Origin of the sequence: Cupriavidus basilensis (assembly GCF_008801925.2) — a bacterium.
Classification (GTDB): Bacteria; Pseudomonadota; Gammaproteobacteria; order Burkholderiales; family Burkholderiaceae; genus Cupriavidus; species Cupriavidus basilensis.
This window is the reverse complement of the sequence record NZ_CP062803.1, coordinates 3,284,232-3,394,862: the sequence shown is the minus strand read 5'-3', so window position 1 is coordinate 3,394,862 and position 110,631 is coordinate 3,284,232. Positions and strand designations below refer to the sequence as shown.

The following is a 110,631-nucleotide window of genomic DNA, read 5'->3' as shown; positions in this document are numbered from 1 at the left end:
TCCCAGTCGGTCGCGCAGTGCAGGTAGCCGCCCGGCTTCAGGCGGTTGGCCAGCAGCTTGACCAGCGGCGGCTGCACCAGGCGCCGCTTGTTGTGGCGCTTCTTGTGCCACGGGTCGGGGAAGAAAATATGCACGCCGTCCAGGCAGGATTCCGTCAGCATGTGCGCGATGACCTCCACGGCGTCATGCGGCATGATCCGCACATTGCCGATCTCGCGCTCGCCCAGCAGCTTGAGCAGGGCGCCAACGCCGGGTTCATGCACCTCGCAGCCCAGGAAATTGTCCTGAGGGCGTAGTTGCGCGATATGCGCGGTGGTCTCGCCCATGCCGAACCCGATCTCGAGGATCGCTGGCGCGGCGCGGCCGAACGTCGCCTCCCAGTCGAGCGGCTGCGGTGCGTAGGGCAGGATGAAGCGCGGCCCCAGGTCATCGATGGCACGCTGCTGGCCGGTGGAGGTTCGCCCCGCGCGGCGCACGAAGGAACGGATGCGGCGCGGATGCGCCACGTCGCTGCCATCGGCAGCCTTGGCAGGCGCGTTGTCAGCGTCGTCGGCTGGCGTCGGATCGGAACTGGGGTCTTGGGGGAGCATGGCAACAAAAAAGCCGCCGGGCGATCCTGATCGGGCATGCGACCAGTGGCGAAGGCGGCTCGTCTCAATCTGATGTGGAGCGGGCGATGGGAATCGAACCCACGTCTTTAGCTTGGGAAGCTAAGGTAATGGCCATTATACGACGCCCGCAAGAAGCGCGATTCTACGCGGGATTCCGCGGCGAGCGCAAGGTGCGCGGGTGCCGGATCCTCTGAAAAGTGCACTATTTCGCGCCCCGGCGCACCGGCGGAACCGGTGCGCCGGGGCCTGCGTGGCCCCTTAGACGCCAAACGCCGGCGTGGCACCGGCGACGTTCAGGGCCCGATCCGGCTGGCCAGATCCATTCCCGCCGATCCGGAACACGGCCACCGCCGCTGACAAGCGGCGCGCCTGCTCCTCCAGGGAGCCGGCTGCCGCGGCCGCCTGCTCGACCAGCGCGGCGTTCTGCTGCGTCACTTCGTCCATCTGGGCGACGGCAACGTTGACCTGGTCGATGCCGCTGCTCTGCTCGGCCGACGCGGCGGCGATCTCGTTCATGATGTCGCTGACGCGCGCGATGGCGTTGACGATTTCCGCCATGGTCGTGCCGGAGCGCTCCACCAGCTCCGCGCCGGATTCCACGCGCGAGGTCGATGCGCCGATCAGGCCCTTGATTTCCTTGGCAGCGCCCGCGCTGCGCTGGGCGAGCGAGCGCACCTCGGTGGCGACCACGGCGAAACCACGCCCTTGCTCGCCCGCGCGAGCCGCTTCCACTGCCGCGTTCAGCGCCAGGATGTTGGTCTGGAAGGCGATGCTCTCGATCACGCCGACGATGTCCCCGATCTTGCGCGAGTCCGCGACGATGTTGTGCATGGTGCCGACCACCTGCTGCGTGAGCTCGCCGCCTTGCGCGGCCAGCCCGGATGCCCCTTGCGCCAGCTGGCTGGCCGCTTTGGCGTTCTCGGCGGTCTGCTTCACGGTGGAGGTGAGTTCTTCCATGCTGGCCGCCGTTTGCTCGAGCGAAGCCGCTTGTTCTTCCGTGCGCTGGGACAGGTCGGTGTTGCCGGCGGCGATTTCCCGTACGCCGACATTGATTGATTCGGTGCCGCTGCGCACGGTGCCGACCGTCCCGATCAGCGAGGCCTGCATCTGTTGCAGCGCGGCGCTGAGCCTGCCCATTTCGTTGTCGCTGGTGGCCACGACCTCGCCGGTCAGGTCGCCGGCCGCGATGCGGTTGAAGCGCGCGATGGCCGCATTGACCGGATCCACGATGGCGCGCATCAGTGCCGCTCGTCCTGCCCATGAGAGCAGCAGCGCGGCAACCAGGCCGATGGCCACCGCCGTACTGACCGCCTTGAAGCGGTCCTGCGCTTGCTGGTAGCGTTGCGCGCCGCGATCGAGCTGGAGCTTCTCCAGCGCCAGCATGGCCTTTTCATAGGTGCTGTAAAGCGGCGGCAGCTTGTGCGCCTGCTGCTGCAAGAACGCCGTCTTGTCGCCAGCCTTGAGCGCGGTGAGTGCAGGGTCGATGCCTTCGCTCAGGAACTTCGCGCGCTTGTCCTGCATGTCCTTGATGAGGCCTTGCTCTTCTTCGCCGTTGCCGGCGCCGCTGAGATAGTGCGCGAAGCGCTCGTTCGAGGCCTTCAGGTATTGATCAAAACGCTTGAGTACGGCGTCGGCGCCTTCCTGGTCGTTCAGGTCGGAGAGCGAGGCGTAGGTGGCCAGCGCCAGCCGCAAGCGCAGCAACTGGCCCGCGCTGCCCTCCAGGTCCGCGACCGCGGGCGTGTCGATGGTGTACATCTGTTGCAGCGAAGCATTGCCTGCGCGCATTGACAACAATCCCGCCGCGGCGCCCACCACCAATGCCAGTCCGAAAAAAACGACCATGAGGCTGAGATAGCCCCGTATGGATAGGTGCTTCAACATTGTCTTCCTCCCTTAGCGTACGCCGATCGGTTGTACGGCGGCGTCGCCTCGTGGTCGAGGCCCGCTGTGCCGAAGCGCCTCTGGGTGACGTGGGCGCTATTTCGATCAACGGCCGATTGGGGGAAAACTTGAAGGCGCGATGGCGCCCCTTATGGAGCCAACCGCAGCCGGCAGACCGCCGCTTCCTCCTGGCCCGGCGCGAGCCAGCGCAGCCCCGTGCCGTGGTGGATGGCGTTGGGCAGGCCGAGCCAGGGTTCCACGCAGTAGAAGTCGGCGTCGGCGCGCTCCGACCAGGTGGTGACGGCGAACCATGGCGTGCTGCCCGGCGTGTCCAGTTCGATTACCACTTTGCGGCCATGCGAGGCGGTGGCATCGGGCGGCGTGGCCAGCGTGCAGTGGCGCGGCGCCGCGGGCTGCGCATGCAGGACGTGAAAGGTGTCTTGCAGGCGCGGGTCGTCGAGCTGATAGGTCTCGGCGCCTTGGCCGTTCGGTGCCAGCGAGCCGTCGGGGCGCTGGCGCATCCGTTCTGCGGCCGGCATGGCCAGCGTCGAAGCGGCGCGCGCCTGGTGGGCAAGCGGGAAGTAGAAGTGGTGGCCAGCGTAGTAAGGCAGGGCCCGCTCGCCGGTATTGCGCGTGCGCAATGTGGCTTCGAGGTTGTCGTCGAGCAGCCGGTAGGTGACCTCGAACAGGAACTCGAAGGGGTAGGCCGCGCGCGTTGCGTCCGACGCTTGCAGCGTCATGGTCAGGCTGCGCCCTGCCTCAAACCGCGTGACCGCGAAGGGCAGGTCGCGCGCGAAGCCGTGGATCGGCATCGTCCGCACGGTGCCACTGGCGTCTTTCCATGCGCCGGGCGCGCTGTCGACGAAGTGCCGGGCAATGAAGGGGAACAGTATCGGGTTGCCACCACGCACGCGGGCCAGCTGGGACCAGTCGGCGTTTTCCGGCCAGTAAAGAATGTCCTCGCCGCGATGCACCCAGCGCACCAGGCGGGCGCCGAACTGCGGGGCGAGCAGCATGAAACTGGAATCGTCTCCGACCCGGATCAGTTCCTGGCCTTGGAAATGCATAGAATTGAGAGGCAGCATGCAAGTTGCGGCGGGAGTGGGCATCGCTGCATGATAGCCGTCAACGCGCCTTGCCGCGGCACCTGTCCGGTGCTCGGCTGCGCCCCCGACGGGTGCACAGGCGTCAGGCGTTCATCGGATACGTGCTTTTCGCAGCGTCGGTGCGCCACATCCGGAGCGGTTCTCGCCGCTTTCGGCGCTGCGTGGGCACGCGGCCGCTGGCGTGAATGTTGCGTCGCAGCGCAGAGCGTTTCCCTCAGCGAAAGGAGCTTGTCATGGCCGAGTCCCTCAGCAAGTCCAGCGCGTCCGTCGGCGATGCCGCCACGGATGCCTCTCCCACGAAGTTCTCCCACGTGCGCCCGCAAGACACGGCCTTCGTCGACCAGGGTTTGCGCGATTTCTTCCTGTATCGCGACCTGGGCATTGCCGAGGCCACCGGCGGCAAGCTGCTGGTGCAGCTGGTCAAGGCCAACCTGCCGCCCGAGCAAGGCACCGGCTGGCACCGGCATGAGGCGCAGTTCCATGTGGTACTGATGCTCAAGGGCTGGGCGCGCTTCATGTATGAGGACAAGGAGACACTGGTGGCGGCTGGCGATTGTGTGCACCAGCGCCCCGGCATCACGCATTTTCTGTTCGACTACTCGCCGGACATGGAGTACCTGGAAATCGTGGGGCCGGCGGATTTTGGCACCGTCGATGTCGAGGGCCCATGCGCGGTGCCGGCGGTGACGCCGTGGCCGGCCGGCCAAAACGCCGCCTAGGCGCCTGGCTACCTGGCCGCCCCGCGCGGCCTTATGCGTTCAACCTCACGCGCTTAACTTCACGCGTTCATATGGACGGCGTTGCGCACTAGCGGATAGACCTGCGAATCCCAGCGCTTGCCATTGAAGACGCCGTAATGCCCCACGCCGGTTTGCACGTGGTGCATGCGCATATAGGGCCGCAGGCTGCCGCACAGTTCCTGCGCGGCCATGGTCTGCCCGATGGCGCAGATATCGTCGCGCTCGCCCTCCACCGTGAGCAGCGCCGTGCGGTGGATCGCGTGCGGGTTCACGCGGCGCCCGCCTACGTCCAGCAGGCCTTGCGCCAGCAGGAAGTCCTGGAACACCATGCTCACGGTTTCGAGATAGAACTCCGCGCTCAGGTCCATGGTGGCGAAGTATTCCTCGTAGAACACCTGGATCGCATCCGCGCGATCATGCTGGCCGCTGGCACGCAGATCGTAGAGGTCGCGGAAAGCCTGCTGGTGGCGCTCGCTGTTCATGCTCATGAAGGCGATCAGCTGCATGAAGCCGGGGTAGACGCGGCGCATCGCGCCGGCAAAGCGAAACGGCACGTAGCTGGTGAGCGAGCGCTCGAACCATTCGATGGGCTGGCTGGTGGCAAGCTCATTGACCTTGGTCGGGTTGATGCGCGCGTCGATGGGGCCGGCCATCAGGATCAGGCTCGGCGGCTGCGCCGGATCGCTATCTTCCGCCATCAACGCCACGGCGGCGAGCGCCGCCACGGTGGGCTGGCACACCGCCATCAGGTGCGTGCCGCCGCCCAGCGCGCGCAGGAAGTCGATCAAGTGGTAGACGTACTCGTCAAAGCCAAAGCGGCCGTGCGCCAGCGAGATGTCGCGTGGGTTGTGCCAGTCGGTGATGTAGACATCGTGATCACGCAGCATGGTCTGCACGGTGCCCCGCAGCAACGTGGCAAAGTGGCCCGACATCGGCGCAACCAGCAGCACGCGCGGGTGGCCAGAGACGCCGTGCTTGCGAAAGTGCAGCAGCGAGCAGAACGGCGTGCTCGCGGTCACTTCCTCCGTAACCTGTATCGGTGTGCCGTTCACCATGACGCTGTCGATGGCGAACGGCGGGCGATGGTGCGTCAGGCGGCTCAGTGCGAGCACCTCGCAGGCCGCGCGCGTGGCAAGCATCGGCTCGCATCCTGCCAGGCGCGGATTTTCTGCAAGCGTGTTCGACACCATGTCGGCCAGGCTGCAGGCGGGCTGCATGAGATCCGCATAAGTCTGGTACACCTGATACAGCATGGCTCGCCCCTTTTATGCGTTGACCTCATCAGCCGCAATATGCGTGCCACGGCGAATCGCCTTGGCATGAGGCTTGCGGGCCTGCCCGTATGGCGGAACGGGGTGACCTGTTCCGGTTCGTATGCGGCGCAGGCGCCGCGCACGAACGACGCGCGCGGATCTTCGCCAGTACATCTGCTTCATGCTGGTGCTGCGCGGCGCACCGTGCCGGTGCCGACGTGGCCACAGCATGTTTGAGCGTGAAACCGCATATCCGATGCGTGCCTGCTTCAGGTGCGACGCATGCTCTTGCGCCGCATCAAGCTAACCGCAAGGCAAGCACAAGCTGCACCAATGTCCCCGCCATGATGTAGTACAAATTCATAGTAGAAGCAGCGAGCGCAATGCGCACAACGGATAGCGCGACACTGCAGCGAGAGACACGGGCGCACCGTCTGCTGGCACACAGACGACGGAAATCGCCCGCCATGCAACGGCTTTTCCAGGTGGCAAGGAGGCGGGATGGCAAGGACGACACTCACCATCAGCAGTAAGACGTATTCATCGTGGTCGCTGCGTGGCTGGCTGCTGGTGCGCTTCGCGGGGCTGGAATTCGAGGAGGTGCTGGTGCCCCCCGATGATGCCGCGGCGCGCGCGGAAATCCTGCTGCTGTCGCCTTCCATTCTCGTTCCCCGCCTGCTGCACCAGGGGGTGACCGTGTGGGATACGCTGGCTATCGCCGAGTATCTCAACGAGGTCCGCCCGAAGGCCGGCCTGCTGCCCGATGACCGTGCCGCACGCGCGCATTGCCGCGCCATCAGCGGCGAGATGCATTCGGGCTTTGCTGCCATGCGCGCGGCGTTGCCCATGAACTTGAAGGGGCACTTTCCTGGTTTCAAGGTGTGGTCGCGCGCGCAGGCCGATATCGACCGCATCACACAGATCTGGACCGAGTGCCTGACGCAATACGGCGGCCCGTACCTGTTTGGCGAGACGCGCACCATGGCCGATGCGATGTACGCGCCGGTGGTGACGCGCTTCGTGACCTACGGCGTGATGCTGGATCCGGCGCCGGTGGAGTACTGCAAGCAGATCCTCGCCATGCCGGAGCTGCAGGAATGGATCGTCGCGGCGAAGAAGGAACCCGACGAAATCAGCGAGCTGGAAGTGGAGTTCTGATCGTCCTGCCAGGAGAAAGAAGAGGGCGCATCGCGGCGTTCAAGGCTGCGGTGCGCCCTTTCTCCTTTCACGCCGGCGCGGACTCGCTGGCGCGCGCCGCGATAAATCGCTCGGCGTAGGCGAAATACCAGTCCAGCGTTTCCGGGTTGGCCATGGCGTCGCGGTTGGCAATCTTGCCGGGCGCATGGCCCAGCAGCAGCTTCTTGATGGGCACTTCCATCTTCTTGCCTGACAGCGTGCGCGGCACGCCGGGCACCTGCAGGATCTCGTTGGGCACGTGGCGTGAGGACAGTGCGCTGCGGATGCGCGCGCGCATGGTGTCGCGCAATGCATCGTCCAGCACCATGCCCTCGCGCAGCACCACGAACAGCGGCATATACGAGTCACGCCCCAGGTATTCGAGGTCCACCACCATGCTGTCGAGCACTTCCGGCAGGTCCTCCACCACGCGATACAACTCGCTGGTGCCCATGCGGATGCCGTGCCGGTTGATGGTCGCGTCCGAGCGGCCATAGATGATGGCGCCGCCGTGCGCGGTGATCTTGATCCAGTCACCGTGACGCCACACGCCGGGATAGGTGTCGAAGTAGCTGTCGCGGTAACGCTGCCCGTTGGTGTCGCCCCATAAGAACAGCGGCATCGACGGCATCGGCGCCGTGCAGACCAGCTCGCCCACCTCACCCACCAGCGCATTGCCCGCCTCGTCGAAGGCCTCGACTTTGGCGCCCAGGCAGCGGCACTGCATCTCGCCCGAGTAGACCGGCAGGATCGGGCAGCCTGCCACGAACGAGCCGGCGAAGTCGGTGCCGCCGCTCATCGGCGCAAGCCAGATGTCCGCGCCCACGTGGCGGTAGATCCAGTCATAGGCCTCGGCTGGCAGCGGCGAGCCGGTCGAGCCGAGCGCGCGCAGCCGGGAAAGGTCGGCCACGCGCGCGGGCTCGATCCCGGCCTTCATGCCGGCCGTGAAGAACGCCGCGCCCGCGCCAAAGGCGGTGACGCGCGCGGCATCCACGAAGCGCCACAACACGCCGGCGTCGGGCCAGGCGGGATTGCCGTCGTAGAGCGCGATGGTGCTGCCCAGCAGCAGCCCCGCGATCTGCGCGTTCCACATGATCCAGCCACTGCTGCTGTACCAGTGGAAGACGTCGTCCGGCCCGAGGTTGTTGTGAAACGCCATCAGCTTGAGCTGCTCGATGACGATGCCGCCGTGGCCGTGCACGATGGGCTTGGGCATGCCGGTGGTGCCGGAGGAGTAGACGATCCACAGTGGGTGATCGAAGGGCACGGATTCGATCGCCAGCGGTACGCGATGCGCCAGCACCGCCTGCCAGGCGTGGCGGCGCACGTTGGCGGGAAGCGGGATGGCGTCGGGGGCGGCATGCGCATCGGTGTGCTCGCCCGGCACCAGTACCAGGTCGGTGAGCGAGGGCAGGGCGGCGGCCAGGTCGGCCAGTACTGGCGCCCGATCATAGGCCTTGCCGCCATAACGGTAACCATCGACGGCGATCAGCACCTTGGGTTCGATCTGGCGGAAACGGTCGCTTACCGCCACCTGGCCCATGTCTGGCGCGCAGCCCGACCAGATTGCGCCAAGGCTGGCGGTGGCCAGGAAGGCGACGACCGTGGCGGGGATGTTCGGCAGGTAGCCCGCCACGCGATCGCCGCGCGCCACGCCCATGCCGCGCAAGGCGTGGGCCAGCGAGGCAACCTGCTGCTCCAGCCCATCCCAGCTCAGGTCGGTGACCGCGATGGATTCACCGGCGTAGCGGATGGCCGTGCGCTGGCGCGCGGCGCCGCTGCCGGCATGGCGGAACACCTGTTGCACGTAGTTCAGGCTGGCGCCTTCGAACCAGCGTGCGCCGGGCATCTGCGCGCTGCCGAGCACGCGCTCGGCAGGGGTATCGAAGCGCAGGTCGAAATAGGCGCGGATGGCGTCCCAGAAGGCTTCCAGGTCGGTCACCGACCATTGCCACAGTGCGCCGTAGTCGGCAAAGGCGAGGCCGCGCTCGCTCTCCAGCCAGCGCATGAAGTGCGCAATGCGGCTGCCGTCGCGGAACGCTTGCGACGGCGTCCATCTCAGTTGCCCTTCTTCAAGGGTAGTCATGTCTCCTCCTCGGGTCCGTCTCGCGCGGACGTGCGGATGGGTTGCGATACGGTTTTGGTGTGATCTTACATGCCGCCCGCCATCACGCTTCCATCACGCTTTGGCGCGGGCCTCGAACAAGGCGTCCCACATGCCGTCGACCCGGGCCTTGACCCCGGCATCCATCTGGATCGGACGGCCCCATTCGCGGGTGGTCTCGCCGGGCCATTTATCGGTGGCATCGATGCCCATCTTCGAGCCCAGCCCTGATACCGGCGAGGCAAAGTCGAGGTAGTCGATCGGCGTGTTCTCCACCAGCACGGTGTCGCGCGCGGGATCGACGCGGGTGGTGATGGCCCAGATCACTTCCTTCCAGTCGCGCACGTCGACGTCGTCGTCCACCACCACGATGAACTTCGTATACATGAACTGGCGCAGGAAGCTCCAGACGCCGAACATCACGCGTTTGGCGTGGCCAGCGTACTGCTTCTTCATGCGCACCACGGCCATGCGGTAGCTGCAGCCCTCCGGCGGCAGGTAGAAGTCGGTGATCTCCGGGAACTGCTTTTGCAGCAGCGGCACGAACACTTCATTGAGCGCCACGCCAAGCACCGCGGGCTCGTCGGGCGGCTTGCCGGTATAGGTGGAGTGGTAGATCGGATCGCGCCGCATGGTGATGCGGTCGATGGTGAAAACAGGGAACCAGTCCTGCTCGTTGTAATAGCCGGTGTGGTCGCCGTACGGGCCTTCCAGCGCATGCTGGTAGCCGGATGGGTGATCCGGGTCGGGCTGGATGTGGCCTTCCAGCACGATCTCGGCCGAGGCCGGCACGCTCAGTTCGGACAGCGTCGGCGTGATGCAGCCGGCTAGCGCGGTGCGGCTGCCGCGCAGCAGGCCCGCAAATTGGTATTCGGACAAGGTGTCGGGCACCGGCGTGACGGCGCCGAGGATGGTGGCGGGGTCCGCGCCCAGCGCCACTGCGATCGGAAACGGCTTGCCGGGGTTGGCCAGCGCATGCTCGCGGAAATCCAGCGCGCCGCCGCGATGCGCCAGCCAGCGCATGATGACCTGGTTGCGGCTGATCACCTGCTGGCGGTAGATGCCAAGGTTCTGGCGTTTCTTGTGCGGACCCTTGGTGATCACCAGGCCCCAGGTGATCAGCGGCGCCGCGTCTTCCGGCCAGCACGTCTGGATCGGCAGGCGTGCCAGATCCACGTCGTTGCCTTCCCACACCACCTCCTGGCAGGCCGGACTGCTGACGCGCTTGGGCGCCATGTCCCACACCGATTTGACGAGGGTGAACAGCTTGCCGGCTTCGCGCAAGCCACGGGGTGGCTCGGGTTCCTTGAGTGCCGACAGAACGCGGCCGATGTCGCGCAGGTCGGCCAGGCTTTCCGCCCCCATGCCGAGGGCTACCCTGCGTGTCGTGCCGAACAGATTGGCCAGTACGGGCACGCTATAAGTCTGGCCAGGCCGATGGGGATCGCTCGGGTTTTCGAACACGACTGCCGGTCCGCCCGCTCTCAACAGCCTGTCGCAAATTTCTGTCATTTCGAGGTTGGGCGACACCGGCGCACCGATCCGTTTCAGTTCGCCAAGGCCTTCCAGTTGGCCCAGGAAATCGCGCAAGTCGTTGTATTTCATGATTTATTCGATTGAGGCGCAGGCACGTTAACGCACCCGTCCATGCAAGTTGTGTGATGCAATATTCACATTAATGTGATGGGGCACAAAAAAATCGCCCCAATTTGTATGTCCAAATTGTAAATTTTTTGACTCTGCCGCGGTCGGCAAGGATGGCCTCCATGCTTTGCCAGTACTGAGTTTCAACCAATGGCGGGGGCACGGAAGTGCATCAAAGACCCTTGTTACATATAACCAAAAGCTTTGTTTATCTGAAACGTTATTCTTGACGATGTATAAAAGGGTTCCTACAATCCGGTTCTGCTCGTTGGAGTGTTGCGGTGCAGCACATTTTCTTCCGCCCTGTCAAGGGCATTAGTGGGGAATTATCCATATCTGATCATATGAGCGGATGCGTCTGAGCAGGACGGATTCGATCGATCGCCCCGGCCGTGGCCGGGTGCTTTGAGTAGTTCGCGGCAGGGCAGGCTCCCCCAAGAGCCTACCCTGTTTCTCGTTGGGCGCATGGGGAGCGCCCACCAACAGGTGCTGGACGTCTTTGCTAGGCGGCGCGGCATCCTTACTTGAATACGCGGTCAACGGGCGTGCGGCGCAGCAGCGTGGCACGCAGCGGACAGCGGATGGAGGTAAGTATGAGTGGTTGGAAAACCCTTCATCTTCCCGGAGTCGGACGGGCATTGCAGGTCCGTTTCAGACAACCGGTACCCGGAGTGAGTCGGGCATTGCAGGTCCGCCTTGCGCATCCGGTCGCTGGCCGCGCTTTACGCAGCGGTCGCGCAACATTGAAATATGCCCTGAACAGTCTCGGGGTTGTGTCTGTAGTCGCTGCGGTATCGCTGTCTGTCAGCCAGGAATGGCGTACGGCCCTGGCCGGTGCGCTGGCTGGCGAGGAAGCGCCTGCGGTATTGATGGAAGCGGCAGTGCCAGCCTCCACGGCCGATGTGGCCGCGGCCAAGCTGGGCCTGACGATGGCGCAGGCCAAGCCGGCAGGATTGCCGACCGTGTCCGGCACGGACGACTGGGGCCAGCAGCCCGCGGGTAAGGTGCCCTCCGTGGCTCATCTTGCCGCGCAGATCCCGGCACAGCGCGTGGCGCTGGACGCACGTAACCCGGCCACGCTGGGCAGCGCGCGTGAGCAGGCTGTGGTGGCTGAGTACATCGCGCGCAAGTATCGCGTGGCGGCGCAGGCCACCGCGCAACTGGTCAAGGCCGCATACCTGACGGGGCGCGAGGTCGGCATCGATCCGCTGCTGATCCTGGGCGTGATCGCGATCGAGTCCAGCTTCAATCCGTACGCGGAGAGCGGCGTGGGCGCGCAGGGCCTGATGCAGGTGATGACCAAGGTCCATCAGGACAAGTACGAGGCCGTGGGCGGCGTGGCAGCCGCGCTGAACCCGTACGCCAACATCAAGATCGGTGCGCTGGTGCTCAAGGACTGCATCGCCCGCGCCGGTTCGCTGGAAGGCGGCCTGAAGTATTACGTGGGTGCGGCGACCACCAACACCGATGGCGGCTATGGCGCCAAGGTGCTGGCAGAGCGTGCCCGCCTGCGCCAACTGCCGGGCGTGCACAGCGTCGCGGCTGAGCCGGTTTCGGCCAAGCCGGAAGTGGCGGTGGACGCCAAGGCACAGGCCGAGCGCCATCACGGCACGGCTGGCGACAAGCTGGAAGCGGCAGGCAACGTTCCGAAAAGCGCCTGATCCCGGGATCCTCGTATCTCCTCGGCAGCGCCGAAAAAAAGCACCCCTGGGGGTGCTTTTTTTCGTTGCATTGACCGCGCTCTGGCCGGCGTTCAGGCGAAGAACTTGCCCAGGCGCGCCATGGCCTCCTCGATGTTCTCCATCGAGGTTGCGTAGGAGATCCGGATATAGTCGCTCGCCGTGTATGGACCGAAGTCCTGGCCCGGCACCAGCACCACACCGGCATCGTGCAACATGGCCTGGGTCAGGGCATCGGCATCGCCGGCGGACGGGTGGTTGACGCCACGGCAGTCCGCATACACATAGAAGGCGCCATCCGGCTTGACCGGCACCCGCAGGCCCAGCGACTCCAGCGCCGGCACGATGGCATCGCGGCGACGATGGAATTCCGCCTTGCGCGCGTCGTAGATCGCCAGCGCCTCGGGGGAGAAGCAGGCCAGCGCGGCGTGCTGGGCGACGGCCGATGCGCAGATGAACAGGTTCTGCGCCACCTTCTCGAAGGCGCCTACCAGTTCGTCCGGAACCACTAGCCACCCCAGGCGCCAGCCGGTCATATTGAAGTACTTGGAGAAGCTGTTGACGGTGATCACGTCGTCGTCGAGGCTCAGCGCTGATACCGGCGGTGCATCGTACGACAGCCCCTGGTAGATCTCGTCGACGATGGCAAAGCCCTGGCGGGCCCGCACGGCCTTCAGGATGCGCGCCAGTTCGTCCGGCAGGATCGAGGTGCCGGTGGGATTGGAGGGCGACGCCAGCAGCACGCCGCGGGTCTGCTCGCCCCAATGTGTTTCCACCTGCTCCGCCGTGAGCTGGAAACGCTGGGCCGGGCCGCTCGGGATCATCTTCGCGCGGCCATCGAAGGCGGCAACAAAATGCCGGTTGCAGGGGTAGCTGGGGTCAGGCATCAGCACCTCCGCGCCAATCTCCACCAGCACGGCGCAGGCCAGCAGCAACGCGGCCGAGGCGCCGGCGGTTACCACCACGCGGCGCGCAGGGATATCGATCCCGTACATGGTCTTGTAATAGCCGGCGATGGCCTCGCGCAGCGGCGCGATGCCCAGCGCGCCGGTGTACTGGGTGACGCCGCGGCGCATGGCGGCCTCGGCGGCCCGCACCACGGGCTCGGCGGCGGTGAAATCGGGCTCGCCGATCCCCATGTGGATGATGTGGCGCCCGGCACGCTCGAGTTCGGCGGCCTGCTTGGCCAGCTCCATCACGTGGAAGGCATCGATATGGGCAAGACGGGAGGCAGTGGCGAGGCGCTGCAGATCCATGGTGGGATAGGCTTGGTGGGCCTGATAGGCGGGTTGATCGGGGTCACGCTGCAGTTAAGCCGCAGTTAGGTGGGCGTTGGCTGCGGTAGAAGTAAAAACACCCGCCGGAGCGGGTGTCGGTACGGCAAGCAATGCACCGTGAACGGCGCCGGTTGCCGTCGTTCAGCGTCGGGCGGCCAGTTCCGGCGCGCGCACCTTGGCGGCCAGCTTGTCCAGCACGCCATTGACGTACTTGTAGCCTTCGACGCCGCCGAAGGTCTTGGTCAGTTCCACGGCTTCGTTGATGACAACCTTGTACGGGATGTCCACGCAGTGGATCAGCTCGTAGCTGCCGATCAGCAGGGCCGCGCGCTCGACCGGCGACAACTCGCTAACCGGGCGGTCCAGGAATGGCTCGAAGGCACCCGTCAGCCGGGTTTCTTCGCGGATCGCGCCATTGAGCAGTGCATCGAAGTGCTCGCGGTCAGCTTTGTTGAAGCCTTGGGCGTCGTGCAGGTGCGCCTGGATCGCATCGGTATCGTTGCGGTTCAGCAGCCACTGGTACAGGCCCTGCAGCGCGAGTTCGCGCGAGCGGCGGCGCGCGCTCTTGGGCGCTGCCTTGGGCTCGGCCTTGGCGACGGGCTTCGCGCCGGCGTCGTCCGCCGGCTTGCCGGCGGGGTTGCTGCTCTCGGGCGCGTCACTCATCGTCGTCCTCGTCTTCATCCGCTTCCTGGCTGCGCAGCGAATCCAGCGCGGAGACCAGGTTGGCCATTTCCACCGCGGCGCGAGCGCAGTCGCGGCCTTTCTCGCGGGTACGGGCATGGGCCTGGGCGTCGGTGTCGACGGTCAGGATGCCGTTGGCGATGGGCACATTGAAGTCCAGGCCGACGCGGCTGATGCCGGCGCCCGATTCATTCGACACCAGCTCGAAGTGATAGGTCTCGCCGCGCACGACCGCGCCCAGCGCGACCAGCGCATCGAACTGGCCGCTTTCAGCCATTTTTTGCAATGCCAGCGGGATTTCGAGCGCGCCCGGCACGGTCACCACCAGGGTGTCCTCGCCTTCGATGCCCAGCTTTTCCAGTTCGGCGACGCAGGCTTCGAGCAGTTCGGCGCAAACCGGTTCGTTGAAGCGCGCTTGCACGATGCCGATGCGCAGGCCTTCACCTTCGAGGTTGCTGGGGTAGAAACCGTGATCCATCTTATCTTCTCCTGGGTTCGGGGTGGCGGCCCGCGATAGGCTCGCGGCCGCCGTGTATCCGGTAGTTCAGTTAGCCTGGCCGCCGCTCATGGGCTGGTAGCCAGTCACTTCAAGGTCATAGCCGGTCATGCTCGGCATTTTCAGCGGAGATGCCAGCACGCGCATCTTGCCCACGCCGAGATCCTTGAGGATCTGGGCGCCGGTGCCGTAGGTGCGCAGGTCCGGCTTCACGCGCGGGCGGTTTTGCGGCGCGTCGAGCGCCGAGAACTGCGTGAACAGCTGTTCGGCCGTGTCGCCGCAGTTCAGCAGCACCATCACGCCATGTTCGGACTGCGCAATGGCCTCGAGCGCGGCGGGCACGCTCCAGGAGTGCGTGGTACGCGACACTTCCAGCAGGTCCAGCGTGGAAAGCGGCTCGTGCACGCGCACCAGCGTTTCGCGATCAGCCTGCGGATTGCCCTTGACCAGCGCCAGGTGGGCGCGCCCGCTCGGCTTGTCGCGATAGATGATGCTGTGGAACGTGCCATATGGCGTTTGCATGGTGCGCTCGCCGGCGCGCTCGATGATGCTCTCGGTGCGGCTGCGGTAGTGGATCAGGTCGGCAATGGTGCCGATCTTGATGTCATGCTCTTGCGCGAACTCGATCAGGTCCGGCAGGCGCGCCATGGTGCCGTCGTCCTTCATGATCTCGCAGATCACCGCAGCCGGCGTCAAGCCGGCCAGGGCGCCCAGGTCGCATCCGGCCTCGGTATGGCCGGCGCGGATCAGCACGCCACCGGGCTGGGCCGTCAGCGGGAAGATGTGGCCGGGCTGGACCAGGTCGGCGGCACGGGCATCCTTGGCCACCGCGGCTTGCACGGTACGGGCCCGGTCGGCCGCCGAGATGCCGGTCGTGACGCCTTCGGCTGCCTCGATCGACACCGTGAAATTGGTGCCGTGCACCGTGCCGTTGCGGCTCACCATGGGTTGCAGCTCGAGCTGGCGGCAGCGTTCGGCGGTCAACGTCAGGCAGATGAGACCCCGGCCGTACTTGGCCATGAAGTTGATCGCCTCCGGTGTGACGAAATCGGCAGCCAGGACCAGGTCACCCTCGTTCTCCCGGTCTTCCTCGTCAACCAGGATGACCATGCGGCCGGCACGGATTTCGGCAATGATTTCTTCTGTACGGGCGATTGTCATAGCTGCAGGCTGGGAAGCTGGCTGAAGTTTGGGCTGGAATTCTGGCTGAATTTCGGGCGGGATGGCTTGCTGGCCGGCTGCCGCTTCAGGGTATACCGGCTGACCGCGGCAGCGGTCTGGCCCGATATTGTACGTCAACCAGGCGCCGCAGGGCGCGCGGCGCCAGCGGGGCCAATGCAGATGGCCCTCCGTAGGGCGGGGGACGGGTTAATGTCAGGTGGCCTTGGCAGGCCGCCTGGGTAACGAAAAGACGGGTGTCAGGCAGGTTTTGGCGCGCTCAACATGCGCTCCACATACCGCGCGATCAGGTCGATCTCCAGGTTCACGCGCGTGCCGGGCTTCAGGTCCTGCAGCGTGGTGACCTCGATCGTATGGGGGATCAGGTTGATCGAGAACGTGCAGCCGTCTTCATCGTCGATGACCTTGTTGACCGTCAGCGACACGCCGTTGACCACCACCGATCCCTTGTAGGCCAGATAGCGTCCCAGCTCGCGCGGGGCGCGCACGCGCAGTTCATGCGACTCGCCCACCGGCGCGAAGTGGGTGACTTCGCCAAGCCCGTCGACATGGCCCGAGACCAGGTGGCCGCCGAGGCGGTCGGCCAGGGTCAGCGCCTTTTCCAGGTTGACCCGGCCGGGCTTGTCCAGGCCAGCGGTCTTGTCGAGCGATTCGCGGGAAACATCGACGTCGAAGGCGTCGCCGTCCAGCGCGATGACCGTCATGCAGGCACCCTGGATGGCGATGCTGTCGCCAAGGATGACATCGGACAGGTCCAGCCCGTTGGCACGGATGCGCAGGCGCACACCAGCATCGGCTGCGGCTTCGCTGGCGCCCAGCGGGGATACGGTTTCGATGCGGCCGACGGCCGCGACAATGCCAGTGAACATGATCGATGCTTGATGCAATGGGAAAACACGCATGCTAGCAGGTGCGCAGCGGATTCGTTTTGCGCGCGGCCTGCCGTCAGGCGATCAGACGTGATCGGCGCGGCGCGCGATCAGGCGCAGGTCTTCGCCGATCATGCGCACGTCGTGCCAGCGAAAGGCCGCGGCGTCCTGCAGCCGCGCCAGGGGCGGCAACTGGAACATGCCTTGCGCGTCGCCCAATAGCTTGGGCGCGAGGTAGATCAGCAACTCGTCTGCGCAATGCTCGCGGATCAGCGATCCGTTAAGCTTGAAGCCGGCTTCCACGTGCAGCTCGTTGATGCCGCGCCGGCCGAGTTCTTCCAGCATGTGGCGCAACTCCACCTTGCCGTGTGGATTGGGCAGCACCACCACTTCCGCGCCGCGGGCTTCCAGGGCACGACGGCGCGCGGTATCGTCAAAGGCGCAGAACACCAGCACGGGCTTGGCAAAGTCGCCGGTGTCCGGCGTCAGCAGGCGCGCGTCCAGGGGAATTTCCAGCCGGGAATCCACCACCACGCGCTGAGGCTGGCGCGGCGTTTCCACGGCACGCACATTGAGCTGCGGGTTGTCGTCGCGCACGGTACCGATGCCGGTCAGGATAGCGCTGGCGCGCGCGCGCCAGGCGTGGCCGTCGTCGCGCGCCGCCTGGCCGGTAATCCACTGGCTGCTGCCGTCGTGCAGCGCGGTGCCGCCGTCGAGCGAGGCGGCTACCTTGACACGCACCCAGGGCAGGCCGCGCGTCATCCGGTTGACAAAGCCGATGTTGAGTTCGCGCGCTTCTTTTTCGAGCAGGCCGCAGCGTACGTCCACGCCGGCTTCGCGCAGCCGCTGCAAGCCACGGCCCGAAACCGTCGGGTTCGGGTCCTCCATGGCGGCCACCACGCGCGCGATGCCGGCGCGCACCAGCGCGTCCGCGCAGGGCGGCGTCCGGCCAAAATGGCTGCAGGGCTCGAGCGTGACAAAGGCCGTGGCGCCCCTGGGATCGTTCCCGCGCGCCGCGGCATCCTTGAGCGCCTGGATCTCGGCGTGATCCTGCCCGGCGGGTTGGGTGAAGCCCTGGCCGATGATCTTGCCGTCCTTGAACAATACGCAGCCAACGCGCGGGTTGGGCGTGGTGGTGTACATGCCACGCTCGGCGAGCGCGAGAGCCTGTGCCATGGCTGCGTGGTCGGTATCGGAGAACATGAGGCCTGGTGCTTCCTGCCGCGCGGGCGGTGAGTTGGATAGGGTTACTGTCATCAGGTGTCAGGGCGGCTCGGACTGTGCGAGGCCGTCGCAATCGGCATCCTGCCCCGGCGTGCACAAGCGGACCCGGCCGTGGGCACCGAGCCTTAGCTGCCGCTGTTCGCCCCGGCAGGTCACGGTGAAGGTGGCGGCGAGGAACCCGCCTTGCTCTGAGCGAGAGTATCCCACAGCTGTCATGCGCAGCGTATTGCTGCCTTGCGCTGTCGAGCGCAGGGCGATCCGCAGGCAGGCCTCGCGCAGCTCGACGACAGCAAGCAAGCCGGCGTTGTCCTGGCCCGGCTCGTCTCCCGGCTCCAGTGCCAGCTGCCAGCCTTGGTCCAGCGACGAAGCACCCGGCAAGGGCTTCAGTACCACGTCGGATCGCCGGGCTACGGCGGCCGAGCGCGCCACCGCCAGCGAGCCGGCCAGGCGGTCTGCCGCCAGCATCACCTGCTGGCGCGCCTGCAAGCGCTGCCAGGACGGCAAAGCCAGCGCCGCCAGGATGGCCAGCACAGCCAAGCAGGTGAGGAGTTCGGCAAGCGTTGCGCCGCGACGCGAATGCCGGTGCCAATTCCGGTGCCAGAGCCGACGCACGGGCGCCTCAGCATGCCTGGGGCAGCGGCACCGGCTCCGCGGCAAAGGCGGGCTGGGCAAGCCACTCGCCGGTGCTGCGCAGAATCAGCGTGCCGCATGACGCATCCGGCGTCTGCGGCACGGCGCGCAGCTCCACACAATGCGCGAGCCCGCTGCCCGGGCAGGCACCGGCATTGATCCAATGACGTGGGCGCGCTGCCTGGGCGGGCACCGACTGCGGCCACTTGCCGGCCGCCGTCGCGCCGCCCGGCTGGGCGGCGAAGGTCATGGTGGCGAGCGCGTGGCGTTCCAGGTCCAGCATCAATCCGATCAGTGCGCTGCGCGCCTCGGCACGCCTGCCGCGTTCCATATGCTGGTGCCAGGCAGGCATCACCATTGCCATAAGGATGGTGGAGACAGTCAGCGCGATCAGCAACTCGAGCAGGGTGAAGCCGGTCGGGCGGTGGCAGGGTGTCATGCAGGGGCTCCGGGGTGCGGTGGCGTGGTTGGCGGTGGATTGGTCTGGAAGGCGTATCTGAGTCTCACGGCGACCCGGAGCGGATCAGCTCGCGCCAGCTGAGGCGGCCGGTGCGGCGGCTGGCGACGGTGCGGTTGAGTGGCACGGCGTTTCCTTCCTCCAGGGACCAGAGCGTGAGGGTCACGTCCTCATGCGACGTGACGCCCGGTTGCGGCGCAAGCTTTGGCGGTAGTGCCGCGCGTTCGAGAACGACGGTCGCCGTGGCGTTGGCCCCGAACCCGGTTGCTACGTGAGTGAGAGGCCCGCCGGCCTGCGCGCTGGTAGTGGATTCGCCGCTCAGCGCGTGGATCAGGTACGCACGCTGGCGCGCGTCGGGCGTTCGGGTGACAAAGCCGAGGTAGCCCGGGTCGGCGGGGAGGAGCCGTTCCAGGCGCTCGCCGGGATTGGGAAGAGGCAAGTGCCAGCCAGCGGCGGATACTGGTCGGCCTTGAATATCCGGCGCGTGAGCCTGCCGGCGCAGCACCACGCCGCCTCCTTGAGGCTGGGCCACAATGCGCGCGCCACCGCGACTCGGGCTGCCTGTGTCGGTGAATGCCGTGCTGTCGAATACCGCACTGACATGGGTGCCGGTTCCGTAAACCACCAGGTGGCCGCCGGCGGCGCTGATCAGGGCAGGGGGCACGATTGCGCGCGACGATGGCGCTGGGTTGTCCATCCGGTAAATGCAGTCGACGCGCCGGCCGCTATCACGCCATGGCATCGCGCCACGCAAGTCGAACCGCCAGAGCCCGCCTGCGGCATCCACCGCGTACGCCGCCAGGGCCACACCGGAAGTATCTGGCAGGATGCTTGCGGCAAGCAGCGCGGGGTTGGGTCCGGCGCTCCCGCAACCGCCGGCCGGCAGGAGCAGCTGGTGTATCGCGTGGCGTCCTTGCCACGGCGCGTGCGTGGGTTTGTCCAGGGGCAGGATGGCGATGCCGGCCTGTTGCCCCGGCGGATCGCGATGGGGCACGCCTCGGTGGGCTTGGCGACCCTGCGAGGCGCCGAGCGTCACCATCGCGTACCAGCGCGGGCCTTCATGCGTGGAGAGTGCCAATGCGCGGACTGGGCCGGACGGGGCCAGCGGCAGCGTGTCGGAAGCCCTGGCCTCCCAGAGCGGTCCTACTGGTGGCCGCGCCGCTACATTCGTGATGTCGAGGGCGAAAACGCCCGCTTGTGGATCGGCTGCGTTCGCTGGAAGGCCACACAGCAGCACGGTGCGCCAGCGGCCGGGTTCGAGCGAGACGTCGGCAGCCTCGGGGTGTGGGCAGGGCACGGAGCCCTGTTTTCGCATTGGGCGCGGCTGGTAAGCGAGTACTTCGTCGCCGGACATCGCATTGAACGCGCGCAGCCTGCCATCACGCATCCCCAGCCAGACCAGCGCGGCGCGCGCGCCGTGCTCAGCGACGAACGCCGCGTGTCCCGGCCAGCCGGGTATCCACTTGGGAGGCGTTACCAGGAAAGGTGGCGTGCTTCCCGCTCCCTGTGCCGTGCAAGAAAATAGCAATCCGGCGGCGAGCGCAATCAGCGCGTTGTGGTACCGGGCGGAGTGCGTCATGGCTGGAACTCGCTCTGTAGCAAGCTGCGTACCGCCGCGTCGCGCCCCAACCCCAGCGCAGTAATGCGAAAACGCAGCCGTTGGCCCGTGCCCGGCGTGTAGCCGGATCCCAGCCATTCGCCAGGAGGGCGCTCGTGCATCAACTCGGCAACGTACCGCGGCATGGCGCCCGCCCCGGCCGCACCGGGTGGCAAGGCCGGCAGGGTAACGCCGCTGAAGGAGCCCATCGCGATGCCGGTGGTCTCATCCGGCCGGCGCCAATCGAGCCAATTCAGCCATGGCGGCGGCATGCCCGGGGCGGGCCGGCAGAGTCCCCGCTGCGCGCCGGCGCCGCATTGGCCCGGCGGTGGCCACGCAGCAAGGCGGCTATCCACTGCGGACGCGCCGTTGCTGAGCGCCGTCATCAACTCCGCTTCCGCGTCGAGCAACGCCGTCTCCGCCGTGCGAAAGGCAATCTCCTGTTCGAGCTGGTAAGTGACCACTTGCCTGCTGGCGAGCAGAAATTGAAGGCCAGCCAGAGTTGTGGCGGCCACAAGCAGAAGCATCGTGGCCGTCAGCAGGAGCGTGGTGCCCCCTTTGGCCCGGTTACCGCGCCGCAGGCAAGGCGCAATCTTGGCGCTCAGCATGGTGTCTCCGCGCAGGGCCTGGTATTGCGCAGCCGCACGGATGCCGAGAACACCCGTCGTATCAAGGCAGGCCGGTCACGTGGCGTAAAAACGAGGTCGTCGGCATGGAGGCTGGCGCCGGCATGCGCGCCCGGTGGGAACAAGGTGAGTATGGCCGGCGCTGCCGGCAGCGCCAGTGGGCGCTCACCACGCAGCACCAGTGCCACCTGCACCACCAGTACCTCGCGCCAGGCTGCGTCGCCCCTGGCGCGCAGTTCCTCGGCCCGCAGGAACGCGTCGGCCTTGCCATCGCCATCGGTATCGATGCCGTATCTCAACTGCATGGCCTCCACGCCACGCACCAGGGCGCCCGAAGTCCAGCTTCCCTCCAGCACCCTCCCGTCGCGCCGGCTGGCATAGCGGCACAACAGTTGCGGCTCGCCATCCGAGCCGGCGGCGATATAGATCAGGCTCTCCCCCGCATAAGCGCGGGCTGCGCCACCAGCCGATCCGCCCACGCTCACCGCCGGCAACGCATACCCGCTGCAATCGATCATGGTCTGGTCCGGCAGCGTCGGATCCTGCGCGCGCCCGCTGCCACTGAATCGCACCAGCAGTGCGTCGCTGCCATTGACCCCACGGCGAGGGCAGGTAGGCAGCGCGGCAATGCCCGGCTGGCCGCAATCGTCCCGCCCAGACAGCGCCGGTGGCGCATTGGCCGGCAAGGCCACGCCGACCGGCTGCCAACCGCTATGCCGGACTAGGTGGGAGAGGATGGCGAGCGCCCGCTGGCCGCGTTCTTCCAGCAGCACGAGATCGACGGCGGTGCGGTACGTGACCTGGACGGCATGGAACGCGGACACAGCCAGCGCGCTGACCAGCAGGCCGAGCGCCAGGCCGACCATCAGTTCGATCAACGAGAACCCTTGTGCGCGACGAGTCCTCATGGCCGGATCCAGAGGGCAACGACGCGCAGCGCGGCCGCATCCCGCAAGCCGCCGGTAGGCCTCGACGAAGCCAGGGACAGCGGCCCGACGACCGCCAGCCTCGATCCCGGCAAGCACCCGCTGTCCTCCACCGAAGCGAGCGACTGGCACAACTGGAGGGCATTCGGGCCAATGCCGCGTGCCTGAAGGGGCGACAGCGCGAGGCCCGGATCCTCCAGCTCCGCTAGTTCTGCGGCTGCGCGTGTGGCATGGCCGAGGGCCTCATAGCCGCGCAGTGTGCCTAGTGCGAACGGCGCCAGCTCAGCAAGCGGCAGCAGGCCGACGCCGAGGACGGCGAGGGCGGTGAGGGATTCGATGAGGATGAAGCCGCGAGGGGATCCTGTGATCGCCGGCGTTGAAGGAGCGGTTGTAAAAGGCATGGCGGTTTCGCTCGGATGTGGCGACCTGCTCAGGATGCCGCTCAAGCGAAGGCAAAAGTGTGCCGGGCTGTGAAGGGTTTGCTAAATAATGTTTCATACATGCCTGTGGCTACTATCCAACGCAGTCAGTGCAAACCGACTCGGCGAAGTAGCTGAATTGACACTTCCCTATCCTATCCCCCACTATAGCGGGGTGGCGCTCGCAGCCAGATGCGCTATGAAGTAATCAAGGCTGATGCGCCTGTCGCCAGCCTGCAGAAAATTAAAAGATTTCGGGATGGGTTCGGCGCTTCCAACGCAGAGTGGAATGCCGGAACCGGATGAGTCATTCAACCGGGGGTCATATGTACAGGGTCAAAACTTCGCTCGCGCAGGGCACGCATTCGGCCGTTCATCGGCGGCGCTGACATGTCCGCGCCGCTTCGCCTTCTCGCGACCGCGCCGCATTTCCCCACTCAGCAAGGCGCCCGGCCTGGAGCAGGACGGCGTGGATGCCGGGTGGCGCGCGGGTTTACCTTGATCGAGCTGATGGTGACGGTCGCGATCCTCGCCATCCTGTCGGCAATTTCCATTCCGATCTATTCGGACTATGTCACGCGCAGCAAGCTGTCGGAGGCCTTCGACACGCTCTCCGTGTTTGGGCTGCGCATGGAGCAGAGCTTCCAGGACAACGGCAACTATGGTGTCGGTACGGCCTGCAATGTGTCCGCCTCTTCGACGAACTTCGCCTATCAGTGCACCTTGACCTCTGGCGGCCAGGGGTTCCTTATGACCGCGCAAGGCCAGGGTCCGGTCGCCGGCTTTACCTATACGCTTGACCAGACCGGCAACAAGGCCACCACTGCATATAAGGGCCAGGCGGTAAGCGGCCCTTGCTGGTGGCTGACTCCGGGGAATTGCTGATATGAGGATGAGGGGGCTGTCCCTGATCGAGATGATGGCTGTGCTTGCCATTATCGCCATCCTGCTGATGGTCGGCGTACCGAGCATGAGCGACTATTTGCAGAACAGCCGTCTGCGTGCTGTGAGCGAGCAGCTGTCATCGGACCTGAAGGCGGCGCGCGTCGAAGCGCTGAACCGCAATCGGATGACGACATTCGCGGTGTCTGCAAGTGGTTGGTCTTACGCAGTACCCAGCGTGGCTGCTTTCGCTGGCTATTCCGCGTCTCCGGCAGAGTTGAACCGCTCGGTTGCGCTTGCCTCGAACCAGGCAGCGATCTGCTTTGACGGCACTGGACGCGTGTTAGCGGCGGACTGCGGGGGGGCGCCGGCTGCTTTGCCTCAGTTCGATATCCAGCCGGTGAGCGGGAGCGCAGCGTGTCGCGCTAACGGTGGTACTGCGCAATGTCTGCGCGTGATGTTGTCGGCCTTGGGACAGGCCCGCGTGTGCAATCCCGCGGCTGCGGCAAATAGCTTGATGGCGTGCTGATATGAAAGCGCGCGTCCAAGGTTTCGCACTCATTGAGGCAATGGTGTCGTTGACGCTGTTCGCGATTGGCATCGTTGGCTTGTGCGCAGCGACTCTGATGGCTGCCAAGCAGAATTCGCAAACCCGTTATCGTACTGTGGCGCAGTACTACGCCGCCGAGATTATTGGGGTTGCCACGGTGGATGCGGCGAACGCTCCGTGCTACACCGTGCCGGCCGGCGGCGGGTGCACCGCCGGCACCGGCCAGGCGATCGCGGCCGATTGGCTTAAGCGCGTCAACGCTGCACTGCCTAGCGACGCGACGCACACACCGACGGTGGCTTATGACGCAGTCACCGGCAACCTGACCGTCACCCTGCAGTGGAAACTGGCAGGCGAAGCGCAGGAGAAGACCTACTTGAGCCTTACCACCTGGCACAACCTCGTATCCACCACCAACCTCAGATAGCCACGCCATGCACGCCAGGCTTCACTCGCACCTGCGTACTAGCGGCTTCACGCTGATTGAGCTGCTGGTTGGGCTTCTGATCGGCTTGATTGCCGGCGTCGCTATTCTCAGCGCAACTTACTTCTTCGAGGACTTCAAGCGCACGCAGTTTGGGACCAGCGCGGCTGCCGACAGCAGCGTGCTGGCCATGCTGGCAATCGGGCGCGATATCAAGGGGGCGGGAGTCGGCGTTGCCGCCAGCGGCCGTAATAACCAGTCCACCATCATCTGCCCGGCGCTCAACGCCTATTTCAACGGCGTGCTGATCGACAACGCCGCGATTGCGCCCGTATGGGTGACACGCCCGGGTGGGGTGGGTGCCTCGGACACGATATCCATTGCGGGAGCCTCCTCAATTGGCGCCGCGGCGCCGATCGCCCTTAGTACTGGAATGGCGACAGGGACGGATCCGCTGAATGTGCCTTCGGCCCAGGGCATCACCATTCCGGGCCCGAACACGCAGGGGTCGGTATTACTAGTTTCGGCGTACAGCGGCAACGGCAGCGTGACTGCGCCCTGCACCGTCATGCAGGTCAGTGGAACCACGCTGCAGGCCAACAGCACGCAGATAGCCCATGCGGCGGGCAGCGGCAACTGGAATCCTCCGGCAACGGTGGTGTTCTCCAATCCACAGGCTTATGGCGCTGGCGCGAGCGTGATGAACGCGGGGGCATTTACCTGGACGACTTATCAGGTCAACAACGCGACGGCCACGCTGCAACTGGTTGATCAGTTTGCCTCTGCTGGTACCCCCGCGACGCCGCTGGCAGAGAATGTGGTCTACATGCGCGCGCAGTATGGGGTGGTCGCGGGAACAGGCTTGAGCGTTGCCCAATGGGTGGATGCTACCGGGGCATGGGCATGGCCGCTAAGCGCGGCCAGCATGAGCCAGATCCGGGCAATTCGCGTAGGCCTGGTCACGCGAATTCCGGCGGCTGTAAAGCCGTCAGGCGGGCCGGGAGCGGCATGCGATGCCACAACGGCGGCGACCTTGCCGGTGATTTTTGCCGCTACCGCTTCGCCCCTGGGGGCAGCCGTGACGGCCGATCTGAGCGCGACACAGAATTGGCAGTGCTATCGCTATCGCACGCAGAGCCTCGTCATCCCTCTCAAGAATATCGTGTTCGGAGAACAGTGAGCATGCGATCGCGTCGCACCCAGACCGGCCTCGCGCTGCCGATCGTGTTGATCATCCTGCTGGCGATCCTGGTGTCCGCGGTGTCGTTGCTGCGTACCGGTGCCGTATCGGGAACCACGGCCGGCAACGTTGCATTCAAGGAGGCTGCGAGCCAGGCCACCGATCTTGCCTTGACCGCTGCGAAGACTACCCTGGATGGCGTTGCCAACCCGGATACCACGGATACCACCAAGCAGTACTACGCGACCACTACCACCTTCGCGCTGGACCAGAATGGCCTGCCCAATGTGAACTGGGCCGACACCACCAGCTTCCCGCAGGTCCAGGTCGGCAACGGTGGCTTGCAATATCAATATGTGGTCGAACGCCTGTGCAGTTCGACTCCGGTGACAGATCCGTACGGCCAGTGCACTGCCCGCGCCAAGGCGATCCAGGGGCCAAGCAGCAATCAGATGGGTTCACCTTCACTGCAACTGCCACAGGTGGCTTACCGGGTGACGGTACACGTCACGAGCCCGCGCAGCGGCGAGACATTCGTACAGGCAATCCTCAACAGATAACCGGCCCATGAAACTCTCATCCTTGCTTAAGGTTTGCCTGGCGATTTCCTCGGTGGCGGTGATTTCGGCCTACTCTGCCTCGACCGACATTTCCGTTACGCCGCTCTCCGCCACTTCGCAGGCGCCGCCCAACGTCATCTTTGGCATTGACGATTCGGGTTCGATGGACTTCGAGGTCCTGATGAATACGAGTGACGGTGCCTTGTGGTGGGATACGAGCAACAAGAACTTCTACTCGGGTGGCAAGTTCAACTTCAATGATACGGGCTCGTCCGGCAATGGCTGGATGAAGTTTGCCTATCTGTTCCCGAACGGGCAGAGCACCAGCAATGATAGCGATCTGCGCCGCTACGCCGATTCGACGTCCGATCACTTCGCGGTGCCGCCGCTGCCGCAGTACAGCTACATGCGCAGTGCGGACTACAACCCGATCTATTACAACCCGAATGTAACCTACGTCGCATGGCCGTCAGCCTATATGGGTGGCGCAATGAAGAGCTTTAGCAACGCAAGCACGGCGGCGACCCGTAGCCATCCGTACTATCCGACGCAAAGTTCATCGTCGCCATACACGTGGAACATGGCGGGGACTGTTGCCGTGCAAGGCAATCCAGGCGCCAACACGACCTTCCGCATGTTCCCTGGCATGGTGATTCCGTTTGCGTGGGCATCTGCGAACTCACTCACGCAGATCACCTACAAAAAAAATGGCGGCAGTTGGACAACCACGAATATCAGTAGCGATCTCACAATCCCCTCCAACGTCACCTACTGGGATGTTTCGCTTCCTTACCGCCCCGCGACCTACTACGTCAAGGATGCAACCTGTACGGCTAGCACTGCAGGCTGCAATGCAACGCCGGATGGTGCCTTTGTGCGCGAGTGGCAGATCGTTCCTGCCAACAGCGGGAAGTTCCCGGGCGGACGCAGCTATGCGGATGAGCTGCAGAACTTCGCCAACTGGTTTCAGTATTACCGCAAGCGCAAGCTGATGCTGGGCTCGGGCATGGGCCAGGTTTTGACGAACCTAAAGGGAATGTACGGTGCCTATACCAACTTCAATTCGGGGGCGGGCACCAACGTCACCATGTACGACTTTTCCTCGACGGATAACTTGAAGAATGGTTCTGCGTTGCTGGGGGCGATTTATCAGAGCGTAGCGGCTGGCGGTACGCCCACACTTGAAACACTCAACTTCATCGGTGGCCAGTTCATGAGAACGGACACCAATGCGCCGGTCAAGTTCGCTTGCCAGCAGAATGCAGGTTTTATCCTGACCGATGGCTATGCCAACAAGTCGACGGTGACGCCGCCGAGCTATTCGGCCAGCAGCAGCTTCATCAACACCGCCCCGTACTCGGCAATTCCCAAGCCTTCCTTGGCGGACATCGCGAGCTCTTACTTTGTCAATAATCTGCGCACCGATCTCACTGCGGGCCTGGTGCCGGTCAATTCGACGGATAGCTCCTGGAATGCCGACAAGAACCCCAACCTGCATATGAATACGTATGCGGTGGCGCTGGGTGCAAAGGGCTATATCTATGGGCAGAACACCGCGCAGGCCAACAGCCCGAACCTGAATCCGCCGACCTGGGTGGCCACGTCCCAGAACTACAGCCCTAACGCGCTGGATGACCTTTGGCACGCCACCATCAATGGCCGCGGCCAGATGTTCCGAGCGACCAACGCCGCCGACCTGACGTCGTTCTTCCAGCAGGTGCTTCAGAGCCTGTTGTCGAAATCCGCATCCAACGCGGCAATTGCAGTGAGTTCCACTAATGGCGGTGGCGCGGCCTTCATGGCCAGCTACAACGGCCAGAACTGGTCTGGCGAGCTGACCGCCGCGCCCATCGACCCAACCACCGGGTTCATCAATGCCGCCGCGCCGCTGTGGAAGGCGCGCGACCAACTGACTAGCCGCACCGCCAGCAATCGCTGGATAGGGACCTACGACAACGGCAAGGGCGTTGCCTTCGCAACGGGGACGGGAGGATTGCTGGCGAGTACCGTCAACCTGCTCAACAGTTCCGGCAAGACTGACGGGGCCAGCGTGTTGGCCTACCTGCGAGGCGATCGATCACTGGAGGGCACTACCTATCGGACGCGCAGTTCGCTACTTGGTGATATCGTGTCGGCTGAGCCGGTTTATGTCGCCGGTGCGACCGCCTATTACACCGACGCGGGCTATGCCGGGTTCCAGAGCCAGCTCGCTTCTCGCAAGCCCGCGATTTACCAGGGGGCAAACGACGGCATGCTGCATGCGTTCGACGCCAGTTCCGGCGCGGAGCTCTGGGCGTATGTGCCGGGCGCGCTTCTGACGACAAGCGGGAAGATGAATGCGTACACGGTGACGCCCTATACGCATCAATACTACGTCGATGCCACGCCGGCTGTTGGCGATGTCTACATGGCCGGTATCAAGGCATGGAAAACCCTGCTAGTGGGTGGGCTAGGGGCGGGGGGCAGTGGCTACTATGCGCTTGATGTGACCAGTTCGACGGCGCAAAGCGATGCGGACGTGGCCAGTAAAGTGAAATGGGAGTTTCCGAATTCGGCGACCAGCAGCACGGATGCGGCCAACCTGGGCTTGACCTTCGGCAAGCCTATCCTTGCGAAGACTAAGGCCATGGGCTGGGTGGTGCTCGTGCCGTCGGGCTATAACAACAATGTGGTTCGCAACGGAGGAACGCAGGGCGATGGCAAAGGCCGCCTGTTCGTGCTCGATCCTGCTACCGGCAACGTCCTCCAGTCGATCTCGACCGGGGTTGGCGATACGACTACGCCTTCTGGTCTCGCCTATATTTCCGCTTACGCGGCGAATGGATCGACCGACGCGACAATCGACTACGTTTATGGCGGCGACCTGCTGGGGAATGTGTGGCGCTTCGATTTGTCCGGCACCGCTGCTACCTCGTGGAATGTCAGCAAGCTGGCCAGCCTGGCGGATAGCAGTGGCAAGGCGCAACCGATCAGTTCGGCGCCGGAGCTGACTACCTATAACGGTCAACGCATGGTCTTCGTGGGTACGGGTCTTCTGCTCGGGCAATCCGACTTGGGCGTGAGTAACGTGCAATCCATGTACGCTTTGGTTGACAATATGACTGCAGCGCCGCTGATCTCGAACGTGCGAACCGCGCTTGTGAAAAGAACTGTGACGCTATCGGGGTCTGTGCGCCATATCAGCAACACGCCTCCTGTGAACTACACCAAGAATCCGGGCTGGTACTTCGATCTGCCAGGCTCGGGTGAGCGAGTGGTGACCAATCCGGCCGCTATTGCGGGGATCCTGGTTTTCACCACCGACATTCCCTCGGCGGCGACTTGTGGCTCGTCCAGCTATCTGTATGCAGTGGATTTGACTACTGGCGGCGAACTGCCAAGCACGAACTTCACTTCATCCGGGCTGTCCCCGTGGACGGGGATTGCCCTATCCAATACCGCGCTGTCATCAAGGCCGTCGCTGGTCGCGTTAAACAATGGCAATCTTGACGCACTGACCCAGCAGTCGAACGCCACTTCGTCCACGTCTCAACTGCCGATCAATTTGCTGAGCAAATCCAAGCGGGTGGCGTGGAAGGAGGTCTACATCCAGAAATGAGGCGGGCTTGGCGCCAGGGGTGGCTGGCCCGTAGCTTAGCGTTTGCTGCTGCTCGCCGCCACTTCGGCGAGTACATCGGAAAATTCCGACACGTCCTCAAAACTCCGATACACCGAAGCAAACCGGATATAAGCAATTTTGTCCAACCGGCGCAGCTCGCGCATGACCAGTTCCCCGACCTGGCTGCTGGGGATTTCCTTCTCGCCGAGGGCGAGCAGTTTTTCTTCGATGCGGGTGATGGAGGCGTCGATGGCTTCGGCCGAGACCGGGCGCTTGCGCAGGGCGAGGCGCATCGAGTCTTTCAGCTTGTCGCGGGTATAGTCCGCGCGAGAGCCGTTTTTCTTGACGATGGCGGGGAAGAACAGCTCGATCCGCTCATAGGTGGTGAAGCGGCGGTCGCAGGATTCACAGCGGCGGCGGCGGCGCACCGTATCGCCTTCTTCCGACATGCGCGTGTCCAGGACCTGGGTGTTGGAGTGAGCGCAAAAAGGGCATTTCATGCCTGACCACCTCGAAGTATGAGCCGGGGCGCGTGCCGCGCAGGCAGCGTTTTGTCATTCTGTGTCGCGCCGGGCTAGGTTGGCAAGGCCCGCCGCAGGCGCGGCGGGGCTGCCGGCCACCCGCGCTTGGCGGGTGGCGCAGGGCTTTAGCCGTAGACCGGGAAACGCTTGGTCAGGGCTGCCACTTGCTCGCGTACGCGCGCGATGTTGGCCAGGTCGTGCGGGTTTTCCAGCACGTCGGCGACGAGGTTGGCCACCAGGCGGGCTTCTTCTTCCTTGAAGCCGCGGGTGGTCATGGCCGGCGAGCCCAGGCGGATGCCCGAGGTGACGAACGGCTTTTCCGGGTCGTTGGGGATGGCGTTCTTGTTGACGGTGATGTGTGCTTCGCCCAGGACCTTTTCGGCTTCCTTGCCGGTGATCTGCATGGCGCGCAGGTCGACCAGCATGACGTGGCTTTCGGTGCGGCCGGAGACGATGCGCAGGCCGCGCTCGATCAGGGTTTCGGCCAGCACGCGGGCGTTCTTGACCACTTGTTGCTGGTAGGTCTTGAACTCGGGCGAGAGGGCTTCCTTGAACGCGACTGCCTTACCGGCGATCACGTGCATCAGGGGGCCGCCCTGGATGCCGGGGAAGATGGCCGAGTTGATGGCCTTCTCATGCTCGGCCTTCATCAGGATCACGCCACCGCGCGGGCCGCGCAGGCTCTTGTGCGTGGTGGTGGTGACGAAGTCGGCGTGCGGCACCGGGTTGGGGTACTCGCCGGCGGCAATCAGGCCGGCGTAGTGGGCCATGTCGACCATGAACAGGGCGCCGATGGACTTGGCCACCTTGGAGATGCGTTCGAAGTCGATGCGCAGGGCGAAGGCCGAGGCGCCGGCGATGATCAGCTTGGGCTTCTTTTCCTGGGCCAGCTTTTCCAGCGCGTCGTAGTCGATGTCTTCGTTTGCGTCCAGGCCGTAGCTGACCACGTTGAACCATTTGCCGCTCATGTTGAGCGCCATGCCATGGGTCAGGTGGCCGCCTTCGGCCAGGCTCATGCCCATGATGGTGTCGCCCGGCTTCAGGGCGGCGAAGAACACCCCCTGGTTGGCCTGCGAGCCGGAATTGGGCTGCACGTTGGCGGCTTCGGCGCCGAACAGTTGCTTGACGCGGTCGATGGCCAGCTGCTCCACGACGTCGACGTACTCGCAGCCACCGTAGTAGCGCTTGCCGGGATAGCCTTCGGCGTACTTGTTGGTGAGTTGCGAGCCTTGCGCGGCCATCACGGCCGGCGAGGTGTAGTTTTCCGAGGCGATCAGCTCGATGTGCTCTTCCTGGCGCTGGTCTTCCTTCTGGATGGCGGCAAAAAGCTCGGGGTCGATCTGGTCGATCGTATAGCGGCTGCGTTCGAACATGGCGAAAACTCGTCTGAAAAAAAGGGGAATTCCGAATGGCTTCGGGGTAGGGCGCGCGGGGAAGGCACAGGCGACCGGCGCCGGATGCGTTGGCTATCCGGCGCAGGGCGCACCCTGCTTCCCATTCGCTGCCCAGGCGAGCGGCAGGCGCTTGAAACATCGCGCCAGAGAACTTTGCGCTTCCTCGTGGTAGTGCCCACTGACTTCGCCAGTCGCGCAAGATGGAATGGTTGGCGGCAGTTTAACGCGAGGCGCCGGCTCGCTGCAAGACGGTGCTGCGGGGCCAAAGACCGAAAGTCAATGCCTTGTCCGTCAGGTAATGTAATTGTTGTAATGTCGGACAAGGGTTTACACCGGGTCGGGCCGGCTGCCGTTACAATCGCGGCCATGAGCAACAATGTGTGGGCCTTGCGGGTGTACTGGGAAGACACCGACGCGGGCGGCGTAGTGTTCTACGCCAATTACCTCAAGTTCTTCGAGCGCGCCCGTACTGAGTGGCTGCGCTCGCTAGGCATCGAGCAGCAAGCGCTGGCCGATGAGTCCGGCGTCGTCTTCATCGTCAGAAGCACGGCGGTGGACTACAATGCCCCCGCCCGTCTGGACGACCTGCTTGAGATCCGGACACAGATTGAACGGGTTGGCCCGGCGTCGGTCCAATTCGCCCAAGAAGCCTGGCGTGGTGAGCAATTGCTGGCTACTGGCGCCATCCGGGTTGGGTGTGTTGATCGTAGCACATTTCGCCCGACTCCCATTCCCGCCCCCGTCCTTGCAACCATCAAGACCGCTCGATGAATCCCGTGACCGTCACGCAAGACCTGTCGATCATTTCGCTGGTGCTGCACGCCAGTGTGCTGGCACAGGCCGTCATGGCCCTGCTGCTGGTGATGTCCCTGTTCTCGTGGACATATATCTTCCGCAAGCATTTTTCCCTGCGCGCCGCGCGGACCCAGACCGAGGGGTTCGAGCGCGATTTCTGGGCCGGCGGCGACCTCCAGGCCCTGTATCAGAGCGCAGCCAACAATCGTCACAATACAGGCGCGCTGGAACGGATCTTTGAATCCGGCATGGGCGAGTACCTGAAGGCGCGCGAGCGCAACAATGACGCCGGCGCGCTGCTCGACGCCGCGCGGCGTGCGATGCGCGCGGCCTATCAGCGCGAGATGGATGTGATGGAATCGCATCTTCCGTTCCTGGCATCGGTGGGTTCGGTCAGCCCGTACATCGGCTTGTTCGGCACCGTATGGGGGATCATGAACGCCTTCCGTGGCTTGTCCAATGTGCAGCAAGCAACGCTTGCGGCCGTGGCGCCCGGCATTGCGGAGGCGCTGGTCGCCACCGCTATCGGCCTGTTCGCGGCGATTCCGGCGGTCATTGCCTACAACCGTTACGCCACCGAAGTGGATCGCCTGGCCATTCGCTTCGAGAGTTTCATGGAAGAGTTCCTGAACATCCTGCAACGGCAGACCCGCTAAAGCGCTGAAGCCACCAACGTCTTCGGTCAAGGAGAACCAGCAATGGCAGCGATACAGCGCCGTGGCGGCTCGCGCCGCCGGGCCAGCGCCGACATCAACGTCGTGCCTTACATTGACGTAATGCTGGTGCTGCTCGTCATTTTCATGGTGGCGGCACCGATCGTGAATCCCGCCGTGGTTGACCTGCCCAGCGTGGCCAACGCCACCCAGCAGCAAAAGGCACCCCCCATCGTCGTGACGGTGCATGAGGACGGTGCACTGACCGCGCGCGGCAAGGATAACGCCGGCAACAGCTTTGAGCGCAAGCTCGACAAGCAGGGCCTGATCGACTTCGTGCATCAGCGCCAGAACGAGAATCCCGATCAGCCGGTGGTGATCGCCGCCGACCGCTCGGTCAAGTATGAAGCCGTGCTGGACGTCATGTCAGTGCTCAAGGCCGACGGCGTGAAGCGCGTCGGCCTGATGGTCAAGCCCAAGTAAGCACCGCCCCACGCGATGAAAACCGCCGCCTATCCTTATCAGCCGGCCCCGGAGCGGGGAACCCTGCGTTCCTTCCTGCTCGCGGTTTTCATGCACTTGTTGCTGGGCATCGTGCTGTATTTCGGCGTGCACTGGCAGAGCAGCACCCCGGTGGGCGCCGAAGCCGAGCTCTGGGATGAGATCCCGGCCACTACCGCGCCGCCGCCGCCCCCGCCGCCTCCCGAACCGCAGCCCATCGTACAAGCCCGTCCCGCGCCTCCTGCGCCAGCGGTAAGGTCTCGCGCCGAAGAGGACGCAGAGATTGCCCTGCAGCAGCAAAAGCGCCGCCAGGCCGAGGCCGCCGCCCGCGAGGAGGCGCGCCAGCAGGCCGACCTGCGCGCGCGCCAGGAAGCCGATCGGCAGGAAGCGGCCCGCAAAGAAGCCGCTCGCAAGGATGCCCAGCACAAGGACGAGCTGCGCCGCGAAGAGCAACGCCGCGAAGAACAGAAGAAGGACGAGCTGAAGAAAGAGGCCCAGCGCAAGGAAGACGCACGCAGGCAGGCCGCGCTGCAGGAGCAGCGCAAGGAGCAGGTGGAGCGCGAGCGTAAGGAAGCCGACGCCAAGGCCCGCGCCGAGGCCAAGAGCCGTGCCGAGGCGGATGCCAAGGCGCGCGCCGAAGCTGACGCCAAGGCAAAGGCAGCCGCCGACGCCAAGGCCAAGGCTAACGCCGAGGCCAAGGCCGCCGCCAACGCGAAAGCCAAGGCCGATGCAGATGCCAAGGCCAAGCGCGACGCCGCCGCCAATGCCCAGCGCCACAGTGAACTGGCGCGGCTGCAGGCCATGGCCGGCGGCGGGGCGGCAGTCGGTGGCGCCGGCGGTGTCGGCAGCAGCGCCGGCAGCGGTGCTGGTTCTGGCGGCAAGGCCTCGCCTGGCTACCCGGATCGCGTGCGTCGCCGCGTCAAGCCGAATATCGTGTTTACCGAAGACGTGCCTGGCAATCCGGCCGCGGTGGTGTCGGTTCAACTGGCGCCGGACGGCTCCTTGATGTCCGCGCGGCTGTCCAAGTCCAGCGGCAATTCGGCCTGGGACAACGCCGTGCTGCGTGCCGTGGAGCGCTCGGATCCGCTGCCCCGCGACGAAAACGGCAAGGCGCCAGCCAGCTTCACGATCACCTTCAAGCCTAAGGATTAAGAGGTACGGCGATGGCGATGGCACGGGAACATTCGAATTGCAACATATTGCAACCTACGTCGATGCACCGCAGTCCCAACGCTAGGATGACAGGTTGCCTGACGCAGCCGGCAAATGTGCCCGGGGCACGCGATACGGGCATGCGACAAGCCTTCAGCATGCTTGCCCGTTCCACGGCTCCCGTTTGCCGGCCGCGCTCGATGAATATTGATCTCGATTGAGGAGCAGCATGCGAAAGCTTTGGGCCCCCCTTTGGCTGGCCGCGCGGCGGCACGGCACCCGCGCGCACGCCCTGTTTGCCGGGCTGGCGGTGGTGCTGGCGTGTTCGGCCGGCAGCGCACAGGCGCAATTGAACGTTGAAATCACCGGCGTTGGCGCCAGCCAGTTCCCCATCGCCACGGCCAACTTCCAGGGCGAAGCCCAGGCCCCGCAAAATCTCACCGCCATCATCCGCAGCGACCTGCAGCGCAGCGGCCGCTTCCGCAATGTCGACCCGGGTGGCGCCACGGTGGCGGAGTCCGCCAATGCCGACCTTGGCAGCTGGAAGGCGCGCGGCGCCGATGCTTTCGTGGCCGGCAGCGTCACACCTACCGGCAACGGCCAGTATGACGTGCGCTTTCGCCTCTACGACACCGTCAAGGGCACCAGCCTGGGTGGCTTGGCCTTCACTGTCAGCGCAAACCAGCTGCGCGTGACCGGCCACAAGATTGCCGACTATATCTACGAAAAGCTGCTGGGCGAGCGCGGCGTGTTTGCCACGCGGCTGTCCTATGTCTCGCGGGTGGGCGGGCGGTTCCAGCTGTTGATCTCGGACTCCGACGGCCAGAACTCTCAGGTGGCGCTGACCAGCAACGAGCCGATCATCTCGCCTTCATGGTCGCCGGATGGCAGCAAGGTCGCTTACGTGTCCTTTGAAGCCAAGAAGCCCGTGGTCTACGTGCACGACCTGGCGACCGGCAGGCGCACGCTGGTGTCGAACCAAAAGGGCAACAACAGCGCGCCTTCGTGGTCGCCTGACGGCCAGCGCCTGGCGGTGGCGCTGTCGCGCGACGGCAATACCCAGATCTACCAGGTTGGCGCCGACGGCTCCGGGCTCAAGCGCCTTACCCGCAGCAGCGCCATCGATACCGAGCCGCAATACGCGCCGGATGGCCGCAGCATCTACTTCACCAGCGATCGCGGCGGTGCGCCGCAGATCTATCGCATGCCAGCCAGCGGCGAAGAGGGCGGCGCGGCCCAGCGCGTGACCTTCAAGGGCAGCTACAACGTGAGCCCGCGCATTTCCCCCGATGGCAAGCAACTGGCCTATATCACCCGCAGCGGCGGCTTCAAGCTGCAGCTGATGGATCTCGGCAACGGCGATGTGACCTCGCTGACCGACACCGCCAACGACGAGGCTCCGAGCTTCGCCGCCAACGGCAAGTACATTCTTTATGCCACCCGGGTGGGAGGTCGCTCGGTGCTGGCGGCAGTGTCCACTGACGGGCGTACCCGGCAGGTTTTGTCGCTCCAGTCCGGCGAGGTTCGCGAGCCGTCCTGGGGACCATTCATGCAATAAACGAGGAGTTCCTAGCCATGACCAATATGATGACCAAAACCCTTGCCGTCGCCGCTCTGCTGGCCCTCGGCGCTTGCAGCTCCGGCGTCAAGCTGGACGATACCGCCAACGCCGGTGCCGGCAACAAGGGTACGCCTTCGACCGATGCCCGCGCCGTGGCGCCGGTGGACGTGTCGCGTGATCCGCTGAACGATCCGAACAGCCCGCTGGCCAAGCGCAGCGTGTACTTCGACTTCGACAGCTACAGCGTCAAGTCCGACTACCAGGGCATGCTGTCGGAGCACGCCAAGTACCTGGCCGCCAACAAGGGCCGCCGCATCCTGATTCAGGGCAACACCGACGAGCGCGGCACCAGCGAATACAACCTGGCACTGGGCCAGAAGCGCGCCGAAGCCGTGCGCCGCTCGCTGTCCTCGCTGGGCGTGCCGGAAACCCAGATGGAAGCCGTCAGCCTGGGTAAGGAAAAGCCCAAGGCAACCGGCCACGACGAAGCCGCCTGGGCAGAAAACCGCCGCGCGGACATCACGTACTAATCTGCGGACAGCCATCTCATGAAAGCACGCGTCTCCAAGTTGGTATTGCTTACTGCGATGTCCTGCGTCAGCCTGTTGCCGTTTGCACAGGCGCGGGCCGGCGTGTTCGACGATGACGAGGCGCGCAAAGCCATCGTCAACATGCGGGACCAGTTCAACGGTTTCCAGGCGACGGCATCGCAGCGCATCGACCAGAACAGCCGCGCCCAGCTCGACATGCAGAACCAGCTCGAAGGTCTGCGTCAGGAAGTGGCGCGACTGCGCGGCCAGAACGAGATGCTGCAGAACGAGGTGACGACGCTGCAAAAGCAGCAGAAGGACTACTACGCGGACCTGGATGCGCGCCTGAAGAAATTCGAGCCGCAACAGGTCACCGTGGATGGCCGAGAAGGGCTGTCGCAACCTGGCGAAAAGGCCGAATACGATGCCGCGCTCAAGCAGTTCCAGACCGGGGACTTCAAGGGTGCCGGCAACGTGTTCGCGGGCTTCATCAAGAAGTACCCGCAGAGCCCGTATGTGCCGCTGGCGCAGTTCTGGCTCGGCAACTCGCTGTACGCGCAGCGCGACTACCGCGGCTCGACCTCGGTGCTGCAGAACATGGTGCAGGCCTATCCGGATCACCCCAAGGTGCCGGATGCGCTGATCGCCATCGCCAACAACCAGATCGAATCGGGCCAGAAGCCCGCGGCCCGCAAGACCTTGGAGCAGGTGGTAGCCAAATACCCCGGCACCGAGGGCGCGCAGGCGGCGAGCAATCGCCTCAAGACGCTGAAGTGAGCGCCTGAGCGGGCGGGCGCTGCCAAGCAGCCCAGGTAGCAGTCAATACACCAAAGGCCCGCATACGCGGGCCTTTGGTCTTGGGCGCGCTAAAATACCCGATTCGCCTCGAATTTTGCGTGGCGCCTCCAGGCGCCGCGCCGTGCCATCATGAAAAAACGCGCTATCGTCCTGCTTTCCGGCGGCCTGGACTCCGCCACCGTCCTTGCCATGGCCAATGCGCAGGGCTTCGAGACCTATGCGTTGTCGATGCGCTACGGTCAGCGCCACTCCTCGGAACTGGAGGCCGCAAAGCGCGTGGCCGCCGCCTTGGGCGCCGTGCGCCACGAGATCATCGACCTGGACCTGCGTCGCTTCGGCGGCTCCGCGCTGACCGATGATAGCCTTGAGGTGCCTACGGACGGCGCCGTCGGCGGCATTCCGGTGACCTACGTGCCGGCCCGCAATACCATCATGCTGTCGCTGGCCCTGGGCTGGGCCGAAGCCGTCGGCGGCCGTGACCTGTTCTTCGGTGCCAATGCGGTCGACTACTCCGGCTATCCGGATTGCCGGCCCGAGTACGTGTCTGCCTACGAGGCGCTTGCCAACCTGGCCACCAAGGCCGGCGTCGAAGGCGAGCGCATCCGCGTGCACGCGCCCATCATCGACATGACCAAGGGCGAGATCATCCGCGCCGGCGTCAAGCTGGGGGTGGATTACGGCATGACGGTATCGTGCTACAAGGCTGACGACGATGGCCGGGCCTGTGGCGTGTGCGACTCTTGCCGCATCCGCCGCGCGGGCTTCGAGGCCGCTGGCGTGCCTGATCCCACCCGCTACCAGGGCGCAGCCTGACGGTTGTCGTTGCCACCAGCGCGCCTGCGCGCACCCACCCGTTCCGCTTCCCCCGCCGGACACCCATGCCCGAAATCGATATTGCCGCGCTCAGCCGTACCATACTGGCGAGCACCTTCATCCTGACCTTCCTGTTTGGGGCGGTGCTCCAGCGCACGCACTTCTGCACCATGGGTGCGGTCTCCGACATCGTCAATATGGGCGACTGGACCCGCATGCGCATGTGGGGGCTGGCCATCGGCGTGGCCATGATCGGCACCGCCGCGCTGGCTGCGGGCGGCTACATCGATCCCACCAAGACCATCTATGCCGCCAGCAAGCTCAGCTGGCTCTCCGCCCTGGTGGGCGGGCTGATGTTCGGTTTCGGCATGGTGCTGGCCTCGGGCTGCGGCAGCAAGACGCTGGTGCGTATCGGCGCCGGGAACCTGAAGTCGCTGGTGGTGTTCGTTTTCCTGGGGCTGTCGGCCTATATGACGCTGCGCGGCTTGTTTGGCGTGATTCGCGTGAACACCGTCGATGCCGTGGCGCTCACGTTGCCCACCACGCAAGACCTGCCCTCCGTGCTGGCGCACGCCAGCGGCTTGGCGCGCGCCACGCTGCAAGTCGGCATCGCGCTGGTGGTGGGCGGGGCGCTGGTGATCTGGGCGCTGGCGGGACGCGGCTTTCGCACCTTCGATAACCTGCTTGGTGGCCTGGCGGTGGGCCTGATCATCGTGGCCATGTGGTACGTGTCCGGGCACCTCGGCTATGTCGCCGAGGATCCCAATACGCTCGAGGAACTGTTTGTTGCCAGCAACAGCGGCCGCATGGAGAGCCTGAGCTTTGTCGCTCCCTATGCCTACACGCTCGACTGGCTGATGATGTTCAGCGACAAGAGCAAGGTGCTGACCATCGGCATTGTCAGCGTGTTCGGCGTGGTGGCCGGCGCCGCTGCGTACGCACTGGTGACCCGCACCTTTCGCTGGGAAGGCTTTGGCAATGCCGAGGACGTCGGCAATCATCTGGTGGGTGGCGTCCTGATGGGCGTGGGCGGCGTGACCGCGCTGGGCTGCACCATCGGCCAGGGGCTATCAGGCGTATCCACGCTGGCGATCGGCTCGTTTATCGCGCTGGCCGGCATCCTGATTGGCTCGGTGCTGGGCTTCCGCTACCAGATATGGCGCCTTGAGCGCATGATCTAGCACGAGTAGTTCGTGTTCAAAGGTTGACTTTAGGGCCAAGATATTCCTATAATCGCGGCTTCAGTTTTTCCGGGTCGTTAGCTCAGTCGGTAGAGCAGCGGACTTTTAATCCGTTGGTCGCGTGTTCGAGTCACGCACGACCCACCAGCATTGCGAAAAGGCGTAGCGGGCAACCGCTACGCCTTTTTTGTTTCATGTGCCCGCGCCTGATGTTCGGGCGCGGAGCATTCGCAAATCAGCCTTCCCTGGCCAGATGCCTGGCGAGAAACGCTTCCATGGCTTCGTAGAAGTCGAAGGTGTTTTCCTCGTTGTGGAAGCCGTGGCCCTCGTTTTCCTTTAACAGGTATTCCACATCCACGCCGCGCGAGCGCAGCGCCTGGACGATCTGGTCGCTCTCTGCCTGCTTGACGCGCGGATCGTTGGCGCCTTGCGCCACCAGCAGCGGCGTGCGGATCTTGTCCGCGAAGAACACCGGCGAGGCATCGTGCAGGGCTTGGCGCTCGGCTTCCACGTTGGGGTTGCCGACCATCTCGTACAGCATGTCCAGCATCGGTTTCCAGTACGCGGGAATGGTCTCCAGCAGCGTGAACAGGTTCGATACGCCGACATAGTCGATGGCCGCGGCGTAGCGCTCCGGCGTGAAGGCCACGCCCGCCAGCGTTGCATAGCCGCCATAGCTGGCGCCGTAGATCGCGATGCGCTTGGGGTCCACGATGCCTTGCGCGACGAGCCAGTCGACGCCGTCGTCGATATCGTGCTGCATGGCCTTGCCCCACTGCTTGAAGCTCGCCTCCCAGAATGCGCGACCGTAGCCGGTAGAGCCGCGGAAGTTGATCTGCAGCACGGCATAGCCGCGATTGGCCAGCAGCTGCACCTCGGGGTTGAAGCCCCATACGTCGCGCGTCCACGGGCCGCCGTGCGGGTTGACCACCAGCGGCAGGCCCCGCGGCGCAGGCTCGCCCGCGCTGGCCACCGGCAGCGTCAGGTAGCCGTGGATCTGCAGGCCGTCGCGCGAGGTGAAGCGGATTGGCTGCATGCCGGCCATGTCGGCTTCATCCAGCCAGGGCTGCACCTTGCCTAGCGTGACCAGCTTTTGCGTGCCGCTGTCGTACAGGAAGCGCGTGCCGGTGGTCTTGTCGCTCGACGCGGAGACGATCATGCGGGTCTCAATGCGCGTGATGCTGGTGACGTGGTGCTCGTAGCCCGGCAGTTGCCGCTCCAGGTCGGCATGGATCTGCTCGGCGTGGGCGTCGAAGAAATGGCGGTGCGTCTTCCAGTCGGTGTACCAGGCGGCGGTCAGCACGCGGCGATGCCGCGAGTAGGACAGGCCGCCGACATCGACGTCATCGTGCTCGAAGACCAGGCGGCCTTCCTTGGCGGTCTGCGGATCGAATTCGAATATCGCCGTCTTGTCGCGGCCGCGATTCGACTGCACATACAGCTGCTTGTCGTCGAAGGTGAAGAACAGCGGCGAGACCGTCTCGCGGAAGTCGGTGGTCAGGATCGGGCGGAAAGGCTCGTCCTCGGTATCGCGGTAGAGCAGGGTGGTGTTCACGCCGTCGCTGGCGGTGGCTACCCGCAGGCGGCCTGCGTGGTCGGTGCCCCAGCTCATCACGTTGCCCGGGTTTTCCGCGATCTGCACGGACTCGCCCGTGACGACATCGACGCGCAGCACGTCGAATACCTCCGGGTCGCGCTTGTTGTGCGACAGCAGGATATGGCGGTCATCGTCCTCGAGATCGTCGATGATCTCCGCGCGCACGCCCGGATACGGGGTCAGGTCGACTGGTTCGCCGCCGTCGATGGGCACCGACAGCACGTGGAAGTTCTCGTCGCCGCCAAAGTCCTTCGCATACAGGATGTGCGCGTTGCCTTTCCAGGTGTGGAAGGGCAGGTCGCGCTCGCTCTCGTGGGTCAGCGGCCGGGCTTCGCCCAACACGTTGCCTTCGGTGTCGATGGCCTGCACGAAGACGTTCTGTCGGCCCTGGTGCCGGGCAAGGAAGGACAGGTGGCGGCCATCCGGCGAGATCGAGAACTGGGAACGGTCCGGTTTGCGGAACAGTTCACGCACGCCGTAGTGCTTTACCTTTGCCGGCGCCTGCGCACCGGATGATGGTTTGTCTTGACGCAATGCTCACTCCTTGGTGTGTTTGGGGCCGGCAAACGGCGACGCGGCTCAGTCCGTGCGCGCCGCCTCGGGGCCCGGTGCCTGGGCGCTGGCTTGCCCGCTTGCGCCTGTGGACGGTGCGGGCGGCGTCGGGTCCTTGTCGTGCGTGGCGTCCCGGCGCTCGATTTCTTCCCGCGTGGACGTGGACAGGTCCCAGCTAGCGATAAACAGCGCGGCGATCAGCGGGCCAATGACGAAGCCGCTCAACCCGAACAGCGCCATGCCGCCCAGCGTGGAAATCAGCACCACCCAGTCGGGCATGCGGGTGTCCTTGCCGACCAGGATAGGGCGCAGCACGTTGTCCACCGCGCCGATCACCACCGCGCAGAAGCCGATCAGGATGGAGCCCTTGCCCACGTCGCCGGTCAGCAGGAAGTAGATCCCCACCGGTCCCCAGATCAGTGCGGCGCCCACCGCGGGCAGCAGCGACAGGAAGCCCATCAGCACACCCCACAGCAGCGAGCCCTGGATGCCGAGGAACCAGAAGGCCAGGCCGCCCAGCGCGCCTTGTACCGCGGCTACGGCGATGTTGCCCTTGACGGTGGCGCGAGCCACGGTGGTGAACTTGCGCAGCAGGTGCTGCTTGTGCGGCTCGCTCAGCGGAATCGCCCGCATGATGATCTTGGAGAGTTGCGGGCCATCGCGCAGCAGGAAGAACAGCAGGTACAACATCACGCCAAAGCTGACCACGAACTGGAATGTGTTCTGCCCGATGCTGAGCGCCTGCGCGGCGATGATCTGGCTGGCCTGGGCGGCCCCCGCGGTGAGCTTTTGCTGCAGGTCGCTGATATCGGTCAGGCCGAAGCGGTCCAGCACCCTTGTCACCGACGGCGGCAGGGCGTGCAAGGCTTGCTGGAAGTAGGCGCCAAAATTCAGCTGGCCGGACTTGATCTGCTGGTAGACGGTGCTGCCTTCCTGGATCAGGGCGCCGGTGACAAAGATCAGCGGCAGCACGACGATCAGCAGGCATAGCGTCAGCGTGGTCAGCGATGCCAGGTTGCGTCGGCCGCCCATGCGCCGGGTCAGCCAGTTGTTGGGCGGCGTGAAGATGATGGCCAGGATGGCGCCCCAGAACACAGCGCCGAAGAAAGGTCGCAGGACGAAGCAGAAGGCTATCGACACGACTGCCAGCAGCAGGTAGAACGCCTTTTGCTGCATTTCCACTCGTTGGGTCATTGCGCTGTCACCTTGCGTCGAAAAAGCGTTGGGGAGCGCGCCGCGATGGTGGTGTACGACGGCTCGCCGTGGCGAGTGGCGCTGATTGCCTTCATTGCCGTATGGCAGGCCCTCGGTAGGCAAGGCCGGCGCAGGTGGCAGCCTTGCATGGCGTATCGCGGTGCTAACGCACCAGCGGGTCGCGGAACCCTGTGTCGACGGTGTCGGACGGCGCCTTGCGGGCATCCTGGGCGGGGCTTTTCTGAAAAGTCTCATAGGCCCAGTAGCCGGCTGCGGCCAGCGCGCCGAACTTGGACAGCTTCCATCCCCAGCGCAGTACCGGGGTCTTGCGCAGCAGCGGCAGCGCCAGGGACACGGCTGAGCTGAGCAGCGGGTAGTCCTTGGCGAGTCCAAGCAGCTTGAGCCAGGAGGCGGGCCGGGTCATGCGCGGCAGCCAGGTGCTGAAGCGGCCGAGGCGGGTCGCGCTGCCACGGACGTGATGGAGCGCCTGGGCGCAGTCGTAGCGCTCAAGCGCGGCGCGCGTGATCAGCAGCTCCTTGCGAATGGCAAGGGGCAGGCGCACTTCCCGTGAGAAACGTACTGGACGCTGGTGCGAGCGAGGCGCTTTGGCGGTGGATGCGGTGCCGGCCGCGTTGTCGGCCGGCTCGCCTGGGGTGTGTGGTGTGCTCATCGGCGCAGGATCTCCCGGTCTTTGTCGATCTCGGCCAGCGTCGCTTCGAACAGGGGCGGGGCATTGCGCACCAGATGGCGGGCAACCGCGAGGCAGATTGCGCAGGCGGCCAGGTATAGCGCAACCAGCACGCCCAGGGCCTGCCAGCGGTAGGTGTCCCAGAACACGATGGCGATCAATACGGTCAGCGTCACCATGGCCAGGCCAAAGAACACCAGGCCGAAACAGGCCAGCAAGGCCATCTTCATCAGCCGGGAGCGTTCTTCCGCGAGTTCGACGCTGGCAAGTTCAAGGCGAGTCTGCACCATTGCCACCAGTGATCCTGCCAGGCTGCGCAGGGCATCCATAAACTTGGGGGAAGAGGTGGGGTCGCTCATTCAATTCCGGCGAAGGCGTGCAGCGGCGAAGCGCTGCACCTGCTGCAGACGGGGAGCCCCGCCAGCGCGGGACCGCTGGCGGGGCGTTGCCCGGCACTGCGCCGCGACATGTGGCGGCCCAGGTGCAAGGCGTTCGGGTTCATGCGCGAGGCCTGCGGCCTGGCGAATTACTTGCGGTTCAGCAATAGGCCGATCAGCAGGCCGACGCCGGCGGCAACGCCGACTGCGCGCCACGGATGGTCATGGACGTAGTCATCGGTGGCACGTGCAGCCGCCTTGCTCTTGGTGACCACGGCGTCCTGAAGGTCTTGGGCCTTTTCTTTGGCTTGTTTCAGCAGGCCCATGCCGCGCTCACGCAGTTCGGCAGCTTTCTCGCCTGTGGTCGAGGCCGCTTGCTTAAGCAGTTCTTCGGCATCGGACAAAACGGTCTTGACATCGCTCATCAGTTTCTCCTGTTGCGGGCGGTGGTTTCGGATTGTGACATTTTGCCTTCCCCGCACGTTGTCGGGCAGCTTCTCGCCCTCTTTACTAGCATATGCGGGGAACCGCCGTGGTTTCAACACCACGAGTCCGACACAGCATGTAGGACTGTGACGCAGGACAAAGGTCTTAACAAAGGTCTTAACAAAGGTCTTACTACAAAAAGGTGATTTTGTAGTGACTTTATATTCGTTTGGGTTGGATCGCAATCGGACTAGAGTGGTTCCACCCTATTTTGCCTCTTGAGGAGACCCGCATGACTCTACGTCTCGGTGACATCGCACCGGATTTCGAACAGGATTCCAGTGAAGGCCCGATTCGCTTTCATGAATGGCTGGGCGACAGTTGGGGCGTGCTTTTCTCGCACCCGGCCGATTTCACACCGGTCTGCACGACCGAACTCGGCCTGACGGCGAAGCTGAAGGGTGATTTTGCCAAGCGCAATGTCAAGGTCATCGCACTGTCGGTCGACCCTGTCGAGTCCCATCGAGAGTGGATCAAGGATATCAACGAGACCCAGGGTACCACGGTCAATTTCCCCATCATCGCCGATGGCGAGCGCAAGGTTTCCGAGCTGTACGACATGATTCACCCCAATGCGAACGCGACCTTGACGGTGCGCTCGCTGTTTGTGATCGACCCGGAAAAGAAGGTGCGGCTGACCATCACCTACCCGGCCAGCACCGGGCGCAACTTCAATGAGATCCTGCGGGTGATCGATTCGCTGCAGCTCACTGACAGCCATAGCGTTGCCACGCCGGGCAACTGGCAGGACGGCGAGGATGTGGTGATTGTGCCCTCGCTGAAGGACGAGGACGTGATAAAGCAGAAATTTCCGAAGGGATACAAGGCCGTGCGGCCTTACCTGCGGCTGACGCCGCAACCCAACAAGTAAGCAAGCAGCCGGCCGGGGCGCGTAGCGCCGGGCCGGCGGACCGGTGTTGTACAACGATGGGCTCGCCCGTCGTCTCTCCTTGGTAGTGTGCTTGGCCCGGCTTCGCAGCCGGGCCTTTTTATTTCTTGCGGGAGAGCGGGCGGGCCCGGGCGGCGTGCCTTAGAAGAACGCCTGGATGCCGGTCTGGGCGCGGCCCAGGATCAGCGCGTGGATGTCATGGGTGCCTTCGTAAGTGTTGACCACTTCGAGGTTGACCACGTGACGGATCACGCCGAACTCGTCCGAGATGCCGTTGCCGCCGAGCATGTCGCGCGCCACGCGGGCGATGTCCAGCGACTTGCCGCAGGAATTGCGCTTCATGATCGAGGTGATTTCCACCGCAGCGGTGCCTTCGTCCTTCATGCGGCCCAGGCGCAGGCAGCCTTGCAGGCCCAGCGTGATCTCGGTCTGCATGTCGGCCAGCTTCTTTTGCACCAGCTGGTTGGCGGCCAGCGGGCGGCCGAACTGCTTGCGGTCCAGCGTGTACTGGCGCGCGGTGTGCCAGCAGAACTCGGCGGCGCCCAGGGCGCCCCAGGCGATGCCGTAGCGGGCAGAGTTCAGGCAGGTGAAGGGACCCTTCAGGCCGGACACGCCCGGCATCAGGTTTTCTTCCGGCACGAACACCTGGTCCATGACGATTTCGCCGGTGATCGAGGTGCGCAGGCCGACCTTGCCGTGGATGGCCGGTGCCGACAGGCCCTTCCAGCCCTTTTCGAGGATAAAGCCGCGGATCGCTTCCTTGCCGTCGTCACCGACCAGCTTGCCCCACACGACGAAGACGTCGGCGATGGGCGAGTTGGTGATCCACATCTTGGCGCCGGACAGCTCATAGCCGCCTGCCACCTTCTTGGCGCGCGTGATCATGGAGCCCGGGTCGGAGCCGTGGTTTGGCTCGGTCAGGCCGAAGCAGCCAATCCACTCGCCGGTCGCCAGCTTAGGCAGGTATTTCTGTTTTTGTGCTTCGCTGCCGAATTCGTGGATGGGCACCATCACCAGCGACGACTGCACGCTCATCATCGAGCGATAGCCCGAATCCACCCGCTCCACTTCGCGCGCGATCAGGCCGTAGGCCACGTAGTTCAGGCCGGGGCCGCCGTATTCCTCGGGAATGGTGGGGCCGAGCAGGCCCAGCTCGCCCATCTCGCGGAAGATCTCGATGTCGGTCTTTTCATTGCGGAACGATTGCAGTACGCGCGGGGCGAGCTTGTCCTGGCAATAGGCCAGGGCGGCGTCGCGCACCATGCGCTCGTCGGCGCTCAGCTGGTCGTCCAGCAACAGCGGGTCAGCCCAGTGGAATTCGGCGTTGGCAGCCATGTAGGTCTCCTTCGGTAGTGCAGGTCTAGTGCAGATCGGGATGGGCGGCCTCGCGAGCCAACCCTGAATTCAGGAAGTATCGGCGCATTCCGCGGTCCGCCGTGGTGCTTTTGCGGTTCCGCATTGCGGAACTTTGTTCCGATGATGTAGTATATCGCAATGCGCGATCCATGCAATAGGCCGCGCTGCCTCCATCCAATCCGCGGAGATCACTTTTGGCCACTGAATCGCAAGCCACGCCTGCGGCGGATGCCGCCAGCGCCACACCGCGCGAGAGCGATCCCAATTTTGTTGCCGCGCTGGCGCGCGGCCTTGAACTGCTGCGTTGCTTTCGCACTGGCGAGTCGATGCTGGGCAATCAGGATTTCGTGCGCCGCACGGGCTTTCCCAAAGCCACGGTGAGCCGGCTGGCCGGCACGCTGGTGCAACTGGGCTACCTGCGCTACGACGATAGCCTGGGCAAGTACGCACTCGATGCCGGCGTGCTGGCGCTAGGCTATTCCTACCTGTCCGCGTCCAATGTGGTGACGCTGGCACGCCCGCACATGCTGGCGTTCGCCCAGGCTTATGGGGTGTCGGTCTCGCTGGGCAAGCGCGAACGCATGGAGGTGATCTATCTTGAGTCGATCCGCAATGATGCGGGCGTGATGCTGGGACTGGGCGTGGGGTCGCGGCTCTCGCTGGTATCGAGCTCCATGGGCCGCGCTTACCTGGCGGCTTTGCCGGCAGCCAAGCGCGAACGGGTGCTGGCGGAGTTTGCCCAGGCCTATCCCGAACAGTGGAAAACCCAGGAGGCAGCCATGCGCGCCACGGTGGAGCAGGCGTCGACCCTGGGCTATGCGGCGTCGTTCCGCGATTGGCACCCGGCCATCCATGCATGCGCGGTGGCATTCCGTCCGGTGGGGGAGAAGGAGCTGCACATGCTGAGTTGCAGTGCGTCCTATGGCTCGGTCGAGGAAGCGGTGTTCCACGACAAGCTGGCGCCGGCCTTGCGCGCGCTGGCGGCGCGGCTGTCGGACCCGGCGCTCTGAAGCGACGCGACACCGGCCTTGGCCGGTGCCGCGTCCGCTTTTGCCCGCTTACAGATCCGTGCGCAGCTTCCACAACTCCGGGAACAGCACCACGTCGAGCATCTTGCGCAGGTAGCTGACGCCTTCGGTGCCGCCGGTGCCGCGCTTGAAGCCGATTACGCGTTCCACGGTGGTGACATGGCGGAAGCGCCACTGCCGGAACGCATCTTCCAGGTCGACGAACTTCTCGCCGAGTTCATACAGTTCCCAGTGCGCCTCGGGCTTGCGATAGACCTCCAGCCATGCCGCTTCCACCGAGGCGTTTTCGCCGGCTGGCTTGGTCCAGTCCCGCTCGATGCAGGCCGCATCGATGGCAAAGCCGCGCCGCGCCATCAGGCGGATCGCTTCGTCATACAGCGACGGCGTGCGCAGGGCTTCTTCCACCAGTGCCAGGTGTTGCGGCTGATGCGCATGCGGGCGCAGCATGGCTGCGTTCTTGTTGCCGAGGATGAACTCGATCTCGCGGTACTGGAACGATTGGAAACCAGACGACATCCCGAGGTAAGGGCGCATCGCCGAGTACTCCGGCGGCGTCATCGTCGCCAGCACGCTCCACGCCTGCACCAGTTGCTCCATGATGCGCGAGACTCGCGTGAGCATCTTGAAGGCAGGCGGCAACTGGTCCTGGCGCACGCATTCGCGCGCGGCGCGCAGTTCGTGCAGCGCCAGCTTCATCCACAGCTCGCTGGTCTGGTGCTGCACGATGAACAGCATCTCGTTGTGCTCGGGCGAGAGCGGATGCTGGGCGTTGAGAATCTGGTCCAGCGCCAGGTAATCGCCGTAGCTCATGTCCTTGGCGAAATCCATCTGGGCGTCGTGCCAGCTGGCATCGCTGGTTTCGGTGGCGCCTGCGCCCGACATCGGGCATCCCTTGTGGTTGCTCATGGCGTGCTCCTGCTCAGGTCACCAGGCCGCGCGTCTGGTGACGCTCGGCCTTGTAGGTGCCGCTGTCGAGCACGTCGCGCAGGATTTCCACCGCATCCCAGACTTCGGTGAAGCTGGTGTATAGCGGCGTGAAGCCAAAGCGCGCGATGCGCGGCTCGCGGTAGTCGCCGATCACGCCGCGCTCGATCAGGGCTTGCACCAGGGCAAAGCCGTCCGGATGGGCAAAGCTCACATGGCTGCCGCGGCGCGCATGGGCGCGCGGGGTCACCAGTTCGAGCGGGTGCGCGGCGCAGCGTGTTTCCACCAGTGCGATGAAGAGGTCGGTCAGCATCAGCGACTTGGCGCGTAGCGCTGCCATGTCGGTCTGGGCGTAGATTTCGAGCCCGCATTCGACCATGGCCAGCGAGGCAATGGGCTGGGTGCCGCACAGGAAGCGCGCTACGCCTTCGCGCGGGCGGTAGCCGGGTTCCATCGCGAACGGCGCTGCGTGGCCCCACCAGCCGGACAGCGGTTGCCAGAAGGCATCGCGCAGCGAGGGCGCGACCCACAGGAAGGCGGGCGAGCCGGGGCCGCCGTTGAGGTACTTGTAAGTGCAGCCGACCGCGTAGTCCGCACCCGATGCCTTGAGCGCCACGGGCACCGCGCCGGCCGAGTGGGCCAGGTCCCACACCGTGAGCGCGCCGCGGGCATGCGCCATCTCGGTCACGCTGGCCATGTCGAGCATTTCGCCGGTCTTGTAGTTGACATGGGTCAGCATCAGCACGGCGGTGTCGGCGTCCACCGCCGCATCGATCTCCTCGGGCGCATTCACCAGGCGCAGCGAATAGCCTTGCTGCAGCAGGTCGGCCAGCCCCTGTGCGATGTAGAGGTCGGTGGGGAAGTTGCTGGCTTCCGATACGATCACCTTGCGCTTCGGGTCGCGGGTCTGCTGCACGCGCAGCGCGGCTGCCAGCACCTTGAACAGGTTGGAGGAGGTGGTGTCGGTCACCACGACTTCGTCCTCGCCGGCGCCGACCAGCGGTGCCAGCATATTGCCCAGGCGCTGGGGCAGTTCGAACCAGCCGGCCGTGTTCCAGCTGCGGATCAGGCCCGTGCCCCATTCCTCGCTCACCACTTGGGCGGCGCGTGCCGCGGCGCTGCGCGGGCGCGCGCCCAGCGAGTTGCCATCGAGGTAGATCACGCCTTGCGGGAGCGCGAACTGGTCGCGCAGGTGGCGCAGCGGATCTTCTTGGTCGAGGGCGAGGCATTGCTCGCGAGTCAGTGCGGTCATGTGTGAGAGGTTTCCTGGGGGAAGGTTGGGTTCGGGTCGTTCAGTGCGGTCGTTCAGGCCAGGCTGCGCAGCACGGCACGCACCGGGCTTGCATCGAGTCCGGCAAAGCGCAGGGGCAGGGCAATCAGTTCGTAGTCGGCCTCTGCCACGGCATCGAGCACCAGGCCTTCGAGGATGGCCAGGCGATGCCGGCGCACCATGTTGTGCGCGGCCATGGTCTTGGATTCCTGCGGGTCCAGCGAGGGCGTGTCGATGCCGACCAGCATCACGCCGTGCTCTGCGAGCAACGCGATGGTTTCCGGCGCGACCGCGCAGAAGTCCGGGTCCCACGTCGCCAGCGGCGCTTGCTGGTAAGTGCGCAGCAGCACACGCGGCGGTACACCTGCCAGCGCATGTTCGATGTGGCGAGGCTCGACCAGCGGGGCCGCACCAATGCAATGGATCACCCGGCACGGGCCGAGGTAGGGCGCCAGGTCCACCGCCCCGATGGGCGCGCCGTCGGCGGCGTAGTGCAGCGGCGCATCGGCATGGGCGCCGGTGTGGGGCGACAAGGTGATGCGCCCGACATTGACGGGGCAGTGGGCGTCGATCTGCCAGTTGCGCTCGAGCTGGAACGGCGTGTCGCCCGGCCACACCGGCGTGTCGGGCGAGAGCGCGGGGCTGATGTCCCAGAGCTGGCGCGGCCTATCGTTGGTATCGGGGGTGGGGCGGTTCGTCATCGGGGGCTGACGCCTGGGAGCGGCGTTCCAAGGCTCTTCATGGAGCGGATGACGGCATGATAGTCAATATTACGGACAAGAGGCTTGCGAAATGACCGGTGGATTCCATTGGTTTTCGCATAGAATTTCATCTATGAAGAGAATCATGGAAGAATCTGCGAAATGAACCTGGATCCCATAGATTTGCGCATCCTGACCTGCCTCCAGGAGAACGGGCGCATCAGCAACCAGGACCTGGCCGACCGCGTGGCGCTGTCGCCTTCGGCCTGCCTGCGGCGGGTGCGTTTGCTGGAGGAGGATGGCGTGATCGGCGGCTACCGGGCGTGGTTCGACGCCGAGCGGCTCGGCCTGGAACTGGAGGCGATCGTGCAGGTGTCGATGCGCCCCGAAACCGAGGGCTGGCACGATACCTTCAACGCGGCGGTGCAATCCTGGCCTGAGGTGGTGTCGGCCTACATCATCACCGGCGACAGCAATTACATCCTGACCGTGCAGGCGCGCAACCTCAAGCACTACTCGGATTTCATCGTGAACCGGCTCTACCGCACGCCGGGCGTGATGGATATCCGCTCGAACATCGTGCTGCAAAGGATCAAGACGGATGGCTCGCCGCTGGCGGTCGTCAAGGGCGAGCCGCGGCCCTGAGGCCTGTCGGCACTTAGCGCGGCGCGTGCAGCGCGATCAGGCGGCGCAAGGTGTCCTTGAGCTGGTTGCCCTGCGCGACGCCAAAGTCATCCAGCACTTGTTGCTCATGGGCGGCGGCCTGGTCGAGCAGGGCGCGGGCGCGGCCGCGGCCGCGCGCGGTGATCGATACCAGCGCATGGCGGCGGTCCAGGGCGCCGTTGCGCCGCGTGACGAGGCCGTCTGCGGCCATGCGATCGATCAGCTTGGTCAGGGTGGGCTGCTTGGTGAGCGTGATATCGGCCAGTGCGCCGATGGTGCAGTCTGGCCGGTCGGCCAGCGTGGCCAGCACGCGCCATTCGGGCACGGAGAGCCCGGCTGCCTCGACCTGCCGGTGGAACTCGCCCGACACAAGGTGGCTGGCCCGCGCCAGCAGATAGGGCAGGTAGCCGTCTACAAAAGCGTCTGGGGCCGCCGGGGCCGGCTTGGGCGAATCCTTCATGGCTGCTGCGCCCGGACTTCAGTCCGTCAGCGGATCGGTGGTGGCAAAGCGGCCATCGTGGAACACCAGCGGGTTGCCCGCGTTGTCGTGCACGCCACAGCGCTCCACCTCGCCCACGAAGATGACGTGGTCGCCTTCGTCGTAGCGGCTGCGGTTGTGGCATTCGAACCAGGCCAGCGCGTTGGCCAGGATCGGCAAGCCGTTCTCGGACAGGCGGTAGTCGACACCCGCGAAGCGGTCGCCCTTGAGCGTGGCGAAGCGCTGGCACAGGTCCAGTTGCGAGGCCGACAGCACATTGATGATGTAGTGCGAGCCGTCGCGGAACATCGGCAGGCTGTTGGCGCGCGTGGCCATGCTCCACAGCACCAGCGGCGGATCGAGCGAGACCGAGTTGAACGAGCTGGCGGTAATGCCCACGAACGGCGCGCCCGGCGGCGAGCCGGGGCCCGCGCGGGTGGTGATCACCGTCACGCCGGTGGCGAACTGGGACAGCGTGCGCCGGAAGTGCAGCGTATCGAAATCGGGAGAAGCGGCCTTGCCGATGATGCTTGGCGTGGCCTCAGGCATGCCCATAGCGCGGGCTCCACTGGGATCCATGAAATTTCATATATTATTTGCGCCAGCGACAAGAATCACAAGCACAAAGCTAATGCGTCCGGCGGGAGGCATCGGTGGGCTGGCGCACCAAGGCCACCCCCCCGGGACCCTGCCAGGATCGCAGCAGATCGCACCAGGAGGAGACCTATGCTCATCGAGCAAATCGAACACCGCTGGCTGGCGGCTTTTCGGCGCACCCTTGAACTGTGCGCCCTGTCCGCCCAGGAAGTGGTTGGGATTGTAACGGAGTCCCAATCCCGACGCGTCAATGTGGAGTTGGCGGAACTGGCGGTGCAAGCGCTGGGCGCCACGCCCGTGCGCATCCGGGTGCCGTCCCCGGCGCTTGCCGCGCCCGCGCCCGTGCGTTCCACCGGCGCCAGCGATGCCTTGCAGCAACTCGCCCCGGTGGTGGCCGCCTTGCAGCGCTGCCACCTGGTGATCGATTGCACCGTGGAGGGCCTGCTGCATGCGCCCGAACTCCCGCTGATCCTCAAAGGCGCCGATGGCATCGTGCCGCGCCTGCTGATGGTCAGCAACGAACATCCCGAGATCCTGGAGCGCTGCCTGCCCGATCCAGCGCTGGAGAGCAGCGTGCGAGCGGCCATGAAACGGTTGCGTGGCGCAGGCGAGATGCGCGTGCATTCGGCTGCCGGCACCGAGCTGCGCGTCGGGCTCGCAAGCGCGCGCGTAGGCGGCGTCTGGGGCTACTGCAACAAGCCGGGCCAGGTCGCGCACTGGCCGGGCGGCCTGTGCCTGGCCTTTCCCGCCGGCGGGCAGGTCAACGGCACGCTGGTGCTCGCCCCGGGCGACGTCAACCTGACCTTCAAGACCTACCTGCGCGACACCATCGTCTGCCATATCGAGGATGACTACATGGTCGGCATCGAAGGGCAGGGCATGGACGCCGACATGATGCGCGGCTACTACGCGGCGTGGGCCGACCGCGAAGGCACGCGCGACGCCTACGCGGTTTCGCACGTGGGCTGGGGCTTGAACCCGCAGGCCCGCTGGGATGCGATGACGTTCTACGACAAGCGCGACTGCAACGGCACGGAGCTGCGCGCCTTTGCCGGCAACTTTCTCTACTCCACCGGCGCCAACGAGGTCGCCGGCCGCCATACGCTGGGCCACTTCGACCTGCCGCTGCGCAACTGCACGATCACGCTCGACGGCGTGGGCGAGGTGAACGAAGGCCGGCTCGCCGGTCCGGCCACGCCCGAAGCGGCCCATGCAAACAACAAGGCAAGCGCATGAACGAGAACCTGAATCCTGACACTACCCAGCCCCATCCCCAGACCCATGCCAATGGCATCTCCACCATCGCGCAGGGCACCGGTCCCGTGGCTGTCGTGATGCTGCATGGCATCGGCGGCGGCAAGGCCGCGTGGCCGGCGCAGTTCGCTGCGCTGGTGCAAGCGGGCTATCGCGCGGTGGCCTGGGACATGCCTGGCTACGGCGACAGCGCCATGATCGATCCCTGTGATTTCGCCGGGCTGGCGCAAGCCTTGCAGCCGGTGCTGCAGGCCGAGCGCGATGCGGGCCGGCGCGTGGTGCTGCTAGGCCATAGCATGGGCGGCATGGTCGCGCAGGAAGCTTATGCAGCCATGCCAGGGCTGATCGACGCCATGGTGCTGTCCGGCACGTCGCCCGCATTCGGCAAGGCCGATGGCCAGTGGCAACGCGACTTCGTGGCCGCGCGCACGGCGCCGCTCGATGCCGGCAAGACCATGGCGCAGATGGCCAGCGGGCTGGTGCGCGCCATGGTCGCACCGCAGGCCGAGCCGCGCGCGGTGGCGTTCGCCACCAGCGTGATGGCGGCCGTGCCGCCCGAGACCTATCGCGCCGCTTTGCAGGCGCTGGTGCGCTTTGACCGGCGCGAAGTGCTGGCGCGCATCACCGTGCCGGTGCTGGTGCTGGCCGGCGAGCACGACGCTAACGCCGCGCCCGCCGTGATGGAACGCATGGCGCAGAAGATCGCTGGCGCCGAGTACCTGTGCCTGCCCGCGGTGGGCCACCTGGCTTGCATGGAGCGCCCGGCGGATTTCAATGCCGCCGTGCTCGGCTTCCTGGGGCGGCATTTCCCGCTGCACTGAATCCACAAGAACATCGAGGCATCGCCACGCGCGTGGCCGATGCCCGGGAGACACGATCATGCCACTGGACTTCATTCCCGCAGTCGGCAGTGCCGATTTCACCGAGGCGCAGGAGCGCCTGCTGACGCTCGCCAACCGGCTCGGCCGCGAGCGCTTTGCCCCGCGCGCGGCGCAGTGGGACCGCGAGGCCAGCTTTCCCTTTGCCAATTATGATGATTTGCGCGAGGCCGGCCTGCTGGCCTTGTGCGTGCCGCGCGAGTTCGGCGGAGAGGGCGCGGACTTCGCCACGTATTGCATGGTGGGCGCGGAGATCGGCCGCTTCTGTGGCGCCACCGCGCTGACCTACAACATGCACATCTGCTCCACCATGTGGACCGGCATGCTGGCCGACGGCATCGCCATGACGCCCGAGCAGCGCGCCGAGCACGAGGCCCGGCGCGAGCTGCACTTTGCGCGCGTGGTGAAGGACGGCGCGATCTACGCTCAGCCCTTCTCGGAGGGCTCGGCCGCCGCAGCCGGGCGCGCGCCCTTCGGCACCAGCGCGCGCAAGGTCGAGGGCGGCTGGGTGCTCAATGGCCGCAAGATCTTTGCGTCGCTGTCGGGCGCGGCGGACTACTACGGCATCCTCTGCACGGAGGAGTGCGCGGACCATTCGCCCGATATGCGCGACACGCTCTACATCGCGGTGCCGGGCAAGGCCGAAGGCCTCACCGTGACCGGCGAGTGGGACCCGATGGGCATGCGCGGCACGGTGTCGCGCACGCTGTTGCTCAAGGATGTGTTCGTCGCCGACCAGGAGCAGCTGATGCCGCGGGGCGTCTATTACAAAGCGGCGCAGACCTGGCCAGCCATGTTCTTCACGCTCTCGCCGACCTATCTCGGCGTGGCGCAGGCCGCGTACGACTTCACTGTGCAGTACCTGCGCGGCGAAGTGCCGGGCCAGCCGCCGGTAAAGCGCCGCATGTATCCCACCAAGCAGATCGCCGTGGCGCAGATGCGCATCCAGCTGGAGAACATGCGCTCGATCTTCTGGCGCGTGATTCATGAAGCCTGCGCCAGCCCGGGGAAGGATGCGCGCATGCGGCTGTACGCTGCGCACTACAGCGTGATGGAAGGCGCCAACGACATCGCCCGGCTGGCGATCCGCACCTGCGGCGGCCAGTCCATGCTCAAGGACCTGCCGCTGGAGCGGCTCTATCGCGATTCGCGCTGCGGCGCGCTGATGCTGCCCTGGACCGCCGAGCTGATCCTGGACCGCATGGGGCGCGAGACCCTGTACGAGTCCGGCGAGCGCGACGAATGAACGAGCGCGCCAACCGGCTGTTCGCCGGCACGCCGGAGCCGGGCGCGCTGCTGCGCACGCTGCATGCGCATGTCAGCGCCGCGCCCCTGCGCCCGGCGCTGCATAGCCTTGGCCATACCATCGACTACGGCAAGCTGTGGCGCCGCGTGGAGCGCGTCTGCGCGCACCTGGCCGGCACCTGGGGCGTGCAGCCGGGCGATCGGGTGGGCACGCTGTGCCTGAACCACGATCTGCAGCTCGCCATCCTGTTCGCGTGCGCAAGGCTCGGGGCCATCTTCGTGCCGCTGAACTTCCGGCTGGCCGTGCCGGAGCTGGGCGCCATCGCCGCGCATGCGGGCATACGCGTGCTGTTCCACGATGCGCCGCACGCGCAGGCTGCGGCGGCGGTGGCAGCGGCCCTGCCGGAGCCTGCCGCGCGGGCGCCGATCGATAGCCTGATCGACCGGCCGGCGCCGCTGGACACGCCCCTGCCGCGGCCATCGCAGCCGCCCGGCGAGGCGCCGCTGCTGCTGGTCTACACCTCCGGCTCCACTGGCCATCCCAAGGGCGCGCTGCACACGCAGGCCGGCTTGCTGGCCAACGCGCGCGCGAGCTGGTGGGCGCACGGCATGACGCGGGACGACCATGTCTTGTCCGTGCTGCCGCTGTTCCATGTGGGCGGCCTGTGCATCCAGACGCTGCCGGCATTGCTGGCCGGGGCGCAGGTGACGTTGCACCAGCGTTTCGCGCCGGATGCCTGGCTCGATGCGTGCGCGCAGGCGCAGCCCACGCTGTCGCTGATGGTGCCAGCCACGCTGCGCGCGGTGCTGGAACATCCCGGCTGGCCAGGCGCGGATCTGTCATCGCTGCGCGGCGTGATGGCTGGCTCCTCGCCGATTCCCCGCACGTACATCGATGCCTTCCATGCGCGCGGCGTCGCGCTCGGGCAGGTTTACGGCGCTACCGAGACCGGTCCCGTATCGGTTGTGCTGCGCCTGGACCAGGCCAAGGCCAGGCCCGGCTATGCCGGCTGGCCCCAGCCGGAGGTGCAGGTGCGGCTAGCCGATGCACAAGGCATTGCGGTCGCCGACGGCGAAGTGGGCGAGCTCTGGCTCGCGGGCGCCAACCTGATGCAGGGCTACTGGCGGCAGCCTGAGCATCCGGATTTCCGCGATGGCTGGTTCCGCTCCGGTGACCTTGCGCATCGCAATGCCGATGGTTGCATCGAGGTAGTCGGGCGCAGCAAGGACATGATCATCTCGGGCGGAGAGAACATCTATCCGGCCGAGATCGAGAACGCGCTGCTGGGCCTGCCTGGCGTGCAGGATTGCGCGGTGGTGGGGCTGCCGGACGCGCGCTGGGGTGAGGTGCCGGTTGCCGTCGTGGTGCCTGCCGATGGCGCGGACCGCGACGCGCTGGCGCCAGAGGCGCTGCGTGAAACGCTGGCGCTGTCGATTGCACGGTTCAAGCTGCCGCAGCGGGTGGTGCTGGTGGACAGCCTGCCCAGGAGCGCGCTTGGCAAGGTGCTCAAGCCACAGTTGCGCGCGATGGTGGCGGCGTCGTTGCGCTAGCGTCCGGCTGGCCTTGCAGAGCCTCGGCCAGGAACGCCACGAACGCGCCCACCGCCCGACAACTACATCCCGGTCCATGCTTATTTGCTGGCGCGGCAGGGCGCACCGATCATCGAGCTGGTGAACCTGGAGGCCCTGTCGCGCGAGCGCGTCTACCAGTTCGCTTTTATCGGCGCCTCATTGAAGTTCCGCGGGGCCGATGCCGCACCGATCCGGCCGGTCGCCGCGCCGATCCGTTAGGCGCGGCGTCCATGGCAGTCTCCGGCGGCGCGGCGGGCGGTGAACGAGTATGCTACCTATAGTCATGAATAGTCATGAGCCGGAGAGATAAAGATGGACAACGAGCATGAGATTGCCACGCTGGGCGGGGGGTGCTTCTGGTGCCTGGAAGCGGTGTACCAGCAAGTCAAGGGCGTACGGGCCGTGGAGTCGGGCTATACCGGCGGCCACGTGAACCATCCGACTTACGAACAGGTGTGCGGCGGCGACACCGGGCACGCCGAAGTGGTGCGCGTGACTTTCGATCCCACGGTGATCAAGTACCGCGAGATCCTGGAGATCTTCTTTGCCATCCACGATCCCACCACCCTTAACCGGCAAGGTAACGATGTCGGCACGCAGTACCGCTCGGTGATCTTCACCAACACGGAGCCGCAGCGCGCCATGGCCGAGTATGTGATGCGGGAGGTGGCGGAGCAAAAACTCTACGATGCGCCGCTGGTGACGCAGATCGAGCCCACGCAACCGTACTGGCGCGCGGAGGAAGGCCATCAGAATTACTTCCAGAATCACCCGAACCAGGGCTATTGTTCGTTCGTGATATCACCCAAGCTGGCCAAGTTCCGGCAGAAGTTCGCGCATCACCTGAATCGCTGATGCGCCAGGCCTGCGCTCAGCTTGCTTCCAGCCGCTCGGCAATGGCCTCGGCCAGCCGCACGCAAGTCAACGGCGCCGAGCCTTCCGCCTTGTTGCTGACGATCACATAGGCGGGCTGGCCCGCGCGCAGCGTGCGCACCACCTGCTCGGCGATCACCGCACGGGTATGCGGGTCTTCGTCGATCAGCCGGTCAAATGGCGCGTAGCGGGATTCGGCTTGCTCGTAGGCAAAGCCCGCATGCAACATCCACCGCAGCACCAGCGGTCCGGGTGCGCCCTCGTCCATGAGTGCTTGTGCCGGCAGTTGCCGCTCGGCCGGCGGCATGCGCTCGCGCGCGGACAGGCAGAAACGCACGCCGCGTGCGCGCAGCAGCTTGATGAAGCGCGGCGTGAGCAAGGCGGCATCGCGCAGTTCCACGGCGTAGCAGGCGTGCGGTGTCGTGGCGGCGTCGAGCGCGGGCAGGGCGCCCAGGAAGGCGTCGAGCCGCGACAGGAAGCCGGCGCTGTCGGTAGCCATCGCGCCTAGCGGGGAAAGCTGGAACAGCAGCGGTCCGCACTTGGCGCCGAGGCCCGCGCTGGCCGGCACGACGAAATCGCGCGCGGCGATCTCGGCATCGAGGAAGCTGGCGTTGGCCAGCCGGCCGGCGCCCTCGGACGTGCGCAGCCACGGATCGCAAATGCTGGCAGGTGCCTTGACCAGGAAGCGGAAGTGCGCGGGCACCTGAGCCGCGTAGGCAACGTAGTCGGCAAGCGGGATCGGCGCGTAGAACCCGCGATCGATGCCGGCGGCACGCAGCAGGGGATGTTGCGAGTAGGCGGCCAGGCCTTTGCGCGAGAGCAGGCTGTCGGTGTACTCCCCCTGGTAGACCAGGCCGTTCCAGCCGCCATAGGACCATGACGATGTGCCGAGATGCAGCCCGGCCGGCAGGCGTGCGGCCAGCGCAAGCAGGGCAGGGTCCGGGGGCGGCGCCAGCACACTCTTGCCGCGCGATGGCTTGGCGGCGGCGGCTACGGTCGGGGAGGCGCCGGCAAGCGGTGCGGCATTGCCGGCAGCGGCCACCCCTGGCGGCTCCAGCAGGCCGCCGAACAGGTCTTCAGTCAAGCCGATTTTCAGTCAAGCGATTTGTCGTAGATGTAGCGGCGCGACCAGGGCAAGCTCTGCGACGAGAGGCCGGCCTTGTGGCAAACCACCTGGTAGATCGACATCTGGTCGGTATCGAAGGCATGGCTGCAGCCTGCCAGGTAGACGCGCCAGATGCGGTATTTCTTCTCGCCCACCATGGCGCGGATGGTATCACCCTGCGCTTCGAAGTTGTCCGCCCAATGTTGCAGCGTGCGCCGGTAGTGGCCGCGCATCAACTCCACATCGGTGGCCTCCAGGCCGCCGCGCTGCAGGGTGTTGAGCACCATGCCGATGTGCGGCAGTTCGCCCTGCGGGAACACGTAGCGGTCCATGAACTCAGAGCCGTCCATGGGCGTGGCGCCGCTGTCGGGGTCGGGCGACGTGATGCCGTGGTTCATGGCGAAGCCATCATCGGCGAGCAACTCGCGCATGTGGCCGAAATAGGCGGGCAGGTTGTCCTTGCCGACGTGCTCGAACATGCCGACGCTGGTGATGCGGTCGAAGGTGCCGGCCGTGTCGCGGTAATCCTGCAAACGGATCTCGACGCGGTCGGACAGGCCCGCCTGCCTGACGCGTTCGGTTGCCAGGTCGAACTGGTTTTGCGACAGCGTGATGCCCACGCAGCGCGCACCGAACTTCTCCGCCGCGCGGATGACCAGCGCGCCCCAGCCACAGCCGATGTCGAGCAAGGTCTGTCCGGGCTGCAGCTGGATCTTGGTCAGGATGTGGTCGATCTTCTTGCGCTGGGCGGTGGCAAGGTCCTCGTTGCCATGCTCGAAGTAGGCGCACGAGTACACCATGCCCGGGTCCAGCCAGAGCCGGTAGAACGCGTTGGATACGTCGTAGTGATACTGGATCGAGGCCTTGTCCGCCGCCTTGGTGTGGGCGAAATGCTGGGCCACCCGTGCCAGTGCGCCACCGGCCTGCGCGCTGGCGGCAGCCGAGAAGCGGTAAGCCACGGCGATGATGTCGCTAAGCGTGCCGTCCAGGTCGATCTTTTCCTGGACATAGGCTTCGCCGAGATTGTCGAGGCTGGGCGTGAGCAGCAGGGGCAGGGCACCCGCCTCGCGTATGGTCAGGGTCACCGCGGGATGTTCGAAACGGCCGAGCGGATACTCGTTGCCGTTCCATAGCCGCAGCCTCACAGGGAGATTGGCCCGGTCGCGCAGATCGGCGATCCAGTGGTCCAGTTGCTTGTCCAGTGCTTGCTTGAAAAACATGCGGCCTCCCTCCTGATGGTTGCGGCACACTCCTCGAACTACAGCACAGGGCAGGCGGGGCCTGCTCCTGGTGGCCGCCTCCTCGCAAAACCGGAAAGCGCCCCTGACTTACTTTACGACAATTCCTAATTTTGTGCAGTGCGCGGCCTCGGCAACCGGCGGCACCGCGCTCATGGCGCTCAGGGCGACAGACGCACGATTTGCCAGCCGCCGTCCGGCGCCAGGCGGTAGGCGATCCGGTCGTGCAGGCGCGACGGGCGTCCCTGCCAGTACTCGATGCAGGTCGGCACCAGCCGGTATCCACCCCAGTGCGCTGGCCGCGGCGGGTTATCGCCGAACTTGGCGCGGAAATCCGCTTCGCGCTGCTCCAGCACCGTGCGGTCCGCCACCTCGCGGCTCTGCTCCGAGGCCCATGCCCCAAGGCGCGAGCCGAGCGGTCGCGTCGCGTAGTAAGCATCGCTCTCGCTATCGGTAACTTTTTCAACGCGCCCTTCCACGCGCACCTGGCGCTCCAGTTGCACCCAGTGGAACAGCAGGGCCGCGCGCGGGTTGGCGGCAAGGTCCAGGCCCTTGCGGCTTTCGTAGTTGGTGAAGAACGTAAAGCCCTGGGTGTCCATGGCCTTGAGCAGCACAATGCGTGCCGAGGGCTGGCCGTCGGCGTCGACGGTGGCCAGCGTCATGGCATTGGGTTCCGGGAGCTTGGCGTGGATGGCTTCATCGAACCAGCGCTGGAACTGGCTGATGGGATCGGACGCCACGTCGGATTCGGACAGCGATCCGAGTACGTAGGTGCGGCGGAGGTCGGCGAGTTGGGTCATGTCGGATCAGGTATCGAGTCAGCAGGCCGCGCGCGTGGCAAGCATGCACGGCGCCGGCGGCCTGTCTGATTTGAGTATAGCGAAAGCGCAGCGGACCGCATTTGCGCCTGAGCAACTCATGCGCGATGCCGTGGGCGCCTCAGGCCGGCGGCTGGGGTAGCTTGCGGGACTGGCTGCGCGAGTAGTAGCCGGCCACGCCCATCGCCCCTGCCATCGACAGGAAAATCGGCAGCATGCCAAGCGCCGTGCCGACCACGCCAAAGGTCAGCGGCCACACCACCTGGCTGGTATTGAGCACGGCCGAGCGCAATCCTAGTGCCTCGCCGGCGCGCCCGGTGGGCGAGGCCGTATGCAGGATGTTCATGACGTTGGGCTGGGCGCTGCCGAGCGCCAGGCCCAGCAGGAAGGCCAGGCAGCACATCAGCCAGAACTCGGCCGCGAAGGGGTAGAGCAGGTAGGCCACCGCCCCGACCAGCAGCGCGACCCGAATCACCTTCCACTCCGAGAGCCGGCGAGACACCAGCGGCATTGCCACACGGATGGCGAAGGTGGCAATGGCGAAGGCGCCCAGCACCCAGCCGACCGACGACGGCGAAAGGCCAACCCGGGTGCCCTGGATGGGAATGAGGAAGGCGTGCAGGTCCCAGGCCGCCGACAGGACCGCGCTGGCGATAAAGACCGCGCGCAATTCCGGGTGGGCAAGCAAGCCCAATGTGGAGTTGCGGCTGCCGTCCACGATAGCGCCACGCGCGGCGCGCCCGCCGTGTGCCGGCAGCCGCCCGCGCATGAAGTACAGGCCGGCCAGCCCTGCGGCCGCCACCGCCACCAGCACAAAGAAAGCCGGGCGGTAGCCGGCGTGCTCGATCACATAGCCCATCATCACCGGGCCCAGCGTGCCGGAGAACGAGAATCCCAGCGCCTGGAGCGTGTAGTTGCGCAGCCGCGTGCAATCGGTGGAAATCTGCCCGATCAGCAATTGCATGGCGACCTGCACCAGCATGAAGCCGACGCCGATCAGCGCACAGGAAAGGTAGAGCGCCGCGATGCCCGGCCACACCGCTGGCAGCAGCGTGCCCGCGACTACCATCAAGGAGCCTGCGGTCATCGGCTTGCGCGGCCCGATCTCGTCGATGCGCTTGCCGGCATGGATCGCCAGCAGCATCGGCAGCAACGCATAGAGCGACATCAGGATGCCGAGCGTGACGGTCGAGGCTTTGAGCGAGAGGGCAAACAGTGAAACCACGACGCGGCTGGCATTGAAGGCTACGTGGTTGCACACCGTTAGGGCGATCAGGCAGCTGATCGGCGGGACGGTGGCATGTAGCGGCGTCATGCAGGGGCGGGGGCGGGAGGGGTAATCGGGAAAAACAAGTGCGGCCGAAACCGCACCCTGAGAAGGACGCCAGCCTCGAAATGCATCGGAGCCAGACATCCGCTTCATGCCACGTATTGGAAACTTCGTTGTAAATGGCCGTTTAATTATGCGGCCGAATGTGGGCGATGCACAACGATGCCTTGCGTTGCAATGCACCAAAGTGTTGCGTAATTGCGTCGACGGCAGGAGGGGGCGCAAGGCGTCGCAAGCAGGCAACGACCGGCTCGCAAGCGGGCGGCGCACCGCCGGTCAGCCGCCCTGATAGAGCGTATTGCCTGGCGCTGGCCGATCGGATGCGGCGGGGCGCGATGGTGCCGTGGGCTTGACGGGCGCGGCTTGCGCGTCCGGCGAAGGGGCAGGGCCGGCCGCCTGGCTGGTCTTGCCGGTCTTCGGGTCACGGTAGGCCTGCCCGGGCGGCGGCGCGGTCGGGCGCGTGCGAATCTCCGCCAGCAGCTTGCCGCACTGGCTGTCGGGTGCGGTCGATAGATCGATCAGGGGCAGGACTGCCGTGGCCACCGGCGCGACCAGCGCCAGCGCCACCACGCCGCCAGCGCGCAAGGCCAGCACGCCGATGTCCGGGCTGACCGAGGGCTTCTTCAGCGTGCCGCCCACATAGAGCGGCGAGCGCAGCGAGAAGATGCGCAGACCCTTGGAATCCGGCCGCACGGTGAGCGCCAGCCGCTCGCTGCCAAGGTCGATGGCGCCGCTGGTGTCGATCACGGCGTCCTGGGTGTCGATGACGAAGACGCGCGAGCGCGCCACGCCGTTGGTGAAGCTGAAATCGCTGACGCCGCAATGGATCTGCACCGGCTTGTCGCCGAACAGCTTGGAGATCACCACGCTGCCCACGTTCAGGCCCATGGCCTCGAGCAGAAACTTGCTGACGGTGCCGTTTTCCACCAGCAGCTTGGCTTCGCCATTGGACGATCCCAGCAAGGCCGCCACCGAGTTGCCGGTGGCGCTCAGCTTGGCGCTGCCGTTGACTTCACCCACGCTGGCGCGCATCGACTCGAACTTCGGCAACAGTTGCTTGAGCTGGAGGTGGCGCGCTTTCATGTCGATGGTGGCGGCGAGCGGCTCGCGCTTGCCGTTGAGCTGCAGCGACGACATCAGGTTGCCGCCGGCCACGCCAAAGTTCAGCGGGTCCAGTGTCAGCACGCCATCGTCGAGCTTGAGGTGGGTGACGAGGTCGGTGATCGGCAGGTCGGCGGTGCGGATGATGCGCTTGCCGGTGAACTTCACGTCGGCGTCGATGCTGTCCCAGCGCTCGGTGCGGAACGGCGCCACCGGCAGCGCCTTGTCGGCGGGCTGGCGCACTGTGCTGTCGGATGCTGCCTGGCCGGGCTTGGCGTCGGCACCGATCAGCGGGGCCAGGTCCTCGAAGCGCAGTTGCTTCGATTCCAGTTCACCCGACAGCAGGGCACGTGGCTGGCGCTGCGTGTAGGTGAGCGAGCCGCTCAGGTCGCTGCCGCCGACGCGCCCGGAGAACTTGTCGTACCGGTACACGGAAGCCCCTTTGCGCAAGGTGGCAACCAGCCGGCCGCGGGTCTCGTAGGGCGGGGTGCTCGGCAGCACGATGCCGGTCAGCGCGTACAGCTGGGCCATATTGTCGCCGGACAGCTGCAGGTGCATGTCGAGCGCGCCCAGGTGGGCGGGGTTGGTCAGCGTGCCCTCCACCACCACGCGGGTGTTGCCCACCCGCATATCGGCCTGCAGCGGGAAGGGGTCCTGGGTGTCGCGCAGGCTCAGCACGGTGCCGGCCTTGCCGGTGGCGTTGATGGTGGCCTGGTTGTAGCGTCCCGTGGCCTTCCAGCGCAGGCCATAGCGCTGGCTGGTGTTGCCCGCGCCGCCGGGCTGGCCGACCGCGCTGGCCGTGCCCGATGCCGGGGGCGCGATCAGGGCGCCGTCGCGGGTCTTGTCGTAGAGGGCAGCGTCGCCGATGGTGTCCAGGCGCGCCTGCAGTTCAATCTTCATGGCCTGGTCGTTCAGCGCCAGGTCGCCGCGCGCCAGCGAGATCTCGCCGATGTCGAGCCGCCATCGCGATGGCGCCTTGCCGGCGGGCGTGACGAAGGTCCAGTTGTTGCGCTGGTCGGCCAGCCGCTCCAGCCAGACCGCGGGGCTGTCGACGGTAATGCTGGGGATCGAGATCTGGTGGGAGAGCAGGGGCAGCGGACGTAGCACGAAGATCAGCTCGCGCACGGTGGCAAAGTTGGCCTCCTGTGCCCATTTCGGGTTGCCGACAGTGATATCCCGGGCAGACAGGCGTGGCCAGGGGACCCAGGTGTGCCAGCCGGTCTCGCCCTCGGCGCTGCGCCAGGTCAGGGTGAGGTCGCCATTGACGGCAAAGGGCCGGCCGATGGCCTCGGTAACCTTCTGGTTCAGCCACGGCTTGAGGCGATTCCAGTCGAAGGTCAGAATGATCACGACAAGCGCCGCGATCAGCACCAGCGGTGTCAGTACACTCCAGAGAACGGCCTTGTGGCGCAGGGGCATGGGATCGGTTTCCTGGTTGGCGCCGGCAGCCGCGCGCGCTCTGCGAGACAATGCGGCGATCGAACCACTGCTGTGGGTATTGTATAGTTGCGCGCCCCGCTCCCCTGTCGGCGCCTGGCTGACAAGGTGCGGCAACGCGCGCTTTTCCCCGCAGTGTCCTCCAATTCAGCCAGCTTCGAGCGTAGAAATGAGCAACCCCGTCCCCGCAACCTCCACCCAGCCGGAACCGGAGCTGGCGCAATTGCCGCCGGCCCTTACCCACGAGAGCCCGGAGGATGACGACTACCACCGGCGCTTCGGCGGCGTGGCGCGCCTGTATGGCGCGGCGGGCCTGGCGCGGCTGGAGGCCGCCAACGTTTGCGTGGTCGGCATCGGCGGGGTGGGCAGCTGGGCGGCCGAGGCGCTGGCGCGCAATGCGGTCGGCCGTGTCACGCTGATCGACCTGGACCATATCGCGGTGTCCAACACCAATCGCCAGATCCACGCGCTGGGCGACGCCTATGGCCGCGCCAAGGTGCAGGCCATGGCGGAGCGCATGGTGCAGATCAACCCGCGCCCTGCGGCCGGCCATGATATTCCGAGCGTGGCACGTAGGTTGTCGGTCGTTCCGCCGGCATGAATTGCTGTAGGCCGAGAGCGTGCTCGACGGCTCGCCGCCTGCATCAGTGATCAGGCGATCGACGGTGCCGGCATGGCCGCAGAAGAAGAGCAGTCGGGGCATGGGAAGCCAGGGATCAGCCTGGTGCGGTGATGGAGCCAGCCCTGAGCATACCCTGCGCGTGTTGCCGTCCTTGGCGGCGCTGCGGTTTGTCCTGGATCAGCCCGGGCCGTTGCGGATTCGGTATCCTTGCGGTTTTCGCGATGTTGTCCCCTCCGATATGACCGATTCCTCTTCGCCTGGCACCGCCACGCTGGCCCCCGACCTGCTGTTGGGCGAGCCGGTCACCGATGCCACCCACGCCGAATTCGTCCAACTGCTGGATGCCGCCACGCGCGCCGACGATGCGGGCTTCCTGGCAGCCCTGGACGAGTGGATCGACCACACCCGCCATCATTTCGGCCAGGAGGAAGCGTGGATGGAGGCGATGGCCTTCGGCCCGCAGCATTGCCACCGCGGCGAGCACGAGCGGGTGCTGGCGGTGGCCGGCGCGGTGCGCGACAAGGTGGCCGAGGGCGACCTGGCGCTGGGCCGGCGGCTCTTGTCGGAGCTGCCCGGCTGGTTCGACCAGCACGTGAAGGCGATGGACGCGATGATGGTCAACCACATGCGCGAGAACGGCTTTAGCCTGATCGAGGCACCGTCGGAGCAGGCGGGCTAAATGGCCTAGATGGCCCGGATGCCTTAGATTGCGTCGGCGGCAGCCCGGTCCAGCACGACAAAGTGCTTGCGCACCGGTTCGAGCACCTCGAACAGGCCGGTGAAGCCGGCCGGGATCACGCAGGCGTCGCCGGGCCCGAATTCACGCGCGTTGCCCGCGTCGTCGCTGATGCGCAGGCGGCCGCTGATGACATGGAAGAACTCCTCCTTGCCCGCCGGAAACGCAATGCGCCACGCGCCCGGCTCGCAAGCCCAGATGCCGCAATCGAAATCGCCCTGGCTGGCGCTGTAGTGCGTCCAGGTGGTGCGGTCCGGGTTGCCGGCAACCAGCCGGTCCGGGCGTGGGCGATCGTGGCTGGGCAGCGGTTCGGGGTCGGTCTGGAAGTCGATCAGGCGGGGTGGGGAGGCAGTCACGGCGGAACAGGGCGGTTGCAGGGAAATAAAACGGCGGGCCCGGCCCGCCGCGTTCACCCGCCAGTTTAATTGAGCGCCGAGGCCAGCAGCCGGCGGTAGCGCGACACCACATCAGGCTGGTCGCTCATCAGCTTGAATACCGACAGCATGGCCGTGCGGCCGATATCGTCCTCGAAGGAGCGATCCGTGCGCGCGATGGCCAGCAGTTGCTCCAGCGCCGGCTCATATTGCCTGTGCGCGATCAGCGCGCGCGCCAGGTCCAGCCGCGCCTGCAGGTCACCGGGGGCGTCGGCGACACGGGCCGCCAGGGTGGCCGCGTCGGGCAGGTCCGAGGCACCGCGCATGGCCTCGATCCGGGTGCAGAGCGCAGCATAGCCGTCCTCCTGGGCCGCGTTGGGGGAGAGCATGCCGAACTCCAACTGGGCCTGGTCCAGCGCATCCTCGTCCAGCAGGAAACCGATGTATTCAAGGCGAGCGGCATCAAAGCCAGGATCGAACGCCAGCGCCGCCTGGAACGCCGACCTGGCCGCCTCGCGCTCGCCCGCGCCGGCAGCGTCGCGGGCAGCACGCAGGGCCACCTTGCCCGGGTCTGGCATCACCCGGGCAATGAACTCGCGCAGCCCGGATTCCGGCAGCACGCCGGTGAACTGGTCCACCGCCTGGCCGTCGGCGAACGCCACCACGTGGGGAATGCTGCGCACGCCGAAATGCGAGGCCAACTCCTGGTTCTCATCCACGTTTACCTTGGCCAGCCGCCATTTGCCGGCCGCCTCGCCCTCAAGCTTTTCCAGCATCGGCCCCAAGGTGCGGCAAGGGCCGCACCACGGTGCCCAGAAATCGACCAGCACGGGGATGTGGCGCGACGTCTCGATCACGTCGGCGTCAAAATTCTGCAGGGTTACGTCGCTCATGGCTTGGCCTCGGAGTGTGAAACGCCCGCGCGAAAGGCTCCACTCGCGCAACGACGTCTTCTCTTTCATATTGGGACCGTGCGGCCGAATGCAACCTTTGCACGCCGCGCGGCATGATGCCGGCGCAGGCAAGGGTAAGCGATGGATTGAAAAAAGAACGGTCGTTCGGTTATATTGCTTGACTGATTGCTGGTTTCGACAAATTCATCTCTCGCCTCGCATCCAAGACCAGGTCGGATAGACCGCACAGGAGACCTTTATGCAGACCCCCAAGCCCGCGCGCCCGCATTTCCAGTTCTGGCCCAAGCGCGTGCCCACCGAGATCGTGCTGCCGGAGACCTCGCTCTGGTACAACCTGGTGGTCTCCGCCCATCGCTACGCCGACAAGGCGGCCATCCGGTATTTCGGCAACGCCATCACCTTCCGGGCGCTGGAAGCCCAGGCCAGCGCCATGGCGGGCTGGCTGCAGCAAAAGGCCGGCGTGAAGAAGGGCGACCGGGTGCTGCTGTATATGCAGAACTGCCCGCAGTTCATCATTGCCTATTACGCGATCCTGCGCGCGGATGCCGTGGTCGTGCCGGTCAATCCGATGAACCGGTCCGAGGAGTTCAAGCACTACATCACCGACGCGCAGGCCAGCGTGGCGATCTGCAGCGCGGATCTGGCCATGGGCGCCGAGCAGGCCAACAACGAGTTGCCGCCCGAGCAGCGCCTGCAGTACCTGCTGGTCACGCAATACAGCGATGCGCTGCCTGCCAGCTACGAGAACCCCGAAGACGCCCCGGCCGCCTGGCTGACCACGCAGCATCCGCTGCCGGCCGGCGCCACCCCCTGGGCCGATGCGCTTGCCGCGCAACTGGTGCCAGGGCCGCATACCGCGGGCCCGGACGACATGGCGGTGATGCCCTACACCTCGGGCACCACCGGCTTTCCCAAGGGTTGCATCCACACCCACCGCTCCGTCATGCATAACGTGATCGGTGGCGGTATCTGGAGCGGCAGCGGCGCGGAATCGACGATCCTGGCGGTGCTGCCGCTGTTCCACGTGACCGGAATGCAGTACGGCATGAACGGCCCGATCTACAGCGGCGCTACCGTGGTGATGCTGCCGCGCTGGGACCGCGAAGTCGCGGGCCGGCTGATCTCGCGCTTCCAGGTCACGCACTGGACCAATATCCCGACCATGGTGATCGACTTCCTGGGCAGCCCGAACCTGGACCAGTTCGACCTGTCGAGCCTGCGCTACATCGGCGGAGGCGGCGCGGCCATGCCGCAGGCGGTAGCGGAGCGCCTGAAGCAGCAGTTCGGCCTTAACTACATTGAAGGCTATGGCCTGTCCGAGACCATGGCGCCAACCCACAGCAATCCGGGCGACCGGCCCAAGCTGCAGTGCCTGGGCGTGCCCACCTTAAATACCGACGCACGCGTGATCGACCCGGTCACGCTCAAGGAAGTGGCGGTCAACGAGACTGGCGAGATCATCGTGTGCGGCCCGCAGGTGTTCAAGGGCTACTGGGGCAAGCCGGATGCCACGCGCGATGCCTTCATCGAGTTCGACGGCAAGACCTTCTTCCGCACCGGCGACCTGGGCCGCATGGACGAAGAGGGCTACTACTTCATCACCGACCGGCTCAAGCGCATGATCAACGCGTCGGGTTTCAAGGTATGGCCGGCCGAGGTGGAGAACCTGCTGTACAAGCATCCCGACGTGCAAGAGGCCTGCATCATCGGCACGCGCGATGCGTATCGGGGCGAAACCGTGAAGGCGGTGGTGGTGCTCAAGACGCATGCCAAGGGCAAGACCACGCCCGAGGACATCATCGAGTGGGCCAAGGAAAACATGGCGGCCTACAAGTACCCGCGCGTGGTGGAGTTTGTCGACGCGCTGCCCAAGTCGGGCACGGGCAAGGTGATGTGGCGCGCGCTGCAGGAAAGCGAGAACGCGCGCAGCGCGGAGTCGAAGCCAGCGGCGTGAGTGGCCCGAGTGGCCTGAGCGGGTAGCGTCGCATCGGCGGGATGCGCGGGCACTTCCGAGCCCGCGTCAGTGCCCGCGCACGCGCACCAGCATCTTCACCATGGTCTTGTAGCTGCGCTCGCGGGCGTGCCGGGTCGGGGTGGTGCCATCCCGGTCGGCCAGGTTGGCGTCCGCGCCCGCATCCAGCAGCAACTGCACCGTGTCTTCATACCGCGCGCTGCCATCGCCCATGACGATGGTCTCCAGCAAGGCGGTCCAGCCCTGGCGGTTGACATGGTCGACCGCCACGCCGGCCTTCAACAACACCTTCACCACTTCGGTGTTGCCATGCTCGCACGCGGCGATCAGGGCGGTGTTGTCATAGCTGTCCGTGCTGTTGAGATCGGCCCCATGCGCCAGCGCCAGCTGCACCAGCTCGAGCTGCCCGGTGGCCGCGGCCAGCAGGAAGGGGCTGTTGGATTCCATGTCCTTGCGGTTGACATCGGCACCGGCCGCCACCAGTGCCTTGGCAACCTCGGTATGGCGGCTGTAGACCGCCACCAGCAAGGCACTGCGGCCGCGTTCGTCGGCGGCCTGGGCGGAAGCGCCCGAAGCCAGCAAGCGCTTGACCAGTTCGAGGTCTCCCAGCGTTGCCGCGGCAAGGAGATTGCGGTCGAGCCCGGCAACGCTATCGTGCGCGGCAGCGGTGGAGCCGGCAGCGCCTTGCCCGTGCGAGCGCGGCGATGACTGGGCCGGGCCGCTGCTGGCAGGGCGCGCCGCCAGCGTCGATCCGCCGGGTCCGGCCAGCAGCGCGCCGCCCATCAGCAAACCGGTCAGCCCCAGCACTTCGGCAAGCACCAGTCGGCGGGGGCGGGCAGCAGGGCGTGGCATCCTGGTCGATCCTGGGTCAGGCGGGTTCGCTGACAGCTTGTGCGGCCGTGGCATCCGTATCCTGCAGCCGGCGCCAGAGCCGGCCCAGGTAGGGGTCGTCGACCCCGTTGGTGGCAAGGCCAAGCAGCGTCTGCTGCAGGTACTCGCGGGCCGGGCCGTACAGGCCACAGGCGTGGCGCAGGCAGGCCACCACGCGGTCGTCCGGCAAGCGTCCGGCATAGGCTTCGTGCTCGCGGTTCATCACGAAGGCCAGGGCGCGCTGCCGCGGGCTGCCGTTCATCTTCACATTGAGCCAGCGGGGATGGTAGGCGCCGGTCAGCATCTCGCGGCGCCACAGCAGGCGGAATTCCTGCTCGATCATGTGATGGGGGATACGGAAGACGACGCCCTGGCACGAGCCGCCGCGGTCCAGCGCGAGCACCAGGCCAGGGTCGTCCCAGGTGCCGCGGTTGATGCGCGAGTACAGGTAGAAGCCGCGGTGGTAGCCATGCACGGTAGCCAGTTGGCGGTCCGTGTGAATCACCATCGGGTTCCAGATCAGCGAGCCGTAGCCGAACAGCAGGACATCGCCGGCCAGCCCGGGCGTATCCGGCCGCTGGTCCAGCGTAGCGTGCAGAGAACGCTCGAAAGCTTCTTCGGGAAGTAGCGAGGAAGCCACCGGCGTGCTGCAAAGAGAAGCACGCAGCCGATCTGTTTCGAGATCTTGTCGGGTGATGGCCATGATGCAAGCATAATCCAAAGCTGCGTGGCAGGCGGCATGGAAACCACATGGCACGCAGAAATGTCTGTAAGGTCCGGCAGGCTGTATGCGACTGACAACGGTCAGGCAGCCTTCGGAGGTCCAGCATGCACAAGCATCTCGAACAATCGGCCCAGGCCGATGCCATCGCGCACCGGGAAGCCGGGCCGCGCACCCCATCGCGCAAATCCTGCAAGCCCAGGTCTTGGCCAATGCGCTGGGCGCCGATGCTGATGCTCGCCGCGCTGGCCGGGCCGGTGGGCGCGGCGGCCAGCGCCGTGCCGGCCGCGTGCCTGCATGACAGCCCGCCCCAGCGGCTGGCGTTGATCGAGCTCTACACCTCGGAGGGCTGTAACAGCTGTCCGCCCGCCGATCACTGGCTCGGCACGCAGGCCGCTCGGCTGCCGGCCACGCAGGCGCTGGCGCTGGCGCTGCATGTCGACTACTGGGACAGCCTGGGCTGGCGCGACCGCTTTGCCAGCCCGGTGTTTACTGCCCGCCAGCGCGCGCTGGCGGGCGCCGTCGGCAGTCATACGGTATATACGCCAGAGGTGTTTGTCGGCGCGCGTGAGCAGCGCCGCTGGCACGACGCAGGCGAGGTCGCGGCGCGCGTGGCCGAGATCAACGCGCAAGCGCCCGGCGCCTCGCTTCGGCTGGGCTGGCAGGCGCTCTCCGCCGGGCAAGTGCAGGTTGCGCTGAGCGTGACGCCGGCGGCCCGCTCCGGGCCACTGCAGGCCTATGCCGCGCTGGTCGAGGACGGGCTGGTGTCGTCGGTGAAGGCCGGCGAGAACCAAGGCGCCACGCTGCATCACGAGCGTGTCGTGCGGCTCTGGCTGGGCCCCTTCGCGGTGCCGGCCGAGGGGCTGGCGTGGTCGGGCAGCGTGCCGCTGCCAACCGGGGCCGACCCGCGCAAGCTGGCCTGGGTCGCCTTCGCGCAGCAGCCCGGCGCCGAGGTGGCGCAGGCGGTGCTGGCGCCGCGCTGCGAATTGCCCGGGTGACGCAGGGATTCCTGTCGCGGACGGGCACTATCTGCTGGGCAAGGTGGCGGTATCGCCTGCTATGTCTTTACAATGGGGCATCAACCAGGAGAACAGGCTATGGCGCGCACGCTCACGGTAGTTTTCGGTACCGGCAAGGAATTTGGCTTCACCATTGGCGACGCAGAGTTGGCGGCGGTCACCGAGGATGCTGGCTGGCGCTGGTTCGACCGCGAGTACGCCGAGCTGGATTGCCAGGCCTCCAGTCCGGTCGGCAAGGTGCTGGTGATCGACAAGATCCTCAGCGTGGCCAAGTTCTCCGGCGAGCAGCGCTTCAGCGGCGATGCCGCGTGGGCCCAGGACTACGCCCGCCATGCCGCTCGCCTGCTGGACCGCGACAAGGTCCGGGTCGACGTGGGCAACGCCGCGATCAGTTTCTGATCGCGGCCTGTCCGCGGCACAATGAAAAGAGGGGCGCCGGTGGGCGCCCCTCTTTCTTGTGCGATCCGCGCAAGGTGCGGATGGATGCGATCGGCCGCTGCCGCAGCGGCGGCCAGGCGATCAGACCGCCAGCAGTTCCACTTCGAACAGCAGCGTGGCGTTCGGGGGGATCACGCCGCCCGCGCCGCGCGCGCCGTAGCCCAGCTCGGCCGGGATCACCAGGCGGCGGGTGCCGCCAACCTTCATGCCTTGCACGCCTTCATCCCAGCCGCGGATGACGTGGCCGGCGCCCAGCGGGAACACGAACGGGTCGTTGCGGTCCTTGCTCGAGTCGAACTTGCGGCCGGCTTGCTCGTTCTCGTAGAGCCAGCCGGTGTAGTGCACCGTGACATGCTTGCCTGCCGTGGCTTCGGCGCCTTCGCCGGTGACGGTGTCTTCAAATTGCAGGCCGGAGGGAGTGGTATTCATGGATGGCTTCCTTGTGCTGTATCAGCGAGGGTCACGGGTTCGGTGAGGCCGGCGGCAAACCGGCCGCACCGGGCGGATTGGTTGAACGGGTTTGGCTCAGCCCGCGGGCTGTTGCAGGACTTCGAGCGTGATGCGGACGTTGTGGTCGTCGTCGCTGACCCAGATCTCGCTATCCTGGATCGTCACCGACAGCCGCATGGCGCGCTGGGCCAGGGCGGCAAGTGCTTCTACCGCCTCGGCCGGCACATTGTAAATGGTCACGTTGCGCAGCTTGCCCGCCTTGCCGGCCATGCCCTTCCACCATTCGCGCGCGCTCGCACCATTGTAGGTGAACACGGTGACGCGATCGGCACGGGCCGCGGCGCGCTTCAGGCGCGATTCGTCGGGCTGGCCCAGCTCGATCCAGTGTGCGATGTCGCCGGTGAGGGTCTTCTCCCACAGGTCCGGCTCGTCGGGCTCGTCCAGGCCGCGGGTGAAGGTCAAGGTGTCGCTGGCTTCGCAGGCAAAGGCCAGCAGCCGCACCATCATGCGCGCGTCGTTTTCCGACGGGTGCTTGGCAATGGTCAGGGCGTGGCTGCCGTAGTAGGGCCGATCCATGTCGGAGACGGACAGTTCGGCCTTGTAGATGGTGGATTTAAGAGCCATGAAGGAAGCGGGGGCGGCAAAGGCTGCGAGAAGCGAAAGGCCGCATCATACGTGAATCGGGCAGGGCGATCTCGCGCCGGACTTTCAAGTGCCCGCTCAGGCGCCCACGGCGCGTAGCGCGATCGCACTCAGCCGGTTGGCAAAGCCGGGCTGGTTCTGCCAGGCCTCCCCCAGCAAGTGGCCGGTATCCGGCAGGTCGATCACCTCCACGCGCTCGGCCACGCCGGCGCGTTTGGCGAGCGTATCGGCGATGCCGGGCGGAATGACCGCGTCCTCGGCGCCGCGCACCAGCGTCAGGCGGCCGCGGAACCCGGCAATGAGGTCAAAGGCGAGCGAGGCGCGCCAGCTGTCGGGGGTCCGCAGCACTTCCGTAAAGGCCGGGCCGAAGGGGAGTTCAAACGCGGCGGGGTCATAGGCGGCGCCCACCAGCGTCAGCAGCCGACCGATATGGTTGCTTGGGTCGGCGGCCAGCCGCACGGCGATTTCCCCGCTCATGCTGATACCGATCACGGCCCGGGGGGCGGTGCCGTCAAGGTGCGCCAGCGCCGCCCGGGCTTCGCGCAGGCGCTTGGCCAGCGAGTTGGGCGTGCGCGCCGAGCTTTCGCCGTGGCCGGAAAAATCGATGGCAACGCTGCCCACGCCCCGCGCGGCAAGCGCCTGGCGCAAGGCCAGCCAGCGCGCGCGGTGGCTGGTGCCCGCGCCGTGCAGCAGCAGGCAGCTCGCGCCGTTGCCGGCGTCGATGCGGTCGGCAGCCAGCGTTTCGGCGCCGGCCTCGATGTCAAAGCGCAGGGGCGTGCTCATGGTGGGCCTGGCGGCGCTTCAGCGGGATTTCTTGTCATCGCTCAGGTAGTAGCGCAGCAGCGCCGACGCCAGCGTCAGGCAGAGAAACGCGATGGCGATCACCATGGCGTGCCCGGCGGGGCTGTCGATCTGTCCCGACAGGGCCAGGCTGGCCAGCCAGCTGCCTACCGGCAGGAGCAGCAGGGGCACCAGCAGCGCGCGGCGCCCATAGGTGCGCAGCGCCCACGCGGGGAAATTGCGCAGGAAGGCCATCGGGATGCTGCAGATCAGGCAGGCGCCCGCGGCGGCTAGCGAGGCCGCCACCACATCCCCAACTTGAATCGTGATCATTGTTCTCGGGTTCCCCGTTCAGGCGGAGGCCGGGAAAGGGCCGGCCGGAAAAATGCAAACCGCTGATTCTACAGAAGAATTTCGGTTTTCTGGTGTCGCGGGGGCGACATGTCGCGGCGGCAGGAAGGCGAGCGTGGCGTGGCTGTCACTCCAGCGCCGGTAGTGCTGGCGTGGCTTCCACCGACAGGGTCAGAACCACGGTATCGCCCACATCTGGCAGGAAGCGCGTCATGCCAAACGCGCTGCGCGACAGCACGGCGCGGAAGTCTCCACCGCACACGTGACGCTTGATGCCGAACAGGGAGATCTCGCCGCAGCTGAAGCGCTCGGCCTCCAGCCGCAGCGGCTGCGTGACGCCGTGCAGGGTCAGCTCGCCTTCGACGGCAACCAGCCGGTCCCCGTCCCGCACGAAGCGATTCGCGCGCAGCCGGACCACGGGAAAATTCTGGGCATCGAGAAACTGGGCCGAGCGCAGGATGCCGTCCAGCGTGCGGTTGCCGGAATCGACCGAGTCGGCATCGACCGTGAAATCGATCGCGCCGCTGCCGCTGGCTTCGTCAAAGCTGATGCGGCCATCGATCTTGCCAAAGCGCCCGCGCACCGAGGTCCGCTCAAAGTGGCTGGCGGCGAAGTACACCGTGGTGTGCGTCGGGTCCACCGTGAAGTTGACGAGCTCCGCCTGCGCCATGCCAGGCAGGCACGGCGCCAGCAGGCAGAGTGCGCAAGCGACAGTTGTCGAAAGCCGCATGACGCGTGTCCTCAGTGGACGAATACCGGCAACAGGAAGATACCGATCACCGACAGGAAGCCGATGGTCCAGCACAGCGTGCGCAAGGTGGCGCGATCGGCCAGGTAGCACACGGTGTACAGGATGCGCGCGGCAAGGAAGACCAGCGCCAGTTCATCGATGCGCGCCGCCGGTGCTTGCAGGTGCGTGGCGCACAGCACGGCCGCGGCGAAGAAGGGGAAGGCCTCGAAGTGATTGCGGTGCGCCATGTCGGCGCGCCGCGCGCGTCCGGCCTGCTTTTCCAGCCAGCCGCGCGGGTCGTGGTTGTCGTAGGCGCGTCCGCTCGCCTTGGCCACGCCCACCGTCACGACGGGCAGGATCCCTGCCAGCAGCACACACCAGAATGCGATCGGCATTGTCATTTCCTTTGCTTGGAGGAAAACGCCCGGCGACCGGACTGGCCGGCCGCCGGGCGTGCTCGCGCAGGCGACGGCCTCAGGCTGCCACCACGCGGATTTTCACGCCGGCCACGCTGACCACCTGGCCGGCGCGGATCTTGGCGGTCTTGCGAGATTCCACCGCGCCGTCGACCGAGACTTCGCCGGCCGCCACCAGCGCCTTGCCGGCGCCGCCGCTGTCGCACACGCCGGCGACCTTGAGCAGGTCGTTCAGGGCAATATGCTCGCCCTCCAGCGGGAAGGTTACGGTTTGCATGGGCTTATTTCCCCCAGCTGTCGCGCAGCCCGACGATGCGGTTGAAGACCGGCTTGCCCGGCTTCGAATCCACGCGGTCGGCCACGAAGTAGCCCTGGCGCTCGAACTGGAAGCGATCCTCCGGAGCGGCTTGCGCCAGGCCGGGTTCCAGGTAGGCCGTGACGATCTTCTTCGAGTCCGGGTTCAGCGCGTCGAGGAAGTTCTTGCCGCCGGCGTCCGGGTTCGGGTCGTTGAAGAGGCGGTCGTACAGCCGCACTTCGGCTTCATAGGCATGCGCCACACTGACCCAATGGATGTTGCCCTTGACCTTGACGCTGTCCGCGCCCGGCGTGCCGCTGCGAGTCTCGGGCAGGTAGTTGGCGTGCACGGCGATGACCTTGCCGTCGGCGTCGCGGTCCACACCCGTGCATTCGATCACGTAGCCGTGGCGCAGGCGTACCTTGCTGCCAGGGGTGCCGTCCTCCTTGGGCGCGAACAGGCGGAAGTAGCCCTTGGGCGGCGCTTCGCTGAAGTCGTCGCGTTCGATCCACAGCTCGCGCGTGAGCGGGAAGACACGCATGCCCAGCTCCGGCTTTTTCGGATGCACCGGCGCCGTGCATTCGTCGCTCTGGCCTTCCGGGTAGTTGTCCAGGATCAGCTTGAGCGGATCCAGCACGGCGGCGCCACGCGCGGCACGCGCGTCGAGGTCGTCGCGCACGGCGCCTTCCAGCGTGCTCATGTCGATCCAGCTATCGGACTTGGCCACGCCGATGCGCTCGCAGAACAACTGGATCGATTCCGGCGTAAAGCCGCGGCGGCGCACGCCCACGATGGTGGGCATGCGCGGATCGTCCCAGCCGTCCACGCGGTTTTCAGCGACCAGTTGCAGCAACTTGCGCTTGCTGGTGATGGCGTAGGTCAGGTTCAGGCGGGCGAACTCATACTGGTGCGGCAGCGGCTCGCTGAACACGCCGCATTCGCGCAGCTGCGCCAGCACCCAGTCGTAGAGCGGGCGGTTGTTCTCGAACTCCAGCGTGCAGAGCGAATGCGTGATGTTCTCCAGCGCGTCCGAGATGCAGTGGGTGAAGTCGTACATCGGGTAGATGCACCACTTGTCGCCCGTGCGGTGGTGATGCGCGTGGCGGATCCGGTAGATCACCGGGTCGCGCATCACGATGTTGGGCGCGTTCATGTCGATCTTGGCGCGCAGCACGTGCTCGCCGTCGGCGTACTTGTCGTCGCGCATGTCGCGGAACAGCTGCAGGTTTTCCTCGACGCTGCGGTCGCGGAACGGCGAGGGCGTGCCCGGGCGGGAGAAGTCGCCGCGGTTGGTGGCGATCTGCTCGGCGCTCTGGCTGTCCACGTAGGCGACGCCGCGCTCGATCAGTTTTTCGGCGAAGGCGTAGAGCTGGTCGAAGTAGTCGCTGGCGTAATACAGGTGCGGCTGCTTGCTGCCGTCCTTGGCCGTGGTGTCCCAGCTGAAGCCGAGCCAGTGCACCGCGTCGATGATGGAGTCGACGTATTCGGTGTCTTCCTTGACCGGGTTGGTGTCATCGAAGCGCAGGTGGCAGCGGCCGCCGAAATCGCGCGCCATGCCAAAGTTCACGCAGATGCTCTTGGCGTGGCCGATATGCAGGTAGCCGTTGGGCTCCGGCGGGAAGCGGGTGATGACGGGGGGCAACGGCTCGCCCTGGGCATCCTGGCGGCCGGCGTAGGTGCCGGCGGCGAGGTCCTGGTCGATGATGCTGCGCAGGAAATTGGATGCGGCGGTCGTGCTGTCGTTGGCTTTGGGGTCGTTGCTCATGGTGGCGCCGGTGGGCGGTTAAGTCAGGAGGCGGGGCGGCGGCCGGAGTCTGGCGCGCAGCCTGCCGCGCTGCTCGATTGCATGGCGGAATGCCGGATCGGGTGATTTTACCGTGCCGGGGACCAGAGTCGTGCAAACTCCGCGCACGGGCGCAAAAACACCCGGCACGGCCTAGGATGGAGAGAGCGCACCCGCCCTGTGGAGCCTTGCCGCCATGCCGACGCCAACGATTTCCCAAGCCACCCGCCCAACCCCGCTGGAGGCCGTCGCCGGGCTCTGGCTGGCCGCCGGGCTGCCAGCCAGAGCCCTGGACCGGCTGCAGCTCAGCGGTGCTGATCCGGTGCTGCCGTCGTCGTTCGCCGTGGGCACGGCCGCCCAGGCCAGCCTGGGCGCGTCGGCGCTGGCCGCCGCCATGCTGTGGCAGCAGCGCAGCGGGCGCTGGCAGGACGTGGCCGTCGACATGCGCCACGCCGTGGCCGAGTTCCGCAGCGAGCGCTACCTGCGCGTGGGCGGCGAGCCCGCGCCGGAGTTCCGCGACAAGGTGTCTGGCCTCTACCGCTGCGGCGACGGCCGCTGGGTACGCGTGCATGCCAATTTTCCCCATCATCGGGACGGCGTGCTGCGCATCCTGGGCTGCCCGCACGATCCTGCCGCAGTGCGCTCAGCCTTGCAGAAATGGGATGCCGAGGCCTTCGAGGCCACCGCCTCCGAGGCCGGCCTGGTCGTGGCCGCCTTGCGCAGCTTCGACGAGTGGGACCGCCATCCGCAGGGGCAGGCGTTGCACGGCATGCCGCCACTCACCATTGAGCGCATCGGCGAAGCGCCGCCGCAGCCGCTTGCCGCGCTGCCCACAGCCGGCGCGCGCCCGCTGTGCGGTGTGCGCGTGCTGGATTTCACCCGCGTCATCGCCGGTCCGGTAGCCGCACGCACGCTGGCCGCGCACGGCGCCGATGTGCTGCAGGTGAGCGCGGCCCACCTGCCCAGCATTGCCCCGCTGGTGATCGACACCGGGCGCGGCAAGCGCGCCTGCCAGCTCGACCTGCGCGACCCCGATGACAAGCGCGCCCTGCACAAGCTGCTGCACGGCGCCGACGTGCTGATCCAGGGCTATCGCCCCCAGGGGCTGGCGGAGTTGGGCGTGGGGCCGGAGGCGGTAGCCCGCGCCCGCCCGGGCATCGTCTATGTGACGTTAAGTGCTTATGGGCATGTGGGTCCCTGGGCTGGCAAGCGCGGCTTCGATTCGCTGGTGCAGACTGCCAGCGGCTTCAATCAGGCTGAAGCGTTCGCGGCGCGCAGCGAGGAGCCGCTGCCGCTGCCTGCGCAAGTGCTGGATCATGCCGCCGGCTACCTGCTGGCGCTTGGCGCCATGGCCGGGCTGCATCGCCGTGCGGCCGAGGGCGGCAGCTGGCATGTGCGGGTGTCGCTGGCGCAGGTTGGCCAGTGGTTGCGCGGCCTCGGCCGGGTCGAGGGCGGGTTGCAGGTGCCGGACCAGCGCTTCGAGGACGTGGAAGACCTGCTGGTGACGTTGCCGTCGGGCTTTGGCGAACTGCGCGTGGTGTCGCACGCGGGGCGATTGTCCGAGACGCCCGCGTACTGGGCGCTGCCATCGGTGCCCCTGGGCACGCACGCGCCTGAGTGGCTGCCGCGCGCCTGAGCGGCGCATGGGCTGGGTTCGAAGCTGGCCGTTAGGGGGGCTTCAGGCGTTCTTCAGGCGCCAGTCATGCGCGCCATCCAGTCCGCCATGTCGCGCTCGATGGGGCTGCCCTCCTGCTGAGCTGCGAGAATGCGGGCACGGTCGCTTGCCGGGCGGTTCTGGCTGAGCTTGAACTTGGCCTCGATGCGCGTGGGCACGATGCGCAGGCCCACGATCGCGCCCAGCATTTTCTGCTGGAAATCCTCCGGCAGCGCGCGCCACTGCGCAGCGTAGCCGGGCTCGTTCTGTGCGATCAAGCGCTTGAGCAGCGCATCCTTGGCGTCGGCGTCATGGAGGGTGGCGATCTCTGCGTACACATGCACGGCCACGTAGTTCCAGGTCGGCACCGACAGCTTTTGCTCGTACAACGCTGGCGACACATAGCCGTGCGGCCCCTGGAACACCAGCAGGGCGCTTGGCGTCTGCTCCAGCCAGCGCCAGTGCGGGTTGGCACGCGCCATATGGCCTTCGATCTGCCAGGCGTCGCCGCTGCGCTGGGCCACCACCGGCAGGTGGGTGGCGAAGGGCTGCCCGTCGGCGTCGTTGCCGATCAGCGTGGCAAAGGGGTAGCGGCGCATGACCTCGTCGATGGCGTCGCTTTCGGTGCTGGCGAAGTGGGATGGCGTGTACATGGGATCAATACAGGGTTTGCTTCATCCGCGCGGGCTGCGACTCGTCGTAGGCGACGCCGTCGAAGGGATTCTGGCTCACGGCGGCAAGGATGGTGCCGTTGCTCGGCAGGCTGGTGCGCGCCACCTGTGTTTCCGGGGCCCACAGCTTGGAACGTACCAGCGCGCGGGCGCACTGGAAGAACACCGACTGGATCGAAATCACCAGCACGGTGGCCGGCGCCTTGCCATCCACGACGCAGCGCGCGATCAGCGCCGGGTCCACCGAGACATGAGCGGTACCCGCCACGCGGATGGTCTCGTTGACGCCCGGGATCACGAACAGCAGGCCCACGCGCGGGTCGGCGATGATGTTGCGCAGGCTGTCCAGGCGGTTGTTGCCACGCCGGTCCGGCAGCAGCAGCGTGCGCTCGTCCAGCACCTGCACAAAGCCCGGCGCGTCGCCGCGCGGGGAGACTTCCGCGTACTCTGCGCCCACCGTGGACAGCAGGCAGAGCGGGGCGGCCTCGACGAAGGCACGGTAGTGCGGGTGCAGGTAGTCGACTTCCTTGGCGAGCGAGGCTTCGCCGGCTTCGGCGTAGTGGGCCTCCAGCTCGGCCAGCGTGGTCAGGGCGTGCGGCGTGGTCATGTCGGGTGGCGGATGTGGAAGGCGCATGTGGGGGCGCTCGTCAGGGCGTTGGGAAGGCCGGGCAGACGTTCACTGTAACGCAGTAGCGCACCCTTTGTCGCGTTGACGCCGCAGTCCTGCGTGTTACAGGTTGATGGTGCCGCGTCCCAGCTCGATCACGCGCCCGCCCACGCGGATGGCCCGCTCGCCGGTGACTTCCAGGCGCAGCGTGCACGGCCGGTCGACCGCCTCGCCCTGCGAAACCTGGTAGGCGGCCGGCAGCGCATGGTTGTTGGCGATCAGCCAGCCGCCCAGGTTGGCGCAGGCCGAGCCGGTGCCCGGGTCCTCGGCCACGCCGCCACCTTGCTTGGTGAAGAAATAGCGCGACACCACCTGGCCCGGCCGGGTCGGGTCGAACGCGAAGACGTAAGCCGTCTTGCGGCCCAGGCTGCTCTGCGGCCAGGACGCCAGGCGTGCGCTGTCAGGCTGCGCGCGGCGCACCGCGTCCACGCTCTTCACGGCCACCATCAACTGGTCGGCGCCGGTGTCGACCCAGATCGGCGCCGCCAGCAGGTCGGTCTCGGCGAGCCCGAGCAGCGATGCCATCTGCGCGTCCGGCAGGCCCGCCGGCGCCGTCCTGGGCGCGCCCGCATGGGGCGCGGTGAAGGTCCACACGTCGCCCTGCGCGGTTACCGGCACCACGCCCGCCTTGAATTCCAGCGTGAGCGCGTCGCCGGTAGCGGCCAGCTCGCGCACCACATGGGCGGTGCCCAGCGTGGGATGGCCGGCAAAGGGCATCTCGTAGCCCGTGGTGAAAATCCGGACGTTCGCGCTGGCCTGCCCGGAGGGGAGGATGAAGGTGGTTTCGGACAGGTTGAACTGCAGCGCCAGGGCCTGCATGGTGGCCGTGTCGAGCCCGCGCGCATCCTCGAACACGCACAGGGGATTGCCGCCGAAGGTGGATTCGGCGAAGACGTTGAGCAGGCGGAAAGCGTAGGTGGTCATGGCGGTCGGGGCGAAAGCAAAGGCGAAGGCCTCAGTGTAGTGCCCTACGCGGCGCACGCCATGCACAGTCGTCGCCATGGCAAGCAGGCCAGTTACAGACAGTTAGGTGAAGCGCCTGGCTTAGCGCCGGCCCGGCGTGCAGACGCCGTCCGTGCAGCCATAGCCCAGCAACCGGCTGGCGCGATAGCGGTTGCGCGCAAACCAGCGATAGAGGCGCTGCCACATCGGGCGGGTAGCCTGCAGCCTGAGCGGCCACACCAGCCAGCCCAGGCCGATCAGCGCATAGCTCTCGGCGATGCAGTCAATGCCGACCAGCAAACGCCCGTCGGCGCGCACGCCATGCAGTTCCGCATCCATGGCGGTGAAGGTGGTGCCGTAGGCCGCGGGATCGAAGCCCTCGCCGCGCATGTCGAGGTATCCCAGCCGGCCGTGGCGGTCGCGCCTGGCCATGCGGCGCATTTCGGCGGCACAGAGCGGGCAGCTGCCGTCGAAGAACAGCGTCAGTGCGGGCGTGCTCATGTCATGCTCTCCTCGCGTGGTGCGATTCACCTTGCGTTTTATCAGTAATTTCTGTCAATACAGAAATTTAAGGTGAGATCGGTCGCCGCGTCAAGGTGATCCGCACTGGCAGTGCACAGGCAAAAAAACGCCCACCTTGCGGTGGGCGCTCCCAGTACTACCTATGGGTACTCAAAACCCTACGGCCTGCCCGTCGCGCCGGCTGTCGCTGGCGGCCACGTAGCCATGCTCGGCATCTTCCGACAGGCGCCAGATAAACTGCCCCGAGCCGAAATCCATGTACGGGTCGTCGACCGACTTGAGCTGGTGGCCGCGAGCCTTCAGGCCAGCAACGACCGCCGGATCCATGGTGGATTCAACGTCCAGCGTGAAGTCGCGGTTGACCTTCCAGCGTGGCGCGCAGCAGGCCGCCTGCGGCTGCTGGTTATAGTCCACCATGCGCACCACGGTCTGCAGGTGCCCCTGCGGCTGCATGTCGCCGCCCATCACGCCGAAGCTCATCACCGGCTGGCCGTCCTTGGTCAGGAAGGCCGGGATAATGGTGTGGAAGGGGCGCTTGCCGCCGGCCACCACGTTGGGGGATTTCGGGTCCATCGAGAAGCCCACGCCGCGGTTCTGCAGGCTGATGCCGGTGCCCGGCACGACCACGCCGGAGCCGAAGCCCATGTAGTTGGACTGGATGAACGAGATCATCATGCCGTTCTCGTCGGCGGCGGTCAGGTAGATGGTGCCGCCGACCTTGGGCATGCCGAAATCGAAGTGCGTGGCGCGCTCCATGTCGATCAGCTTGGCGCGCGACTTCAGGTATGCGTCGTCCAGCATCTGCTCGGGCGTGACTTCCATGCTGCCCGGGTCGGCCACGTAGCGGTACAGATCGGCAAAAGCCAGCTTCATGGCTTCGATCTGCAGATGCTGCGACTCGACCGAGTCCACCGGCAGCGCGGCCATGTCGAACTGGTCGAGGATGCCCAGCGCCACCAGCGCGGCGATGCCCTGGCCGTTCGGCGGGATCTCGTGCAGCTCGTAGCCGCGATAGGCCTTGCTGATCGGCTTGACCCAGTCCGGCTTGTAGTTGCGCAGGTCGTCGGCGGTCATGGCGCCGCCGCATTCCTTGCTGAAGGCGACGATCTTCTCGGCGATCTCGCCTTCGTAGTAGGCGCGGCCATTGCTGGCGCCGATCTTGCGCAGCGTGTCGGCGGCAGCCTTGAGCGTGAACTTCTCGCCCACGTTGGGTGCGCGCCCATTAGGCATGAAGGCCTCGGCGTAGCCAGGCTGGTCCTTGAGCTCCGGCACGGCGGCGGCCCATTTGTGCGCCACCACCGGCGGCACGGCGTAGCCGCGCTCGGCGATCTCGATGGCGGGCTCCATCAGCTCGGCAAAGGGCAGCTTGCCAAAGCGCTCATGCAGCGCGGCCCAGCCGGCAATCACCCCCGGCACGGTGACGGCGTCCCAGCCGCGCACGGGGCGCTTGGCGATGCCGTTGGCATCCGTGCCGTACTTGTTCTTGAAATACTCGGGGCTCCATGCCGCCGGCGCCACGCCCGAAGCGTTCAGGCCATGCATTTCCTTGCCGTCCCACAGGATCGCGAAAGCATCGCTGCCCAGGCCGCACGAGACCGGCTCGACAATGGTGATGGCCGCCGCCGCCGCGATGGCTGCATCGACCGCATTGCCGCCCTTGAGCAGCATGCGCAGGCCGGCCTGCGCCGCCAGCGGGTGCGAGGTGGACACCACGTTGCGCGCGAACAGCGGGATGCGCACGGAAGGGTAGGGATTGGTCCAGTTGAAGTTCTGCATGCTTGTCTCGGTTCGATGCGCTGGCAGCGCTTGGCCGCAATGCCGCGGCGGGCTTGCCAGCGTTCGTACGTTATTCCACGGTGATCTTGCGATCCTTGATCAGCTTACCCCAGCGCGCGCTGTCCTTCTTGACCATCGCGGCGAACTGGGCCGGCGTGCCGCCAACGGGTTCCGCGCCCAGCTTGCCCAGGCGCTCCTTCACGTCGGGCGCCTGGATCGCCTTGTTGAACTCGGCGTTGAGGCGGTTCACCAGTTCGGCCGGCATCTGCTTGGGGCCATAGATGCCGAACCAGGTATCGGACTCGAAGCCGGGCAGGCCGGACTCGCTGGCGGTCGGGATCTCGGGCGCCAGCGGCGAGCGCTTCAGGCTGGTCACGGCCAGCGCCTTGAGCTTGCCGTCCTTCACGTGCGGCAGGCCCGAGACGATGCTGTCGAACAGGATCTGCACCTTGTTGGAGATCAGGTCGGGCACGGCCAGCGCGGTGCCGCGATACGGGATGTGCGTGATGAATACACCGGCCTGCGCCTTGAAGGCTTCGGCGGTCAGGTGCACCACGGTGCCATTGCCGCTGGACGCGTAGTTCAGCTCGCCCGGATGCTTCTTGGCGTAGTCGATCAGTTCCTTGACGTTCTTCACCGGCAGGCTGTTCGGCACCACCAGCACGTTGGTGGCGATGGCCACCTGGCCGATCGGCGTGAAGTCGGTCTCGGTGTTGTACGGCAGGCGCGTGTTGATGTAAGGCCCGATCGAATGCGTGCTGGTAGTGGCGATCAGCAACGTGTACCCGTCGGCCGGGGCCTTGGCGGCCATGTCGGAGCCGATGGCGCCGCCGGCGCCGGGCCGGTTGTCGACCACGATCTGCTGGCCCATGTTGGTGCCCACTTTCTGCGCGATGGCGCGAGCCAGCAAATCGGTCGCGCCGCTGGCCGGGAACGGCACGATCAGGCGGATCGGCTTGTTCGGGTAAGTGTCGGCGAGTGCAGGGACGGCGCTCAGCGCAAGTCCCGTGGCGAGGCTCGTGCCAAAGAGGCGCAGCCAGTGTTTCATGGTGATCTCCGGATCGGGGAAGCAAGGCAAACGCAGGCCGGGGCCGGCCCTCGGGCAACACACCCCGCCGCGGATGCTGCCAGGCGGTGCTGCGGATCAATTATTCCGTGCAGGTCATCATAATGAAAGCTAATATTTCTTTCTTATGTCTAAAGGTTTTCTTAAGTATTGATGCGCCATATTGGTGCGCCGAACAAGACATAGGCCAAGCCACACATCATGACGTTCTCCCCATGAGCACCATCCGTTTCCTGCGCACCTTCGTTGCCGTGGCCGACCACGGCTCCTTTGCTGCCGCCTCCGAGCAGGTGGCCCTGACCCAGGCCGCGGTCAGCCTGCAGATGCGCGCGCTGGAGATGGAGCTGCGCCGCGAGCTGTTCGACCGGGGCGGCCGGGTGGTGGCGCTCAATGCCGGCGGGCGCGAGCTGTTGCCGCAGGCGCGCCGCATGCTCGCGCTCTACGACGAGATGCGCCTGCCCCCGGAAGCGCCGGACGCGATGGCCGGCGCGGTAGCGGTGGGCGCGGTGGTGTCGGTCATGGGCGGCCTGTCGCATGTGGTGGCACGCATGAAGCGCGAATATCCGGCGCTGGACGTGCGCCTGGTCGGCGCCAAGTCGATCGAGCTGGCGGCGCAGGTGGAGTCCGGTGAGCTGGACGCGGCGATGCTCGTGCAAGGGGCGGGCCGCCTGCCCGGCACATTGGTGTGGACGCCGCTTTACCAGGAGCCGCTGGTGGCGATTGCCGGGCGCGATAGCCTGGGGGCGAACGCACGCGAAGCGCTGGCGGCCAACCCCTTCCTGCGTTTCGACCGCGGACAGCGCACCGGCATGCTGGTTGAGCGGGCGCTGCGCCGCGCGCATCTGCGCGTCAATGAGTTCCTCGAGCTGAACTCGATCGAGGCGCTCGTCGAACTGGTGCGCCAGCAGGTCGGCGTGACCGTGGTGCCCTTGCTGCAGCGTGCGCGCTGGCTGGAGGACGAGGCGCTGCGCATCCTGCCGCTGGAAATCGGCGGCGCGCCGGTGCTGCGCACCATCGGCATGCTGGAGCGGCGCGACCAGGCGCGCCGCCACGTCACGGCGGCCGTGCGGGACGCCTGCGCAGGCCTGTTCGATGCCCCTGGCGCCGGCGAAAGGCACCTCGAGAGGGCTTGACTCTGCCCCTAAGGGCAAGCCTTACCCTGTGCAGCGCGTGCGGCAAGGTTCGCGCCCAAGGGTCGCGCCATAAGCCAAGCCAGGGCAAGCCGCCGGATGCCACTGGCGTTTCGTACTTTCGTACCAATACCAATGCAAGGAGGATCGGGGATGTTCATCGGAGAAATTGCCAGGCGCACGGGCGCGTCGCCGAAGGCGATCCGCCACTACGAATCGCTTGGCTTGCTAGGGCAGGTCACGCGCGCCGGCTCATACCGCGTCTACGCGGACGACGCGGTCAGGCAGGTCGGGTTGATCCGGCAGGCGCAGGCCCTGGGCTTTCGCCTGGCCGAACTGCTCCCGGTGATGGATGCGGGCGCTGGGGAGCCGGACTGGCACCGGCTCGTGCAGCAGGTCGACAGCAAGCGTGCGAGCCTGCGCGAGGAAATCCACAGGTTGCGCAAGCTGGACGCCGAGCTTGGCGAGATCGGCGCGGAAATCCGTGCGTGCCTTGGCCGTGGCGAAGCACGCGAAGCGGCCAGCGATCCGCCGCACGACGCGATGGCGTGCCCGCGGCCTTGACTCTGCCTCAAGGGGCAAGCCGTACCCTCGCGGCGTCAACCTTTTATGGAGAGCGTAGCGATGCGGCAGCGAATACTGGTGATCATGGGTCACCCTTCGAACGATGGCTTGTGCGGCGCCATCGCCAGGACCTATGCAGCCTGCGCCGAGGCCGCGGGGCACGAAGTCCGGATGCTCAGGCTGGATGTGCTGAAGTTCGATCCCATCCTGCATGCGGGCTACAACGCCATCCAGGGCCTCGAGCCCGATCTGGTCGAGGCACAGGAAGCCATGGCCTGGGCGGGGCACCTTGCGTTCGTCTTCCCGATCTGGTGGGGCGGCCCGCCCGCCTTGCTCAAGGGCTTCCTTGACCGCGTGCTGCTGCCCGGCTTCGCCTTCAAGTACCGCGCCGGCAAAGCGTTTCCCGATCAGCTCCTGAAGGGCCGCTCGGCGCATCTGCTGGTGACCATGGACACGCCGCCGTGGTATTTCAAATGGATCTACCGCATGCCGGGCATCCGCCAGATGCGCAATACCACGCTGGAGTTCTGCGGGATCAAGCCGGTTCGCACCATGGCGTTCGGCCCGGTACTGGGCTCGCAGCCCGGGCAGAGGGATGCCTGGCTGGCGCGAGCCGGCGCGCTTGCCGCCAGCATCCCGGCGCCGCAGCGGGCATGAAAAAAGGTGCCTTGCGGCACCTTGAGGGTCTGCTCTGGCAGCGTCGCTCGCGGCCGGCACGGATACCGGCCGCGGGACTTGCTCTCTTATTCTTCCTGGAAAGCTTCCTCGCGCTTGTTCTTGATCGACGGCAGCGCCACGATCAGGACCAGCACGGCGGCCGCGATCAGCAGGCCGAGCGACAGCGGGCGCGTCAGGAACACGCTGAACTCGCCGCGCGACAGCAGCAGGGAGCGGCGGAAATTCTCTTCCATCATCGGCCCCAGCACGAAGCCCAGCAGCAACGGCGCCGGCTCGCACTTGAGCTTGATGAACAGGTAGCCGATCACGCCGAAGGCCGCGGTCTGGAACACGTCGAACGTGGTGTTCTGGACCGAGTACACGCCGATGCAGCAAAACACCAGGATGGCCGGGTACAGGTAGCGGTAAGGCACCTTGAGCAGCTTGACCCAGATCCCGATCAGCGGCAGGTTCAGGATGATCAGCATGAAGTTGCCGATCCACATCGAGGCGATCAGGCCCCAGAACAGCGCGGGGTTGCTGGTCATGACCTGCGGGCCCGGCTGGATGTTGTGGATGGTCATCGCGCCCACCATCAGCGCCATCACGGCGTTGGGCGGAATGCCCAGCGTCAGCAGCGGGATGAAGGAGGTCTGCGCCGCGGCGTTGTTGGCCGATTCCGGACCTGCCACGCCTTCGATGGCGCCCTTGCCGAACTCATGCGAGAACTTCGAGGTCTTCTTTTCCAGCGAGTAGGCTGCAAACGAAGCCAGCGCCGCACCGCCGCCCGGCAGGATGCCCAGCGCGGAGCCCAGGAACGTGCCGCGAAGCACTGCCGGGATCATGCGCTTGAAGTCGTCCTTGGTCGGGAACAGGTTGGTGATGTGGTCCGTGAAGGTTTCGCGGGCATCTTTTTGTTCCAGGTTCGCAATGATTTCCGCGAAGCCGAACACACCCATGGCGACCGAGACGAAGTTCAGGCCGTCGGTCAGCTCAGGCACGTCGAACGAGAAGCGCGCTGCGCCCGAGTTCACGTCGGTGCCGACCAGGCCCAGCAGCAGGCCCAGCACGATCATGGCGATGGCCTTGACCAGCGAGCCCGAAGCCAGCACCACGGCACCGATCAGGCCCAGCACCATCAGCGAGAAGTACTCGGCGGGGCCGAACTTGAAGGCCAGTTCCGACAGCGGCGCTGCGAACGCGGCCAGGATCAGGGTTGCCACGCAGCCGGCGAAGAACGAGCCCAGGCCGGCGGTGGCTAACGCCACCCCCGCTCGCCCTCGCCTGGCCATCTGGTAGCCATCGATGGTAGTCACCACCGACGACGATTCACCCGGCAGGTTGACCAGAATGGCGGTGGTGGAGCCACCGTACTGGGCGCCGTAGTAAATACCGGCCAGCATGATGAGCGCGGCCACCGGCGGCAGCGTGTAGGTCACCGGCAGCAGCATGGCGATGGTGGCCAGAGGCCCCAGGCCCGGCAGCACGCCGATCAGGGTGCCCAGCACGCAGCCCAGGAAGGCGTATGCGAGGTTTTGCAGGGTCAGGGCGGTCGAGAAGCCCAGGCCCAGGTTGGCTAGTAGTTCCATATGGCCGTCTCCTTATCCTGCCAAGAATGCCGGCCACACCGGCATCTGAAGATTGATGCCGTAGACGAAGGCGCCTAGGCTGATGATCACCAGGACGATGGCGTTGACAACGGCACCCTTCCAGCTGAACTCATGGCTGGCCATCGACGACACCAGCACCAGCACCAGCACCGACAGCACCATGCCCAGCGGCTTGAGCATCAGGCCGAACAGCACCACCGAACCCAGGATCCACAGCAAGGTCTTGATGTCCCAGCGTGCGAGCTGGTCTTCTTCCTTCTTGGCGGACAGGGAACTCCACAGCACCAGCGCGCCCAGCAAGGCGAGCACGATGCCGAGCCAGAACGGGAAATACCCGGGGCCCATCTTCGCGGCTGTACCCATGGAATACCCGCGTGCGACCCAGGAAAAGCTGAATCCGACCAGGATGAACATCAGGCCGGAGGCAAAGTCCTTTTGGCTACGAATGCGCAAAATGATTCTCCTCGAAAAAACTGCTTGAAATCCGTGCGGCTAAGGATGTTGCGATGCGTCAAAAACGCGCGCGCAACCGTCCCGCCGCTGGCAGGGAGGAAATTAAGGGGAAGACCTTTCAGCTACCTTTCAGATGTCTGCAAAAATGGTCAATCTGCGGGTATCTCCCTAGGAGACATCCAGGGGCCGCTTGCTCGGTTGCCGGGTGCCGCATTCACGTCTGCGCGGCAGAGTGGTCATAGGGCTGCGCTATCATCAACGGCTGCACCGCCGTTGCCTATGCGGCACGGCATGGAAAAGGGAAAAGGGAAGCCGTTTTGGAAAGCATTGACCATGTCATCCTGATCGGCGCCGTCGTGATGTCGCTGGGCATTGTGGTGGGCGCCTTCTCGGCGCGCGCGGGCGTGCCCTTCCTGCTTGTCTTTTTATCGGTCGGCATGCTGGCCGGCGTGGATGGCCCCGGCGGCATCCGCTTCTCCAATACCTGGCTGAGCTTCCTGGTCGGCAACCTCGCGCTGGCGGTGATCCTGCTCGATGGCGGCTTGCGCACCCGGCTGGCCACCTTCCGGGTGGCGCTGAAACCCTCGCTGTCGCTAGCGACCGTGGGCGTGCTGGTCACCACCGGCCTGGTGGGCCTGTTTGCCGCCTGGGTGCTCGAGATCGACTGGAAGCTGGGCCTGCTGCTGGGCGCCATCGTCGGCTCGACCGATGCCGCGGCGGTGTTCTCGCTGCTCAATACCAGCGGCATCCGGCTCAAGGAGCGGGTGGCGAGCGTGCTGGAGATCGAATCCGGCATCAACGACCCGATGGCCATCTTCCTGACCCTCACCCTGATCGACTGGATCGCTGCGCCCGCGGGCCTGAGCCCCGGCGCGCTGTTGTGGCGCCTGGTGGTGCAGTTCGGGGTCGGCGGGTTGCTCGGATTAGGCCTGGGCTACTGCATGGCCAACGTGATGGAGCGCATTCGCGTGGCCGAAGGCCTGCAGGCCATCCTGCTGTGCTCGGGCGGCGCCATGGTGTTCGCCATCGTGCAGACGGCGGGCGGCAGTGGCTTCCTGGCCGTCTACCTGACCGGCATCCTGGTGGGCAACCGCGACCGCGCGGTAGGCCCCGACACCATGCGGGCGATGGACGGCATGGCCTGGCTGTCGCAGTCCGCGATGTTCCTGTTGCTTGGCCTGCTGGTGGCGCCCCACCGGATCTGGGAAGTGGCGCTGCCGGCGGTGGCGGTGGCAGCGTTCCTGATGCTGGTGGCGCGCCCGGCGGCGGTCTGGCTGGCGCTGCTGCCGTTTCGCTTCAGTGCCCGGGAGAAGGGCTTCGTGGCCTGGATGGGCTTGCGTGGGGCGGTGCCCATCGTGCTGGCGCTGTTTCCCATGCTGCAGGGCATGCCCGATTCCGGCCTGCTGTTTCGCGTCGCCTTTGCGGTGGTGCTGACCAGCCTGCTGCTGCAGGGCACCACCGTGCCGCTGGCCGCGCGGCTGGCGCGCGTGCTGCGTCCCGCCTATCCGGAGCCGCTGGCCCGCTCGCGGCTGCAGGGCACCCATGCGCCGGCGCTGGAGGTGATGCAGTTCAGGGTCGAGGGCGATTCGCCGGCTGAAAACCTGCGCGCCGACCAGCTCGAACTGCCGCCCCGTTGCCGGCTGCTGACCGTGGTGCGGGACAAGGCGCTGGCTGCGCCCGATCAGACCGTGCTGCGGGCTGGGGATATGGTGTCGATCCTGGCGCCGGGGACCAGCGTGCCGATGCTGGCACTGTTGTTCCATCGGCCTGGGCCGGCACCTGCCTGGGGCAAGGCTAGCCATGATTTCCTGCTGTCCGGGGAGGCCATGCTGAGGGATGTGGCCGGGCTTTACGGGACGCGGGAGTTGAGTCCTGCCGAGGCGGCACGGACACTGGAGGCCGCTATGCAGAAGGCCTTTACGTCACCACCGGTGGAGGGCGACGCCGTGGAGATCGCCGGGCTGAAGCTGACGGTGACGCGGATGGATGGGCCGCGGATTATTCAGGTGGGGTTGTTGTTGCCGCGGGATGGGGAGGCTTGATGGGGGGGGCTGTCACTGTAACTGCAACTGCAGTTTCACCACCCCTGCGGGGCGGCGACCTACTTTCTTGTCTTGCCAAGAAAGTAGGCAAAGAAGGCGCGCCGGATGGGGCGACTACCCCTCGGGCTTCGGCGAAAAGAGCGGCCGGGACCCAAACTCGCATCGCCTTAAGGCGATACTCAGACATGGGTCCCTCTTTTCCGCTCTTTTCGCCGAATCCCGAGGCGCCCCATACGGCCTAGGTGAACCTTGACGGCTCGCTGCGCATCGCGTTGGGGTGTGGCCCGCCCTTCGGGCGCTTCACACGGCTACCACCATGGGTTGATCTTGCCGCTGGTTGGCACCCCTCGCCCCCCGAGGGGCTGAGGGAGAGACAGCCGTCTTCATGGCGCGCGGCTTTGGCCTGTTCGGCGGCATTGGCAAATGCTCCGGGGGTATCAATCCACCTTGGCGCCCGACACTTTCACGATCTGCGCGTACTTCTTCAGCTCGCGCTGCACCAGTTGGCCGAACTGCTCCGGCGTGGTCGGTGCCGGCTGGGCGCCGATGCGGGCCAGTTTTGCCTTCATGTCGTCGGTCTTGAGAATGGCCACGATCTCGTGGTTGAGGCGGTCGACGATCTCTTTCGGGGTGTTGGCCGGGGCGAACACGCCGAACCACGTGGAAATGTCGAAGCCTTCCAGGCCGAGCCCCTTGCCGGCTTCGGCGATAGTGGGTAGCTCGGGCAGGGCGGCGGCGCGGGTGGCGGTGGTGACGGCGAACGCCTTGAGCTTGCCGGCCTTGATGTTGGCCGAGGCGGAGGCGAGGTTATCGAAGATCATGTCGGTCTGGCCGGACAGCACCGACAGTTGCGCGGGCGAGGCGCCGTTGTAGGGGATGTGGACCATGCTGACCTTGGCCATGCTCTTGAACAGCTCGCCCGACAAATGCCCCGCGCTGCCGTTGCCGCCCGAGGCGTAGTCCAGCTTGCCGGGGTTCTTGCGCGCGTATTCCACCAGCTCACGCACATTGTTGATATGCAGCTCGGCGGCCTTGCCGGGGTGCATGACGAGTACGTTGGGCACGTCGGCCACCAGCGTGATCGGGCTGAAGTCCTTCACCGGGTCGTACGGCATCTTGGCGAAGAGGCTGGGGTTGATGGCGTGGGTGGCCACGGCGCCCATCACAATGGTGTAGCCGTCGGCCGGCTGCTTGGCCACGTAGTCGGCGCCGATATTGCCACCGGCGCCCGGGCGGTTTTCCACCACCACGGGTTGGCCCAGGCTGTCCTTGAGCTTGTCGCCGATGGCGCGCGCCACCGTGTCCAGCGGGCCGCCGGCCGGGTAGGGCACGACAAACTTGAGCGGCTTGGTCGGGTAGGCGGCTGCCGCGGCGGCAGGCGCGGCGCTAAAGGCGATAAGGGTGCTAATAGCGGGCAGGGCGGCGGCGAGCAGCGCCGCGGCGAGTTTTTTCTTGAGCATGGAGATACGTCGGGTTGGATCGGGAATCTGGGTGCGCCAGGCACTGCGGCCTATTTCATGCCGATGCCGCGCGCCATCATTACCGCGCACAGCGGCAGCAGGATCAGCAGGTGGGCCTGGATCATGACCCAGCGCCGCGCGGACTTCAGTTCGGCGGGCATGGGCACGAAGTCCGGCAGGCTGCGCGCCTGGCGGCGCCACCGCTGGATGGCGAAGGTGGGCGGCAGCGAGCACAGCGCGATCACCACGAACACGGTGATCTTGGCGTGGAACCACGGGTTGTGCAGGTAGAACTGCGCGCCCTTGGCGCCGTAGAACAGCCGCAGCAGGCCGGTTGCCAGCACCGCCATGGCAGTGAGGAAGTAGAGCAGGTCGTAGATCGACAGGCGCTTGAGCACGGGAGGCGTCATGCCGGGGCGCAGCACGACCGCCTCGGCGGTCATCAGGGCGATCAGCAGGAAGATGAAGGTGTAGTGCAGGAAGGCCAGCAGGGCGTCGGTCAGCATCCAAACTCCTTTTGTGGTCAGGCATGCGCCGTACGCCGGCGCGCGCGGGGTCAGGGTTCTTGCTTTTTCTCGCTACGGCAACGGCGATGGGAACAACGACGACAAACTTCAGCTTGCCGCCCGCGCGCCGCCACTGCAGGCACACAGGCGGCCAGCACCTTACAGCACGCCCTTGGCGCGCAGCGTGGCTATCTGCTCCGGCGTGTAGCCCAGCATGTCGCCAAGCACCGCGTCGGTGTGCTCGCCCAGCAGCGGCGGGTGGCGCACGGCCTCGGGCGGCGTCGCGCTCATCTTGATCGGGCTGCCCACCAGCTTGACCTCGCCGGCGCTCGGGTGCGGCAGGTCCACGCGCAGGCCGCGCGCCTTGACCTGGGCATCCTCGAACACGTCGTCCAGCGTGTTGATGGGGCCGCAGGGCACGCCGGCGGCTTCCAGGTCGAGGATCCACTGGGCGCGGGTGCGCGGCTTGACCATGTCGGCGAGGATCGGCACCAGCACATCGCGATGCGCAACCCGCTGCGGGTTGGTGGCGAAGCGCGGGTCGTCGGCCAGTTCGGGGCGTCCGCCGGCAACGACGAACTTGCGGAACTGGCCGTCGTTGCCCACCGCCACGATGATCCAGCCGTCGGCCGCCTGGAAGGTCTGGTAGGGGACGATATTGGGGTGGGCGTTGCCCCAGCGCCTGGGCGCTTCGCCGCTGGCCAGGTAGTTGGTGTTCATGTTGGCCAGCATGGCCACCTGCACGTCGAGCAGGGCCATGTCGATGTACTGGCCTTCGCCCGTTCGCTCGCGGTGGGCCAGCGCGGCCAGCACGGCGATGGTGGCGTACTGCCCGGTCATCAGGTCGGAGATGGCCACGCCGGCCTTCTGCGGGCCGCCGCCGGGCAGGTCGTCGCGCTCGCCGGTCAGGCTCATGAAGCCGCCCATGCCCTGGATGATGAAGTCGTAGCCCGGGCGCGCCGCGTAGGGGCCGGTCTGGCCGAAGCCGGTCACCGAGCAATAGATCAGGCCCGGCTTGATCGCCTTGAGGGAGTCGTAGTCCAGGCCGTACTTCTTCAACTGGCCGACCTTGTAGTTTTCCAGTACCACATCGCTCTGGGCGGCCAGCGCGCGCACCAGTTCCTGGCCCTCGGGCGTGCTGATATCGCAGGTCACCGAGCGCTTGTTGCGGTTGGCGGCCAGGTAATAGGCAGCTTCCGCGGTATCGCGGCCTTCGCCGTCCTGCAGCCAGGGCGGGCCCCAGGTGCGGGTATCGTCGCCGGCGCCGGGGCGCTCGATCTTGATCACGTCGGCGCCGAAGTCGGCAAGGTTCTGGGCGCACCATGGCCCGGCGAGAACGCGGGTCAGGTCGAGGACGCGGAGGTGGCTTAAAGCTCCCATGGGGTGTATTGCGGATCCGGCAAGGGGTGGGCGAGGGAAGGCCGGGCGGCCCCGCCGTCTGGTCTGGGTGGCGGCTTGCAGGGCAATCGGAGGCTGGCGCTAAACCAGGCTCGGGGGCGTCCGGCTGGGACAGCCAGCACTTTACCACCGGCAGGCCGCCGGGAGCACATCGCGGCCGGCCCGGATCGCGGCGGGGCGCGGTGTTGCGGGCGGCGCGAGGCGAATCCCCGGCGGAATGCCGCGCGCTCAGGCTTCCCCGTATAATCAACGGTTTGCAAAACCATCTTGACCGACAGCGCCCTGCCACGACGTGGGACGCCCTTGCCCAGAACATGAAAGTCTCCGACATCCGCAGCAAGTTCCTGCAGTACTTCGAATCGAAGGGCCATACCGTGGTCCGCTCGTCCAGCCTGGTGCCGGGGAACGATCCGACGTTGCTGTTTACCAACTCCGGCATGGTGCAGTTCAAGGACGTGTTCCTGGGCACCGACAAGCGCCCGTACACCCGCGCGACCTCGTCGCAGCGCTCGGTGCGCGCCGGCGGCAAGCACAACGACCTGGAGAACGTGGGTTACACCGCGCGTCACCACACCTTCTTTGAAATGCTCGGCAACTTCTCGTTTGGCGACTATTTCAAGCGCGAGGCGATCCAGTACGCGTGGGAGCTGCTGACCAAGGTCTACCAGTTGCCGGCCGAAAAGCTGTGGGTCACGGTGTACGCGGAAGACGACGAAGCCTATGACATCTGGGCCAAGGAAGTCGGCGTGCCGCCCGAGCGCATCGTGCGCATCGGCGACAACAAGGGCGCGCGCTACGCCTCCGACAACTTCTGGCAGATGGCCGACACCGGTCCCTGCGGACCGTGCTCGGAAATCTTCTACGACCACGGCCCCGACGTGTGGGGCGGCCCCCCGGGATCTGCCGAGGAAGACGGCGACCGCTACATCGAGATCTGGAACCTGGTGTTCATGCAGTTCAACCGGGACGAGCAAGGCAATATGCCGCGCCTGCCCAAGCCCTGCGTCGACACCGGCATGGGCCTGGAGCGCATCGCCGCGGTGCTGCAGCACGTGCACAGCAACTATGAGATCGACCTGTTCCAGGCACTGATCAAGGGCGCTGCGCGCGAGACCGGCACCACCGATCTCAACAACAACTCGCTGAAGGTCATCGCCGACCACATCCGCGCGTGCTCCTTCCTGATCGTCGACGGTGTGATCCCCGGCAACGAAGGCCGCGGCTACGTGCTGCGCCGTATCATCCGCCGCGCCATCCGCCACGGCTACAAGCTGGGCCGCAAGACCCCGTTCTTCCACAAGCTGGTGGGCGATCTGGTGGGTCAGATGGGCGAAGCCTATCCGGAACTGTCCGACGCCGAAGCGCGCGTCGTGGAAGTGCTCAAGGCAGAAGAGGAACGCTTCTTCGAAACCATCGAGAACGGCATGTCCATCCTTGACTCGGCACTGGCCGACGTCAAGGCCAAGGGCGGTACCGTGCTCGACGGCGAACTTGCCTTCAAGCTGCACGACACCTTTGGCTTCCCGCTGGACCTGACGCAGGATGTGTGCCGCGAGCAGGAAATGACGGTGGACGAAGCCGCCTTCGACGCCGCCATGAACCGCCAGCGCGAGCAGGCCCGCGCCGCCGGCAAGTTCAAGATGGCGGCCGGCCTGGAGTACAAGGGCGACAAGACCACCTTCCACGGCTACGAAAAGCTGGGCGTGGACGGTGCGAAGATCACCGCGCTGTATGTGGACGGCGCATCCGTCGACACGATGCAGCCCGGCCAGACCGGCGTGATCGTGCTGGATAACACGCCGTTCTACGCTGAGTCCGGCGGCCAGGCCGGCGACCAGGGCGAACTGAAGAGCGGCAGCGCGGTGTTCAGCGTGGTCGATACCACCAAGGTGCAGGCCGATGTGTTCGGCCACCAGGGCACGCTGGCAGGCGGCGCGCTCAAGGTGGGCGACAGCGTCACCGCGCAGGTGGATGCGCAGCGCCGCGCGCGCACCGTGCGCAACCACTCGGCGACTCACCTGATGCACAAGGCATTGCGTGAAGTGCTGGGCAGCCACGTGCAGCAGAAGGGCTCGCTGGTCGACGCGGACAAGACCCGCTTTGACTTCTCGCACAACGCGCCGATGACCGACGAGCAGATCCGTCGCGTCGAGGAGATCGTCAACGCCGAGATCCTGCAGAACGCAGCCACCGGTGCCGAAGTCATGCCCTTCGACGACGCGGTCAAGAGCGGCGCGATGGCGCTGTTCGGCGAGAAGTACGCCGACGACGTGCGCGTGCTGTCGATCGGCAGCTCCAAGGAACTGTGCGGCGGCACCCATGTGACCCGCACCGGCGATATCGGCGTGTTCAAGATCGTGGTGGAAAGCGGCGTGGCAGCGGGCATCCGCCGCGTCGAAGCCATCACCGGCGACAACGCGCTGCATTACCTGCAAGCGCTGGACGCCAAGCTGAACGAAGCCGCCGCCGCGCTCAAGGCGCAGCCGTCCGAACTGGTGCCGCGTATCGGGCAGGTGCAGGAGCAGGTGCGCGCGCTGGAGAAGGAACTGGAGCGCCTCAAGAGCAAGCTGGCTGCCTCGCAAGGCGACGAGCTGGCGGCGCAGGCCATCGACGTCAATGGCATCAAGGTGCTGGCCGCACAGCTCGACGGCGCCGACGTCAAGACGCTGCGCGAAACCATGGACAAGCTCAAGGACAAGCTGGGCACCGCGGCCATCGTGCTGGGCGCAGTGGCCGACGGCAAGGTCAGCCTGATCGCCGGGGTGACCGCCGATGCCACCGCCAAGGTCAAGGCCGGCGAGCTGGTCAACTTTGTCGCGCAGCAGGTCGGCGGCAAGGGCGGCGGCCGTCCGGACATGGCGCAAGCTGGCGGCACGGAGCCGGCCAACCTGCCCAAGGCGCTGGCGGGCGTCGGCGAGTGGGTCGCGGGCAAAGTTTGAGGCAGATCTGAGGCATTCGCCGAAGCCAAGGAATGGGCCAAAACCGCGTGCCATGACGACGGCTGTCTCTCCCTCTCCCCTCAGCGGGAGAGGGGGGACCACCTGCGCAGATCTACCTTTGTCAGCAGTCTGAGGCGCCCCAGGCGCCTTTTTCACGTCGACTCGCGGCTCAGCTTTCCCACCAGCGTGAGGATGTCGATGGGCAGCGGAAACACGATCGTCGAGCTCTTGTCGCCGGCAATCTGCGTCAGCGTCTGCAGATAACGCAGTTGCATCGCCTGCGGTTCCCTTGCCAGCATCTGCGCGGCTTCCAGCAGCTTCACCGAGGCCTGCAACTCGCCCTCGGCATGAATCACCTTGGCGCGCCGTTCGCGCTCGGCTTCGGCCTGGCGCGCGATGGCGCGGATCATGGTTTCGTTCAGGTCGACGTGCTTGATCTCCACGTTGGAGACCTTGATGCCCCAGCTATCGGTCTGGGCATCGAGCGCTTTCTGGATGTCGATGTTGAGCTGCTCGCGCTCGGCCAGCATCTCGTCTAGCTCATGCTTGCCCAGCACCGAGCGCAAGGTGGTCTGCGCCAGCTGGCTGGTCGCCTCGAGGAAGTTCGCCACCTGGATGATGGCGCGCTCCGGGTCGATCACGCGGAAATACACCACCGCATTCACCTTGACCGACACGTTGTCGCGCGAGATCACGTCTTGCGGCGGCACGTCCATCACCACCGTGCGCAAGTCCACGCGCACCATCTGCTGCACCGCCGGGATCAGGATCACAAGCCCCGGGCCCTTCACTTTCCAGAAGCGCCCCAGCATGAACACCACGCCGCGTTCGTACTCGCGCAGCACGCGGATCGAGTAAACAATGACCAAGGCAATGATGAAGACCAGACCGCCAGCGCTGAATCCGAATGCCATGATCATGCTCCTTGAGTGGATGGGGGAATCGGGGCGGCGCTTGCCTGCGCGCCGTCCATGGCGCGGATCTCGAGCAGCAGCCCGTGGCGTCCGATGACCAGCACGCGCTGGCCGCGCGTCATCGGCATGGCACTGTGCACCTGCCAGCGTTCGCCGCGTATTTCGGCCCAGCCGTCATCCCACAGATCCTCCAGCACCACGCCGGGCATGCCGATCATCGCGTCGCCGCCATTGATCGAGGGCATGCGGCGGGCGCGCCAGAGCAGCGTCCAGACGGCGAACAGGAACACCGCGCTGGCCAGCGCCAGGCTGCCGATCAGCCACAGCGGAATGCCGAAACCGGGCACATTCGTATCGATCAGCATCACCGCCCCGAAGATAAAGGCGATGATGCCGCCCACGCCCAGCGCGCCAAAGGTGGGCAGGTATAGCTCCGCCACCATGCAGCCGATGCCCAGTGCGATCAGCCCCAGGCCTGCGTAGCTGACGGGCAGCATATGCAGCGCGAACAGCGCCAGCAGCAGGCAGATCGCGCCGCCAATGCCGGGCACCACCATGCCCGGCGTGGAGAACTCGAAGATCAGGCCATAGATGCCGGCCATCATCAGGATCAGCGCCACGCTGGGGTCGGTGATGACCTCCAGGAAGCTGTCGCGCCAGTCAGGCTCCAGCACCTGCACCGGCGCGTGCGCCGTGCGCAGCACGCGCTGCGCGCCGGCGGCCTGGATGTGCTTGCCGTCCACAGCGCGCAGCAGTGCAGGCAGGTCGGGCGCGATCAGGTCCGCGACCTTCTGCGCGACCGCCTCGCTGGCCGACAGGCTGACCGCTTCGCGTACCGCGCGTTCGCCCCACTCGGCATTGCGCCCGCGCAATTGCGCCAGGCCGCGTATATAGGCCGAGGCGTCGTGCATCTGCTTGCGCTCCATGGTGTCCTGCGGCGGCGCGCCGGCAGGGGCGGAGGCTGGGGCGGCCTCCGGTTTTTGCGGCCCGCCAATGCCGATCTGCACCGGGCTGGCCGCGCCCAGGTTGGTGCCGGGCGCCATCGCGGCGATATGGCTGGCGTAGAGGATGTAGGTGCCGGCGCTGGCCGCACGCGCGCCACCCGGATAGACATAGCTCGCCACCGGCACCGGTGAGGCCAGGATGCCCTGGATGATCTCGCGCATCGACAGATCCAGCCCGCCAGGGGTGTCCATTTCCAGCACGATCAACTGCGCGCCGGCATCGCGCGCACGCGCCATGCCGCGCTCGATGAAGCTCGCGCTGGCCGGGCCAATCGCGCCTTTGAGCGGGATGACGAAAACGGGCGGGACGGCGCCGGCGGCCGCGGGCGCGCTTGCCTGCGCATTGGCTGGCGTGGCGGGGGCCAGCGGTGTCGCCACCAAGGCAACGAGGGCTAGCCAGAAGGCCGTTGCAAGCCATCGCAGGAGCATCGGGACATGCTTCATGGCAATGACGCCGGCACGTGGAGTGCAAACGCGGCGCCACTTCCAGTGTAGGCGACCGGGCACATCTTGCCCGGCGTGGCGGCGCCTGGCGGACTCAGGCGGCCGCGGCCAGTCCTGGCGGTGAGGCGCGGAACGTGTCGGCCAAGGCGCCCAGCGCGGTATTGGCCATGGCCGGATGCCAGGCCAGCAACGTGGTGACCTTGCCGGCCTGGCCAAGGTCGTGCAGGCTGATCTTGGGCAGGTCGCGGTACAGGCCAAGTACCGAGCGCGGCACAATCGCCACGCCAATGCCGGCTGCCGCACAGGCGATGATGGCGTGATACGAGCCCAGCTCCAGCACCCGGCGCGGCGGGCTGCCGCTGGCGCCGAACCAGGCTTCGAGCCGGCCGCGGTAATTGCAGCCGGACTCGAACGACAGCATGGTGCGGGTTTCCAGGTCGGCCGCGCTGTGGATGGGGGCATGGCGCTCGCGGGCGATCAGCACCAGCTCTTCCTCGAACGCCGGCAGCCACGCCAGCGCCGGGTCGTCCAGCGGCTGGGCCACAAAGGCGCAGTCCACCTCGAAGCGCGCCAGCGCCTGCAAGGCCTGGCGCGTGGGGCAGGTCACCAGCTCCAGCTCCACGTCCGGCCACGCCTGGTGATAGGCGGCCAGCACGGCGGGCAGGCGGCTGGCCGCCGTGCTCTCCATCGAGGCGATGCGCAGGCGGCCTTGCGGCCTGGCCGGCAGCACGGCCTGGCGGGCTTCTTCGGCCAGGTCCAGTACGCGGCGGGCGTAGTCGAACAACGTCTGTCCGGCCGGCGTCAGCACCATGCGCTTGCCGTCACGCAGGAACAGCTCGACCCCGAGCGAGGCCTCCAGCTGGCGGATGCGGGTGGTGACGTTGGACTGCACACGGTGCAGGCGGGTGGCGGCGCGGGTGATGCCGCCTTCCTCCACGACGCAGCGAAAGATTTCCAGGGAAGCCAGGTCCATTGCGATCCCCTTGCCGGGTGTGATGATGCAGTGACAACGAACAAACGATCATCTCAGGAAAAGATGATTGAGTTCTCAATTATTCATTTTTCGGTTCGCTGATCGGAGCGTAGCATGCGCCTATGAAATCCACATCCACACTGGCACCCCGTGACGCCGCCGCGCCGGCACCGGCACAGCCTGGCGTCTGGGCCGTGGCCTTGGCGGGGCTGGTGGCGCTGGGCGTGGCGATGGGCGTTGGCCGCTTCGCCTTTACGCCGCTGCTGCCCATGATGCTGCACGACGGCAGCGTCACGCTGGGCGAGGGCGGCTGGCTGGCCACGCTGAACTACCTGGGCTACTTCGCTGGCGCGGCCGCTTGCCTGTTCATCCGGCCCGACCCGGCGCGCATGGTCCGGCTCGGCATGGTGGCTACCGTCGTGCTGACGCTTGGCATGGCTGCGCCCGGCGGCATGGCGGCCTGGGGCCTGTGGCGCGCCGCGGCCGGCGTGGCCAGTGCGATGGTCATGGTCTATGGCTCGGCCTGGTGCATGCACCGGCTGGCCGAACTGGGCCGGGCGTCGCTGGGTGGCGTGATCTTTTGCGGGCCGGGCATTGGCATCGTCATCACGGGGGTATCCGTCTTTGCCATGGTGAGCGCCGGCTGGCGGGCCAGCTGGGGCTGGCTGGCCTTCGGCGCGCTGGCGGTGCTGCTGGTCAGCGCGGTCTGGCATGTCTTTACGCCCGCGCCGCGCACCGCCCACGCAGCCGGCCCCACCGCGCTGGCGCAAGCGGCGCCCCGGCTGGGCCGCGAGACCTGGCTGCTGACTTTTGCCTATGGCCTGGCGGGCTTCGGCTACATCATCACGGCCACGTTCCTGCCGGTGATCGCGCGCCAGGCCATGCCGGGCTCGCTGTGGGCAGACCTGTTCTGGCCCATCTTCGGCGTGGGGGTGACCATTGGCGCCTTCGTGGCCTCGCGCGTCAGCACGGAGCGCGACAATCGCCGGCTGCTGGCCTTGACCTACGTAATGCAGGCGATCGGCGTGGCCATCGCGGTGGTCTGGCCGACGGTGGCGGGTTTCGCACTCAGCAGCATGCTGGCCGGGTTGCCGTTCAATGCGCTGGTGTCGTTCGCCATGCGCGAGGCGCGCCGGTTGTGGGGCGCACAGGCGCAGCGCCTGATGGGCCTGATGACCGCCAGCTACGGCCTGGGCCAGATCGTCGGGCCTCCGCTGGCCACGGCGCTGGTGGCACGCACCGGCGGCTTCGCCGCCTCGCTTGGTTGCGCGGTGGCGGCCCTGTTGCTGGGTGGCGCGATCTTCGCCTGGATGAGCCGGCAATAGCGCAGATAATCCGGCCTCCCCAAGGTGCCGGGGCGCGTCCTGACGCAGCGCCTGCCTTGCGCTACAGTATCGCCTTTGCCGCCTCCCGCGCCGGTTGGCTGAACCGGCGCGCGGCACACGCGCGGCGCAGGAGCCGAACCATGTCCTTTGCCTTGCAGCCCGCCCGTGCCGCGGGCGCCACTCAACCCGTCACGCAAGCCGAGTGGCGCATGCGCGTCGACCTGGCGGCGGCCTACCGCCTGTGCGCCCGGCAGGGTTGGGACGATCTCATCTACACTCATATCTCCGCGGCCGTGCCGGATGAGCCCGATCACTTCCTGATCAATCCGTTCGGCTTCGCCTTCGAGGAAATCCGCGCCAGCGACCTGGTCAAGATCAATGGCCGCGGCGAGGTGGTGGGTGACAGCACCCATGCGGTCAATGTCACCGGCTTCGCGCTGCATGGCGCGGTGCATGCGGCACGCCCCGATGCGGTGTGCGTGATGCACCTGCACAACAGCGCCGGCGTGTCGGTATCGGCCCAGGCCTGCGGCCTGCTGGCGCTCTCGCAGCATGCTTTGCGCTTCTATGGCCGGCTGGCCTATCACGACTACGAAGGCCTGGCGTTCACGCCCGCCGAGGGCGCGCGCCTGACCGCGTCGCTTGGCCGGCATCCCGCCATGCTGCTGCGCAACCATGGCACGCTGACGGTTGGCCGGACCGTGGCCGAGGCGTACGTGCTGATGGCGACGCTCATCAAGGCCTGCGAGATCCAGCTTGGCGCGCAGGCTGGCGGACAGGTCGTGCAGCCGCCGCATGCGCTGGCGCAACGGACGTCCGAGCAGCTTGACGACGGCGGCGCCGTCGAGGGCGAACTGGAATGGCCGTCGCTGTTGCGCAAACTCGATAGAATCGATGTTTCGTACCGCGATTGACTTTGACGGGTGCTGGCAGATCCCTCCGCGCATCGCCAGGGCAATCCGCAACGGACCACGAAAAACAAAACGACAACAGGAAACAGGAAACAAGCCATGCCGACCTACCACGTAGAACTCTTCGAAGGCCGCACCATCGAGCAAAAGCGCAAGCTGGTCGAGGAAGTCACCCGCGTCACCTGCGAGACGCTCGGCTGCTCGGCCTCGGCCGTGGATATCATCATCACCGACATCAAGCGCGAGAACTGGTCCACCGGCGGCCAGTTGTGGGCCGACAAGAAGTAAGCCACGCGCCAAGCCACCCGCCACGGATCTCCCCATGCAGCATTTCGCCTCCGACAACTACGCCGGCTTCTGTCCGGAATCGCTCAAGTATTTCCTTGAAGCCAACGGCAGCGGTCACGAGCAGGCCTATGGCGACGATTCGTGGACGCAAAAAGTCTGCGACCGGATCCGCGACCTGTTCCAGACCGATTGCGAGGTATTTTTCGTCTTCAACGGCACCGCGGCAAACTCGCTGGCGCTGTCCGCGCTGTGCCAGTCCTACCACTCGGTGATCTGCCATGAGCTGGCACATATCGAGACCGACGAGTGCGGCGGCCCGGAGTTTTTCTCCAACGGCTCCAAGCTGCTGACAGCGCCGGGCGCCAACGGCAAGCTCACGCCCGACGCGGTGGAAGCGCTGGTGACGCGCCGCGCCGATATCCACTATCCCAAACCCAAGGTGGTGTCGCTGACGCAGTCGACCGAAGTCGGCACGGTGTACACGGTGGAGGAGGTGCGAGCCATTGCCGCCATCGCCAAGCGCCGCCAGTTGCGCGTGCATATGGATGGCGCGCGTTTTGCCAATGCCGTGGCGTCGCTCGGCGTGCATCCGTCGGAGATCACCTGGCGCGCGGGGGTGGACGTGCTGTGCTTCGGCGGCACCAAGAACGGCCTGCCGGTGGGCGAGGCGGTGGTGTTCTTCGACCGCAAGCTGGCCGAGGACTTTGCTTACCGCGTCAAGCAGGCCGGGCAACTGGCTTCCAAGATGCGTTTTATCTCGGCCCCGTGGCTGGGCTTGCTCGAGAACGATGTGTGGCTCGGCAACGCACGCCATGCCAACGCCATGGCGCAGTTGCTGCACGAGCGCATCGCCACCATCCCCGGCGTGCGCATCATGTTCCCGACCGAGTCCAACGCCGTCTTCGCCGAACTGCCGCTCGCGGCCATCGAGGCGCTGCGTGCCAAGGGCTGGCGCTTCTATACGTTTATCGGTGCCGGCGGCTGCCGCTTCATGTGCTCATGGGATCTGCAGCCGGAAACCGTCGAGGCGCTGGCCGCGGATATGCGCGTGGCCTGCGGCGCTTGAATGCCGCCGCCCTTATAAAATGACAACATAACAAGACGACAAAAACAGGAGCTCCCGCATGGCCGTTTACCGATACTGTCCGCAATGTGGCTCGCCGCTGGAATTGCTGCCGCATTCCGGCCGCGATCGTGATGCCTGCATCCAGCCAGAGTGCGGCTTCGTCCACTGGAACAATCCGCTCCCCGTGCTGGCCGCGGTGGTGGAATATGAAGGCAAGCTACTGCTGGCGCGCAATGCCGCGTGGCCGGAAAAAATGTTCGCGCTGGTGACCGGCTTCATGGAACGCGACGAGACGCCGGAGCAGGGCGTGGCGCGGGAGCTCAAGGAAGAAACCAACCTGGACGCGCACTCGGTATCGCTGATCGGCGTGTACGAGTTCATGCGCAAGAACGAACTGATCATCGCCTACCATGTGCAGGCGAGCGGCACCATCGCGTTGTCCGAGGAGCTGGCCGACTACAAGCTGGTGGCGCCCGAGGACATGCGGATCTGGTCGGCGGGCACGGGCTTCGCGGTGGCCGACTGGCTGGCCTCGCGTGGCCATCCGGTGCGGTTCTTCGATCGCCAGACCGGCGAGGACATTCCCGACCCGCGCCGGCGCGATGGCCTGGGGCAGCCGGGCATTTCGCTACAATACCGGCCATAATCATCAGTCATCGATGCGACCGCGCCAGGCACGGCCACAATGGGTTATGCCGGGCCCTGAGCGCACAGAACCAAGGAAGAGAGGAATGGAGTTCCAGAAAGAAGTGGATGCGCGCGGCCTGAACTGCCCGCTGCCGATCCTGCGCACCAAGAAGGCGCTGGCCGACATGCCCAGCGGCGATGTTCTCAAGATTCTCGCCACCGATCCCGGCGCCACGCGGGATTTCCAGGCGTTTGCCAAGCAGACCGGCAACGAGCTGCTGTCGCACCAAGAAGTGGACAAGGTCTTCGTGTTCTACATGCGCCGGCGCTAAACCGACGACAGCTCGATGCGGGCTCGCCCCGCGCCAAATGAAAAAAGCCGCATTTCTGCGGCTTTTTTCATGGTTCCAGATCTTCAGGCATCTCAGATGCTATCGGCGCGCGCGCGCAGGTAGGTGCTGAATTCGTCCATCACCTCCGGGTGCTTGAGCGCAAACTCCACGGTGGCCTTCAGGTAGCCCAGCTTGCTGCCGCAATCGTAGCGCACGCCCTTGTAGCGGTAGGCCAGCACCTGTTCCTGGCTGAGCAGGGACTGGATGGCATCGGTGAGCTGGAACTCGCCGCCCGCGCCCGGCTTGAGGTTGCGGATATGGTCGAAGATGCGCGGGGTCAGGATGTAGCGTCCGACCACGCCCAGGTTGGACGGTGCGTTCTCCGGCGCCGGTTTCTCGACGATGTCCGACACCTTGATCACGCCTTCGTCCCATTCGCGGCCAGCCACCACGCCGTAGGAGCGGCTCTGCTCCGGCGCGATCTCTTCCACGCCCAGCACCGAGCAGTTGTAGTGGCCGTACAGGTCCACCATCTGCTTCATGACCGGCGGATCGCCATCCAGCAGGTCATCGGCCAGCATCACGGCGAACGGTGCGTCGCCCACCAGCTTTTCCGCGCAGAGCACGGCGTGTCCAAGGCCGAGCGCCTCGGGCTGGCGCACGTAGAAGCATTCCACGTGCGACGGCTTGATCGAGCGCACCAGGGTGAGCAGGGCCTGCTTGTTCTTTGCCTCGAGTTCCGCTTCGAGCTCATAGGCCTTGTCGAAGTGATCTTCGATGGCGCGCTTGGAGCGGCCGGTGACGAAGATCATCTCGGTGATGCCGGCAGCCATGGCTTCTTCCACGGCGTACTGGATCAGGGGTTTGTCGACCACCGGCAGCATTTCCTTCGGGCTTGCCTTGGTAGCCGGCAAAAAACGAGTGCCGAGACCGGCTACCGGGAAGACAGCCTTGGTGACGCGGGTTTCCATATCGGTTTTCCTTATCAATTCGGTGTAGACAACCCTGCTGGTGATGCAAAGCTCATGCCGGCAAGCGCTGCAGTTGATCCTGCAGCTTGACCAGGGTCTGTTCGAAATCCGACAGACGCTGGGTTTCTTGCGCGACGACGGCGGGCGGTGCCTTGGCGACGAAGCTCTCGTTGGACAGCTTGCCACGGCACTTGCCGACTTCGGCGCTGATGCGCTCTATTTCCTTGGACAGGCGCACGCGTTCCGCGGCCACGTCGATTTCGATTTTCAGCAACAGATGGTTGCCGCCGACGATGGCCACCGGCGCGCCGGCACCTTCGGCCATCAGGGCATTCTGATCTTCGAATACCTTGACCTCCGAAAGTTTCGCCAGCGCCTGCACATAAGCCTGGGCCGACGTCAGGAACGCGCTGTCGCCTTCAGCGTACAGCGGAATGCGCTGGGCCGGCGAGATGTTCATTTCGCCGCGCAGGTTGCGGCAAGCGTCGACCACGGCCTTGAGCTGCGCGGTCCATTGCTCGGCGGCCTCGTCGATCTTTGCCATGGCGGGCAGGGGATAGGCCTGCAGCGCCAGCGTCTCGCTGCCGTCGCCCTTGGCGCGGCCGGCCAGCGGCGCTACCTTCTGCCACAGCTCTTCGGTGATGAAGGGGATGATCGGGTGGGCCAGGCGCAGCACGGTTTCCAGCACGCGCAACAGCGTGCGGCGGGTGGCGCGCTGCTGCGCGGGCGTGCCGTTCTGGATCTGGACCTTGGCCAGTTCCAGGTACCAGTCGCAGTACTCGTCCCAGACGAACTTGTAGATGGCGCTGGCGATATTGTCGAAGCGGTACTCGGCAAAGCCCTTTTCCACTTCGGCTTCCACGCGCTGCAGCAGCGACACGATCCAGCGGTCCGGCTGCGAGAAATGCAGGTAGCCGTCGGGGCCGCAGTCGTTGCTGCACGGGCCCATGCCGCAGTCGTGCCCCTCGGTGTTCATCAGCACGAAGCGCGTGGCGTTCCACAGCTTGTTGCAGAAGTTGCGATAGCCTTCGCAGCGGCCGGTGTCGAAGTTGATGTTACGGCCCAGCGTGGCCAGCGAGGCGAAGGTGAAGCGCAGTGCATCGGCGCCAAACGCCGGAATGCCCTCGGGGAATTCCTTCTTGGTCTTTTTCTCGATCTTGGGCGCGTCCTTGGGACGGCGCAGGCCGGTGGTGCGCTTCTTGAGCAGCGGCTCGAGCTCGATGCCATCGATCAGGTCCACCGGGTCCAGGGTGTTGCCCTCGGACTTGCTCATCTTCTTGCCTTCCGAATCCCGCACCAGGCCGTGCACATAGACGGTATGGAACGGCACCTTGCCGGTGAAGTGCTTGGTCATCATGACCATGCGCGCCACCCAGAAGAAGATGATGTCGTAACCGGTAACAAGCGCCGACGACGGTAGAAAATGTTGCAACTCCGGCGTCTCGGCGGGCCAGCCCAGCGACGAGAAGGGCACCAGGGCCGAGGAGAACCAGGTGTCGAGCACATCGTCCTCGCGGCGCAGCGGCCCGGTGCTGCCGGCCGCGCGCGCCTGTGCCTGCGCCTCTTCCTCGGTGCGGGCGACGAAGCACTTGCCGGCCTCGTCGTACCAGGCCGGGATCTGGTGGCCCCACCACAGCTGGCGCGAGATGCACCAGTCCTGGATGTTCTCCAGCCACTGGTTGTAGGTGCTGTTCCAGTTATCGGGGATCAGCTTGATCTCGCCGCTCTGCACGGCGTCCAGCGCCACTTCGGCAATCGAGCGGCCCGGGTGGAAGGTGCCTTCCGGCGCCGGCTTGCTCATGGCGACGAACCACTGGTCGGTCAGCATCGGCTCGATGGCGCTGCCAGTGCGCTCGCTGCGCGGCGTCATCAGCTTGTGCTTCTTGACCTCGGCCAGCAGGCCCTGGGCATCCAGGTCCGCCACGATGCGCGTGCGCGCCTCGAAGCGGTCCAGGCCGGCATAGGCGGCGGGCGCGTCGGCGACGATCTTGGCGTCGAGCGTCAGGATGGACAGCTGCGGCAGCTTGTGGCGCTGGCCAACCGCATAGTCGTTGAAATCATGGGCGGGCGTCACCTTGACCACGCCGGTGCCGAATTCGCGGTCGACGTAGTCGTCGGCGATCACCGGGATATCGCGGCCGGTGAGCGGCAGGCGCACAAACTTGCCGATCAGGTGCGCATAACGCTCGTCTTCCGGGTGCACCATCACGGCCACGTCGCCCAGCATGGTTTCGGGGCGGGTGGTGGCCACCGTCAGGTGGGTCAGGCCGTGCACGGTATCGGCTTCGGCCAGCGGATAGCGGATGTGCCACATCGAGCCATCTTCCTCGACGTTGTCCACTTCCAGGTCGGACACCGCGGTGCCCAGCACCGGGTCCCAGTTGACCAGGCGCTTGCCGCGGTAGATCAGGCCTTGCTCGAACAGGCGCACGAAGACTTCGGTGACCGCCTTGGACATCTCCGGCGACATCGTGAAGTACTCATGGCTCCAGTCGATCGAGGCGCCCATGCGGCGGATCTGGCGCGTAATCGTCGAGCCGGACTCTTCCTTCCACTCCCACACCTTCTCGACGAACTTCTCGCGGCCTAGCTCATGGCGCGATACGCCTTGCGCTTCCAGCTGGCGCTCCACCACGATCTGGGTGGCGATGCCGGCGTGGTCGGTGCCCGGCACCCACAGCGTGTTGGCGCCGCTCATGCGGGCATGGCGGGCCAGGCCGTCCATGATGGTCTGGTTGAAGGCATGGCCCATGTGCAGCGTGCCGGTCACATTGGGCGGCGGCAGCTGGATGCAGAAGTCCGGACGGTCCGGGTCGAGGGTCGGCTTCGCGATGCCGCGCTTCTCCCACTCTGGGCCCCACTTGGCCTCAATGGCGGCGGGTTCGAAGCTCTTGGCAAGGGACTGGTCTTGGGCGGTCATGCTCGGATGTCGATGATTACGTCGGATTCTGCGGGCCAGGCGGGCAGGGGCAACGCGCCGGGAAAACATCAAATTATAGGGGAGGCGGGTGGGGGGCGCGCGATTTCGGCCCGGGCTCGGCCGCGCGGCGTCATTTTGCCGGTGCTTTGCCCTGCCTGAAAGTGCTCTGCTTACCTCTCGCGAGGGGATCCGCCGTGCTTTTTCGTGCCATTTTGCGTGGTTCCCGGCCCGCTGCCGCCCGATCGCCCTGTCCGGCGGCCGGGGCCGTACGGGCACGGGGGGCGCCCCGGTATAATTCGGGGCACTCCACAAGGCCTCCCCGATGTCCGACCTGCTTGCCAATCTCAATGCTGAACAACTAGCCGCC

Annotated in this window: 108 protein-coding genes, 2 tRNA genes, 1 pseudogene and 1 riboswitch (2 of these 112 running past the window's edge); of the genes and pseudogenes, 46 read left to right on the top strand and 65 right to left on the bottom strand. The window is 66.0% G+C overall.

Going from position 1 to position 110,631, the window contains the following annotated elements:
• The 4 genes from trmB to F7R26_RS15610 form a co-directional block, all read right to left on the bottom strand.
• A protein-coding gene (gene trmB / locus F7R26_RS15625) for a tRNA (guanosine(46)-N7)-methyltransferase TrmB (protein WP_150984086.1) crosses the window boundary here: on the bottom strand, positions 1-590 show its 5' portion. 178 nt of this gene lie to the left of the window's left edge; 590 of the gene's 768 nt are visible here — the first part of the coding sequence; the start codon lies at positions 588-590; its stop codon lies beyond the left edge, outside the window.
• Between the two features lie 75 nt (positions 591-665).
• Positions 666-740, bottom strand: a tRNA-Gly gene (locus F7R26_RS15620).
• 129 nt (positions 741-869) lie between these two features.
• Positions 870-2,492: a methyl-accepting chemotaxis protein gene (locus F7R26_RS15615; protein WP_150984087.1), complete on the bottom strand. Its 1,623-nt coding sequence runs from the start codon at positions 2,490-2,492 to the stop codon at positions 870-872.
• 149 nt (positions 2,493-2,641) lie between these two features.
• Positions 2,642-3,559: an aldose epimerase family protein gene (locus F7R26_RS15610; RefSeq protein ID WP_150984220.1), complete on the bottom strand. Its 918-nt coding sequence runs from the start codon at positions 3,557-3,559 to the stop codon at positions 2,642-2,644.
• 272 nt (positions 3,560-3,831) lie between these two features.
• On the opposite strand from F7R26_RS15610, the gene F7R26_RS15605 reads away from it, so the two are divergent.
• Entirely contained in the window at positions 3,832-4,317 is a 486-nt protein-coding gene (locus F7R26_RS15605; RefSeq protein WP_150984088.1) for a cupin domain-containing protein, read from the top strand.
• 59 nt (positions 4,318-4,376) lie between these two features.
• Here F7R26_RS15605 and F7R26_RS15600 read toward each other — a convergent pair whose 3' ends face one another.
• Positions 4,377-5,591, bottom strand: coding sequence for a polyhydroxyalkanoate depolymerase (locus F7R26_RS15600; protein ID WP_150984089.1), 1,215 nt, complete (start codon positions 5,589-5,591; stop codon positions 4,377-4,379).
• A 501-nt stretch (positions 5,592-6,092) separates the two neighbouring features.
• On the opposite strand from F7R26_RS15600, the gene F7R26_RS15595 reads away from it, so the two are divergent.
• Positions 6,093-6,749 carry a glutathione S-transferase family protein gene (locus F7R26_RS15595; protein ID WP_150984090.1) on the top strand — a complete coding sequence of 219 codons (657 nt, stop codon included), beginning with the start codon at positions 6,093-6,095 and terminating at the stop codon, positions 6,747-6,749.
• A gap of 67 nt (positions 6,750-6,816) precedes the next feature.
• Here F7R26_RS15595 and F7R26_RS15590 read toward each other — a convergent pair whose 3' ends face one another.
• Positions 6,817-8,853, bottom strand: a complete 2,037-nt coding sequence (locus F7R26_RS15590; RefSeq protein ID WP_150984091.1) for an acetoacetate--CoA ligase — start codon at positions 8,851-8,853, stop codon at positions 6,817-6,819.
• Between the two features lie 93 nt (positions 8,854-8,946).
• Positions 8,947-10,476 carry a 4-hydroxy-3-polyprenylbenzoate decarboxylase gene (ubiD, locus tag F7R26_RS15585; RefSeq protein ID WP_150984092.1) on the bottom strand — a complete coding sequence of 510 codons (1,530 nt, stop codon included), beginning with the start codon at positions 10,474-10,476 and terminating at the stop codon, positions 8,947-8,949.
• A gap of 632 nt (positions 10,477-11,108) precedes the next feature.
• Here ubiD and F7R26_RS15580 point away from each other — a divergent pair.
• Positions 11,109-12,176: a lytic transglycosylase domain-containing protein gene (locus tag F7R26_RS15580; protein WP_150984093.1), complete on the top strand. Its 1,068-nt coding sequence runs from the start codon at positions 11,109-11,111 to the stop codon at positions 12,174-12,176.
• 92 nt (positions 12,177-12,268) lie between these two features.
• On the opposite strand, the gene F7R26_RS15575 is transcribed toward F7R26_RS15580, so the two are convergent.
• From F7R26_RS15575 to F7R26_RS15520, 12 genes are all read right to left on the bottom strand, one after another.
• Positions 12,269-13,450, bottom strand: coding sequence for a pyridoxal phosphate-dependent aminotransferase (locus tag F7R26_RS15575; protein WP_150984094.1), 1,182 nt, complete (start codon positions 13,448-13,450; stop codon positions 12,269-12,271).
• A 162-nt stretch (positions 13,451-13,612) separates the two neighbouring features.
• The gene (gene nusB / locus F7R26_RS15570; protein ID WP_150984095.1) at positions 13,613-14,134 is read right to left on the bottom strand and encodes a transcription antitermination factor NusB; all 522 of its coding nucleotides are present in this window, start codon (positions 14,132-14,134) and stop codon (positions 13,613-13,615) included.
• Positions 14,127-14,630, bottom strand: coding sequence for a 6,7-dimethyl-8-ribityllumazine synthase (gene ribH / locus F7R26_RS15565; protein WP_150984096.1), 504 nt, complete (start codon positions 14,628-14,630; stop codon positions 14,127-14,129). Before ribH ends, nusB begins: the two co-directional genes overlap by 8 nt.
• A gap of 66 nt (positions 14,631-14,696) precedes the next feature.
• Positions 14,697-15,809 (bottom strand): bifunctional 3,4-dihydroxy-2-butanone-4-phosphate synthase/GTP cyclohydrolase II, encoded by a 1,113-nt coding sequence (gene ribBA / locus F7R26_RS15560; RefSeq protein WP_043348572.1) that lies wholly within the window; start codon positions 15,807-15,809, stop codon positions 14,697-14,699.
• Between the two features lie 257 nt (positions 15,810-16,066).
• A complete protein-coding gene (locus F7R26_RS15555) occupies positions 16,067-16,696 on the bottom strand; it encodes a riboflavin synthase (protein WP_150984097.1) in 630 nt (209 codons plus the stop codon).
• 84 nt (positions 16,697-16,780) lie between these two features.
• Complete coding sequence (ribD, locus tag F7R26_RS15550; RefSeq protein WP_150984098.1) at positions 16,781-17,899, bottom strand: bifunctional diaminohydroxyphosphoribosylaminopyrimidine deaminase/5-amino-6-(5-phosphoribosylamino)uracil reductase RibD; 1,119 nt, start codon at positions 17,897-17,899, stop codon at positions 16,781-16,783.
• Positions 17,900-17,959: 60 nt separating this feature from the next.
• Positions 17,960-18,532: a GspH/FimT family pseudopilin gene (locus F7R26_RS15545; protein WP_150984099.1), complete on the bottom strand. Its 573-nt coding sequence runs from the start codon at positions 18,530-18,532 to the stop codon at positions 17,960-17,962.
• Between the two features lie 7 nt (positions 18,533-18,539).
• Positions 18,540-18,989, bottom strand: a complete 450-nt coding sequence (locus F7R26_RS15540) for a type IV pilin protein (RefSeq protein ID WP_150984100.1) — start codon at positions 18,987-18,989, stop codon at positions 18,540-18,542.
• A 64-nt stretch (positions 18,990-19,053) separates the two neighbouring features.
• Positions 19,054-20,586, bottom strand: coding sequence for a pilus assembly protein (locus tag F7R26_RS15535; protein ID WP_150984101.1), 1,533 nt, complete (start codon positions 20,584-20,586; stop codon positions 19,054-19,056).
• Positions 20,583-21,212, bottom strand: a complete 630-nt coding sequence (locus tag F7R26_RS15530) for a pilus assembly protein (protein WP_150984102.1) — start codon at positions 21,210-21,212, stop codon at positions 20,583-20,585. The genes F7R26_RS15535 and F7R26_RS15530 overlap by 4 nt, the downstream gene beginning before the upstream one ends.
• Positions 21,206-22,138 (bottom strand): PilW family protein, encoded by a 933-nt coding sequence (locus F7R26_RS15525; protein ID WP_150984103.1) that lies wholly within the window; start codon positions 22,136-22,138, stop codon positions 21,206-21,208. The genes F7R26_RS15530 and F7R26_RS15525 overlap by 7 nt, the downstream gene beginning before the upstream one ends.
• Positions 22,135-22,557: a type IV pilus modification PilV family protein gene (locus tag F7R26_RS15520; protein ID WP_150984104.1), complete on the bottom strand. Its 423-nt coding sequence runs from the start codon at positions 22,555-22,557 to the stop codon at positions 22,135-22,137. Before F7R26_RS15520 ends, F7R26_RS15525 begins: the two co-directional genes overlap by 4 nt.
• A 408-nt stretch (positions 22,558-22,965) precedes the next feature.
• Here F7R26_RS15520 and F7R26_RS15515 point away from each other — a divergent pair, with 408 nt between their 5' ends.
• The 6 genes from F7R26_RS15515 to F7R26_RS15490 are packed head-to-tail and all read left to right on the top strand — an operon-like array spanning position 22,966 to position 29,769.
• Positions 22,966-23,460, top strand: coding sequence for a type IV pilin protein (locus F7R26_RS15515; RefSeq protein ID WP_150984105.1), 495 nt, complete (start codon positions 22,966-22,968; stop codon positions 23,458-23,460).
• Positions 23,461-23,467: 7 nt separating this feature from the next.
• A complete protein-coding gene (locus F7R26_RS15510; RefSeq protein WP_170301747.1) occupies positions 23,468-23,986 on the top strand; it encodes a pilus assembly FimT family protein in 519 nt (172 codons plus the stop codon).
• Between the two features lies 1 nt (position 23,987).
• A complete protein-coding gene (locus tag F7R26_RS15505; RefSeq protein ID WP_150984106.1) occupies positions 23,988-24,434 on the top strand; it encodes a type IV pilus modification PilV family protein in 447 nt (148 codons plus the stop codon).
• 7 nt (positions 24,435-24,441) lie between these two features.
• Complete coding sequence (locus F7R26_RS15500; RefSeq protein WP_150984107.1) at positions 24,442-25,611, top strand: PilW family protein; 1,170 nt, start codon at positions 24,442-24,444, stop codon at positions 25,609-25,611.
• A 2-nt stretch (positions 25,612-25,613) separates the two neighbouring features.
• Positions 25,614-26,171: a hypothetical protein gene (locus F7R26_RS15495; protein WP_150984108.1), complete on the top strand. Its 558-nt coding sequence runs from the start codon at positions 25,614-25,616 to the stop codon at positions 26,169-26,171.
• A gap of 7 nt (positions 26,172-26,178) precedes the next feature.
• Positions 26,179-29,769, top strand: coding sequence for a pilus assembly protein (locus tag F7R26_RS15490; protein WP_150984109.1), 3,591 nt, complete (start codon positions 26,179-26,181; stop codon positions 29,767-29,769).
• A gap of 35 nt (positions 29,770-29,804) precedes the next feature.
• On the opposite strand, the gene nrdR is transcribed toward F7R26_RS15490, so the two are convergent.
• A complete protein-coding gene (gene nrdR / locus F7R26_RS15485) occupies positions 29,805-30,269 on the bottom strand; it encodes a transcriptional regulator NrdR (RefSeq protein WP_150984110.1) in 465 nt (154 codons plus the stop codon).
• Positions 30,270-30,415: 146 nt separating this feature from the next.
• On the bottom strand, positions 30,416-31,663 hold the full coding sequence (glyA, locus tag F7R26_RS15480; protein ID WP_150984111.1) for a serine hydroxymethyltransferase: 1,248 nt from the start codon (positions 31,661-31,663) through the stop codon (positions 30,416-30,418).
• A 123-nt stretch (positions 31,664-31,786) separates the two neighbouring features.
• Positions 31,787-31,889, bottom strand: a riboswitch (ZMP/ZTP riboswitch).
• Between the two features lie 161 nt (positions 31,890-32,050).
• Between glyA and ybgC the strand changes: the two genes are divergently transcribed.
• From ybgC to F7R26_RS15430, 10 genes are all read left to right on the top strand, one after another.
• Positions 32,051-32,455 (top strand): tol-pal system-associated acyl-CoA thioesterase, encoded by a 405-nt coding sequence (gene ybgC, locus F7R26_RS15475; RefSeq protein WP_043352192.1) that lies wholly within the window; start codon positions 32,051-32,053, stop codon positions 32,453-32,455.
• Positions 32,452-33,135, top strand: a complete 684-nt coding sequence (gene tolQ, locus F7R26_RS15470; protein WP_043348531.1) for a protein TolQ — start codon at positions 32,452-32,454, stop codon at positions 33,133-33,135. Before ybgC ends, tolQ begins: the two co-directional genes overlap by 4 nt.
• 42 nt (positions 33,136-33,177) lie before the next feature.
• Complete coding sequence (gene tolR / locus F7R26_RS15465; protein ID WP_043348529.1) at positions 33,178-33,615, top strand: protein TolR; 438 nt, start codon at positions 33,178-33,180, stop codon at positions 33,613-33,615.
• Between the two features lie 15 nt (positions 33,616-33,630).
• Positions 33,631-34,785 (top strand): cell envelope integrity protein TolA, encoded by a 1,155-nt coding sequence (tolA, locus tag F7R26_RS15460; protein WP_150984112.1) that lies wholly within the window; start codon positions 33,631-33,633, stop codon positions 34,783-34,785.
• Between the two features lie 229 nt (positions 34,786-35,014).
• Positions 35,015-36,343 (top strand): Tol-Pal system beta propeller repeat protein TolB, encoded by a 1,329-nt coding sequence (gene tolB / locus F7R26_RS15455; protein ID WP_150984113.1) that lies wholly within the window; start codon positions 35,015-35,017, stop codon positions 36,341-36,343.
• Positions 36,344-36,360: 17 nt separating this feature from the next.
• Positions 36,361-36,876 (top strand): peptidoglycan-associated lipoprotein Pal, encoded by a 516-nt coding sequence (gene pal / locus F7R26_RS15450; RefSeq protein ID WP_193692082.1) that lies wholly within the window; start codon positions 36,361-36,363, stop codon positions 36,874-36,876.
• 18 nt (positions 36,877-36,894) lie between these two features.
• On the top strand, positions 36,895-37,653 hold the full coding sequence (gene ybgF, locus F7R26_RS15445) for a tol-pal system protein YbgF (protein ID WP_150984114.1): 759 nt from the start codon (positions 36,895-36,897) through the stop codon (positions 37,651-37,653).
• Between the two features lie 150 nt (positions 37,654-37,803).
• Positions 37,804-38,487 carry a 7-cyano-7-deazaguanine synthase QueC gene (gene queC / locus F7R26_RS15440; RefSeq protein ID WP_043348516.1) on the top strand — a complete coding sequence of 228 codons (684 nt, stop codon included), beginning with the start codon at positions 37,804-37,806 and terminating at the stop codon, positions 38,485-38,487.
• Between the two features lie 65 nt (positions 38,488-38,552).
• Complete coding sequence (locus F7R26_RS15435) at positions 38,553-39,668, top strand: YeeE/YedE family protein (RefSeq protein ID WP_150984116.1); 1,116 nt, start codon at positions 38,553-38,555, stop codon at positions 39,666-39,668.
• 71 nt (positions 39,669-39,739) lie between these two features.
• Positions 39,740-39,815 (top strand) — tRNA-Lys (locus F7R26_RS15430).
• Between the two features lie 88 nt (positions 39,816-39,903).
• On the opposite strand, the gene F7R26_RS15425 is transcribed toward F7R26_RS15430, so the two are convergent.
• The 5 genes from F7R26_RS15425 to F7R26_RS15405 all read right to left on the bottom strand — a co-directional run bounded on the left by F7R26_RS15425 (position 39,904) and on the right by F7R26_RS15405 (position 44,501).
• Positions 39,904-41,799: an alpha/beta hydrolase family protein gene (locus F7R26_RS15425; RefSeq protein ID WP_150984118.1), complete on the bottom strand. Its 1,896-nt coding sequence runs from the start codon at positions 41,797-41,799 to the stop codon at positions 39,904-39,906.
• Positions 41,800-41,844: 45 nt separating this feature from the next.
• Positions 41,845-43,011, bottom strand: coding sequence for an AI-2E family transporter (locus tag F7R26_RS15420; protein WP_241754340.1), 1,167 nt, complete (start codon positions 43,009-43,011; stop codon positions 41,845-41,847).
• Positions 43,012-43,174: 163 nt separating this feature from the next.
• Positions 43,175-43,681: a DUF3318 domain-containing protein gene (locus tag F7R26_RS15415; protein ID WP_150984120.1), complete on the bottom strand. Its 507-nt coding sequence runs from the start codon at positions 43,679-43,681 to the stop codon at positions 43,175-43,177.
• The gene (locus F7R26_RS15410) at positions 43,678-44,058 is read right to left on the bottom strand and encodes a phage holin family protein (protein ID WP_150984121.1); all 381 of its coding nucleotides are present in this window, start codon (positions 44,056-44,058) and stop codon (positions 43,678-43,680) included. Before F7R26_RS15410 ends, F7R26_RS15415 begins: the two co-directional genes overlap by 4 nt.
• 167 nt (positions 44,059-44,225) lie before the next feature.
• Entirely contained in the window at positions 44,226-44,501 is a 276-nt protein-coding gene (locus F7R26_RS15405) for an ElaB/YgaM/YqjD family protein (protein WP_006162945.1), read from the bottom strand.
• Positions 44,502-44,794: 293 nt separating this feature from the next.
• On the opposite strand from F7R26_RS15405, the gene F7R26_RS15400 reads away from it, so the two are divergent.
• Positions 44,795-45,433: a peroxiredoxin gene (locus F7R26_RS15400; protein WP_150984123.1), complete on the top strand. Its 639-nt coding sequence runs from the start codon at positions 44,795-44,797 to the stop codon at positions 45,431-45,433.
• 159 nt (positions 45,434-45,592) lie between these two features.
• Here F7R26_RS15400 and F7R26_RS15395 read toward each other — a convergent pair whose 3' ends face one another.
• Positions 45,593-46,786, bottom strand: a complete 1,194-nt coding sequence (locus F7R26_RS15395; RefSeq protein WP_006162948.1) for an acyl-CoA dehydrogenase — start codon at positions 46,784-46,786, stop codon at positions 45,593-45,595.
• Positions 46,787-47,001: 215 nt separating this feature from the next.
• Between F7R26_RS15395 and F7R26_RS15390 the strand changes: the two genes are divergently transcribed.
• Positions 47,002-47,817 carry an IclR family transcriptional regulator gene (locus tag F7R26_RS15390; protein ID WP_150984124.1) on the top strand — a complete coding sequence of 272 codons (816 nt, stop codon included), beginning with the start codon at positions 47,002-47,004 and terminating at the stop codon, positions 47,815-47,817.
• A 48-nt stretch (positions 47,818-47,865) separates the two neighbouring features.
• Here the strand turns inward: F7R26_RS15390 and kynA are convergent, their stop codons facing one another.
• The 3 genes from kynA to kynB are packed head-to-tail and all read right to left on the bottom strand — an operon-like array spanning position 47,866 to position 50,730.
• Positions 47,866-48,741, bottom strand: a complete 876-nt coding sequence (gene kynA, locus F7R26_RS15385) for a tryptophan 2,3-dioxygenase (RefSeq protein ID WP_150984125.1) — start codon at positions 48,739-48,741, stop codon at positions 47,866-47,868.
• 13 nt (positions 48,742-48,754) lie between these two features.
• Complete coding sequence (gene kynU, locus F7R26_RS15380) at positions 48,755-50,011, bottom strand: kynureninase (protein ID WP_150984126.1); 1,257 nt, start codon at positions 50,009-50,011, stop codon at positions 48,755-48,757.
• Positions 50,012-50,064: 53 nt separating this feature from the next.
• A complete protein-coding gene (gene kynB / locus F7R26_RS15375) occupies positions 50,065-50,730 on the bottom strand; it encodes an arylformamidase (RefSeq protein ID WP_150984127.1) in 666 nt (221 codons plus the stop codon).
• Positions 50,731-50,892: 162 nt separating this feature from the next.
• Here kynB and F7R26_RS15370 point away from each other — a divergent pair, with 162 nt between their 5' ends.
• On the top strand, positions 50,893-51,375 hold the full coding sequence (locus F7R26_RS15370) for an Lrp/AsnC family transcriptional regulator (RefSeq protein WP_043348484.1): 483 nt from the start codon (positions 50,893-50,895) through the stop codon (positions 51,373-51,375).
• 13 nt (positions 51,376-51,388) lie between these two features.
• Here the strand turns inward: F7R26_RS15370 and F7R26_RS15365 are convergent, their stop codons facing one another.
• Both F7R26_RS15365 and F7R26_RS15360 read right to left on the bottom strand, forming a co-directional pair.
• A complete protein-coding gene (locus tag F7R26_RS15365; RefSeq protein WP_150984128.1) occupies positions 51,389-51,853 on the bottom strand; it encodes a MarR family winged helix-turn-helix transcriptional regulator in 465 nt (154 codons plus the stop codon).
• A gap of 18 nt (positions 51,854-51,871) precedes the next feature.
• Entirely contained in the window at positions 51,872-52,426 is a 555-nt protein-coding gene (locus F7R26_RS15360) for a flavin reductase family protein (RefSeq protein WP_006162962.1), read from the bottom strand.
• Between the two features lie 171 nt (positions 52,427-52,597).
• On the opposite strand from F7R26_RS15360, the gene F7R26_RS15355 reads away from it, so the two are divergent.
• The 6 genes from F7R26_RS15355 to msrA all read left to right on the top strand — a co-directional run bounded on the left by F7R26_RS15355 (position 52,598) and on the right by msrA (position 58,272).
• Positions 52,598-53,704, top strand: coding sequence for a peptidase M29 (locus tag F7R26_RS15355; protein ID WP_150984129.1), 1,107 nt, complete (start codon positions 52,598-52,600; stop codon positions 53,702-53,704).
• Positions 53,701-54,543: an alpha/beta fold hydrolase gene (locus F7R26_RS15350; RefSeq protein WP_150984130.1), complete on the top strand. Its 843-nt coding sequence runs from the start codon at positions 53,701-53,703 to the stop codon at positions 54,541-54,543. Before F7R26_RS15355 ends, F7R26_RS15350 begins: the two co-directional genes overlap by 4 nt.
• 58 nt (positions 54,544-54,601) lie before the next feature.
• Complete coding sequence (locus F7R26_RS15345) at positions 54,602-55,846, top strand: acyl-CoA dehydrogenase family protein (protein WP_150984131.1); 1,245 nt, start codon at positions 54,602-54,604, stop codon at positions 55,844-55,846.
• Positions 55,843-57,396, top strand: coding sequence for a class I adenylate-forming enzyme family protein (locus tag F7R26_RS15340; RefSeq protein WP_150984132.1), 1,554 nt, complete (start codon positions 55,843-55,845; stop codon positions 57,394-57,396). The genes F7R26_RS15345 and F7R26_RS15340 overlap by 4 nt, the downstream gene beginning before the upstream one ends.
• Positions 57,397-57,480: 84 nt before the next feature.
• Positions 57,481-57,636 carry a cyclase family protein gene (locus F7R26_RS15335; protein WP_206702493.1) on the top strand — a complete coding sequence of 52 codons (156 nt, stop codon included), beginning with the start codon at positions 57,481-57,483 and terminating at the stop codon, positions 57,634-57,636.
• Positions 57,637-57,729: 93 nt separating this feature from the next.
• Positions 57,730-58,272 (top strand): peptide-methionine (S)-S-oxide reductase MsrA, encoded by a 543-nt coding sequence (msrA, locus tag F7R26_RS15330; protein ID WP_150984133.1) that lies wholly within the window; start codon positions 57,730-57,732, stop codon positions 58,270-58,272.
• A 16-nt stretch (positions 58,273-58,288) separates the two neighbouring features.
• Here the strand turns inward: msrA and F7R26_RS15325 are convergent, their stop codons facing one another.
• The 5 genes from F7R26_RS15325 to F7R26_RS15305 all read right to left on the bottom strand — a co-directional run bounded on the left by F7R26_RS15325 (position 58,289) and on the right by F7R26_RS15305 (position 65,301).
• Positions 58,289-59,374 (bottom strand): DUF72 domain-containing protein, encoded by a 1,086-nt coding sequence (locus F7R26_RS15325; protein WP_150984134.1) that lies wholly within the window; start codon positions 59,372-59,374, stop codon positions 58,289-58,291.
• An 8-nt stretch (positions 59,375-59,382) separates the two neighbouring features.
• Entirely contained in the window at positions 59,383-60,615 is a 1,233-nt protein-coding gene (locus F7R26_RS15320) for an SAM-dependent methyltransferase (RefSeq protein ID WP_150984135.1), read from the bottom strand.
• Between the two features lie 179 nt (positions 60,616-60,794).
• The gene (pdxH, locus tag F7R26_RS15315) at positions 60,795-61,433 is read right to left on the bottom strand and encodes a pyridoxamine 5'-phosphate oxidase (protein WP_150984136.1); all 639 of its coding nucleotides are present in this window, start codon (positions 61,431-61,433) and stop codon (positions 60,795-60,797) included.
• Positions 61,434-61,572: 139 nt separating this feature from the next.
• A complete protein-coding gene (locus tag F7R26_RS15310; protein ID WP_150984137.1) occupies positions 61,573-62,766 on the bottom strand; it encodes an MFS transporter in 1,194 nt (397 codons plus the stop codon).
• 291 nt (positions 62,767-63,057) lie between these two features.
• Complete coding sequence (locus tag F7R26_RS15305; protein WP_150984138.1) at positions 63,058-65,301, bottom strand: AsmA family protein; 2,244 nt, start codon at positions 65,299-65,301, stop codon at positions 63,058-63,060.
• Between the two features lie 187 nt (positions 65,302-65,488).
• On the opposite strand from F7R26_RS15305, the pseudogene F7R26_RS15300 reads away from it, so the two are divergent.
• Both F7R26_RS15300 and F7R26_RS15295 read left to right on the top strand, forming a co-directional pair.
• Positions 65,489-65,857 (top strand): annotated as a pseudogene (locus F7R26_RS15300) (ThiF family adenylyltransferase); the annotation flags it as partial.
• A gap of 322 nt (positions 65,858-66,179) precedes the next feature.
• Positions 66,180-66,620, top strand: coding sequence for a bacteriohemerythrin (locus F7R26_RS15295; RefSeq protein ID WP_150984141.1), 441 nt, complete (start codon positions 66,180-66,182; stop codon positions 66,618-66,620).
• 23 nt (positions 66,621-66,643) lie between these two features.
• Here the strand turns inward: F7R26_RS15295 and F7R26_RS15290 are convergent, their stop codons facing one another.
• Positions 66,644-67,033, bottom strand: coding sequence for a cupin domain-containing protein (locus F7R26_RS15290; RefSeq protein ID WP_150984142.1), 390 nt, complete (start codon positions 67,031-67,033; stop codon positions 66,644-66,646).
• A 65-nt stretch (positions 67,034-67,098) separates the two neighbouring features.
• A complete protein-coding gene (gene trxA, locus F7R26_RS15285; protein ID WP_150984143.1) occupies positions 67,099-67,944 on the bottom strand; it encodes a thioredoxin in 846 nt (281 codons plus the stop codon).
• Positions 67,945-68,203: 259 nt separating this feature from the next.
• On the opposite strand from trxA, the gene F7R26_RS15280 reads away from it, so the two are divergent.
• Positions 68,204-69,919, top strand: coding sequence for a long-chain fatty acid--CoA ligase (locus F7R26_RS15280; protein WP_150984144.1), 1,716 nt, complete (start codon positions 68,204-68,206; stop codon positions 69,917-69,919).
• Between the two features lie 66 nt (positions 69,920-69,985).
• Here the strand turns inward: F7R26_RS15280 and F7R26_RS15275 are convergent, their stop codons facing one another.
• Together F7R26_RS15275 and F7R26_RS15270 are read right to left on the bottom strand one after the other, a co-directional pair.
• On the bottom strand, positions 69,986-70,789 hold the full coding sequence (locus F7R26_RS15275) for an ankyrin repeat domain-containing protein (protein ID WP_150984145.1): 804 nt from the start codon (positions 70,787-70,789) through the stop codon (positions 69,986-69,988).
• Between the two features lie 16 nt (positions 70,790-70,805).
• Entirely contained in the window at positions 70,806-71,510 is a 705-nt protein-coding gene (locus tag F7R26_RS15270; RefSeq protein ID WP_150984146.1) for a gamma-glutamylcyclotransferase, read from the bottom strand.
• 125 nt (positions 71,511-71,635) lie between these two features.
• On the opposite strand from F7R26_RS15270, the gene F7R26_RS15265 reads away from it, so the two are divergent.
• The gene (locus tag F7R26_RS15265; RefSeq protein WP_150984147.1) at positions 71,636-72,526 is read left to right on the top strand and encodes a DUF1223 domain-containing protein; all 891 of its coding nucleotides are present in this window, start codon (positions 71,636-71,638) and stop codon (positions 72,524-72,526) included.
• A 99-nt stretch (positions 72,527-72,625) separates the two neighbouring features.
• Complete coding sequence (locus tag F7R26_RS15260; RefSeq protein ID WP_043348426.1) at positions 72,626-72,946, top strand: hypothetical protein; 321 nt, start codon at positions 72,626-72,628, stop codon at positions 72,944-72,946.
• Positions 72,947-73,066: 120 nt separating this feature from the next.
• Here the strand turns inward: F7R26_RS15260 and F7R26_RS15255 are convergent, their stop codons facing one another.
• The 8 genes from F7R26_RS15255 to F7R26_RS15220 all read right to left on the bottom strand — a co-directional run bounded on the left by F7R26_RS15255 (position 73,067) and on the right by F7R26_RS15220 (position 78,414).
• Positions 73,067-73,414 carry an FKBP-type peptidyl-prolyl cis-trans isomerase gene (locus tag F7R26_RS15255; RefSeq protein ID WP_006162999.1) on the bottom strand — a complete coding sequence of 116 codons (348 nt, stop codon included), beginning with the start codon at positions 73,412-73,414 and terminating at the stop codon, positions 73,067-73,069.
• A 96-nt stretch (positions 73,415-73,510) separates the two neighbouring features.
• Positions 73,511-74,059, bottom strand: coding sequence for a YaeQ family protein (locus tag F7R26_RS15250; RefSeq protein ID WP_043348422.1), 549 nt, complete (start codon positions 74,057-74,059; stop codon positions 73,511-73,513).
• A gap of 96 nt (positions 74,060-74,155) precedes the next feature.
• Positions 74,156-74,860: an alpha/beta hydrolase gene (locus F7R26_RS15245; RefSeq protein ID WP_150984148.1), complete on the bottom strand. Its 705-nt coding sequence runs from the start codon at positions 74,858-74,860 to the stop codon at positions 74,156-74,158.
• 18 nt (positions 74,861-74,878) lie between these two features.
• Complete coding sequence (locus tag F7R26_RS15240) at positions 74,879-75,190, bottom strand: hypothetical protein (protein WP_150984149.1); 312 nt, start codon at positions 75,188-75,190, stop codon at positions 74,879-74,881.
• 145 nt (positions 75,191-75,335) lie between these two features.
• Positions 75,336-75,938: a YceI family protein gene (locus F7R26_RS15235; protein ID WP_150984150.1), complete on the bottom strand. Its 603-nt coding sequence runs from the start codon at positions 75,936-75,938 to the stop codon at positions 75,336-75,338.
• An 11-nt stretch (positions 75,939-75,949) separates the two neighbouring features.
• Positions 75,950-76,333, bottom strand: coding sequence for an MAPEG family protein (locus F7R26_RS15230; RefSeq protein WP_150984151.1), 384 nt, complete (start codon positions 76,331-76,333; stop codon positions 75,950-75,952).
• Between the two features lie 79 nt (positions 76,334-76,412).
• Entirely contained in the window at positions 76,413-76,631 is a 219-nt protein-coding gene (locus F7R26_RS15225; protein ID WP_043348411.1) for an RNA-binding S4 domain-containing protein, read from the bottom strand.
• A gap of 4 nt (positions 76,632-76,635) precedes the next feature.
• Positions 76,636-78,414 carry a glutamine--tRNA ligase/YqeY domain fusion protein gene (locus tag F7R26_RS15220; RefSeq protein ID WP_150984152.1) on the bottom strand — a complete coding sequence of 593 codons (1,779 nt, stop codon included), beginning with the start codon at positions 78,412-78,414 and terminating at the stop codon, positions 76,636-76,638.
• 214 nt (positions 78,415-78,628) lie between these two features.
• Here F7R26_RS15220 and F7R26_RS15215 point away from each other — a divergent pair, with 214 nt between their 5' ends.
• The gene (locus F7R26_RS15215) at positions 78,629-80,068 is read left to right on the top strand and encodes a CoA transferase (protein WP_150984153.1); all 1,440 of its coding nucleotides are present in this window, start codon (positions 78,629-78,631) and stop codon (positions 80,066-80,068) included.
• Positions 80,069-80,121: 53 nt separating this feature from the next.
• Here F7R26_RS15215 and F7R26_RS15210 read toward each other — a convergent pair whose 3' ends face one another.
• The 6 genes from F7R26_RS15210 to F7R26_RS15185 form a co-directional block, all read right to left on the bottom strand.
• Positions 80,122-80,739, bottom strand: a complete 618-nt coding sequence (locus tag F7R26_RS15210) for an FMN-binding negative transcriptional regulator (RefSeq protein ID WP_150984154.1) — start codon at positions 80,737-80,739, stop codon at positions 80,122-80,124.
• Positions 80,740-80,743: 4 nt separating this feature from the next.
• Positions 80,744-81,391, bottom strand: coding sequence for a pyridoxamine 5'-phosphate oxidase family protein (locus tag F7R26_RS15205; RefSeq protein ID WP_241754339.1), 648 nt, complete (start codon positions 81,389-81,391; stop codon positions 80,744-80,746).
• A gap of 96 nt (positions 81,392-81,487) precedes the next feature.
• Positions 81,488-82,348, bottom strand: coding sequence for a PhzF family phenazine biosynthesis protein (locus F7R26_RS15200; RefSeq protein WP_150984225.1), 861 nt, complete (start codon positions 82,346-82,348; stop codon positions 81,488-81,490).
• Between the two features lie 120 nt (positions 82,349-82,468).
• Positions 82,469-82,867: a thiol-disulfide oxidoreductase DCC family protein gene (locus F7R26_RS15195; RefSeq protein WP_150984155.1), complete on the bottom strand. Its 399-nt coding sequence runs from the start codon at positions 82,865-82,867 to the stop codon at positions 82,469-82,471.
• 171 nt (positions 82,868-83,038) lie between these two features.
• Positions 83,039-84,664, bottom strand: coding sequence for a gamma-glutamyltransferase (gene ggt, locus F7R26_RS15190; RefSeq protein WP_150984156.1), 1,626 nt, complete (start codon positions 84,662-84,664; stop codon positions 83,039-83,041).
• A 70-nt stretch (positions 84,665-84,734) separates the two neighbouring features.
• The gene (locus F7R26_RS15185; protein ID WP_150984157.1) at positions 84,735-85,712 is read right to left on the bottom strand and encodes a Bug family tripartite tricarboxylate transporter substrate binding protein; all 978 of its coding nucleotides are present in this window, start codon (positions 85,710-85,712) and stop codon (positions 84,735-84,737) included.
• Positions 85,713-85,945: 233 nt separating this feature from the next.
• On the opposite strand from F7R26_RS15185, the gene F7R26_RS15180 reads away from it, so the two are divergent.
• The 3 genes from F7R26_RS15180 (at position 85,946) to F7R26_RS15170 (ending at position 88,081) form a co-directional block, all read left to right on the top strand.
• Positions 85,946-86,863, top strand: coding sequence for a LysR substrate-binding domain-containing protein (locus F7R26_RS15180; protein WP_150984158.1), 918 nt, complete (start codon positions 85,946-85,948; stop codon positions 86,861-86,863).
• Positions 86,864-87,013: 150 nt separating this feature from the next.
• Positions 87,014-87,424, top strand: coding sequence for a MerR family transcriptional regulator (locus tag F7R26_RS15175; protein WP_150984159.1), 411 nt, complete (start codon positions 87,014-87,016; stop codon positions 87,422-87,424).
• 60 nt (positions 87,425-87,484) lie between these two features.
• Positions 87,485-88,081: an NAD(P)H-dependent oxidoreductase gene (locus tag F7R26_RS15170; RefSeq protein WP_150984160.1), complete on the top strand. Its 597-nt coding sequence runs from the start codon at positions 87,485-87,487 to the stop codon at positions 88,079-88,081.
• An 86-nt stretch (positions 88,082-88,167) separates the two neighbouring features.
• Here the strand turns inward: F7R26_RS15170 and F7R26_RS15165 are convergent, their stop codons facing one another.
• Positions 88,168-89,670 carry a tripartite tricarboxylate transporter permease gene (locus tag F7R26_RS15165; RefSeq protein WP_150984161.1) on the bottom strand — a complete coding sequence of 501 codons (1,503 nt, stop codon included), beginning with the start codon at positions 89,668-89,670 and terminating at the stop codon, positions 88,168-88,170.
• A 12-nt stretch (positions 89,671-89,682) separates the two neighbouring features.
• Entirely contained in the window at positions 89,683-90,144 is a 462-nt protein-coding gene (locus F7R26_RS15160) for a tripartite tricarboxylate transporter TctB family protein (RefSeq protein WP_043348382.1), read from the bottom strand.
• 317 nt (positions 90,145-90,461) lie between these two features.
• Between F7R26_RS15160 and F7R26_RS15155 the strand changes: the two genes are divergently transcribed.
• Positions 90,462-92,186, top strand: a complete 1,725-nt coding sequence (locus F7R26_RS15155; RefSeq protein WP_150984162.1) for a potassium/proton antiporter — start codon at positions 90,462-90,464, stop codon at positions 92,184-92,186.
• Between the two features lie 437 nt (positions 92,187-92,623).
• Here F7R26_RS15155 and F7R26_RS15150 read toward each other — a convergent pair whose 3' ends face one another.
• From F7R26_RS15150 to F7R26_RS15140, 3 genes are all read right to left on the bottom strand, one after another.
• Positions 92,624-93,646 carry a tripartite tricarboxylate transporter substrate binding protein gene (locus tag F7R26_RS15150; protein ID WP_150984163.1) on the bottom strand — a complete coding sequence of 341 codons (1,023 nt, stop codon included), beginning with the start codon at positions 93,644-93,646 and terminating at the stop codon, positions 92,624-92,626.
• Positions 93,647-93,696: 50 nt separating this feature from the next.
• Positions 93,697-94,152, bottom strand: coding sequence for a DUF2214 family protein (locus tag F7R26_RS15145; RefSeq protein WP_150984164.1), 456 nt, complete (start codon positions 94,150-94,152; stop codon positions 93,697-93,699).
• A gap of 159 nt (positions 94,153-94,311) precedes the next feature.
• Positions 94,312-95,532: a CaiB/BaiF CoA transferase family protein gene (locus tag F7R26_RS15140; protein WP_150984165.1), complete on the bottom strand. Its 1,221-nt coding sequence runs from the start codon at positions 95,530-95,532 to the stop codon at positions 94,312-94,314.
• 332 nt (positions 95,533-95,864) lie between these two features.
• Here F7R26_RS15140 and alaS point away from each other — a divergent pair, with 332 nt between their 5' ends.
• Positions 95,865-98,489 carry an alanine--tRNA ligase gene (gene alaS / locus F7R26_RS15135; RefSeq protein ID WP_150984166.1) on the top strand — a complete coding sequence of 875 codons (2,625 nt, stop codon included), beginning with the start codon at positions 95,865-95,867 and terminating at the stop codon, positions 98,487-98,489.
• A 152-nt stretch (positions 98,490-98,641) separates the two neighbouring features.
• On the opposite strand, the gene F7R26_RS15130 is transcribed toward alaS, so the two are convergent.
• The 3 genes from F7R26_RS15130 to F7R26_RS15120 all read right to left on the bottom strand — a co-directional run bounded on the left by F7R26_RS15130 (position 98,642) and on the right by F7R26_RS15120 (position 101,824).
• Positions 98,642-99,403 carry a slipin family protein gene (locus F7R26_RS15130; protein ID WP_150984167.1) on the bottom strand — a complete coding sequence of 254 codons (762 nt, stop codon included), beginning with the start codon at positions 99,401-99,403 and terminating at the stop codon, positions 98,642-98,644.
• A gap of 2 nt (positions 99,404-99,405) precedes the next feature.
• Positions 99,406-100,836: an NfeD family protein gene (locus F7R26_RS15125; RefSeq protein WP_150984226.1), complete on the bottom strand. Its 1,431-nt coding sequence runs from the start codon at positions 100,834-100,836 to the stop codon at positions 99,406-99,408.
• 109 nt (positions 100,837-100,945) lie between these two features.
• Entirely contained in the window at positions 100,946-101,824 is an 879-nt protein-coding gene (locus F7R26_RS15120) for a LysR family transcriptional regulator (RefSeq protein WP_150984168.1), read from the bottom strand.
• A gap of 122 nt (positions 101,825-101,946) precedes the next feature.
• Here F7R26_RS15120 and F7R26_RS15115 point away from each other — a divergent pair, with 122 nt between their 5' ends.
• From F7R26_RS15115 to F7R26_RS15090, 6 genes are all read left to right on the top strand, one after another.
• Positions 101,947-103,149: a YbfB/YjiJ family MFS transporter gene (locus F7R26_RS15115; RefSeq protein ID WP_150984169.1), complete on the top strand. Its 1,203-nt coding sequence runs from the start codon at positions 101,947-101,949 to the stop codon at positions 103,147-103,149.
• Positions 103,150-103,289: 140 nt separating this feature from the next.
• A complete protein-coding gene (locus F7R26_RS15110) occupies positions 103,290-104,063 on the top strand; it encodes a class II aldolase/adducin family protein (protein WP_150984170.1) in 774 nt (257 codons plus the stop codon).
• Between the two features lie 96 nt (positions 104,064-104,159).
• Positions 104,160-104,348, top strand: a complete 189-nt coding sequence (locus F7R26_RS15105) for a 4-oxalocrotonate tautomerase (protein ID WP_043348354.1) — start codon at positions 104,160-104,162, stop codon at positions 104,346-104,348.
• Positions 104,349-104,382: 34 nt separating this feature from the next.
• On the top strand, positions 104,383-105,414 hold the full coding sequence (locus F7R26_RS15100; RefSeq protein ID WP_150984171.1) for a threonine aldolase family protein: 1,032 nt from the start codon (positions 104,383-104,385) through the stop codon (positions 105,412-105,414).
• 58 nt (positions 105,415-105,472) lie between these two features.
• On the top strand, positions 105,473-106,060 hold the full coding sequence (locus F7R26_RS15095) for an NUDIX hydrolase (protein WP_150984172.1): 588 nt from the start codon (positions 105,473-105,475) through the stop codon (positions 106,058-106,060).
• 85 nt (positions 106,061-106,145) lie between these two features.
• Positions 106,146-106,373: a sulfurtransferase TusA family protein gene (locus tag F7R26_RS15090; protein WP_043348346.1), complete on the top strand. Its 228-nt coding sequence runs from the start codon at positions 106,146-106,148 to the stop codon at positions 106,371-106,373.
• Positions 106,374-106,465: 92 nt separating this feature from the next.
• On the opposite strand, the gene galU is transcribed toward F7R26_RS15090, so the two are convergent.
• Positions 106,466-107,344 carry a UTP--glucose-1-phosphate uridylyltransferase GalU gene (gene galU / locus F7R26_RS15085; RefSeq protein WP_150984173.1) on the bottom strand — a complete coding sequence of 293 codons (879 nt, stop codon included), beginning with the start codon at positions 107,342-107,344 and terminating at the stop codon, positions 106,466-106,468.
• Between the two features lie 52 nt (positions 107,345-107,396).
• Positions 107,397-110,264 carry a valine--tRNA ligase gene (locus F7R26_RS15080; protein WP_150984174.1) on the bottom strand — a complete coding sequence of 956 codons (2,868 nt, stop codon included), beginning with the start codon at positions 110,262-110,264 and terminating at the stop codon, positions 107,397-107,399.
• A gap of 322 nt (positions 110,265-110,586) precedes the next feature.
• On the opposite strand from F7R26_RS15080, the gene F7R26_RS15075 reads away from it, so the two are divergent.
• Positions 110,587-110,631: the 5' portion of a UvrD-helicase domain-containing protein gene (locus F7R26_RS15075; protein ID WP_150984175.1), read on the top strand. It continues 2,319 nt past the right edge of the window; only the first 45 of its 2,364 coding nucleotides appear in the window; it begins with the start codon at positions 110,587-110,589; its stop codon lies off the right edge, out of view.

Bases quoted from the DNA above. Each gene is read 5' to 3' on its own strand.
- F7R26_RS15615 (WP_150984087.1), bottom strand. From the start codon at position 2,492: ATGTTGAAGCACCTATCCATACGGGGCTATCTCAGCCTCATGGTCGTT.
- F7R26_RS15610 (WP_150984220.1), bottom strand. From the start codon at position 3,559: ATGCATTTCCAAGGCCAGGAACTGATCCGGGTCGGAGACGATTCCAGT.
- F7R26_RS15605 (WP_150984088.1), top strand. From the start codon at position 3,832: ATGGCCGAGTCCCTCAGCAAGTCCAGCGCGTCCGTCGGCGATGCCGCC.
- F7R26_RS15600 (WP_150984089.1), bottom strand. From the start codon at position 5,591: ATGCTGTATCAGGTGTACCAGACTTATGCGGATCTCATGCAGCCCGCC.
- F7R26_RS15595 (WP_150984090.1), top strand. From the start codon at position 6,093: ATGGCAAGGACGACACTCACCATCAGCAGTAAGACGTATTCATCGTGG.
- F7R26_RS15590 (WP_150984091.1), bottom strand. From the start codon at position 8,853: ATGACTACCCTTGAAGAAGGGCAACTGAGATGGACGCCGTCGCAAGCG.
- ubiD (WP_150984092.1), bottom strand. From the start codon at position 10,476: ATGAAATACAACGACTTGCGCGATTTCCTGGGCCAACTGGAAGGCCTT.
- F7R26_RS15580 (WP_150984093.1), top strand. From the start codon at position 11,109: ATGAGTGGTTGGAAAACCCTTCATCTTCCCGGAGTCGGACGGGCATTG.
- F7R26_RS15575 (WP_150984094.1), bottom strand. From the start codon at position 13,450: ATGGATCTGCAGCGCCTCGCCACTGCCTCCCGTCTTGCCCATATCGAT.
- nusB (WP_150984095.1), bottom strand. From the start codon at position 14,134: ATGAGTGACGCGCCCGAGAGCAGCAACCCCGCCGGCAAGCCGGCGGAC.
- ribH (WP_150984096.1), bottom strand. From the start codon at position 14,630: ATGGATCACGGTTTCTACCCCAGCAACCTCGAAGGTGAAGGCCTGCGC.
- ribBA (WP_043348572.1), bottom strand. From the start codon at position 15,809: ATGACAATCGCCCGTACAGAAGAAATCATTGCCGAAATCCGTGCCGGC.
- F7R26_RS15555 (WP_150984097.1), bottom strand. From the start codon at position 16,696: ATGTTCACTGGCATTGTCGCGGCCGTCGGCCGCATCGAAACCGTATCC.
- ribD (WP_150984098.1), bottom strand. From the start codon at position 17,899: ATGTTCTCCGATACCGACCACGCAGCCATGGCACAGGCTCTCGCGCTC.
- F7R26_RS15540 (WP_150984100.1), bottom strand. From the start codon at position 18,989: ATGACACCCTGCCACCGCCCGACCGGCTTCACCCTGCTCGAGTTGCTG.
- F7R26_RS15535 (WP_150984101.1), bottom strand. From the start codon at position 20,586: ATGACGCACTCCGCCCGGTACCACAACGCGCTGATTGCGCTCGCCGCC.
- F7R26_RS15530 (WP_150984102.1), bottom strand. From the start codon at position 21,212: ATGCTGAGCGCCAAGATTGCGCCTTGCCTGCGGCGCGGTAACCGGGCC.
- F7R26_RS15525 (WP_150984103.1), bottom strand. From the start codon at position 22,138: ATGAGGACTCGTCGCGCACAAGGGTTCTCGTTGATCGAACTGATGGTC.
- F7R26_RS15520 (WP_150984104.1), bottom strand. From the start codon at position 22,557: ATGCCTTTTACAACCGCTCCTTCAACGCCGGCGATCACAGGATCCCCT.
- F7R26_RS15515 (WP_150984105.1), top strand. From the start codon at position 22,966: ATGTCCGCGCCGCTTCGCCTTCTCGCGACCGCGCCGCATTTCCCCACT.
- F7R26_RS15510 (WP_170301747.1), top strand. From the start codon at position 23,468: ATGAGGGGGCTGTCCCTGATCGAGATGATGGCTGTGCTTGCCATTATC.
- F7R26_RS15505 (WP_150984106.1), top strand. From the start codon at position 23,988: ATGAAAGCGCGCGTCCAAGGTTTCGCACTCATTGAGGCAATGGTGTCG.
- F7R26_RS15500 (WP_150984107.1), top strand. From the start codon at position 24,442: ATGCACGCCAGGCTTCACTCGCACCTGCGTACTAGCGGCTTCACGCTG.
- F7R26_RS15495 (WP_150984108.1), top strand. From the start codon at position 25,614: ATGCGATCGCGTCGCACCCAGACCGGCCTCGCGCTGCCGATCGTGTTG.
- F7R26_RS15490 (WP_150984109.1), top strand. From the start codon at position 26,179: ATGAAACTCTCATCCTTGCTTAAGGTTTGCCTGGCGATTTCCTCGGTG.
- nrdR (WP_150984110.1), bottom strand. From the start codon at position 30,269: ATGAAATGCCCTTTTTGCGCTCACTCCAACACCCAGGTCCTGGACACG.
- glyA (WP_150984111.1), bottom strand. From the start codon at position 31,663: ATGTTCGAACGCAGCCGCTATACGATCGACCAGATCGACCCCGAGCTT.
- ybgC (WP_043352192.1), top strand. From the start codon at position 32,051: ATGAGCAACAATGTGTGGGCCTTGCGGGTGTACTGGGAAGACACCGAC.
- tolQ (WP_043348531.1), top strand. From the start codon at position 32,452: ATGAATCCCGTGACCGTCACGCAAGACCTGTCGATCATTTCGCTGGTG.
- tolR (WP_043348529.1), top strand. From the start codon at position 33,178: ATGGCAGCGATACAGCGCCGTGGCGGCTCGCGCCGCCGGGCCAGCGCC.
- tolA (WP_150984112.1), top strand. From the start codon at position 33,631: ATGAAAACCGCCGCCTATCCTTATCAGCCGGCCCCGGAGCGGGGAACC.
- tolB (WP_150984113.1), top strand. From the start codon at position 35,015: ATGCGAAAGCTTTGGGCCCCCCTTTGGCTGGCCGCGCGGCGGCACGGC.
- pal (WP_193692082.1), top strand. From the start codon at position 36,361: ATGACCAATATGATGACCAAAACCCTTGCCGTCGCCGCTCTGCTGGCC.
- ybgF (WP_150984114.1), top strand. From the start codon at position 36,895: ATGAAAGCACGCGTCTCCAAGTTGGTATTGCTTACTGCGATGTCCTGC.
- queC (WP_043348516.1), top strand. From the start codon at position 37,804: ATGAAAAAACGCGCTATCGTCCTGCTTTCCGGCGGCCTGGACTCCGCC.
- F7R26_RS15435 (WP_150984116.1), top strand. From the start codon at position 38,553: ATGCCCGAAATCGATATTGCCGCGCTCAGCCGTACCATACTGGCGAGC.
- F7R26_RS15420 (WP_241754340.1), bottom strand. From the start codon at position 43,011: ATGACCCAACGAGTGGAAATGCAGCAAAAGGCGTTCTACCTGCTGCTG.
- F7R26_RS15415 (WP_150984120.1), bottom strand. From the start codon at position 43,681: ATGAGCACACCACACACCCCAGGCGAGCCGGCCGACAACGCGGCCGGC.
- F7R26_RS15410 (WP_150984121.1), bottom strand. From the start codon at position 44,058: ATGAGCGACCCCACCTCTTCCCCCAAGTTTATGGATGCCCTGCGCAGC.
- F7R26_RS15405 (WP_006162945.1), bottom strand. From the start codon at position 44,501: ATGAGCGATGTCAAGACCGTTTTGTCCGATGCCGAAGAACTGCTTAAG.
- F7R26_RS15400 (WP_150984123.1), top strand. From the start codon at position 44,795: ATGACTCTACGTCTCGGTGACATCGCACCGGATTTCGAACAGGATTCC.
- F7R26_RS15395 (WP_006162948.1), bottom strand. From the start codon at position 46,786: ATGGCTGCCAACGCCGAATTCCACTGGGCTGACCCGCTGTTGCTGGAC.
- kynA (WP_150984125.1), bottom strand. From the start codon at position 48,741: ATGAGCAACCACAAGGGATGCCCGATGTCGGGCGCAGGCGCCACCGAA.
- kynU (WP_150984126.1), bottom strand. From the start codon at position 50,011: ATGACCGCACTGACTCGCGAGCAATGCCTCGCCCTCGACCAAGAAGAT.
- kynB (WP_150984127.1), bottom strand. From the start codon at position 50,730: ATGACGAACCGCCCCACCCCCGATACCAACGATAGGCCGCGCCAGCTC.
- F7R26_RS15370 (WP_043348484.1), top strand. From the start codon at position 50,893: ATGAACCTGGATCCCATAGATTTGCGCATCCTGACCTGCCTCCAGGAG.
- F7R26_RS15365 (WP_150984128.1), bottom strand. From the start codon at position 51,853: ATGAAGGATTCGCCCAAGCCGGCCCCGGCGGCCCCAGACGCTTTTGTA.
- F7R26_RS15360 (WP_006162962.1), bottom strand. From the start codon at position 52,426: ATGGGCATGCCTGAGGCCACGCCAAGCATCATCGGCAAGGCCGCTTCT.
- F7R26_RS15355 (WP_150984129.1), top strand. From the start codon at position 52,598: ATGCTCATCGAGCAAATCGAACACCGCTGGCTGGCGGCTTTTCGGCGC.
- F7R26_RS15350 (WP_150984130.1), top strand. From the start codon at position 53,701: ATGAACGAGAACCTGAATCCTGACACTACCCAGCCCCATCCCCAGACC.
- F7R26_RS15345 (WP_150984131.1), top strand. From the start codon at position 54,602: ATGCCACTGGACTTCATTCCCGCAGTCGGCAGTGCCGATTTCACCGAG.
- F7R26_RS15340 (WP_150984132.1), top strand. From the start codon at position 55,843: ATGAACGAGCGCGCCAACCGGCTGTTCGCCGGCACGCCGGAGCCGGGC.
- msrA (WP_150984133.1), top strand. From the start codon at position 57,730: ATGGACAACGAGCATGAGATTGCCACGCTGGGCGGGGGGTGCTTCTGG.
- F7R26_RS15320 (WP_150984135.1), bottom strand. From the start codon at position 60,615: ATGTTTTTCAAGCAAGCACTGGACAAGCAACTGGACCACTGGATCGCC.
- pdxH (WP_150984136.1), bottom strand. From the start codon at position 61,433: ATGACCCAACTCGCCGACCTCCGCCGCACCTACGTACTCGGATCGCTG.
- F7R26_RS15310 (WP_150984137.1), bottom strand. From the start codon at position 62,766: ATGACGCCGCTACATGCCACCGTCCCGCCGATCAGCTGCCTGATCGCC.
- F7R26_RS15305 (WP_150984138.1), bottom strand. From the start codon at position 65,301: ATGCCCCTGCGCCACAAGGCCGTTCTCTGGAGTGTACTGACACCGCTG.
- F7R26_RS15295 (WP_150984141.1), top strand. From the start codon at position 66,180: ATGACCGATTCCTCTTCGCCTGGCACCGCCACGCTGGCCCCCGACCTG.
- trxA (WP_150984143.1), bottom strand. From the start codon at position 67,944: ATGAGCGACGTAACCCTGCAGAATTTTGACGCCGACGTGATCGAGACG.
- F7R26_RS15280 (WP_150984144.1), top strand. From the start codon at position 68,204: ATGCAGACCCCCAAGCCCGCGCGCCCGCATTTCCAGTTCTGGCCCAAG.
- F7R26_RS15275 (WP_150984145.1), bottom strand. From the start codon at position 70,789: ATGCCACGCCCTGCTGCCCGCCCCCGCCGACTGGTGCTTGCCGAAGTG.
- F7R26_RS15270 (WP_150984146.1), bottom strand. From the start codon at position 71,510: ATGGCCATCACCCGACAAGATCTCGAAACAGATCGGCTGCGTGCTTCT.
- F7R26_RS15265 (WP_150984147.1), top strand. From the start codon at position 71,636: ATGCACAAGCATCTCGAACAATCGGCCCAGGCCGATGCCATCGCGCAC.
- F7R26_RS15260 (WP_043348426.1), top strand. From the start codon at position 72,626: ATGGCGCGCACGCTCACGGTAGTTTTCGGTACCGGCAAGGAATTTGGC.
- F7R26_RS15255 (WP_006162999.1), bottom strand. From the start codon at position 73,414: ATGAATACCACTCCCTCCGGCCTGCAATTTGAAGACACCGTCACCGGC.
- F7R26_RS15250 (WP_043348422.1), bottom strand. From the start codon at position 74,059: ATGGCTCTTAAATCCACCATCTACAAGGCCGAACTGTCCGTCTCCGAC.
- F7R26_RS15245 (WP_150984148.1), bottom strand. From the start codon at position 74,860: ATGAGCACGCCCCTGCGCTTTGACATCGAGGCCGGCGCCGAAACGCTG.
- F7R26_RS15240 (WP_150984149.1), bottom strand. From the start codon at position 75,190: ATGATCACGATTCAAGTTGGGGATGTGGTGGCGGCCTCGCTAGCCGCC.
- F7R26_RS15235 (WP_150984150.1), bottom strand. From the start codon at position 75,938: ATGCGGCTTTCGACAACTGTCGCTTGCGCACTCTGCCTGCTGGCGCCG.
- F7R26_RS15230 (WP_150984151.1), bottom strand. From the start codon at position 76,333: ATGCCGATCGCATTCTGGTGTGTGCTGCTGGCAGGGATCCTGCCCGTC.
- F7R26_RS15225 (WP_043348411.1), bottom strand. From the start codon at position 76,631: ATGCAAACCGTAACCTTCCCGCTGGAGGGCGAGCATATTGCCCTGAAC.
- F7R26_RS15220 (WP_150984152.1), bottom strand. From the start codon at position 78,414: ATGAGCAACGACCCCAAAGCCAACGACAGCACGACCGCCGCATCCAAT.
- F7R26_RS15215 (WP_150984153.1), top strand. From the start codon at position 78,629: ATGCCGACGCCAACGATTTCCCAAGCCACCCGCCCAACCCCGCTGGAG.
- F7R26_RS15210 (WP_150984154.1), bottom strand. From the start codon at position 80,739: ATGTACACGCCATCCCACTTCGCCAGCACCGAAAGCGACGCCATCGAC.
- F7R26_RS15205 (WP_241754339.1), bottom strand. From the start codon at position 81,391: ATGCGCCTTCCACATCCGCCACCCGACATGACCACGCCGCACGCCCTG.
- F7R26_RS15200 (WP_150984225.1), bottom strand. From the start codon at position 82,348: ATGACCACCTACGCTTTCCGCCTGCTCAACGTCTTCGCCGAATCCACC.
- F7R26_RS15195 (WP_150984155.1), bottom strand. From the start codon at position 82,867: ATGAGCACGCCCGCACTGACGCTGTTCTTCGACGGCAGCTGCCCGCTC.
- ggt (WP_150984156.1), bottom strand. From the start codon at position 84,664: ATGCAGAACTTCAACTGGACCAATCCCTACCCTTCCGTGCGCATCCCG.
- F7R26_RS15185 (WP_150984157.1), bottom strand. From the start codon at position 85,712: ATGAAACACTGGCTGCGCCTCTTTGGCACGAGCCTCGCCACGGGACTT.
- F7R26_RS15180 (WP_150984158.1), top strand. From the start codon at position 85,946: ATGAGCACCATCCGTTTCCTGCGCACCTTCGTTGCCGTGGCCGACCAC.
- F7R26_RS15175 (WP_150984159.1), top strand. From the start codon at position 87,014: ATGTTCATCGGAGAAATTGCCAGGCGCACGGGCGCGTCGCCGAAGGCG.
- F7R26_RS15170 (WP_150984160.1), top strand. From the start codon at position 87,485: ATGCGGCAGCGAATACTGGTGATCATGGGTCACCCTTCGAACGATGGC.
- F7R26_RS15165 (WP_150984161.1), bottom strand. From the start codon at position 89,670: ATGGAACTACTAGCCAACCTGGGCCTGGGCTTCTCGACCGCCCTGACC.
- F7R26_RS15150 (WP_150984163.1), bottom strand. From the start codon at position 93,646: ATGCTCAAGAAAAAACTCGCCGCGGCGCTGCTCGCCGCCGCCCTGCCC.
- F7R26_RS15145 (WP_150984164.1), bottom strand. From the start codon at position 94,152: ATGCTGACCGACGCCCTGCTGGCCTTCCTGCACTACACCTTCATCTTC.
- F7R26_RS15140 (WP_150984165.1), bottom strand. From the start codon at position 95,532: ATGGGAGCTTTAAGCCACCTCCGCGTCCTCGACCTGACCCGCGTTCTC.
- alaS (WP_150984166.1), top strand. From the start codon at position 95,865: ATGAAAGTCTCCGACATCCGCAGCAAGTTCCTGCAGTACTTCGAATCG.
- F7R26_RS15130 (WP_150984167.1), bottom strand. From the start codon at position 99,403: ATGGCATTCGGATTCAGCGCTGGCGGTCTGGTCTTCATCATTGCCTTG.
- F7R26_RS15125 (WP_150984226.1), bottom strand. From the start codon at position 100,836: ATGCTCCTGCGATGGCTTGCAACGGCCTTCTGGCTAGCCCTCGTTGCC.
- F7R26_RS15120 (WP_150984168.1), bottom strand. From the start codon at position 101,824: ATGGACCTGGCTTCCCTGGAAATCTTTCGCTGCGTCGTGGAGGAAGGC.
- F7R26_RS15115 (WP_150984169.1), top strand. From the start codon at position 101,947: ATGAAATCCACATCCACACTGGCACCCCGTGACGCCGCCGCGCCGGCA.
- F7R26_RS15110 (WP_150984170.1), top strand. From the start codon at position 103,290: ATGTCCTTTGCCTTGCAGCCCGCCCGTGCCGCGGGCGCCACTCAACCC.
- F7R26_RS15105 (WP_043348354.1), top strand. From the start codon at position 104,160: ATGCCGACCTACCACGTAGAACTCTTCGAAGGCCGCACCATCGAGCAA.
- F7R26_RS15100 (WP_150984171.1), top strand. From the start codon at position 104,383: ATGCAGCATTTCGCCTCCGACAACTACGCCGGCTTCTGTCCGGAATCG.
- F7R26_RS15095 (WP_150984172.1), top strand. From the start codon at position 105,473: ATGGCCGTTTACCGATACTGTCCGCAATGTGGCTCGCCGCTGGAATTG.
- F7R26_RS15090 (WP_043348346.1), top strand. From the start codon at position 106,146: ATGGAGTTCCAGAAAGAAGTGGATGCGCGCGGCCTGAACTGCCCGCTG.
- galU (WP_150984173.1), bottom strand. From the start codon at position 107,344: ATGGAAACCCGCGTCACCAAGGCTGTCTTCCCGGTAGCCGGTCTCGGC.
- F7R26_RS15080 (WP_150984174.1), bottom strand. From the start codon at position 110,264: ATGACCGCCCAAGACCAGTCCCTTGCCAAGAGCTTCGAACCCGCCGCC.